This is a genomic window from Candidatus Amarolinea aalborgensis, from assembly GCF_900491745.1.
Taxonomy (GTDB): Bacteria; Chloroflexota; Anaerolineae; order SSC4; family Amarolineaceae; genus Amarolinea; species Amarolinea aalborgensis.
Genome location: NZ_UETR01000003.1, coordinates 346,029 through 445,892 on the forward strand (window position 1 = coordinate 346,029; position 99,864 = coordinate 445,892).

The 99,864-nt window shown below is 62.9% G+C and carries 79 protein-coding genes, 3 tRNA genes and 1 other RNA gene (1 of these 83 cut by a window edge); 55 read left to right on the forward strand and 28 right to left on the reverse strand.

Annotated features, from left to right (window positions below; genetic code table 11):
* The 6 genes from leuC to ilvB form a co-directional block, all read right to left on the reverse strand.
* Positions 1–1,070: the 5' portion of a 3-isopropylmalate dehydratase large subunit gene (leuC, locus tag ACPQ6D_RS06155; protein ID WP_423223421.1), read on the reverse strand. The gene continues 331 nt to the left of window position 1, outside the view; 1,070 of the gene's 1,401 nt are visible here — the first part of the coding sequence; the start codon lies at positions 1,068–1,070; its stop codon lies beyond the left edge, outside the window.
* 1 nt (position 1,071) lies between these two features.
* Complete coding sequence (locus ACPQ6D_RS06160) at positions 1,072–5,838, reverse strand: glutamate synthase-related protein (protein ID WP_423223422.1); 4,767 nt, start codon at positions 5,836–5,838, stop codon at positions 1,072–1,074.
* Positions 5,839–5,856: 18 nt separating this feature from the next.
* Positions 5,857–7,509, reverse strand: coding sequence for a 2-isopropylmalate synthase (locus tag ACPQ6D_RS06165; protein WP_423223423.1), 1,653 nt, complete (start codon positions 7,507–7,509; stop codon positions 5,857–5,859).
* Between the two features lie 80 nt (positions 7,510–7,589).
* Positions 7,590–8,612 (reverse strand): ketol-acid reductoisomerase, encoded by a 1,023-nt coding sequence (gene ilvC / locus ACPQ6D_RS06170; RefSeq protein ID WP_423223424.1) that lies wholly within the window; start codon positions 8,610–8,612, stop codon positions 7,590–7,592.
* A 45-nt stretch (positions 8,613–8,657) separates the two neighbouring features.
* Positions 8,658–9,200: an acetolactate synthase small subunit gene (gene ilvN, locus ACPQ6D_RS06175; RefSeq protein WP_423223425.1), complete on the reverse strand. Its 543-nt coding sequence runs from the start codon at positions 9,198–9,200 to the stop codon at positions 8,658–8,660.
* A 167-nt stretch (positions 9,201–9,367) separates the two neighbouring features.
* Positions 9,368–11,083, reverse strand: a complete 1,716-nt coding sequence (gene ilvB / locus ACPQ6D_RS06180) for a biosynthetic-type acetolactate synthase large subunit (RefSeq protein WP_423223426.1) — start codon at positions 11,081–11,083, stop codon at positions 9,368–9,370.
* 650 nt (positions 11,084–11,733) lie between these two features.
* On the opposite strand from ilvB, the gene ACPQ6D_RS06185 reads away from it, so the two are divergent.
* From ACPQ6D_RS06185 to ACPQ6D_RS06335, 31 genes are all read left to right on the forward strand, one after another.
* Positions 11,734–14,766, forward strand: coding sequence for a M14 family zinc carboxypeptidase (locus ACPQ6D_RS06185; protein ID WP_423223427.1), 3,033 nt, complete (start codon positions 11,734–11,736; stop codon positions 14,764–14,766).
* 133 nt (positions 14,767–14,899) lie between these two features.
* Positions 14,900–15,832: a DUF4351 domain-containing protein gene (locus ACPQ6D_RS06190; RefSeq protein ID WP_423223428.1), complete on the forward strand. Its 933-nt coding sequence runs from the start codon at positions 14,900–14,902 to the stop codon at positions 15,830–15,832.
* Positions 15,819–16,706, forward strand: a complete 888-nt coding sequence (locus tag ACPQ6D_RS06195; protein ID WP_423223429.1) for a YitT family protein — start codon at positions 15,819–15,821, stop codon at positions 16,704–16,706. Before ACPQ6D_RS06190 ends, ACPQ6D_RS06195 begins: the two co-directional genes overlap by 14 nt.
* Before the next feature lie 239 nt (positions 16,707–16,945).
* Complete coding sequence (lysS, locus tag ACPQ6D_RS06200) at positions 16,946–18,136, forward strand: homocitrate synthase (RefSeq protein ID WP_423223430.1); 1,191 nt, start codon at positions 16,946–16,948, stop codon at positions 18,134–18,136.
* Positions 18,133–18,708 (forward strand): NUDIX hydrolase, encoded by a 576-nt coding sequence (locus tag ACPQ6D_RS06205; protein WP_423223431.1) that lies wholly within the window; start codon positions 18,133–18,135, stop codon positions 18,706–18,708. Before lysS (ACPQ6D_RS06200) ends, ACPQ6D_RS06205 begins: the two co-directional genes overlap by 4 nt.
* Positions 18,709–18,799: 91 nt before the next feature.
* Positions 18,800–20,224 carry an aconitase family protein gene (locus tag ACPQ6D_RS06210; protein WP_423223432.1) on the forward strand — a complete coding sequence of 475 codons (1,425 nt, stop codon included), beginning with the start codon at positions 18,800–18,802 and terminating at the stop codon, positions 20,222–20,224.
* Positions 20,225–20,407: 183 nt separating this feature from the next.
* The gene (locus ACPQ6D_RS06215) at positions 20,408–20,911 is read left to right on the forward strand and encodes a 3-isopropylmalate dehydratase small subunit (RefSeq protein WP_423223505.1); all 504 of its coding nucleotides are present in this window, start codon (positions 20,408–20,410) and stop codon (positions 20,909–20,911) included.
* The gene (locus ACPQ6D_RS06220; RefSeq protein WP_423223433.1) at positions 20,908–21,972 is read left to right on the forward strand and encodes an isocitrate/isopropylmalate dehydrogenase family protein; all 1,065 of its coding nucleotides are present in this window, start codon (positions 20,908–20,910) and stop codon (positions 21,970–21,972) included. The genes ACPQ6D_RS06215 and ACPQ6D_RS06220 overlap by 4 nt, the downstream gene beginning before the upstream one ends.
* Positions 21,973–22,025: 53 nt before the next feature.
* Complete coding sequence (lysW, locus tag ACPQ6D_RS06225; RefSeq protein WP_423223434.1) at positions 22,026–22,196, forward strand: lysine biosynthesis protein LysW; 171 nt, start codon at positions 22,026–22,028, stop codon at positions 22,194–22,196.
* A gap of 3 nt (positions 22,197–22,199) precedes the next feature.
* Positions 22,200–23,117 (forward strand): lysine biosynthesis protein LysX, encoded by a 918-nt coding sequence (gene lysX / locus ACPQ6D_RS06230; RefSeq protein ID WP_423223435.1) that lies wholly within the window; start codon positions 22,200–22,202, stop codon positions 23,115–23,117.
* The gene (gene argC / locus ACPQ6D_RS06235; RefSeq protein WP_423223436.1) at positions 23,114–24,172 is read left to right on the forward strand and encodes an N-acetyl-gamma-glutamyl-phosphate reductase; all 1,059 of its coding nucleotides are present in this window, start codon (positions 23,114–23,116) and stop codon (positions 24,170–24,172) included. Before lysX ends, argC begins: the two co-directional genes overlap by 4 nt.
* A gap of 133 nt (positions 24,173–24,305) precedes the next feature.
* Positions 24,306–25,193 (forward strand): [LysW]-aminoadipate kinase, encoded by an 888-nt coding sequence (locus tag ACPQ6D_RS06240; protein ID WP_423223437.1) that lies wholly within the window; start codon positions 24,306–24,308, stop codon positions 25,191–25,193.
* A gap of 6 nt (positions 25,194–25,199) precedes the next feature.
* Positions 25,200–26,387: an aspartate aminotransferase family protein gene (locus tag ACPQ6D_RS06245; protein ID WP_423223438.1), complete on the forward strand. Its 1,188-nt coding sequence runs from the start codon at positions 25,200–25,202 to the stop codon at positions 26,385–26,387.
* Between the two features lie 294 nt (positions 26,388–26,681).
* The gene (locus ACPQ6D_RS06250; protein ID WP_423223439.1) at positions 26,682–27,767 is read left to right on the forward strand and encodes a [LysW]-lysine hydrolase; all 1,086 of its coding nucleotides are present in this window, start codon (positions 26,682–26,684) and stop codon (positions 27,765–27,767) included.
* Positions 27,768–27,966: 199 nt separating this feature from the next.
* Positions 27,967–32,109, forward strand: a complete 4,143-nt coding sequence (locus ACPQ6D_RS06255) for an NB-ARC domain-containing protein (protein ID WP_423223440.1) — start codon at positions 27,967–27,969, stop codon at positions 32,107–32,109.
* A 49-nt stretch (positions 32,110–32,158) separates the two neighbouring features.
* A complete protein-coding gene (locus ACPQ6D_RS06260) occupies positions 32,159–32,431 on the forward strand; it encodes a hypothetical protein (RefSeq protein WP_423223441.1) in 273 nt (90 codons plus the stop codon).
* Positions 32,428–33,036 (forward strand): nucleotidyltransferase, encoded by a 609-nt coding sequence (locus ACPQ6D_RS06265; protein WP_423223442.1) that lies wholly within the window; start codon positions 32,428–32,430, stop codon positions 33,034–33,036. Before ACPQ6D_RS06260 ends, ACPQ6D_RS06265 begins: the two co-directional genes overlap by 4 nt.
* A complete protein-coding gene (locus tag ACPQ6D_RS06270; protein ID WP_423223443.1) occupies positions 33,033–33,947 on the forward strand; it encodes a hypothetical protein in 915 nt (304 codons plus the stop codon). Before ACPQ6D_RS06265 ends, ACPQ6D_RS06270 begins: the two co-directional genes overlap by 4 nt.
* Positions 33,948–34,366: 419 nt before the next feature.
* Positions 34,367–37,309, forward strand: coding sequence for a S8 family serine peptidase (locus tag ACPQ6D_RS06275; RefSeq protein ID WP_423223444.1), 2,943 nt, complete (start codon positions 34,367–34,369; stop codon positions 37,307–37,309).
* A gap of 588 nt (positions 37,310–37,897) precedes the next feature.
* On the forward strand, positions 37,898–39,583 hold the full coding sequence (locus tag ACPQ6D_RS06280; RefSeq protein ID WP_423223445.1) for a hypothetical protein: 1,686 nt from the start codon (positions 37,898–37,900) through the stop codon (positions 39,581–39,583).
* Between the two features lie 476 nt (positions 39,584–40,059).
* Positions 40,060–40,479, forward strand: a complete 420-nt coding sequence (locus ACPQ6D_RS06285) for a hypothetical protein (protein ID WP_423223446.1) — start codon at positions 40,060–40,062, stop codon at positions 40,477–40,479.
* A gap of 291 nt (positions 40,480–40,770) precedes the next feature.
* Complete coding sequence (gene rplS, locus ACPQ6D_RS06290) at positions 40,771–41,124, forward strand: 50S ribosomal protein L19 (protein WP_423223447.1); 354 nt, start codon at positions 40,771–40,773, stop codon at positions 41,122–41,124.
* 103 nt (positions 41,125–41,227) lie between these two features.
* Positions 41,228–41,875: a ribonuclease HII gene (locus ACPQ6D_RS06295; RefSeq protein WP_423223448.1), complete on the forward strand. Its 648-nt coding sequence runs from the start codon at positions 41,228–41,230 to the stop codon at positions 41,873–41,875.
* Positions 41,872–42,237 carry a YraN family protein gene (locus tag ACPQ6D_RS06300; protein WP_423223449.1) on the forward strand — a complete coding sequence of 122 codons (366 nt, stop codon included), beginning with the start codon at positions 41,872–41,874 and terminating at the stop codon, positions 42,235–42,237. Before ACPQ6D_RS06295 ends, ACPQ6D_RS06300 begins: the two co-directional genes overlap by 4 nt.
* Positions 42,221–43,210 carry a tRNA (adenosine(37)-N6)-dimethylallyltransferase MiaA gene (miaA, locus tag ACPQ6D_RS06305; protein ID WP_423223450.1) on the forward strand — a complete coding sequence of 330 codons (990 nt, stop codon included), beginning with the start codon at positions 42,221–42,223 and terminating at the stop codon, positions 43,208–43,210. The genes ACPQ6D_RS06300 and miaA overlap by 17 nt, the downstream gene beginning before the upstream one ends.
* Before the next feature lie 13 nt (positions 43,211–43,223).
* Positions 43,224–44,555 (forward strand): CpXC domain-containing protein, encoded by a 1,332-nt coding sequence (locus ACPQ6D_RS06310; RefSeq protein ID WP_423223451.1) that lies wholly within the window; start codon positions 43,224–43,226, stop codon positions 44,553–44,555.
* 417 nt (positions 44,556–44,972) lie between these two features.
* On the forward strand, positions 44,973–45,446 hold the full coding sequence (greA, locus tag ACPQ6D_RS06315) for a transcription elongation factor GreA (protein ID WP_423223452.1): 474 nt from the start codon (positions 44,973–44,975) through the stop codon (positions 45,444–45,446).
* Between the two features lie 2 nt (positions 45,447–45,448).
* Positions 45,449–46,936, forward strand: a complete 1,488-nt coding sequence (gene lysS / locus ACPQ6D_RS06320; RefSeq protein WP_423223453.1) for a lysine--tRNA ligase — start codon at positions 45,449–45,451, stop codon at positions 46,934–46,936.
* A 58-nt stretch (positions 46,937–46,994) separates the two neighbouring features.
* The gene (locus tag ACPQ6D_RS06325; RefSeq protein WP_423223454.1) at positions 46,995–49,175 is read left to right on the forward strand and encodes a glycoside hydrolase family 57 protein; all 2,181 of its coding nucleotides are present in this window, start codon (positions 46,995–46,997) and stop codon (positions 49,173–49,175) included.
* A gap of 246 nt (positions 49,176–49,421) precedes the next feature.
* Positions 49,422–49,493 (forward strand) — tRNA-Gly (locus ACPQ6D_RS06330).
* Positions 49,494–49,567: 74 nt separating this feature from the next.
* Positions 49,568–52,072: a glycosyltransferase family 39 protein gene (locus tag ACPQ6D_RS06335; RefSeq protein ID WP_423223455.1), complete on the forward strand. Its 2,505-nt coding sequence runs from the start codon at positions 49,568–49,570 to the stop codon at positions 52,070–52,072.
* A gap of 73 nt (positions 52,073–52,145) precedes the next feature.
* Here the strand turns inward: ACPQ6D_RS06335 and ffs are convergent.
* The 3 genes from ffs to ACPQ6D_RS06350 all read right to left on the reverse strand — a co-directional run bounded on the left by ffs (position 52,146) and on the right by ACPQ6D_RS06350 (position 52,841).
* Positions 52,146–52,411: signal recognition particle sRNA large type (gene ffs / locus ACPQ6D_RS06340), an RNA gene on the reverse strand.
* Positions 52,412–52,492: 81 nt separating this feature from the next.
* A tRNA-Ser gene (locus tag ACPQ6D_RS06345) sits at positions 52,493–52,585 on the reverse strand.
* A gap of 166 nt (positions 52,586–52,751) precedes the next feature.
* Positions 52,752–52,841: transfer RNA gene (locus ACPQ6D_RS06350), tRNA-Ser, on the reverse strand.
* 68 nt (positions 52,842–52,909) lie between these two features.
* Here ACPQ6D_RS06350 and ACPQ6D_RS06355 point away from each other — a divergent pair.
* The 6 genes from ACPQ6D_RS06355 to ACPQ6D_RS06380 all read left to right on the forward strand — a co-directional run bounded on the left by ACPQ6D_RS06355 (position 52,910) and on the right by ACPQ6D_RS06380 (position 60,050).
* Positions 52,910–53,752 (forward strand): oxamate carbamoyltransferase subunit AllH family protein, encoded by an 843-nt coding sequence (locus ACPQ6D_RS06355; RefSeq protein WP_423223456.1) that lies wholly within the window; start codon positions 52,910–52,912, stop codon positions 53,750–53,752.
* Positions 53,753–53,821: 69 nt separating this feature from the next.
* Entirely contained in the window at positions 53,822–54,049 is a 228-nt protein-coding gene (locus ACPQ6D_RS06360) for a hypothetical protein (protein ID WP_423223457.1), read from the forward strand.
* A gap of 33 nt (positions 54,050–54,082) precedes the next feature.
* Complete coding sequence (gene fdrA, locus ACPQ6D_RS06365) at positions 54,083–55,642, forward strand: acyl-CoA synthetase FdrA (RefSeq protein WP_423223458.1); 1,560 nt, start codon at positions 54,083–54,085, stop codon at positions 55,640–55,642.
* Positions 55,643–55,672: 30 nt separating this feature from the next.
* Complete coding sequence (locus tag ACPQ6D_RS06370) at positions 55,673–57,064, forward strand: YlbE family protein (protein WP_423223459.1); 1,392 nt, start codon at positions 55,673–55,675, stop codon at positions 57,062–57,064.
* A 294-nt stretch (positions 57,065–57,358) separates the two neighbouring features.
* Positions 57,359–59,116: a vWA domain-containing protein gene (locus tag ACPQ6D_RS06375; protein ID WP_423223460.1), complete on the forward strand. Its 1,758-nt coding sequence runs from the start codon at positions 57,359–57,361 to the stop codon at positions 59,114–59,116.
* Between the two features lie 232 nt (positions 59,117–59,348).
* Entirely contained in the window at positions 59,349–60,050 is a 702-nt protein-coding gene (locus tag ACPQ6D_RS06380) for a Crp/Fnr family transcriptional regulator (protein ID WP_423223461.1), read from the forward strand.
* A 371-nt stretch (positions 60,051–60,421) separates the two neighbouring features.
* Here the strand turns inward: ACPQ6D_RS06380 and ACPQ6D_RS06385 are convergent, their stop codons facing one another.
* Genes ACPQ6D_RS06385 through ACPQ6D_RS06400 form a run of 4 tightly spaced genes read right to left on the reverse strand, consistent with a single transcriptional unit; the run spans position 60,422 to position 64,111 of the window.
* Complete coding sequence (locus tag ACPQ6D_RS06385) at positions 60,422–60,973, reverse strand: zinc ribbon domain-containing protein (RefSeq protein ID WP_423223462.1); 552 nt, start codon at positions 60,971–60,973, stop codon at positions 60,422–60,424.
* Positions 60,974–60,983: 10 nt separating this feature from the next.
* On the reverse strand, positions 60,984–62,978 hold the full coding sequence (locus ACPQ6D_RS06390) for a heme lyase CcmF/NrfE family subunit (RefSeq protein WP_423223463.1): 1,995 nt from the start codon (positions 62,976–62,978) through the stop codon (positions 60,984–60,986).
* 31 nt (positions 62,979–63,009) lie between these two features.
* A complete protein-coding gene (locus tag ACPQ6D_RS06395) occupies positions 63,010–63,603 on the reverse strand; it encodes a TlpA family protein disulfide reductase (protein WP_423223464.1) in 594 nt (197 codons plus the stop codon).
* Positions 63,596–64,111, reverse strand: a complete 516-nt coding sequence (locus ACPQ6D_RS06400) for a cytochrome c-type biogenesis protein (RefSeq protein WP_423223465.1) — start codon at positions 64,109–64,111, stop codon at positions 63,596–63,598. The genes ACPQ6D_RS06395 and ACPQ6D_RS06400 overlap by 8 nt, the downstream gene beginning before the upstream one ends.
* Before the next feature lie 266 nt (positions 64,112–64,377).
* Here ACPQ6D_RS06400 and ACPQ6D_RS06405 point away from each other — a divergent pair, with 266 nt between their 5' ends.
* Positions 64,378–65,274 carry a L,D-transpeptidase gene (locus ACPQ6D_RS06405; RefSeq protein WP_423223466.1) on the forward strand — a complete coding sequence of 299 codons (897 nt, stop codon included), beginning with the start codon at positions 64,378–64,380 and terminating at the stop codon, positions 65,272–65,274.
* A 133-nt stretch (positions 65,275–65,407) separates the two neighbouring features.
* Entirely contained in the window at positions 65,408–66,331 is a 924-nt protein-coding gene (locus ACPQ6D_RS06410; protein ID WP_423223467.1) for a DMT family transporter, read from the forward strand.
* A gap of 118 nt (positions 66,332–66,449) precedes the next feature.
* Here the strand turns inward: ACPQ6D_RS06410 and ACPQ6D_RS06415 are convergent, their stop codons facing one another.
* The gene (locus ACPQ6D_RS06415) at positions 66,450–67,043 is read right to left on the reverse strand and encodes a hypothetical protein (RefSeq protein ID WP_423223468.1); all 594 of its coding nucleotides are present in this window, start codon (positions 67,041–67,043) and stop codon (positions 66,450–66,452) included.
* A 175-nt stretch (positions 67,044–67,218) separates the two neighbouring features.
* Here ACPQ6D_RS06415 and dtd point away from each other — a divergent pair, with 175 nt between their 5' ends.
* Together dtd and ACPQ6D_RS06425 are read left to right on the forward strand one after the other, a co-directional pair.
* A complete protein-coding gene (gene dtd / locus ACPQ6D_RS06420) occupies positions 67,219–67,689 on the forward strand; it encodes a D-aminoacyl-tRNA deacylase (RefSeq protein ID WP_423223469.1) in 471 nt (156 codons plus the stop codon).
* A 168-nt stretch (positions 67,690–67,857) separates the two neighbouring features.
* Positions 67,858–69,039: a sigma-70 family RNA polymerase sigma factor gene (locus tag ACPQ6D_RS06425; protein ID WP_423223470.1), complete on the forward strand. Its 1,182-nt coding sequence runs from the start codon at positions 67,858–67,860 to the stop codon at positions 69,037–69,039.
* A 13-nt stretch (positions 69,040–69,052) separates the two neighbouring features.
* On the opposite strand, the gene amrS is transcribed toward ACPQ6D_RS06425, so the two are convergent.
* Positions 69,053–70,192 carry an AmmeMemoRadiSam system radical SAM enzyme gene (gene amrS, locus ACPQ6D_RS06430; protein WP_423223471.1) on the reverse strand — a complete coding sequence of 380 codons (1,140 nt, stop codon included), beginning with the start codon at positions 70,190–70,192 and terminating at the stop codon, positions 69,053–69,055.
* A gap of 79 nt (positions 70,193–70,271) precedes the next feature.
* The gene (gene amrB, locus ACPQ6D_RS06435; RefSeq protein WP_423223472.1) at positions 70,272–71,078 is read right to left on the reverse strand and encodes an AmmeMemoRadiSam system protein B; all 807 of its coding nucleotides are present in this window, start codon (positions 71,076–71,078) and stop codon (positions 70,272–70,274) included.
* A gap of 199 nt (positions 71,079–71,277) precedes the next feature.
* Here amrB and ACPQ6D_RS06440 point away from each other — a divergent pair, with 199 nt between their 5' ends.
* From ACPQ6D_RS06440 to ACPQ6D_RS06450, 3 genes are all read left to right on the forward strand, one after another.
* Entirely contained in the window at positions 71,278–71,883 is a 606-nt protein-coding gene (locus ACPQ6D_RS06440) for an RNA polymerase sigma factor (protein ID WP_423223473.1), read from the forward strand.
* A gap of 21 nt (positions 71,884–71,904) precedes the next feature.
* Positions 71,905–72,456, forward strand: coding sequence for an anti-sigma factor family protein (locus ACPQ6D_RS06445; protein ID WP_423223474.1), 552 nt, complete (start codon positions 71,905–71,907; stop codon positions 72,454–72,456).
* A gap of 90 nt (positions 72,457–72,546) precedes the next feature.
* Complete coding sequence (locus ACPQ6D_RS06450) at positions 72,547–73,689, forward strand: bactofilin family protein (protein WP_423223475.1); 1,143 nt, start codon at positions 72,547–72,549, stop codon at positions 73,687–73,689.
* 100 nt (positions 73,690–73,789) lie between these two features.
* On the opposite strand, the gene ACPQ6D_RS06455 is transcribed toward ACPQ6D_RS06450, so the two are convergent.
* From ACPQ6D_RS06455 to ACPQ6D_RS06465, 3 genes are all read right to left on the reverse strand, one after another.
* Positions 73,790–74,824 carry an AIR synthase family protein gene (locus ACPQ6D_RS06455; RefSeq protein ID WP_423223476.1) on the reverse strand — a complete coding sequence of 345 codons (1,035 nt, stop codon included), beginning with the start codon at positions 74,822–74,824 and terminating at the stop codon, positions 73,790–73,792.
* A gap of 5 nt (positions 74,825–74,829) precedes the next feature.
* Entirely contained in the window at positions 74,830–77,004 is a 2,175-nt protein-coding gene (locus tag ACPQ6D_RS06460) for an SdrD B-like domain-containing protein (RefSeq protein ID WP_423223477.1), read from the reverse strand.
* Positions 77,005–77,186: 182 nt separating this feature from the next.
* Positions 77,187–80,030 (reverse strand): cation-translocating P-type ATPase, encoded by a 2,844-nt coding sequence (locus ACPQ6D_RS06465; protein WP_423223478.1) that lies wholly within the window; start codon positions 80,028–80,030, stop codon positions 77,187–77,189.
* Positions 80,031–80,356: 326 nt separating this feature from the next.
* On the opposite strand from ACPQ6D_RS06465, the gene lgt reads away from it, so the two are divergent.
* The 3 genes from lgt (at position 80,357) to ACPQ6D_RS06480 (ending at position 83,823) form a co-directional block, all read left to right on the forward strand.
* Positions 80,357–81,196 carry a prolipoprotein diacylglyceryl transferase gene (lgt, locus tag ACPQ6D_RS06470; protein WP_423223479.1) on the forward strand — a complete coding sequence of 280 codons (840 nt, stop codon included), beginning with the start codon at positions 80,357–80,359 and terminating at the stop codon, positions 81,194–81,196.
* A 392-nt stretch (positions 81,197–81,588) separates the two neighbouring features.
* A complete protein-coding gene (locus ACPQ6D_RS06475) occupies positions 81,589–82,779 on the forward strand; it encodes a S1 RNA-binding domain-containing protein (protein ID WP_423223480.1) in 1,191 nt (396 codons plus the stop codon).
* Between the two features lie 141 nt (positions 82,780–82,920).
* Positions 82,921–83,823, forward strand: coding sequence for an isoaspartyl peptidase/L-asparaginase family protein (locus ACPQ6D_RS06480; protein ID WP_423223481.1), 903 nt, complete (start codon positions 82,921–82,923; stop codon positions 83,821–83,823).
* A gap of 1 nt (position 83,824) precedes the next feature.
* On the opposite strand, the gene ACPQ6D_RS06485 is transcribed toward ACPQ6D_RS06480, so the two are convergent.
* The 3 genes from ACPQ6D_RS06485 to tilS all read right to left on the reverse strand — a co-directional run bounded on the left by ACPQ6D_RS06485 (position 83,825) and on the right by tilS (position 86,871).
* Entirely contained in the window at positions 83,825–85,063 is a 1,239-nt protein-coding gene (locus tag ACPQ6D_RS06485) for a class I SAM-dependent rRNA methyltransferase (protein ID WP_423223482.1), read from the reverse strand.
* Between the two features lie 71 nt (positions 85,064–85,134).
* On the reverse strand, positions 85,135–85,341 hold the full coding sequence (locus ACPQ6D_RS06490) for a hypothetical protein (protein WP_423223483.1): 207 nt from the start codon (positions 85,339–85,341) through the stop codon (positions 85,135–85,137).
* Between the two features lie 3 nt (positions 85,342–85,344).
* On the reverse strand, positions 85,345–86,871 hold the full coding sequence (tilS, locus tag ACPQ6D_RS06495; protein ID WP_423223484.1) for a tRNA lysidine(34) synthetase TilS: 1,527 nt from the start codon (positions 86,869–86,871) through the stop codon (positions 85,345–85,347).
* Positions 86,872–86,965: 94 nt separating this feature from the next.
* Here tilS and ACPQ6D_RS06500 point away from each other — a divergent pair, with 94 nt between their 5' ends.
* The 5 genes from ACPQ6D_RS06500 (at position 86,966) to ACPQ6D_RS06520 (ending at position 92,002) form a co-directional block, all read left to right on the forward strand.
* On the forward strand, positions 86,966–88,012 hold the full coding sequence (locus ACPQ6D_RS06500) for an SAM-dependent methyltransferase (RefSeq protein WP_423223485.1): 1,047 nt from the start codon (positions 86,966–86,968) through the stop codon (positions 88,010–88,012).
* 158 nt (positions 88,013–88,170) lie between these two features.
* Positions 88,171–88,608: a phasin family protein gene (locus tag ACPQ6D_RS06505; protein WP_423223486.1), complete on the forward strand. Its 438-nt coding sequence runs from the start codon at positions 88,171–88,173 to the stop codon at positions 88,606–88,608.
* A gap of 177 nt (positions 88,609–88,785) precedes the next feature.
* On the forward strand, positions 88,786–89,397 hold the full coding sequence (locus tag ACPQ6D_RS06510; RefSeq protein ID WP_423223487.1) for a polyhydroxyalkanoate synthesis regulator DNA-binding domain-containing protein: 612 nt from the start codon (positions 88,786–88,788) through the stop codon (positions 89,395–89,397).
* Positions 89,394–90,674, forward strand: coding sequence for a patatin-like phospholipase family protein (locus ACPQ6D_RS06515; RefSeq protein ID WP_423223488.1), 1,281 nt, complete (start codon positions 89,394–89,396; stop codon positions 90,672–90,674). Before ACPQ6D_RS06510 ends, ACPQ6D_RS06515 begins: the two co-directional genes overlap by 4 nt.
* Positions 90,671–92,002, forward strand: coding sequence for a glycosyl hydrolase (locus ACPQ6D_RS06520; RefSeq protein ID WP_423223489.1), 1,332 nt, complete (start codon positions 90,671–90,673; stop codon positions 92,000–92,002). Before ACPQ6D_RS06515 ends, ACPQ6D_RS06520 begins: the two co-directional genes overlap by 4 nt.
* A 57-nt stretch (positions 92,003–92,059) precedes the next feature.
* Here the strand turns inward: ACPQ6D_RS06520 and ACPQ6D_RS06525 are convergent, their stop codons facing one another.
* From ACPQ6D_RS06525 to ACPQ6D_RS06550, 6 genes are all read right to left on the reverse strand, one after another.
* A complete protein-coding gene (locus ACPQ6D_RS06525; protein ID WP_423223490.1) occupies positions 92,060–92,461 on the reverse strand; it encodes an SCP2 sterol-binding domain-containing protein in 402 nt (133 codons plus the stop codon).
* Between the two features lie 121 nt (positions 92,462–92,582).
* Positions 92,583–94,778: a serine carboxypeptidase gene (locus ACPQ6D_RS06530; protein WP_423223491.1), complete on the reverse strand. Its 2,196-nt coding sequence runs from the start codon at positions 94,776–94,778 to the stop codon at positions 92,583–92,585.
* A 298-nt stretch (positions 94,779–95,076) separates the two neighbouring features.
* The gene (trxA, locus tag ACPQ6D_RS06535; protein ID WP_423223506.1) at positions 95,077–95,424 is read right to left on the reverse strand and encodes a thioredoxin; all 348 of its coding nucleotides are present in this window, start codon (positions 95,422–95,424) and stop codon (positions 95,077–95,079) included.
* An 80-nt stretch (positions 95,425–95,504) separates the two neighbouring features.
* A complete protein-coding gene (gene trxA, locus ACPQ6D_RS06540; protein WP_423223492.1) occupies positions 95,505–95,870 on the reverse strand; it encodes a thioredoxin in 366 nt (121 codons plus the stop codon).
* A gap of 78 nt (positions 95,871–95,948) precedes the next feature.
* A complete protein-coding gene (locus tag ACPQ6D_RS06545) occupies positions 95,949–96,356 on the reverse strand; it encodes a CoA-binding protein (protein WP_423223493.1) in 408 nt (135 codons plus the stop codon).
* Positions 96,357–96,420: 64 nt separating this feature from the next.
* Positions 96,421–96,732, reverse strand: a complete 312-nt coding sequence (locus ACPQ6D_RS06550) for a metal-sensitive transcriptional regulator (RefSeq protein ID WP_423223494.1) — start codon at positions 96,730–96,732, stop codon at positions 96,421–96,423.
* A gap of 231 nt (positions 96,733–96,963) precedes the next feature.
* Between ACPQ6D_RS06550 and ACPQ6D_RS06555 the strand changes: the two genes are divergently transcribed.
* The 3 genes from ACPQ6D_RS06555 to proS all read left to right on the forward strand — a co-directional run bounded on the left by ACPQ6D_RS06555 (position 96,964) and on the right by proS (position 99,796).
* On the forward strand, positions 96,964–97,590 hold the full coding sequence (locus tag ACPQ6D_RS06555; protein WP_423223495.1) for a metallophosphoesterase: 627 nt from the start codon (positions 96,964–96,966) through the stop codon (positions 97,588–97,590).
* Between the two features lie 37 nt (positions 97,591–97,627).
* Positions 97,628–98,185 carry an LOG family protein gene (locus ACPQ6D_RS06560; RefSeq protein WP_423223496.1) on the forward strand — a complete coding sequence of 186 codons (558 nt, stop codon included), beginning with the start codon at positions 97,628–97,630 and terminating at the stop codon, positions 98,183–98,185.
* A gap of 162 nt (positions 98,186–98,347) precedes the next feature.
* Complete coding sequence (gene proS / locus ACPQ6D_RS06565; RefSeq protein ID WP_423223497.1) at positions 98,348–99,796, forward strand: proline--tRNA ligase; 1,449 nt, start codon at positions 98,348–98,350, stop codon at positions 99,794–99,796.
* The last annotated feature ends 68 nt before the right edge of the window (positions 99,797–99,864 follow it).

Genomic DNA, 99,864 nt, shown 5'->3' on the forward strand with positions numbered 1-99,864 from the left:
GCGGTCAGATCTTCCAACCGCGAGTTCGTGCAGCTGCCAATGAACACGTAATCAATGGGCTGGCCCGCCATTGGCTGCCGCGGCTTGAGTCCCATGTAGGTCAACGCCTTGTCAAGGTTGGCGCGATCTTCGGCGCTGCTCATCTCATCGGGGCCAGGGATACGTTCGCTGATGCCTACACCCATGCCTGGATTGGTGCCATACGTCACCATCGGTTCCAACTGCGAGCCGATCAGCGTCATCTCACGATCAAAAACCGCGTCGGCGTCGCTGACCAGGTTCTGCCAGCGCGTCACCGCGCGCGCAAAATCATCGCCCTGCGGCGCCAGGCGGCGTCCCCGAAGATAAGCAAAGGTTGTCTCATCAGGCGCAATCATGCCGGCGCGCGCGCCTCCTTCGATGCTCATGTTGCAAATCGTCATGCGTTGTTCCATGGAGAGGCTGCGAATCAGCGAGCCGCGATACTCGATAACGTGCCCAGTGCCGCCGCCTACACCAATCTGGCGAATGATCGCCAGAATGATATCTTTGGCTGTCACGCCAGGCGCCAACGCGCCTTCGACATTGATGGCAAAGGTCTTGGGTTTACTTTGCAGCAGGCACTGGGTTGCCAGGACATACGCCACTTCACTCGTCCCAATGCCGAAAGCCAATGCGCCAAACGCGCCGTGTGTGGAGGTGTGGCTGTCGCCGCAGACAATGGTCATGCCGGGCTGCGTAATGCCAAGCTCAGGGCCAATCACATGCACGATACCCTGTGTGTCGCCAGCAATGTCAAACAACGTTACACCGAAGTCCGCGCAGTTCTCGCGCAGGGTGCGCACCTGGTGCGCCGCGTCCGACGGCCACAACGCGATGTCCATCGGTCGTGTGGGGATGGCATGATCCATCGTGGCAAAGGTGCGGTCAGGCCGGCGCACCTTGAGGCCGCGCTCACGCAGCATGGTAAATGCCTGCGGCGACGTCACCTCGTGGATCAAGTGCGCGTCCACATACAACACGGCTGGCGCCCCCGGGTCCTGGGCCACCACGTGACGATCCCAAACTTTCTCAAACAGCGTTTGTCCCATGTTATGCCTTCACCATTCCTTGTTCCGTCTCCGCCTCTTCCACCACACCCTCGTTGGCAGCTTCGATGGCGGCAACCTGCTCTTGCGGCGCCACGCGCCAGAAGAGCGGAAGTTGGTTCTCCCAGTCAGCCAGGATGGCCGCCGCGCGTGGGCTGCGGGTGCACGCAGCGTGCCGTTCCAGCAGACCGCGCAGCTCAGATTCGTGTTCGGGCCGCTCCACCCGCCGCAGCGTCACCAACTGCGTATTGCTGCGCCCTGGTAAGCGGTGATACCGATCGTAGACGTAAGCCGCGCCGCCGGTCATACCCGCGCCGAAGTTGCGGCCGGTCTTGCCCAGCACAACCACCACGCCGCCGGTCATGTACTCACAGCCATGATCGCCCACACCCTCGACAACGGCCCATGCGCCAGAATTCCGCACCGCAAAACGTTCACCCGCGCGGCCGGCCGCATACAACTCGCCGGCGGTTGCGCCGTAGAGCGCCGTATTACCCAAGATGACGTTGTGGTGCCAGACGAAGCGCGCGTGGGCCGACGGGCGGATGACGATTTCTGCGCCGCCCAGCCCTTTGCCGACATAGTCGTTGGCCTGTCCTTCCAGGCGCAAACTCAGGCCATGAATCCCAAACGCGCCAAAACTCTGCCCGGCCGTGCCCGTGAAGTTGACCACGATGGTGCGCGCCGGCAGCCCCTCGTTCCCGTGACGCTGCGCCAACTGCCCTGACAGCCGCGCACCCACGGCGCGATCGGTGTTGTGAATATCATAGGCCAGGGAGACGGCGTTTTCGGCAGCAACAGCGCCTTCCAGCGTGGCCAGGGCCTCTTCAGCCAGGCGATCCCCCAGCGTCGCCCCAACGAGCAACGGGTTGCGGACATCCACGTTGCGTCGCGCATAGCCAGTGTCCGGCGCCCACAGCAGCGGGAGCAGATCGAGGTGATGGGCCGCGGCGCCGGTCGTCTTCTGCTCCAATAGATCGGTGTGCCCGATGATCTCCTCCAGGCTGCGCGCGCCCAGGCTGGCGAGAATCTCGCGCACCTCCTCGGCCACGGCCAGCATGTAGGTCATCACCATCTCAGGCGTGCCAGGGAACTTCGCGCGCAGGTCCGGCCGCTGAGTCGCAATGCCCACTGGGCAGGTGTTGTTATGGCATTGTCGCGCCATCTTGCAGCCTTCGGCCACCAGCGCGGCCGTGCCAAAGCTGAACTCGTCCGCGCCCAGCAGCGCCGCCAACACGACATCGAGGCCAGTCTTGAAACCGCCGTCCACGCGTACGCGCACACGGCCGCGCAGGCCGTTGATGAGCAGTGTCTGCTGCGTTTCCGCCAGGCCAAGCTCCCAGAATGCGCCGGCATTCTTGATCGAACTCAGCGGTGAAGCGCCGGTGCCGCCGTTGTTGCCGCTGATGTGAATGACATCCGCGTGTCCCTTGACAACCCCTGCGGCAATCGTGCCGACGCCCGCCTCGGCCACCAGTTTGACCGAGACGGCCGCGTTTGGATTGATCTGCTTCAGATCGAAGATCAACTGCGCCAGGTCCTCGATGCTGTAGATGTCGTGATGCGGCGGCGGCGAGATCAAGGCCACGCCCGGCATCGTGTGACGCACACGCGCGATATCGGCGCTGACCTTGTGGCCTGGGAGCTGCCCGCCTTCGCCCGGTTTGGAGCCTTGCGCCATTTTGATCTGCAGCTCCTCGGCTGCCATCAGGTAGGCAGGGGTGACGCCGAACCGACCCGAAGCGACCTGTTTGATCTTGGTCGCCTTGTCGGTGCCATAGCGATCCTCGCCTTCGCCGCCTTCACCGCTGTTGCTGGCGCCGCCCAAGCGATTCATGGCCACGGTCAGCGTTTCATGCGCTTCGACGCTCAGCGCGCCGTAGGACATGGCCGCGGTGGAAAAACGACGCACAATGGCTGTGGCCGGCTCCACCTCCTCCAGCGGAATCGCCTCGCGGCCGCGACTGACGATATGCAGCAGATCGCGCGGCTCAGTCACTGGCCGTCGTTCAACCAGGTCAGCGAAACGGCGGTAGATGGCTAAGGTCCCCTGCGTTTCGCGCGACGCGAGTTTCTGCTCTTTGCCCTTGGCCAGGCCGACCATCTCGTGCAGGGCGCGCACCACCTCCGGGTTGAAGGCATGATACTCGCCGCCACGCCGCGACTTATAGAAGCCGTAGCTGTCTAGCTTCACGGCGGCTTCGGACATCGCGGCGGCCAGATTGCCAGTGCCATGTCCATTTTGCCCGGCGTGCGGCGCCTGGCCCATATCCACGGCATGGGCGGCGCTGGTCGGAAAGGCGCTGCGGTGCCAGATCAAGACATCTTCCGCCAGATCGTTATAACCGACGCCGTTGATGCGAAAATTCGGCGTCCCCATGAACGCGCTGTTGATCAGATCATCGCTCAGGCCAATCGCCTCGAAGATCTGAGCGCCGCAGTACGAATCAAGCGTGGAGATGCCCATTTTGGACATGATCTTGAGGATGCCCTTCTCCACGGCGCTGACGAAGTTATGCTCTGCTTCCGCAAAGCTCAGCCCGGCGGCATGGCGGCCGCCCTCCTGTAAGCCATCAGCGATGGCGACCGCGGCCAGCCACGGGTTGATGGCGTTGGCGCCATAGCCAAGCAAGACAGCGAAATGATGCACCTCACGCGGTTCGCCGCTTTCGACGATCAAGCTGCAGTGCATGCGCTCGCCAACCTTGATGAGGTGATGGTGCACGGCGCTGACCGCCAGCAGGGAAGGAATGGGCGCACGCTGCGCATCTACCGCGCGATCGCTCAGAATCAACAAGGTGCAGCCGGCCATGACCGCGGCCTCGGCCTGCGCGCACAGGCGTTCCACGGCCGGTCGCAGCCCTTCCGGCCCTTCGGCCACGTCCCAGGTCATGTCCAGCGTGGCGGGCTTAAGATGATGCCACGCGGCAGGGCGCAGGTCGCGCACTTCCAGGCGCTTGAGCGCCGCCAGTTCACGGTTCGTCAAGATAGGGCCAGGCGTTTCCAACAGTTTGGCAGCCGCCGGCGTCTCGCTCAACAAGTCCGCACGCGCGCCCAAGCGCTGGCCGAGCGACATCACCATCTCTTCGCGCAGCGGGTCAATCGGGGGGTTGGTCACCTCGGCAAAGCGCTGCTTGAAATAGTGGAAGAGCGGGCGCGCCACGTCGGACATGGCCGCGGCCGGCGTGTCATCGCCCATGGAGCCGACAGCTTCGCGGCCATCCTTCCACATGGGGCGCAGAACCACAAGCAGTTCTTCACGCGTGTAGCCGAAAGCGGCCATCAAGGCTTGGGCGTCACCGTTGGGCAAAGGCGAACCGTCCGCGGTCAAGTCAATCTGGGCCAGGAAGCCAGTATCTTGAACAAAGCGCGCTTTTTCCTGCACGACCTGGTCCAGCGTCACCAGGTTGTCGGCCAGCCACTGGCCGTAAGGTTTGCGCTCTACAAAGCGGGCAACGATGGCGGCGTCATTTTCAATCACACCGGTGTCCGTATCCACGGCGAGCATCTCGCCTGGGCGCAAGCGACCCTTCTGCACCACGCGGCCTTCATCCACAGGCACGGCGCCGACTTCCGAGGACATGATCACCAGCCCATCATCCATGATGACAAAGCGCGCCGGGCGCAGGCCGTTGCGGTCGAGCGTACTGCCCACAATGCGACCATCCGTGAAACTGAGCGCGGCCGGGCCGTCCCACGGCTCCTGCAAACAAGCATGATAATGGTAGAACGCACGCTGTTGGGGAGAGACATCACGCGTCTTCTCCCACGCCTTGGGCGCCAGCATCATCAGCGCGTGGCGAATATCCCGCCCCGACTGCACCAGGAGGTCGAGCGCATTGTCGAGCATGGCCGAATCGCTGCCATGCGGGGCAATGACTGGCGCCAGCACCCTGGCGTCACGCCCCCACGTCTCGGTGCGCGCCAGGTCAGCCTCGCGCGCCTTCATCCAGGTGACATTGCCCTGCAGCGTGTTGATCTCGCCGTTGTGACAGACCATGCGGAACGGCTGCGCGCGTTCCCAGGTGGGGAAGGTGTTGGTGCTGTAGCGCTGATGAAAAACGGCGATCGCGGTTTTGAAAGCGGGGTCCTGCAAATCGGTGTAGAAATTGGGCAGCTGCGGCGCCACAAAGAGGCCTTTGTAAACCACCGTCAGCGAAGAGAAGGATGGAATGTAGAAGTTGCTGATGCTCTCGGCCCAGACCCGCTGCGTAGCCCGCTTGCGCACCAGGTACAGGCGTCGCTCGAACTCGCTGGTTGCCACCTGCGCCGGCCGCGCGACGACGACCTGCTCGATGTACGGGCGCAGGCTTTGCGCCCAGTGCCCCAGGGCGTCGCCGTTGACCGGAACATCACGCCACATCAGCTTCTGCAAACCATACTCGGCGATCGTCTCTTCGAGTAAGGTGCGCGCCCGCTCGCGGTGCGCCAGGTTGAAGCGCGGCAAGAAGATCATGCCCAGGGCCAGGTCGCCGCGCGCCGGCGCCTGGAGTCCCTGCGTCGCCAGGTCCCGCGCCACAAGTTCGTAAGGCAGCTGCGTCAAAACGCCAGCGCCGTCGCCGCTCTTGCCATCTGCGGCCACCGCGCCACGATGGGCGTGATTACACAGGGCGTCAAGCGCCAGGCGCAGGACGTCGTGGCTGCGCGCTCCCGATTTCTGCGCCACAAAGCCAATACCGCAGGCATCATGTTCAAAACGCGGATCGTACAGCGAACCAGAGGTATCCGCTGGAAACTCTGAACTTTGGATTCTGAATTCTGAATGGTGCATGCTGCGACCAACCTTCATCTAGACCGCCACATCTGACGAGCGCTCTTCACGCGCGGCCAGGAGCTTGTTCAACGACTGCACATAGGCGCGCGCGCTGGCGACGACAATGTCGGTGTCTACGCCGCGGCCGCTGAAGATGCGGCGCCCCATGCCGCCCTGCGCAGACTCGCCCGCGCCCACCGGCTCCGGCGCCTCGATGCGCAGCGTCACATCAGCCACAGCATCCAATCCTTCGTCAATGGCTTGAATACTGAACTCGACCAGCTTGTTGGGCACATCCACAATTTGGTTGATACCTTTGTAGATGGCATCCACCGGGCCGGTGCCAAAACCAGCCTCGGTGCGGACAAAGCCGCCCAGGGCGTTGCGCAGGCGCACCACCGCGGTTGGAATCAGGCCAGTGCCGCACTGCACCTGCACATTTTCGATCACCCAGGTTTCCGGCGGCTGGTACAGTTCATCGGCCACGAGCGCCTGAATGTCGTTGTCGGTCACGACCTTCTTCTTGTCCGACAGATCCTTGAAGCGAAAGAACACCTCACTCAAGTCCTCGTCGTTCAGATGATAGCCCATTTCTTCCAATTTCATGCGGAAAGCATGACGACCGGAATGTTTGCCTAAGACCAGGCGGCTGCGGCTCAGGCCAATCGTATCGGCATCCATGATTTCATAGGTGCGCTTGTGCTTGAGCATGCCATCCTGGTGGATGCCGGCTTCGTGCGCGAAGGCGTTAGCGCCGACGATGGCTTTGTTCGGCTGCACCACCATGCCGGTGTAGCGGCTCACCATGTCGGATGAACGATGAATCTCCTGCGTAACGATATTGCTATCCACCTCGTAGATCTGATGGCGCGTGTACAGCGCCATCGCGATTTCTTCCAGCGACGTATTGCCGGCCCGCTCGCCGATGCCGTTGATGGTCACTTCCACCTGGCGGGCGCCGCTTTCAATCCCGGCCAGGGTGTTGGCCGTCGCCAGCCCTAAGTCGTTGTGACAGTGACAGGAGATGACCACCTGGCTTGCCCCCGGTGTGTGTTGACGGATGTCATAGATCAGTTTACCATATTCTGCTGGCGTCGTATAGCCCACGGTGTCCGGAATGTTGATCGTGGTGGCGCCGGCCGCAATGGCGACGGCCAGAACTTGGTACAGAAACCGGGGATCGGAACGGCCGGCATCCTCTGGGCTGAATTCAACGTCCGGGCACAGACTGCGCGCGTAGGAGACCATCTCTTGCACCTTCGCCACGACTTGCTCAGGCGTCATCTTGAGCTTGAACTCCATGTGGATCGGTGAGGTGGCCAAGAAGGTGTGAATGCGCGGCCGCTGCGCATGGCGCACCGCTTCCCAGGCTGCGTCAATATCGTGCTTGTTGGCGCGCGCCAGGCCAGCAATCACCGGCGGCGGCGCGCTGCGCCCGAACTTGTCCACGCGGGCGTCCGCGCCGACGGTTTGCGCAATCTGGCGCACGGCGTCCAAATCGCCCGGCGACGCAGCTGGGAACCCCGCCTCGATGATGTCTACGCCCAGGCGGGCCAACTGCCGCGCAATCTCCAGCTTCTCCTGCGTGTTCAGCGTCGCGCCCGGCGACTGTTCGCCATCACGCAGCGTTGTATCAAAAAAGAGCACCACGTCCCGTTCGGTCTGGTTAGTTCCTACAGCAGGTTCCATGTCAAGCTCCCCATGCCCAATGCTGAATGAGGAATGCGGCATGATGAGTGCAGAGGGCGTTCATCATTCCGCATTTCCTTTTACGCGCCGCCCTGTCCTGGAACGACTTCGCGTGGATTGATCCACGGCATCATGCGGCGCAGATCGCGGCCCACTTGTTCCAACTGGCTATCGCGTTCGCGCTCGCGCACGGCGTTGAACCAGGGGCGGCCCTGCGCATTTTCCTCGATCCATTCCTCGGCGTACGCGCCGGACTGAATGTCGGCCAGGATTTGCTTCATCGCCGCACGTGTCTGATCGGTGATGATCTTTGGCCCGGCGGTGTAGTCGCCATGCTCGGCCGTGTCGGAGACCGAATAGCGCATGAAGCTCAAGCCGCCGCGATAGAACAAGTCCACAATCAGCTTCAATTCGTGCAGGCACTCGAAGTAAGCGACTTCGGGCTGATAGCCGGCGGCGACGAGCGTGTCGAAACCCGCCTTCACCAGCGCGCTGACGCCGCCGCACAGCACCGCCTGCTCGCCAAAGAGGTCGGTCTCGGTCTCCTCCGCAAAGGTGGTCTCAATGACGCCCGCGCGCGTGCCGCCGATGGCCTTGGCGTAGGCGAGGGCGTCGGCCAGGGCGTGGCCGCTGGCGTCCTGCTGCACGGCAACCAGGCAGGGCGTCCCGCCGCCTTCCTCGAAGACCTCGCGCACGCGGTGCCCTGGCGCTTTGGGCGCCACCATGCTGACATCTACAAAGGTCGGCGGCTGAATCTGGCCGAAACGAATGTTGAAGCCGTGCGCGAACATCAACGTTTTGCCAGGCGTCAACGCCTGTTCGATGCTCTCATGATACACACGAGCCTGCGTCGTGTCAGGCAGCAGAATCATGATCATGTCTGCCTCCATGCACGCGTCAGCCACCGTACGCACCGCCAGATCATGGGCTTCGGCCTGCGCCCAGCTCTTACTGCCCGCGTAAAGCCCTACCCGCACGTCACAGCCGCTGTCCTTCAGGTTGAGCGCATGCGCGTGGCCCTGGCTGCCATAACCTATCACCGCAATTTTGCGGCCCGCCAGCCGACCGAGATCGGCATCCGCATCGTAGAATATCTTCGCCATGATTCCCCTTGTCTCCTCACGCTGGGCCGGCGCCAAGCCGCGCCCCTATGGTTTGCTGTGGCCGTTGCCGTTTTGCCACCCCGGCGTGACTTCCATTTCGCGGGTGACGCTGTTGAAGCCGCGCGCCAATGCCACGCGGCCGGTGCGCACCATTTCCAGAATGCCAAAATTGCGCATCAGGTCCAGGAAGCTGTTGATGCGGCTTTCCGGGCCTGTCATCTCGACGACGATGGAATCCATCGCCACATCTACGATGCGGCCGCGGAAGATGTCAGCCAACTGTACGATCTCAGAGCGCGTGGCGCCCTCAGCGCGCACCCGCACCAGCACCAACTCACGCATAACGGCCGGCGCCTGGCTGACGTTCTCCACCTTGTAGATGTTGATGACCTTCTCCAACTGCTTAACCGCCTGGTCCACCATACGTTCGTCGCCATCTACAACGAAGGTCATGCGGGAGATGCCTGGCGTCTCACTATGCCCCACGGCCAGGCTTTCAATGTTGAAATTTCGGCGGCGAAACATGCCAGTCACCCGGTTCAGGACGCCGGGCGTGTCTTCCATCCATGCCACTAATGTCTGCTTCATCTCGCTTCTCCTTCTTTCCAGTCAGGGATCAGAGATCCGAGACCAGAGACCAGTCGTACGGCGGGCGTTGTGTCGGTGCAAGCTTCAGACTTCGCTTTCGATGCGCCTGGTCCGTCTTCCACACAAGCCCGATCTCCGGTCTCCAGTCTCCAGTGTCTGATCTCCGTCTACCAGCTTGGCTGCACGCCGCTGTACCCTTGCACGATCGCCTTGGGGCGTCGAATCATGTCGTCCACGGCCGAGCCAGGCGCGACCATCGGATAGACGTTGACCTCTTCCTTGACGCGGAACTCGATCAGGAATGGGCCATCATGCGCGTTGGCTTCGGCAAAGGCCGCGGCCACATCTTCCTTGCGATCCACCATCCGCGCGCGGATGCCATAGGCTTCGCACAATTTTACGTAGTCTGGACTGAAGATCGGCGTTGAGGAGTAACGTTTCTCGTAGAAGAACTGCTGCCACTGGCGCACCATGCCCAGGAAGCCGTTGTTGATGATCGCGATCTTGATCGGGATGTTTTCTTGCACGATCGTCCCCAGCTCTTGCATCGTCATCTGGAAACCGCCGTCGCCCACCACGGCCCAAACCAGTTGATCGGGAAAGGCGACTTTGGCGCCCATGGCGGCTGGCACCGAAAAGCCCATCGTGCCCAGGCCGCCCGAGGTGATGAGTTGGCGCGGGCGCTCGTGAATGAAATACTGCGCCTCCCACATCTGATGCTGGCCCACGTCGCTCACGACGAAGGTATTACCTTTGGTGGCGTGCCACAGCTCACGCATCACATACGGTGGGATGAGTTCATCCACTTCGGCCTGCACGATGTCGCGCTGATGTGTGTCTTCCTGCCAATGCATGATGGTTTGCAGCCAATCCAGGTGACGCGCCGGCTCGATGTGCGGCAGCAGATCGGTCAGCGTCTGCTTGCAGTCGCCCACCACGGCCACGTCGGCCTTGACATTCTTGCCCACTTCGGCCGGGTCGAGTTCAAAATGGATGATCTTCGCCTGGCGGGCGAATTTATCCAAACGCCCGGTAACCCGATCGTCGAAGCGCATACCAATGGCAATCAACACGTCGCACTGCTGCACAGCCAGGTTCGTGGTGGCCTCGCCGTGCATGCCACCCATGCCCAAAGCCAATGGATGCGTTTCGTTGATATTGCCGATCCCCAGAAGCGTGGTGACCATAGGGATTTCGGCCTTCTCGATCAGTTCCATCAGCTCAGCCTCTGCGCCGCCAATCTGCACACCGTGGCCCGACAGAACCAGCGGCCGCTTGGCCTGGTTGATCAAGCGCGCGGCTTGCTCGATCGCCTGTGGGGCGGGACGACGCGTGCGCGTCATGCTGGGAAGGAAGATCTTCTCAGGGTATTCGAACTCAATCGTGGCGTTCTGCACATCTTTGCAGATATCCACCAGCACCGGCCCCGGGCGCCCCTCGCGCGCAATGTAGAACGCCTCGCGCATGACACGCGGGAGTTCGCGCACATCGGTGACCAGATAGTTGTGCTTGGTCACAGGTTGAGTCACGCCGGTCACATCGGTTTCCTGAAAAGCATCACCGCCGAGCAGGCTCGTCGCCACCTGGCCGGTGACGGCCACCAGCGGTATCGAATCCAACAGCGCGGTAGCAAGCCCAGTCACCAGGTTGGTGGCCGCGGGGCCAGAGGTCGCCATGCAGACGCCGACCCGCCCTGTGGCCCTGGCGTACCCATCCGCCATGTGCGCTGCGCACTGCTCGTGACGCACGAGGACATGGCGCACGGGATACTGCACCATCGCGTCATAGATCGGCAAGTTGGCGCCGCCCGGATAACCGAAAACGACTTCCACCCCTTCACGCACCATGATTTCCCACACCATTTGGGCGCCGCTCAGTTTCATCGTAGTCTCCTTCATGTGGATAATGAATGTTGAAATAAAAAACCCCTGACCACGGCAAAAAAGTGCTGTGTGGCCAGGGGCGTCATTGCAACCCGTTTGGCGTCAATGCCAGATAATTCAGGGGGCGTCATGCGGGGGCAAGAATAGGTAACAAAAAACCTTCCCGGCGGTGGGAAGGTCTTTGCAGCGCTGCGAAGGTAGGTGCTGTCCTACCGCGACTGTTCCCAAACCGCGAATGGCTCCCGTCGGACACTTACACCGACAAGGAGCTTGCTAATCGCAATCTCAGGAAGGGACAAAGTTCTAACCAGCACGGCTACCTCGATTGACAAACGAACGGTCTGTTTGGAATGGCCGAGAGTATAGACGCGGCCTTACGATTTGTCAAATGGCGCGTGTGACCCAACGCGTCATCACGCTGATCAGCCCACGCCGCCAACAGCCGCAGGAATCGTGCGCCAGCGCTACGTGCCGCAGCCAACAAAATTCATTTGGGATGATTTGTTTGGCTTTTTGTTTGGCTTTTAATGAAAGGGACTGCTATAATAAAGCTAAAATGAGGATACCTCCGCAGTCTTCAGCGATTGCACTTTGACGGCACTCGCGAATCTGGCATGAATGAATCAGATGCCTTGAAGAGGAGTTTTCGCATGGTACGCTCACCTGTTTTTCGTCTCCTGCTCACGCTCGTCCTGTTCACTCTCGTGCTGCCGGCAGCCAACGCGGCGCCGGTCGTTCCGCCCCATTCGGAGGGACTTACCGACCCCGTCGTCATCCGTGCCTACTATGACGATCCAGCCCAAATCGTGCAACTGGCTAACTTCGATGTCTTCGAGTACAACAACAAGACCGACAAGTACGTCCTGGTTGCGGTGGACAGCGCCGACTATGCCGCCATCCAGCAGCTCGGCTTTCGAGTGGAGGTTGACGCGGAGCGCACTGCCGCCTTCAACCGCAAGCCCGAGGTTTCGCCCGACCAGGTGAATGGGATTCCCGGCTATCCCTGTTACCGCACGGTGGAGGAAACCTTTGCCACTGCGCAGAGTATCGTGGCCAACTACCCCCAACTAGCCACTTTTATTGATGTGGGCAACTCCTGGCAAAAATCGGTGGGCCTGGGCGGCTACGACATGAACGTCTTGGTCTTGACGAATTCCGCCATCCCGGGACCAAAGCCAAAGTTCTTCATCACGGCCTCCATTCATGCCCGCGAATACACACCGGCTGAGCTGGCGACGCGCTTCGCTGAATACCTGGTCACGAACTACAACGTGGATCCCGATGTCACCTGGATTCTCGATCACCAGGAAGTACATATCATGTTCCACACCAACCCCGATGGCCGCAAGCAGGCCGAGACCGGCATATCGTGGCGCAAGAACACCAACCAGAATTACTGCGGCGCCACCAGCACCAGCCGCGGCGCCGACCTCAACCGCAACTTCAACTTCCAGTGGGGGTGCTGCGGCGGGTCCAGCAGCAGCCAATGCGCCGAAACCTACCGCGGCCCCAGCGCCGCCTCGGAGCCTGAAACACAGGCCGTGCAGAACTACCTGCGGGCGATCTTCCCCGATCAGCGCGGCCCCCTCCTGACCGATCCTGCGCCGGCCGATGCCACCGGCGTATACCTGGATCTTCATAGCTACAGCGAGCTGGTGCTGTGGCCGTGGGGTTTCACCAGCACTGTGGCGCCCAATGGCACAGCCTTCCAAACGCTGGGGCGCAAGTTCGCCTACTTCAACAACTACACACCCGAGCAGTCCATTGGTCTGTACGCCACAGACGGCACCACCGACGACTTTGGCTATGGCGACCTGGGGGTGGCTGCGTTTACGTTTGAGCTGGGCACCAATTTCTTCCAGGATTGCTCGACCTTTGAGAATACCATCCTGCCGAACAACATGAAGGCGCTGGTTTATGCGGCCAAGGTGTCGCGCACCCCGTACATGACCGCAGCCGGCCCCGATGCCCTGAACGTGACGGCCGCGCCCGCTGCGGTGACCGCGGGCGACCTGGTGAATCTGACCGCGACCCTCAACGACACGCGTTTCAACAACAGCAACGGAACCGAGCCAACGCAGAACATTGCCGCGGTCGAGTATTACGTAGATTTGCCGCCCTGGCAGGCTGGCGCGGTTGCCAATCCGATGGCGCCGGCCGATGGCGCGTTCAACAACCCGATCGAAAATGCCGTCGCGACGATCAACACCGCCGGCCTGAACATTGGTCGCCATACGATTTTCGTGCGTGGTAAGGACGCCAGCAACAACTGGGGCGCGGTCAGCGCCGCCTTCCTGACGATATCGGCGTTCAGCGCCACCCCGGCGAGCCAGGCCATCTGCGCGCCAGCCAATGCCGTCTACACCATCAATGTGGGCTACACCGGCTCAGTGACCTTCAGCGCCCTCGGCAATCCGATCGGCACCACAGCAACTTTCGCCACCAATCCCGTGGCCGGCCCTGGCAGCACCACACTCACCATCGGAAACACGGCCGCGGCCGCCGCGGGCACGTACAACATCAACGTGACCGGCAGCTACAGCGGCGGATCGTTGACCCGCCAGATCGCGCTCAATATCGCAACCGGCGCGCCCAGTGCGCCGACGCTGGTGAGTCCGGCCAATAATGCCACCGGGGTCGCGGAGATACCCACCTTCACCTGGAACGCCGTCGCTCAAGCCGTCAGCTACAACATCCAAATCGCACGTGACAGCGGCTTTACGATCATCGCGGCGTCGGCTTCGGGGTTGACGGGGACCAGCTATACACCGACGGTATCGCTCGGCACCAGCAGCCGTTACTACTGGCGCGTGTGGGCCAACAATGCCTGCGGAACAGGCGGTTACTCGGGGACATTCACCTTCACGACTGTCACGGCGCCCAACGATTGCAGCGTCGGTTATCTGCCGCGCACCCTGCTGAGCGAAGGCTTCGAAAACGGCGCCAATGGTTGGACCCTCGGATCAGGCGGCAGCGGCAACACCTGGACGCTGTGGGGAGCGCGTGTGCACAGCGGTGTGCAGGCCTTCCATGCCACCGACCCCACCACCACCAGCGATCAGCGCCTGGTTTCGCCAGCCATTGCCCTGCCTAACGGCCAGTCGCCGCTGACGCTCAAGTTCTGGAACTATCAATCGTTCGAAAGCCGCAGCGGCGGCTGCTACGACGGCGGCATCCTGGAAATTACCACCAATGCCGGTTCGACCTGGGCGCAAATCACCAGCGGGCTGCTCACCGACCCGTATAATGGGCCATTCGCCAGCGGGAACCCCTTGGGCACGGTCAATGCCTGGTGCGGCGACCCGCAGGACTGGCTCAATTCGGTGGTGGATATCAATGCCTACGCCGGGAAGACCGTGCAGTTCCGTTTCCGCGTGGGTTCCGACACTGGCGTCGGTCGCGCGGATGGTTGGAACCTGGACGACGTCGTCGTCAAATCATGCCAGGCCGAGTCCGCCTGCTACTGGGCTGATCCTGATTGCTCCTGCCTGGTGGGCGGCGACACGGATGTGAATGTGGTAGACATTGCCTTTACCGCCAACGCATGGATTCAGTACCAAACCAACGGCACTTACAGCCAGGTCGCCGACGTGGACTGCCGCGCGCGGGGCGGCTGTGACCAGGTCAACGACATTCGTGATGTCCAGGCTGTCGCCTCCATGTGGGCCACTTCCTGCCCATAAGGTCATAAGATCGCCGAGGCGCGTTATCGGACGCGCCTCGGCTGCCGCAGGCACTCGCCAACCAACGACAATCCGGCTATCCATGGCGCGCCTGTCGTCAACCTGGCGTGAAGCCTAACCACCCGAGGGAATCATGCCCAAAGCAGCAGATATTGGCGGCAAACGCCTGATCAGCCTGGCGCCAGACGCCTGGGCGCAGTGGGTCACGCAGCGCAGCGATGTCGTGGCCCGCGAAGTGGTCACGAGCGAGTTTCAGTGGATCAACCGCGCGAGTGATGTGCTGATGCGCTGCTTCAGCCCTGAACACGGCGAGTTCCTGCAACTGACGGAACTGCAAATACGCTACAAACCGCGTTTGCCTCGACGTATGCGCGCCTACGCCGCCCTGGCAGAAGAAGCCTTCGATCTACCGGTCTTTCCGGTCTTGATCAACATCTTGCCGCCGAAGCGTGACAGCCAGGTGGCTGAACGTTACGAATCCGAGTTCATGGGGCTGCACGCGCGACAGGATTACCGGGTCATCAACCTGTGGACGGTTGATGCCAACATGGTCTTGCAGCGTCCCTTGCCCACGCTGCTCCCGTTTACTCCAGTGCTCAAGGGAGGCGCCCAACAGCCGGTTGTCGTCCGCGCGTTGGGCATGTTACGTCAAGATGAAAAACTGAGCGACCTGGAGCCGCTGCTGGCCTTTTTCGCCAGCTTCGTGTTCGACATCCCGGTAGTGCAGCAGATCATGAGGTGGGATATGAACGTCTTGCGCGAGTCGCCCTGGTATCAGGAAATCCTGGAGCAGGGCCTGGCCGAAGGTATGGAAAAAGGAATTCAGAAAGGAATGCAGAAAGGCATGCAGCAGGGCATGCAGCAGGGCATGCAGCAGGGTGCCTTGCGTCAATTGCTGCGCGTGCTGCGCGTGCGCTTTCAAATCTCGCCGCCGAGTGTCCAAATCAAACTGCAGCAATTGAACACCGATCAGCTAGAGCAGATGGTGGATGTGGCGTTGGCGGCAAACTCCCTAGATGAATTCATGCTGCGGATACCCGCCTTGCCCGGTAATGGCAAACACTGAGGTCGGCCTGCGCCTGCACCCTGTCTACCGCGTCCTGCGCGACGCCCTCTTCATCACCCTGGGCTGCCTCTTGATGGCGTTGGCGGTGGACATTTTCCTGGATCCAAACAACGTCGTGCCGGGCGGCTTCACTGCGATTGCCATTTTTGCCAACCGCCTGCGCGGTTGGCCCACCGGCCTGACCCTGCTGGCGCTCAATATCCCATTCCTTGCGCTGGGCATCTGGCTGCTCGGGGCTGAGTTCGGCCCCAAGACGATCGCTGCGGCCGTGCTGGTCTCACTCGCGATTGACTTTCTGCAGCCCTACCTCCCCACGGTGCAGGGCGAACCGCTGCTCTATGTGGCCTATGGAGGTCTCCTCTTCGGCGCCGGCCAGGCGCTGGTTTTTCGCGCCGGCGCCACCTCCGGCGGCACCGAACTGCCCGCCAAGCTGCTTGAGCACTTCTACGGCATTCGCATGTCGCGCTCGCTGCTCGCGATGGACGCGCTCATCCTGGGCTTGGCCGCCCTCTTCTTCGGCCTGGGCCCGGCTCTCTACGCACTCATCACCGCCTGGGTTATGGCACGCGTGATTGACTTCGTTGACCTGGGTTTCAATGCCAGCCACACCGCGTTCATCGTCACCCAAACCCCAGACGATGTACGTACGGCCATTCTGCACAGCCTGGGTCGCGGTGTCACGGTCCTAACCGGCCAGGGCGGTTTCACCGGCAGCCAGCGCATCATGCTCTTCACCGTGGTTCACCGCCGTGAGGTCGGCGCCCTGCGCCGCATCGTCAGCGCCGCGGACCCCGACGCGTTCATGGTGATTAATCCCAGCACCGAGGTCTTGGGCGAAGGCTTCAAACCGCTGACACGCGCGCGCCGCCGCTGATCTCGTAACACCGCTCCAATTTGACACCACCCCGCGCCTATGCTAAACTCCCGCCCGTTCAAGACACAGGAATTGTAATGATGACCATCGTGTTTGTTTGCAAGCAGAGCAAGGCCAAGAAGCCGGACACCCACGTCTGGTAGATGGTGCTTGCTCGTCAATAGGACAGCAAAGCCGGCTGCCAGGCCATCCTGGAGCCGGCTTTTTGTTGCCCGCTGTTTGCCTGAGGAGATGATTTCATGTCGCTAACGAATTTTGCCATTATCGAGTCTACATTGCGCGAGGGGGAGCAGTTTGCCAACGCCTTCTTCACCACCGCACAGAAGGTGGAGATTGCCAAAGCCCTGGACGCGTTCGGCGTCGAATTCCTGGAATTGACCTCGCCGCTGGCCTCGCCGCAGAGCCTGGAGGACTGCCGCACGATCGCCGCACTCCCGCGACGCACCCGCATCCTCACCCACACCCGCTGTCACATGGACGATGCGCGCGTGGCGGTTGACACCGGGGTGGACGGGATTGACGTCGTCATCGGCACCTCGTCCTACCTGCGTCAGTTCAGCCACGGCAAGGACATCCCCTACATCATCGAGCAGGCGATCAACGTGGTGGAGTTCATCAAGAGTCAAGGCGTGCAGGTGCGCTTCAGCACGGAGGATTCATTCCGCTCCGACCTGGTTGACCTGCTCACCATCTACAGGGCCGTAGACCAGATTGGCGTCAACCGCGTGGGCATCGCGGACACCGTGGGCGTCGCCAACCCCCGGCAGGTGTACGACCTGGTGAGTACGCTGCGCAAATTGGTGAGCTGTGACATCGAGTTCCACGGGCATAACGACAGCGGCTGCGCCATTGCCAATGCCTATTGCGCGCTGGAAGCCGGAGTGACGCACGTGGACACGACGGTGCTTGGCATCGGGGAACGCAACGGCATCACCCCGCTCGGCGGCTTGATTGCCCGCCTGTATGCCACCGACCGCAGCCTCGTGAGAAAGTACAATCTACCCCTGCTGCGTGAGGTCGAAAACCTGGTTGCGGGCATTGTGGGCATTGATGTGCCTTTCAACAACTACATCACCGGTTTCACTGCGTTCACGCACAAGGCCGGCATTCACGCGAAAGCCATTCTCAACAACCCTTCCACCTACGAAATCCTCGATCCGGCCGATTTTGGCCTGACGCGTTATGTTCACATCGCTCATCGGCTGACGGGCTGGAACGCGGTCAAAAGCCGCGCCGACCAGCTGGGCCTGGAACTGACGGACGATGATCTCAAAGAAGCCACTGCGCACATCAAAGCCCTGGCCGACGAAAAACCGATGGCGTTGGAAGATGTGGACGCGGTGCTGCGCGCCTGGCATCACAGAATTCCTGTCCCCCATGCCCAAACCGCACTGGCTGAAATCACCCATCGCAATGGAGTCGCTGCATGAACCAATCCCACATCACACCATCTGCGCCGATCAACGCCTGGGAGCTGGTGGAATCACGCGACGCATTTCGCAACCGCTGGCTGCACGTCACCCTGGACACGGTGCGCCTGCCAGACGGCCGCACCTATGAGTACACCAACGTGCATCGCGAGGTGGCCGGCGTGGGCATCGTCGGGCTGAACGCAGCCGGGGAAATCCTGCTGCAGCAAGAGTATCGTCACCCCGTCGGTCAGGTGGTGTGGCAAGTGCCAGGCGGGTTGACTAATCCAGGTGAAGACCTGCTCGTCTGCGCGGCCCGCGAGCTGCGCGAGGAGAGCGGCTATGAGGCCGAATCATTGGAATACCTGGGCGCATTCTGGGACAACCCGGGCCTGGGCAACGCCATCAGCCACCTGGTGCTCGCACGCAACTTGCGGCCGGTAGGTGGCCAGCACCCGGACGAGGCCGAAATCGTCAGCAGCCATTGGGTCACGCTCGCGTGGCTCAAGCAGGCTGTGGCCGATGGCACGATCAAAGACCGCGTGGTGATCTGCGCGCTGGCCTATTTGTGGCTGCACGGGCTGGCAGGCTGACGATTGCGATGATTGAAGATCCCAGATTGCAGATGGAAGATGGCAGAGATAACGGCTGCAGCAGTGGGCAGCCGCGGTGAAGAGGTTAACCATGGGAAAAACGTTTGCGGAGAAGGCGCTCGCGCGCGCGGCCGGCCTGGCGGAGGTCGTACCGGGCCAGGTGGTGGATGCGCAGCCTGACGTAGCCTTGAGCCACGACAATACCGCGGCCATCTTGCGCATCTTTCGCCAGCTGGGCGTCAGCCGGGTGCGCTTCCCGGAGCGCCTGGCGATCACGCTTGACCATGCGGCGCCTGCGCCGACGACGCAGCACGCCCAAAATCATGCGGAAGTGCGTCGCTTTGTCAGCGATCAGGGTATCCGGCACTTCTTCGAGGTGGGCCGCGGCATTTGCCACCAGGTGCTGAGCGAGGAAGCGCTTGCGCTGCCAGGGCAGACCGTACTGGGCGCGGATTCGCACACGCCGCACTTCGGGTGGCTGGGCGCATTCGGCGCTGGCGTCGGCCGCAGCGAAATGGCCGCCATCTGGGCGACGGGGGAGCTGTGGCTGCGCGTGCCGGAGAGCATCCAGATCGTCGTGGAAGGACGCCTGGATGGTTGGGCCACGGCCAAAGACCTGGCCCTGGCCATTATCGGCTGCCTGGGCGCGGATGGCGGACTCTATGCGTCGGTGGAGATCAGCGGCCCGGCCATCGAAGCCCTTTCCCTGGAAAGCCGCATGGTCTTGCCCAACATGATGGCCGAGTTCGGCGTCAAGAACGCGTACCTGACCCCGGATCAAGCGGTTTTTGCCTGGCTGGCTGCGCGGAGGATGAGATCGGAGATCGGAGATCAGAGATCAGAGATTAGAGATCAGAGATCGGAGATCGGAGATCAGGCGTCTGGAAGGCGAGTGATGGGCGGGTTGGAGTCTTCGGCCTCCAATCACCGGTCTCCGGTCTCCGGTCTCCGACCTGCGGTCTCGGATCTTCAATCTCAACTTGCCGCCACCGCGCTCTATCCTGATCCCGATGCGGTCTACGCCGCGCGGCACGTCTTCGATGCCGACGCCATTGAGCCGAGTGTGGCTTGTCCTGATACGGTGGACAATGTGGCGCCGGTTTCGGCGGTCGCAGGCACGCGTGTGCAGCAGGCCTTTCTGGGCACTTGCACCAACGGGCGCTTGGAAGACCTGGCGCAGGCTGCGGCCATCCTGGCCGGTCGTCGCGTGGCTGCGGGCACGCGACTCCTGGTCATCCCCGCCTCCAGCGAGGTCTACCGTGACGCGCTGCGCGCCGGCTATATCGAGACTTTCATCGAGGCGGGTGCGGTGATCGGCCCGCCAGGCTGCGGCCCCTGCATGGGCAATCACCTCGGCATCCTGGCGCCCGGCGAGGTGTGCATCAGCAGCGCCAATCGCAACTTCAAGGGACGCATGGGCACGGCTGACAGCCAGATTTACCTGGCCAGCCCGGCCGTCGTTGCGGCCAGCGCGGTGGCGGGGGAAATTGTGCATCCAGGCGAGGTTGTAGGATGAGATCAGAGAACAGAGATCGGAGATCAAGTGTGTGGAAAGCGAAAGATGTGCGCGCCAGAGTTTCCGGTCTCTGGTCTCCGGTCTCCGGTCTTGGGTGACCACGCAGGGTCGCCCGACCATGGTCTCCAATCTCTGTTCTCCGATCTCCACTATCCCCCAGCAGGAGGAGATAGAAAAGTGACGCTGATTCGCGGCCGTGTCTGGAAATACGGCGATAATGTAAACACCGATGTCATCTTTCCGGGCAAGTATACGTATACTGTGACCGACCCCGCGGAGATCGCCAGCCATGCGCTGGAGGATTTGGATCCGACGTTTGCGCGCGGCGTGCAGCCCGGTGATGTGGTGATCGGCGGACGTAACTGGGGCTGCGGCAGCAGCCGCGAACAGGGCGCCACCTGCCTGAAGTACGCCGGCGTCGGCGCGGTCATCGCGCGTAGCTTTGCGCGCATCTTCTACCGCAACGCGGTGAACAACGGCCTGCCCGCGCTGACTTGCGCCGCGGCCGTGGACGCCTTGCAGCACGGCGACGCGATCGAAATTGACCTCGATGCCCATGTCATCCACAGCGCGGTCGGCGATTTCGAGTTCCCGCCGCTGTCGCCGTCTGTGCACGGCATCGTCGCCGCCGGCGGCCTGATTCCGTATCTGAAGACGCACCTGGCCGCGACCGGCGAAGCGAGATGAGTCAATCGCAGACGGCCGCCGCCCCTCTACGGATCGCACTGATACCTGGCGACGGCATCGGGCTGGAGGTGACGCCGGCCGCAGCCGCCGTGCTGCAAGCGACCGGAGTCCCATTGCAGTTCATCGAGCTAGAAGTGGGCTGGCAAACGTTTGCGCGCACTGGGGCCGCAATAGCCGATGAGACTATGCAAACGCTTGCGCAGATGGATGGCGCGCTCTTCGGCGCCGTCAGCAGCCCATCTCATCCGGTGACTGGCTACCGCAGCCCCATTGTGCAGCTGCGCCAGGCGTTCGATCTGTACGCCAATTTGCGGCCATCGGTCAGCGCGCCTGTGCCAGGCAGTCGCCCGAACGTGGACCTGCTGATCGTGCGCGAGAACACGGAGGGACTTTACGCAGGGCGCGAACGATGGGAAGGCGGCGACACCGCCATCGCCGAGCGCATCGTCACCCGTCGCGCCAGCGACCGCATTATGCGCGTCGCCCTGGAAAAAGCCCGCCAACGACGCGGGCTGGTTACGCTGGTGCACAAGGCGAATATCCTGCGCGTGAGCGATGGCCTCTTTCGCGAGGTCGCGCTGAGCGTGGCCGCCGGGTACCCTGATGTGCAGGTGGAAGAAGGGCTGGTGGACAGCGTGGCCTATCGCCTGGTGCGCGAGCCGGCGCATTTCGATGTCATCGTCACCACCAACCTGTTCGGCGACATCCTCAGCGACCTGGCGGCCGGTCTGACCGGGGGCCTGGGCCTGGCCGCGTCAGCCAACCAGGGCGACCGCTTTGTCGTGGCCGAACCGGTGCACGGCTCCGCGCCGGACATCGCCGGGCGCGGCATCGCCAATCCCCTGGCCGCTATACGGGCAGGCGCCCTGCTCCTGCGCAGCCTGGGGCAGGCAGACGCCGCCGGCCGCATCGAAAGGGCCGTCAACCACGTGTTGACGACCGGCCCGCTGCCTCCCGATCTCGGGGGAACCGCCGCGACTGCGGAGGTGACGCAGGCGGTAATTGAGAGGATGGAGATCGGAGATCAGAGATCGCCCGCCCGCCACGTACCCGATCTCTAATCTCCGATCTCCGATATCTGACGACAAAAGCAAACCAAAAGGAGAATTGCAAGATGACTAACGTAATGTGTCCTGAGTGCGCCGCGCAGATCGAGATCGGCGGCGATGTCGTGGCCGGCGAAATCGTACAGTGCCCGGAATGCGGCGTCGAGTTGGAGGTGCTGAGCACTGCCCCGCTGACGGTTGACCTGGCGCCGGAAGTCGAAGAGGATTGGGGAGAGTAAGCCATGCGCATCGGTGTGCTGCTGTCGCGCGTGCGCGTGGAAGAAAAACTGATCATCGGCGCCCTGGAAAGGCGGGGCATCGAACACGCCACGATTGACGATCGCGAGGTGATCTTTGAATTGGGGCGGAACGGCTTCGACTACGACGTGGTGATCGAACGCTGCATCAATCACAGCCGCGCCCTGTATGCACTGCGCATCCTCAACGACGCCGGGGTGCCCACGGTCAATACGTTTCAGGTGGCCGATACCTGCGGCAACAAACTGCTGACCACCAGCGCGCTCTTTCGCTGCGGCGTGGCGTCGCCGCGCACGCTGGTGGCCTTCACACCTGAATCGGCGTTGCAGGCCATCGAGAGCCTGGGTTACCCGGTGGTGCTCAAGCCAGCCGTCGGTTCCTGGGGCCGCCTGCTGAGCAAGATCAACGATCGCGAGGCGGCCGAGGCCATCCTGGAACACAAGGAGACGCTCGGCACCTACCACCACTCGATTTTCTATATCCAGGAATATGTGCGCAAACCGGGTCGTGACATTCGCGCCTTCGTCGTGGGCAACGAGACCATCTGCGCCATCTACCGCCACTCGCCGCACTGGATCACCAACACGGCGCGCGGCGGTCAGGCCAGCGTCTGCCCGGTCACACCAGAGCTAAACGATCTGTGCGTGGCCGCGGCCACGGCCGTGGGTGGCGGCGTGGTGGCGATTGATGTCTTCGAGGATCCCGAGCGCGGCCTGCTGATCAACGAGGTCAACTACACGATGGAGTTCCGCAATTCGATCGAGCCGACCGGCGTGGATATTCCAGGGCGCATCGTAGACTTTGCCGTGCGCGTCGCGCGTGACGGTTGGGCCGCGGCCAACGGCTGGCGCGCGACCGGAGTCGCTGCCGGTCAGTCGGGCGCGGCAGAGGTCGGGCCGTGAGCCAGCGCCTGCGCGTCGCCATCCTGGGCGGTTCCGGCTACACCGGAGGCGAGCTGCTGCGCCTGCTGCTCGACCATCCGCACACGGACGTGGTCCAGGTCACGTCGGAGCGCCACGCGGGTCGTTTCGTGCACTTCGTCCACCCCAACCTGCGCGGCCGTACGCGGCTGAAATTCAGCGCCGCCAGCGATCTGCAGCCGGTAGACGTGCTTTTCAGCTGCCTGCCGCACGGCGCCGCGCAGCAGCGCATCGCACAATTGGCCGCGCTGGCGCCGCGCATCATTGACCTCAGCGCGGACTTCCGCCTGCGCCGCGCCGATGATTATGTCACCTGGTACGGCCAGGCGCACACCGCGCCGGCCTGGCTCGATCGGTTCGTTTACGGCCTGCCGGAGCTGCACCGCGAGGAGTTGCGCGGAGCCAGTTACGTCAGCGGCGTCGGCTGCAACGCCACGGCCGCTAACCTGGCCCTATGGCCGCTGTTCAAGGCCGGCCTGGCCGACCCGACGCGCGATGTGGTGGTAGAGGTCAAGGTCGGTTCCAGCGAAGGCGGCGCAGAGCCAGGCCCGTCCTCTCACCACCCGGAGCGCGCCGGCGTCGTGCGCAGCTTCGCGCCGACCGGCCATCGCCACACGGCCGAGGTGCGCCAGGCGCTCAGTCTGACCGGCGCGGCGCCGCCGGTTCACCTGTCGGTGACAGCCGTGGAGCTGGTGCGCGGGGTGTTAGCCACCGGGCATGTGTTTCTGGCCGATCGCAGTCTCAACGACAAGGACCTGTGGGGCGCGTATCGGGCCGCGTACGGCAGCGAGCCGTTCGTGCGCATCGTCAAGGAGCGCCAGGGGCTTTACCGCTACCCGGAGCCAAAAATCTTGGCCGGCAGCAACTACGCCGACGTCGGTTTCGAGCTTGACCCGGTGACTGGCCGCGTCGTGGTTTTATGCGCGCTGGACAATCTGATGAAGGGCGCGGCCGGCAGCGCGGTGCAGTGTCTGAACCTGATGGCGGGCTGGGACGAGACCGCGGGATTGGGGTTTGCGGGGCTGCATCCGGTGTGATTGGAGATCGAAGATTGGAGATCGGAGATCAGAGATCAGGTGTGTGGAAGGCGGATGGTCTCCGGTCTTGGGCGACCACGCAGGGCCGCCCGCACATGGTCTCTGATCTCAGGCTGTCATTGAGGGTATGAACATGATCGTAGTCAAAATCGGCGGCGGCAAGGGATTGAACCTGGACGGGCTGTGCCAGGAGATCGCTGACCGGCTGCAGCAGGGAGAACGGCTGGTGCTGGTGCATGGCGGCGCGGAGACGACCGATGAGCTGGCGGCGGCGTTGGGCCACCCCGCGCAGTATGTCACCTCGACGTCGGGTCATGTCAGCCGGCGCACCGACCGGCGCACGCTGGAGATTTTCGAGATGGCCTACTGTGGTCAGATCAATAAAGGCTTGGTTGAGCGCCTGCAAGGACTGGGCGTCAACGCCGTGGGCCTCAGCGGGCTGGACGGAGGACTGCTGCGCGGGCCGCGCAAGGATGTGCTGCGCATCGTGGAGAACGGCCGCCAGAAAGTGCTGCGCGACGACTTCACCGGCAAGGTGGAGGAGGTCAACGCGGGCCTGCTGAGCCTGCTGCTGGACAACGGCTACTTCCCGGTGCTGACCCCGCCCGCACTCAGCTTCAACCATGAGGCGATCAACGTGGATGGCGACCGCGCCGCGGCCGCGGTGGCCGTCGCGCTGCATGCGGACACGCTGATCCTGCTGACCAGCGCGCCCGGTTTGCTCTCCCGCTTCCCTGACGAAGATAGTCTGCTGCCTCGATTGAGACTAGGCGATTTGGATAGGGCCATTGACTATGCGCAAGGCAAGATGAAGCGCAAGGTGTTGGCCGCGCAAGAGGCGCTGCAAGGCGGCGTGCCCACCGTCATCATCGGCGACGGCCGCCGCGCGGCGCCGCTGCGCGATGCGCTGGCCGGAGCAGGAACGCGGATTGGAGACCGGAGACCGGAGACCGGAGATCACCTGCCTTCCACGCGCCGATCTCTGGTCTCTGATCTCCGATCTTCAACATGGAGGGGGTAACGGGGCATGGCTGAGCGGACGTGGAGCGACATCGAGGACGAGCACAGCAGCGGTTGCTATCCGAAACGACCGCTGACCCTGGTGCGCGGGGAAGGCGTGTGGGTGTGGGATGACGCGGGGCGGCGTTATCTCGACTGCACCAGCGGCCAGGGCGTGGCGCTGATCGGCCACGCGCATCCGGCCGTGGCCGCGGCTGTGGCGCAGCAGGCCGCGACGCTCATCACGTGTCCAGAGATCTTCTACAACGACCGGCGGGCGACCCTACTGGCGCGGTTAGCGGGGCTGGCCCCGGCCGGTTTGACCCGCGCCTTCCTGTGCAACTCCGGCACGGAGGCGGTGGAGGCCGCGCTCAAGTTTGCCCGCCTGCTGACCGGCCGGCCGGGCGTCATCGCCATGCAGCGCAGCTTTCACGGCCGCACCTTTGGCAGCCTGAGCGCGACGTGGGAGCCGAAGTACCGCCAGCCCTTCGAGCCGCTGGTGCCTGGCTTCCGCCATGTCCCGTATGACAACCTGGAGGCGCTGGCGGCCAGCCTCGATGATCAGACGGCGGCCGTCATCGTTGAGCCGGTGCAGGGCGAAGGGGGCGCGCGGCCCCCCAGCCCTGGCTACCTGGCCGGCGTGCAGACGCTGTGCCGCCAGGCCGGCGCGCTGCTGATCGCGGATGAGGTGCAGACCGGTTTTGGGCGCACGGGGCGCTGGTTCGGCTGCCAGCACGATGACGTAACGCCCGATTTGATGGCCCTGGGCAAAGGCATCGCCGGCGGCGTGCCGATGGGCGCGGCGCTGCTGCATGAACGCTTTGGCCCGCTGCCCGCAGGCAGCCACGGCTCCACCTTTGGCGGCAACCCGTTGGCCTGCGCTGCGGCCCTGGCGACGCTCGCTGTGCTGGAACGGGACGATCTGCCCGGCCAGGCGGCCGCCAAGGGCGCGTATCTCCTGGCGCAGTTGCAGGCCCGCGTAGCACCTTTGCCCGTGGTGCGGCAGGTGCGCGGACGCGGCCTGCTGATCGGCGTCGAGCTGCGCACGCGGGTCACGCCCTATCTGCAAAGCCTGCAGGCCCTGGGCGTGTTGGCGCTGCCGGCTGGCCCCACGGTGTTGCGCCTGCTGCCGCCGTTGGTCATCACGCACACGCAGCTAGATCAGGCCGTGGAGGCTGTCGCTGCTGCTCTTGCCGGAACCACCGCGGGAGATTAGCGGCCTCACCTCAACCCCCGCCCCTTCTCCTCTCCGCGCGGCGGAGAGGAGAAGGGGGGAAGAGGGCGGCTGTCGTTCGGTCTCCTGGCTGGCCGACGCTGGCACAAGAGAGTGTGATTCGGCGCAGAGGGCGTCGTCACGCCGGAGGCGTGACCTACGGCGTGGCTTACACAATCTGCAAGAAACCATCACACAAGGACACAAAGGCGCACAAGAGCTACTTCGTGTCTCCGTGCCTTTGTGTGAGCCATTCGATTCCAGCTTTTTCGGGTTGGGGATTGGGGATTTTGCGCGATGAACGACACACAGGCCGTCCAACTCCTGCAGGAGATGATCGAGATCGAAAGCCTCTCCGGCGGCGAAGGCCGTCATGCAGCCTTCCTGGTGGAGCAGATGATAGCCAATGACTACACGAAGGCCTGCGTGGATGAGGCCGGCAATGCCGTCGGCGAGATGGGCGACCCCGCGGCGCCGCGCACGATCGTGCTGCTAGGCCATCAAGATACCGTTCCGGGACGGATTCCGGTGCGCATCGAAGACGGCAGGCTGTTTGGTCGCGGCGCCGTGGACGCCAAAGGGCCGCTGGCCGCATTCACTGCGGCCGTGGCGCGGATCGGCCCCCGGCCCGGCGTGCGCTTCGTGGTCGTCGGCGCGACCGAGGAAGAGGCTGCCAGCAGCCGGGGCGCACGCCTGATCCGCGACCGCTTCCTGGCCGAGGGCGTCCCCGCCGCGTGCCTGATCGGCGAACCGAGCGGCTGGGAGCGCGTGACGTTGGGTTACAAAGGGCGCCTGCTGGCCGATCTGCACGTCGCCGGCCCGTGCGGCCACAGCGCCGGCGACCGCCTGGGCGTCAACGAACAGGCTGCAGCCTGGTGGCAGAGCGTCATTGGCTACACGAAAGCGCACAACGAAAACTGGGAAGGCCCCTTTCGCCAACTGCTGCCCAGCCTGCGCAGCCTGGCGAGCGGCGCCGACGGCCTGCGCGAGTGGGCCGATCTGCGCGTGGGGCTGCGCCTGCCGCCGGCCTGTGACCTGGCCGCCCTGCAAGCCGACATGACCGCGCTTGCGCAGCAGGTCAACGCTGCGCAAGCGTCGTTCACGCTGACCTTCTCCGGTCAGGAGCCTGCCTACGTCGCCGACAAGAACACCCCGTTGGCCCGCGCCCTGCTGACCGGCATCCGCCAGGAAGGCGGCCGGCCCGGCTACCTGCTCAAGACCGGCACCAGCGACATGAACGTCGTCGGCCCGGCCTGGCGCTGCCCCATCCTGGCCTATGGCCCCGGTGATTCCAGCCTCGATCACACGCCAGGGGAGCACATCGAGATCGTGGAGTACCTGCGCGCGATTCGGGTGTTGGAGGCGGCGTTAGGCAAGCTGTAGATCAGAGATCAGAGATCGGAGATTAGAGATCAGGGATTACGAATGTTCTCCCTTTCTACCGGCCTCCAATCTCCGGTCTCCAATCTCCGGTCTCCAATCTCCAGTCTCCAATCTCCGGTCTCCAATCCTCACATCTGTGGTATAATATCTCCATGCCCCCGTTCCGTCACCACCCGCCGCAGGACGGCAAGGAGCATCCATGGAACCGACATCGCCCACGAACACGACGGCAGCCGCGCCAGGGATTGAACTTGAAACCGCGGCAGCGGAAGAACGTTTTCAGGCGTTCATGCGCATCCCAGACCAGGCGGCCATGCTCAGCTTTGCGGTCGAGCAGGAGGACGCCGACCTGGATGACCTGGAGCGCACGGTTGCGGCGCGCCTGGCGGCCGCTCAGGGCGACGAAGCGACCGCCATCCGCCAGCGCCTGGAGGGGCTGCGCCGCCTGCGGTCGGAGGATCTGGCGACCGCGCGCGCCGTGACCGCGGCCGTGGCGCAGATGAGCCACGCTGAGCGCCTGCAGCTCATGTTCGAGACCGTCACGGATGCCGCGGGCATGATGGGGTTGGTCGCGGCCACGGCCGATGACGACCTGGACCGCTTGGAAGCGGCGGCAGAGGCCAGGATCGCGGCCGCGGGCGGCGAGGAGGGTCTGCAGCAGCGCCTGGATGACCTGCGCCGCTGGCGCACGACCGAACAGGCGGCGCGGGCGACGCTGGCGCCGTTGGGCGAGGCAGGCGGGCAAGCCCTGGCCGACCAACTGGTGACCTGGATCCAGACGCCGGATTGGGACGCGTCGGAGACCTTCCTTGCGGCGCACGCGGCTGAGCTGCTGACCGACGCGGGCGCGGCCGCGCTGACCCTGCTGCGCATGAACAACCCCGGCCACGAGGCGATTGAGCAGCACGGGCCCCTGCTGGCCGCGTGCCGGCAGATCGGCGTCGAGGCGGCCTATGCGCAGCTGCGCCGGGGGCTTGCACAGCAAGCGCAGCTCGAACGTCTGCAGCAGAGCCGGCTGGGGCAAGCGGTCATCGCGTTCGTGCAGGCGGAGGATGCCGACGCGGCCGCGCAACTCCAAAGCCAGAATCTCCTCACCACGACCGACGCCCGCGACGCCCTGCAAATGCTGCTGGACAGGGCGATCCAGGCTGGCGACACGCCGGCCGCGGCGCGCATCGCGGACCGGCTGGCGCTGGTGCAGACGGCCCGGCTGGCTCGTTACGCCCCGCCCCCTGACCCGTCGCCATCCAATCAGCGCGCGAGCCTGGGTGCGGAGAGCTCCCCGGCGCTGCAAAACCTGGGGATCAACGCTGAAGGGGTCAAGTACCTGGTGGTCAGCGCCCAGAACTGCACGATTGGCGACAACGGCATTACCATCAATAACTTCGGCGTGGTGCCGCTGCAGTGGCGCAGGCCCGAGGAGTTCCAGCGCAAGCTGACCGACAGGGCGGTGGGTCGCCGCCAGGAGCTGGACGACCTGCACCGCGCGTTGGAGAACGGCCGCGCGGCAGTCGTGGGCAAGGGGATCGAACGGGGGACCAGCGGCGCGCTGCACGGACTGCCCGGCGTGGGCAAGAGCATCCTGGCCGCACTGTATGCCGAAGCCTACGCCGCCGACTACCCCGGCGGCGTACTCTGGCTGCAATTGACGCCCGACATGATGACGGCTGAGAGCGTCGGCCCGGAGCTGAGCCGGGTGGCGGCCTATGCCTACAGCATGGATGTGCAGGCTTATCGCCTATTTATGGCGGCGCAGCAGCTCCCTGGCGCAGGCGCGGCCGCCGCGCTGCGCGGCGCGCAGTTCGCTCCGGAGATCGTACGCGGCCTACTGACCGGCCATGGCCGCCTGTTAGTGGTGGCCGACAATGCGTGGGATCGGGCTGTCCTGGCGCCCATGCGCGCCGCACTGCCCATTGACGCCCATCTGCTGGTCACCACACGCGATGAACGGGTGGCCGTGGACGTGGGCCGGCGCCTGGAGCTGGACGTGCTCAGCGGGGAGGATGCGCTGGCCCTGATTGCCCTGACCTTGCCCGCCCTGCCCCCGGCCGTGGCTGCGCGCCTGGCGACCGCAGTAGGCTATCATCCGCTGGCGCTGGAGATCACGGTGGGCGATCTGGCCAGCTACGGACCAGATGAGTGGGCAGGCCTGGTGGCGCAGATCGAGAGCAGCGTCAAGGATGGGTTGAGCCTGGACGGCGCGCCACTGCCCGATGACGTGGCGCGGGAACGCCGGCTGGAAGTTGTCCTGCGCTACAGCTACGATGCTTTGGGTCGTGCGCCGGACGGTGCGGCCTTGCAGCGCTGCTTCCGCGGCCTGGGCTGCCTGGCCCATGAGGCCGATTTCGCGACCGACGCGGCAGCCGCACTGTGGGCAGAAGCCATTACCGCGGCCCAGGCCCGACTGAACGTTTTTGCGGCCCGCTCGCTGCTGCGTCGCCAGGCAGACGGCCGCTGGCGGCAGCACGGCATCCTGCGCGGCTTTGCTCTGCGCCTGCAAAGCGCCGAAGAGCGTGAACGCTGGCCTGAACGCCATGCCCGCCATTACCTGGCTGCCATGCAGGCTGCAGATGACGCGCAGCGCTACTATGTGATGACAGCCGACCTGCCCAACCTGCGCCAGGCCTTCGCCTGGGCGCAGCAGGAGAGCCTGGAAACGGCGCAAGCCTTGTTGAGCAACACCGCAGACCTGCTGCGCAGCCAGAATCTGGGGAATGAGTATCTGACCTGGGCTGACCGCGTGCTGGCGCAAGCGCAGCGTCTTGGCAGTTCACGTGCCGTTGGGCAGGCGCTCCTCAACCGCGGCAACGCGCTGCAGGCGGCAGCCACCCTGGTGTTGGGCGAAGACCGCGGCGGCCGCCTGCGCCAGGCCCTCGCCGCCTACGACGAAGCCCTCGCCCTGCGCCGCGACGTCCCCCTCGACTACGCGACAACCCAGAACAACCGCGCGGTTCTGCTGCGTGATTTGGCCAGCTTGCCCGGCGAAGACCGCGGCGGCCGCCTGCGCCAGGCCCTCGCCGCCTACGACGAAGCCCTCGCCCTGCGCCGCGACGTCCCCCTCGACTACGCGACAACCCAGAACAACCGGGCTAATCTGCTGAGTGATTTGGCCAGCTTGCCCGGCGAAGACCGCGGCGGCCTCCTGCGCCAGGCCCTCGCCGCCTACGACGAAGCCCTCGCCCTGCGCCGCGACGTCCCCCTCGACTACGCGACAACCCAGAACAACCGGGCTAATCTGCTGAGTGATTTGGCCAGCTCGCCCGGCGAAGACCGCGGCGGCCTCCTGCGCCAGGCCCTCGCCGCCTACGACGAAGCCCTCGCCCTGCGCCGCGACGTCCCCCTCGACTACGCGCAAACCCAGAACAACCGCGCGGTTCTGCTGAGTGATTTGGCCAGCTTGCCCGGCGAAGACCGCGGCGGCCGCCTGCGCCAGGCCCTCCAGGCCGCTGGGGACGCGGTGCGCCTGTTCGAGTCCTCTCAGCACGTCCAATACCTGGAGATCGGGCGGCGGACCCTGGCGGGAGTCGTCGTGACCCTGGGCGTTGGCGGGTTCGCAGCTGCCTGGCGCCAGCTTTATCCCGCGGCTGAGCTGCCGCGCCTGGATCGTGGGCACCTGTTGGGAGAATTGGCTGAACAGGAAGGCGTCACGTCCAATGAGGCGTTTACGCAGCGCCTGCAGGCCGACCCCAAGTTCAAGGCACGCGCGGATGAACTCATCGCCTTCGCTCAAGAGCCGGGTGAGGGGGCAGCCGCTGGCGATCCCCTGGCCGCGGGCCTTTATGCCCTGCTGCAGGTGGATTCCGAGCAGGCGCTGCGCCAGACCCTGGCCGACCACCCCATCCTGATCGAGGTGCAGGGACTGTTGGCGTTGGCCGGTCAGATCAACCAGGCCCTGGCCGATCAAGCGCGTGAGAACGTGACCCGGTTGGTGATTTTGCTGGCCGTACTGCTGGAGGGTTACAACGAGGCCCACAGCGACGAGATTGATCCCGAGGCGCACATGGCCGTGATTGACTTGTGCGAGCAGGTCATTCCCCTGGCGGGCCAGCTCGACGCCAGTCTGGCGACCGCGCTGCGCCAGCAGGCTGCCTGGGCCTGCAACACGCTGGGCAATCACGCCGCGGACACGCTCAAAGACCTGGCGCAGGCCGTCGCTGCGTACAGCCGCGGCCTGGCGTTCGATCCAGCCCACGCGATGCTGCTGCGCAACCGCGCCGGCGTGCACATGGACCGCGGCGACTTGGCCGCGGCCCAGGCCGACATCGAAGCCGCGGCCCGCCTGCAGCCGGACGCGCCGCGCCTGGCCGATCTGCGCCGCGCTCTGGCCGCGGCGCAAGGCTAGACTTCCGCAGTCTGCGAATCCGCAGCCTGAACATCTAGAGGAGGTAGAGATGTCTGTAGCTGAAACCATCGCCGTCGCGGACCGGCCCACACCGGGCCTCACGCGCGCCGAGGCTCTTCTCTTCCGCGATCGCTGGCAAGCGGTGGCGGAGTTCGAAGCCCTTGAACGTCGCTGCGCGCCGCTCGATCTGCTTTGGCAGCAGACTGAAGCGATCTGGGATTTTGCATCCCTCATGGGCTGGCTGGCCCGTGGGACCGACACGCAGGCCGATCTCGACCGCGTGCGCGCCCGTTGGACCAAACTCAAGGAGAGTTTGCCATGAGTCCATCCGCGACTGTGCGCCCCTTGCTGAACGCCCTTGCTGCCGTGCAACTAGTCCTGGACGCGTGGTCAGAGCGGGGAGTGATCATCGGTGGTGTTGCGGCCAGCCTCTTGGGACGACCGCGCTACACGGCTGATGTGGACGCAGTCGTCTTGGTCTCCACAGAAGAGCTGCCTGAGTTTACCGCAGTGACGCTGCAAGCCGGCTTGATGCCACGCGTCCCCAATGCGGAGGCCTTTGCACGGCGCAATCGGGTCCTCCTGCTGCGCCATGCAGAGAGCGGCGTGGATGTGGACATTTCGTTGGGCGCCCTGCCTTTCGAGGAGCAAGCGGTTGCGCGCGCCACGATGGTGCAAGTCAGCGGTCTTGCGCTGCGACTGGTCACGCCTGAGGACTTGATCATTATGAAAGCGGTGGCGCATCGCCGCCAAGATATGGAAGATATCCAGGCTGTGATTGAACGTCATCCCCATTTGGACCGCCAGCGGATTCGCCTGTGGGTGCAGCAATTTGCCGAAGTCTTGGAGGCGCCCGAACTGTGGACCGACATTGCCGGCTGGCTGGAACCGCAGCCCCCGCCGCGCCCGCGCAGGAGACGACCATGAACGTAACGCTGGTCTTTGCGCCTGTGGATGGTCAGGACGCCGCAGACCGCCTGACCGCGCTGCTGACTACGCTCGGCGTGACGGTTGATGCGGCCTCATCCGCTGCGCCCGCCATTGCGCTGTTGACGCCGGCCGCGCTCAGTGATCCGGCCGTGCTGCGTCGCCTGCGCGGCGCGGGCAAGCCGCCCCTGCCCCTGGCTGCCCCCGCGCCGGCCGCTTTCCCTGCGCCCGACGACCTGGCGCGCATCATCGAATGGCTGTACGCGCCGGCGCCAGCCCCTGCCGCGTCCAAGTACCAGGTTCACATCGCCCACGCGGTCAACACCAGTATTGGCGACGGCAGCGTGACCGTCAACGTCTTTGGCGGCGGCGCAGGCTGGTCCGCGGCGGAGACCGCGGGCCTGGTCAGCGCGCTGCGCGGCCAGCCGCCCGGCGCGCCGATGAGCGCCGGGGAGCTGCGCGGCCTGCTGGCGCAGGTGCAGGCGCAGGTGCAGCAGGTAGACGTGACGCTGCGCGCGGGCTTCACGGCCGTGCTGACCCGCTTCGATCTGAGCGAGCAGCGCATCGTCGGCCCCATCCTGGCGCGCCTCGACGCGCAGCACGCAGCCGAGGTCGCCGCGCTGCTCGATGCCCTCGACGCCGCGGCGTGGACGCGCGACGAGCTGGCCGCCTGGCTGGCCCCGGTCAGCGCGGCGCTGCTGGAAGTCCGGTCGCGCGCGGCGCTGCCGATCGAGGTCAACCAGGCGGCGGACCTCGTCGAAGCGCCGGGACTGGACGTCAAACACAAGCTCAAGCTCTCCATCCCCCTCATCCCCTTCCTGCTCGACTACGAAGGCGAGCTCGAGTTCGACATCAGGGCGAACCTGGAAACCGCCTGGCAAGCCCTCAAACGGCTCCTCGCGCGGCGTTAAGACGGGGTGCATTTCAGAATGGAGGCGGGTCGAGCCCCTCCCAGGGTGTCAGGCCCGATAGGGCCTTCCACCTCGTAGCCCGATCCGTTCACGGTCGGGCGGCGTTGGTTGCGCGCAGGCCATCCGGCCACCAACCCCGCCGAAGGCCAAAGGCCATGCGGCTGCCAACCCCCGGAAGGCCAAAGGCCATCCGGCTACGAGATGCAAGCCCCTCCGGGGCTACGCCCCTAATTTGAAGAGCCAAATATTCTGTCAATCCAGTAAATCCTGTCTATTTTGCGGTAGATAAATCGTTCAAATTTGCCGCTGCTGGTACTCGGCCCTTTGCACTTTGCACTTTCGCCGTTCCGATGTAAACTAGGGTCCTTCCCACTCCTCCCCGTCGAACGAACGAAACACCAACATGTAAGGAGAGCACCATGGCCGATCGTTGGGCGACGCCCACTGGGTCGTCGCGGCGTAGTTCCCCGTCCAGGTTCTATTGGTTTCTGATCGTTGTGCTCCTGCTGGGCGCGGCGCTGGCAGCGACCACGCGCATCCGCGCGCAGGAGTCCGGCAGCACCCCGTTGCGCTTGCAATGGGCCACTTTCGATCCCCTGCAACTGGATGAAAAGCTGCTCACCGGCGCGCTGGGTCTGGCAGACCCGGAGAAGGCGCCCTATCAAATTGTGCAGTTCCGCGGCCCGATCGAAGAGGCGTGGAAAGCTGATCTGAGCAGCGCGGGCCTGGAACCGCTGATCTATCTGCCGGATTACGCGTTCGTGGTGCGGGTGCACGCAGACGCCAGCCTGGCGCAGGCGCGCGCCATGCCGCAGGTGCGTTGGGTCGGCGCGTACTACCCGGCCTTCAAGCTCAGCCCCGCGCTGACGGACGGCGCAGCGCCGGCGGACGCCAGCCTGGATCTGCGCGTGCTCGGCTTCCCCGGCGAAAACCAGGACAGCCTGGTCAGCGCGCTCAGGGGCTTGGGCGCGCAGGTGACCAGCGTCTCTGACCAGGGTTGGGGGCCGACCGTGCGCCTCAGCCTGGCCGCCAGCCAGCTTCCGGCCGTGGCCCAAGTCGCAGCGGTGCAGTGGGTCGAGCCGTTCTATCCCATGAAGTTGAGCAACGATGTTGGCCGCGGCATCATCAACGTCAACCTGGCCTGGCAGCGCATGGCCGCGCAGGGCGTCAACCTCTACGGCGCGGGCCAGACTGTGGCCGTGGCCGACACCGGGCTGGACACGGGCAACACCAACACCCTCAGCAATGACTTTGCGGGCCGCCTGGTCAACGCGTATGCGCTGGGCCGCGCCAACGACTGGAGCGATCACGATGCCCACGGCACGCACGTCGCCGGTTCGGTGTTGGGCAACGGCGCCAATTCGGGCAGCAATCCTGGGGCGCACAACTACACCTCGTCCTTTGCCGGCGCCGCGCCCGAAGCGCAGCTCGTCTTTCAATCGCTGGAAGACCCCAACGGCGGCTTGGGCGGCATTCCCGACAACCTGAACGACCTGTTCCAGCCTGCTTACGGCGACGGCGCGCGCATTCACACCAACAGTTGGGGCGGCCCCACCGGCGGGGCCGGCAACCGTTACGGCGGCTACACGACCGAGTCGCAGCAGGTGGATCAATTCACGTGGCAGCACCAGGATATGGTGATCCTCTTTGCTGCGGGCAACGAGGGCACCGATCAAAACGGCAACGGTGTGATTGACCCGGACTCGATCGGCCAACCAGGCACGTCCAAGAACGCGATCACGGTGGGGGCCAGCGAGAACCTGCGCAACAGCGGCGGCTACAACCCTGGCGGGCCGTGCAGCCTGTGGGGCAACTGCTGGCCCAGCGACTTCGGCGCCAATCCGATCAGCTCGGACCGCCTCTCGGACAATGCCGAGGGGCTGGCCGCTTTCTCCAGCCGCGGGCCAACCGACGATGGACGCATCAAGCCTGACATCGTTGCGCCCGGCACCAACATCCTCTCCGTGCGTTCGCACGGCAGCGGCGCGGGCACCGGCTGGGGCGTCTACAACAGCAATTACATCTTTGAAGGCGGCACCAGCATGGCGACGCCGCTGACCGCAGGCGCGACCGCGCTCGTGCGCCAGTGGATCGTCAGCGTGCGCGGCATCGCCAACCCGCTGGGCGCGCTGGTCAAAGCCGCGCTGATCAACGGCGCACACAACATGGCGCCCGGCCAATACGGCAGCGGCGCGACCCAAGAAGTGCCCAACGGTCGCCCCAACAACGTCACCGGCTGGGGTCGCGTGGACGTGGCCGGCAGCGTCAAGCCGGACTCGCCGATCCAGATCGTGCTCAAGAACGACACCGCCGGCCTGTCCACGGGCGGCGTGCGCACCTACCAGTTCACCATCAACAACCAAGGCGCCGCGCCCAGCGGCGCGCTGGACGACATCTCGGCCGTGCAGGCGCCGGCCGCCGAAATGCTGATCAACGGCAACTTCGAGCAGTATCACAACGGCTGGACCGAGACCACCAACATCGGTGTGCCAATCATCACCCCGGCCGGCCAGCTGCCCAACGGCATTTCGCCGCACAGCGGGAACTACGTCGCCTGGCTCGGCGGCTACAACGGCGCGGACGACCAGGTCTTCCAAACGGTCAGCGTCCCAGGCGGCGCAACGTCCGCCACGCTGGGCTTTTGGTACTGGTCAATCACTGACGAATCGAGCGCAGGATTCGATTATTTCGCGCTGCAGATCATGGACCCCACCAATGGCTCGCATTACGTGGATGTCCCAAACATCGACGCGGTGCCGCCCACCAACGGCTGGCAGTATGCCAGCTACACCCTGAGCGCCAGCGAGGTGGCGGCCATTCGTGGCCGCACCGTGCGCGTGCGCTTCCGCGTCATCACGGATGGCTCCCTCATCTCCAGCTTCTTCATTGACGATGTCAGCTTCGATGTCGCCAGCGGCCCGCCCACGGCCACCCCAACCCCGACCGCCACGCCCGTTGGCGGCAGCGGTCCGCTGCGCGTCACCCTGGCCTGGATGGACTACCCTGGCAATCCAGGCGCCAACCGTGCGCTGGTCAATGACCTGGACCTGGAAGTAACCGGGCCCACCGGAACCGTTTACTATGGCAACGGCGGCGGTTCGGCCGATCGCGTCAACGTGGTCGAAACCGTCTTCCTGGACAACGCGCCGAGCGGCGTCTACACCGTGCGCGTCAAGGGCTTCAACGTGCCCCAGAGCGCGCAGCCGTTTGGCCTGGTCGCCAGCGGCAAGAACCTGACCGAAGGCGGCGGCGCAGCGACGGCGACGCCATCCCCGACGCCCACGCGCACGCGCACGCCGACCCCAACCCCCACGGGCGCCGCCGCACCGCGGCGCAGCTACCTGCCGTACGTCGCGCCGTAACGCAAGCCTCCTGCTTGCTTGTAGCATCTTTTCGCTGTAAACAGCGGTTGGTCGCCTGATGGGCGGCCAACCGCTGTTTCGCGCGTGCGCCTCGGCATCCAGGCCGCGGCCACACAGGGAGTGTTCTTACAGAATTGGCTGCCATCGTCCAGTATGATTGTTATACCTTTGTCATTGTCTCGCTGGCTGCGCATTGGCAAGGCACCCAACGATCGTCCGTGTTGCGCACGCCAGTCGCCCCCAGGTGCAAGATGTGGGCCTGACCGTCTTCTTTCCCTTTCCACGGTCCTAGCGTCATGAGATCGGACCGAACGTGCCCCTGTTGCCCACGAATGAATCTGACAGCCCCGCCAACCCAGATGCTTACCAACTCAGGTGGGCGCGCATCGAGTCATCAGCAGCACGCGGCGCCCAAAACCAAGAACAGTCATAACGATATGCAAGGAGGCATACAACGAACAATCAAGCAAACGGGGGATACACCGGTAGTCTACCTTTAGCCGTAGGGGCAGGTTCCCGGCCCCATGATGGCGGTCAGGCTATCCTGACCATTCGATTACGTTACGTCAAGCTACACAGGAGGATGGTATGAAACTCTTTAGTCGTCGTTTTCGGGCCATGAGCCTGGCCCTGGTCGTGTTGGTGGTCTTGGCCGGCATGCCAATCTATGCGCAGCGCGCAGCCGAGGGTCTCGTTTCCACCGAAGATGCTGGGGTTGCGGTCGTGAGCGCGCCGGTTGAAGAAGCGCTCAACTGGGCCGACAAGATGCCGGAGCTGAGCAGCGAACAGAAAGCGCAGATTGACCTCTGGCAGGATCGCGTCAACCTGCCGGGGCCGGCGCGTGATCTGAAGGCCGCTGACGCCACCGATGCAGCAACGCTGGACGCGAGTCCGGCCGCCGCAGCGGAAAGTACGCTGGCCGAAACCGCAAGCGCAGACAAGGCGCCCCTCGCGCCCGGCGATGCGCAGCTTTACCGTAACGTGGCCTTTGGCGGAGCGATTCCCAGCGGCTACAAGTCGAACGTGCTTGAGCCGAGCCTGGGCAACGGCGGCAGGTATGTTTTCTATACCGGCAACTGGTTTGCCGCGCGTTCGATTGACGGCGGCTCAACCTGGTCGTACGTCAATGCCTACAACAACATGTCCGACTTCTGCTGCGACCAGATCGCGCAGTACGACAAAGCCCGCGACATGTACCTGTGGCTGCGGCAGGGCATTGCCAACGGCTCCGGCGTCGGTCGCTTCCGCCTCGGCGTTTCGACCAACAACGGCGCGTCCTTCTGCAACTACGACTTCTATCCCACCAACACCAACAGCGCCTGGACCGGCCAGTGGTGGGACTATCCGCACATCCAATTGGGCGCGGACTTCGCGTACATTGCGTACAACATGTTCAACGCCAGCGATACCTGGACGCGCACGGTGCTCCTGCGCTTCCCGCTGGACGCCTTGCGCAACTGCGCCGGCTTCAGTTACAACTACGTCGCTTCCACGTCCTGGTTCACCTTTGTGCCGGTGCAGGGCGCTGATCATGTGATGCACTTCGCTTCCAATCAGCCGACCAGTTCGCCTTACAACCGCATCAGCATTTGGCGCTGGGCCGAGAACTCCACGAGCGTCTCCCAGGTGATCAACAATGTCGCCGCCTGGACCTATGGCAGCAACCATCAGTGCGGCGCCAGCAGCGGCAACTGGATGGGACGATCGAGCGATCGTCTCCTGGCCGGCGCACGCTACAGCCTGCACTACGCCAACCTGAATGTGAACGGCCGCAAGGTCCTCGGCTGGTGGTGGAACGTGCAGCAGGGAGGCAACTTCACGCAGCCGTACATTGATGGTTACGCCGTCTATGAGGACACGCTGACCCAGGTGGGCGGCGCGCAGGGGCGGCCGTTGATCTCCAGCAGCAGTTACTGCTTTGGCTATCCCAGCGTCGCCGCCAACGTCCGCGGCGACCTCGGCATCGTCATGGACTACGCCAGCAGCGGCGACGGCTGGAAGCCGCGCGTGGGTTACAGCATCGCGGATGACTTCACGAACGCGCCGCCAGGCTTCACCTTCTTCGGCGTGATTGCCAGCAACGCCCGCCCGTCCGACAACAAGTGGGGCGACTACAACACCGTGCGTGTCTTCCAGCCCGGTCAGAATAACTGGGTGGCCGGCGCGCATTACATCCCCGGCAGCACCAACTGCGCCACATGCGCCGCGCCGGTCTACTTCGCGTTCGGCCGCTCACGCGACTACTATAACTGGAGCCGTTGGGCCAGCTACTAAAGCCTGAGCCAGGAGCGGCCCTGCGCGGCCGCTCATTAAACAAACCAGCAGTCCGGCGCCATCAACCTGGCGCCGGACTTCTTTTTTTGCCGCGCCGGTCCTGGATCCCGAACTTGTTCGTGCTGGCGGTCGTCTTCGGCGCGTCAGCGCCCGGCGACCCAGGTCGCAGCAGCCGTCGCCAAACCGCCCGGCGGCGGTGAGGCAAGCGAGCGATTGAAATCGCGCCTGATGGGCGTTCCGCCAGGCGTCCGCCTGAGTGGACGCGGCGCCGGTCGGCGCCGGCCGACCTGGCGGCGGCACGCCCTTGCGGCCCGAATTCATTCGGCGGCTGCAGTCGGCGCAGGATGCCTGAATAGTTACCACGATTGAACAAAAGGGCCGGACTCAGCGTCTTGGGTCTGTCACTGGCGCCGCGGCCGCGATCCTGCCTATGACCGACGAGCGCCGAGACTGAACTACCACGAGGAGAACTGACCATGATGAGCAGACAATGGAGTGCCTTCAAGATGTTTACCATCGCCAATGTCCTGGCGCTCGCCCTGGGCGCCTGCACCTTCCAACCCCCCACGAGCGGCGATGTCCGTCAGCCGACCAGGCAAACTGGCTGCCCCACGCCGACGGCCATGGCCAGCGCGGCCCTGGACGGGCAAGAGAGCGCGCAGGCCAGCGTCAGCCCGGCCGGCGCGCAAGAAGCGACGACCGACAGCGCGTCAGCCGATCAGCTCAGCCCGGCCGAGCGCGAAGCCATGCTGGATCGCGTCAACCAGGGGCCAGCGCGGCCCGAACTGACCAATGGGGCGTCGGTTCCACCAGCGCCCGGCTCCGAATCTCGTCTCGGCGACGACGCCGCAACCACCGATCTTGAGGTCGCTCCCACGCCAACGCCATGCAGCTAATGCCGCGCGCGTGCTGGCGCCGGCGCCTGGTGCGCTGTGAGCATACCTAGCGCCATAATTTGGCGGTTGTCCTAGTCCATGCTATAATCGGCGCTTGTGCGTCAGCACGGCAAGAAATCATTTGCAAAGTCTGACCCGGCGGCCCATGCCACCGGGTTCCGCTTGTCATTAAGGGCCTGCAATCGTCGGGACTGCAAGCGTCAAGGACCATTCGGCAGTTAGATGCAAACTGAGCGACGCAAGACAAACCATGGCAACGATGAATTGTAGGGATGAGAGGGAAGGGCCATTATGACGAATCCTTTGATGCTCTCTGTTGAGCAGGAGCAGCTGCGCAGCGGCGTACCGGGGCTGCGCATTGGCGACACGGTTAAAGTGCACCAACGCATCGTGGAAGGCAACCGCGAGCGTATCCAGGTTTTCCAGGGTGTCATCATGCGCATGCACGGCGGCGGCGTCAACGCCACGTTCACTGTACGCCGTATTGCCTCGCATGGCATTGGCGTCGAGCGCACGTTCCTGTCGAACTCGCCGCGCCTGGACAAAATCGAAGTGCTGCGGCACAGCAAAGTGCGCCGCGCCCAGCTTTATTTTCTGCGCGACCGCCGCGGCAAGTCAGCCCGTCTGCGTGAGCAGCGCGACTAGGGCATTGCCGCCGCTCGTTCACCCGCGTGCGGAGTGCAGCCCACTTCGCCACGCGTGAGGGCGCAGGGATTTTCCCTGCGCTTTGTTTTTAGGAGTCGCGCCCATGCCTGACTTGAGCGAAGAACAACACCTGTGGCAGCAAGGCTACCGCTGCGTGGCCGGTCTGGATGAAGTGGGGCGCGGGTCGCTGGCCGGGCCTGTGGTGGCCGCGGCCGTGGTCCTACCGATCATGGATCACGTGCCCGCGGCGCTGCTCGATGTCAACGACTCGAAGCAGTTGAGCGCGCAGCAGCGTCAACGCCTGTCTGATGAGATTCACCAGGCCGCACGCGGCATCGGGGTCGGCAGCGTTTCCGCGGCCGACATTGATGCAATTGGCATTGCGGCCGCGACGCGACGCGCCATGACCCAGGCGTTGACGCAGTTACAGGACAATGGCATCGCGGCCGATTACCTGTTGATTGATTTCCTGACGCTGGCCCTGCCGCTGCCGCAGAAGGGGATTGTGAAAGGCGACTGTCGCTCCCTGTCCATTGCCGCCGCATCCATTGTGGCCAAAGTGGCGCGCGACCGTTGGCTGATAGCCCTGCATAGCGATTACCCGGCGTATGATTTTCAGCGCAACAAGGGCTACGGCACCGCGGCGCATCGGCAGGCCTTGGCCACGGTTGGGCCTTGCCCTGAACACCGGCGCAGTTTCGGCGGCGTGCTGCAAACGCCGCTGCCGCTGCCCGCAGAGCACATCGTATGACGACCGCCAGGCAAGGCTTGGGCGCACGCGGTGAACGGTTGGCGGCCGCTGAATTGCAGCGCCTCGGTTATGTCATCCAGGCCCTGAATTGGCGCTGCCGTTTTGGCGAAGTGGATCTGATCGCGCAGGATGACGCGGGCCTGGCCTTCGTTGAGGTGCGCACCCGCCGCGGCGAGCTGTTCGGGTCGCCCGAAGAATCGGTGACGACGGCCAAGCAGGCGCGCCTGGTGGCTGCGGCGCAAAGCTATGTGCAGAGCACGGGATGGGAAGGCGCGTGGCGGATTGACGTGGTTGCCATCGTGCTCGATCGCGCCGGCCATGTGCAGCGGATCACGGTGCTGAAGAATGCCGTCGGCGACTGAGCCGGCGGACATGCGGCCGCCGCTGATCGCCGTCGTGGGGCCGACCGCCGTGGGCAAGACGGCGCTGGCGCTCCGCCTGGCGCTGGCACTCAACGGCGAAATCGTTTCCGCGGACTCGCGCCAGGTCTACCAGGGCATGGACATCGGCACCGCCAAACCCACCGCCGCAGAACAGGCGCTGGTCCCGCATCACCTGCTTGAAATCGCGCCGCCAGAACGTGCGCTGACCCTGGCCGAGTTTCAGGGCCTGGCCTATCAGGCCATCGCGGATATTCAGCGGCGGGGGCGCGTGCCCTTCCTGGTTGGCGGCAGTGGGCAGTATGTGCGGGCCGTCTTGGAGGGTTGGACCGTCCCGGCGGTGGCGCCTGATCTTGACCTGCGCGCACGCCTGGAAGCGGATGCTGATCGCCTGGGCGCTGAATCGTTACATGCCCAATTGGCCGCGCTTGATCCGCCGGCGGCGGCGGCGATTGATGCGCGCAACGTGCGCCGCGTCATTCGGGCGCTGGAAGTTTGCCTGACCACCGGTCAGCCGATCAGCCGGCTGCAGATGCGACAGCCGCCGCCCTACCGCATCTGGCAGTTGGGGCTGACCCGGCCCGCGGCTGATCTCTACGCGCGGTTGGATGCGCGCGTGGACGCCATGCTGGCGCAAGGCTTGGTCGCCGAAACCCAGCGCGCGCGCCAGCGCGTGCTGGCGCTTGGACTATCGGCCGACCAGCCGGCGCTAACCGGCCTGGGCTACCGTGAAATTGGGCAGTACCTGGCCGGCGAATTGAGCCTGGATGCCGCGGTGATGGAGATCAAGCGCAATACGCGGCGCTTTGTTCGCCAACAGCGCAATTGGTTCCGCGCGAGCGATCCGACGATTCACTGGGTCGAGGCCGAACCCGATCCAACGGTGCGCATCATCGCCGAGATTCGGTCGTGGCTAACTAACAAACAAGAAAACGCATGGCTAAACAGCAGATGAAAGGAAGTCGAGCATGATTGCTCCCCAGAAAGTCGCGGCGCCCTGCCCCTATTGCCGGGCGACCGTTCCGGTTGAGGTTCACAGCATTGTGGATGTCGGTCAAGATCCGAATCTGAAGAACCAGTTCCTATCAGGCCGTCTCAATTCCGCGACCTGCCCAAACTGCCGACGCACGTTTCAAGTCGGCGGCGCCCTGCTCTATCACGACGGCAGCAAGGATTTCCTGGGGATCTATCTGCCGCACGAGGTCAACCTGGCAAACAAGGATCGGCAGCGCATCATCGGCGACCTCAACCGGCGCCTGATGGACAGCCTGCCGCCTGCACAGCGGCGCGCCTATCTCTTCCAACCGAAAGAGTTCATCACGCTCAACGGGATGGTGGAAGCGATCCTGGCCGCCGACGGCATCACGCCAGAGATGCAGCGCGTCCAGCGTGAGCGCATGCAGCTGCTGGAAACCATTCTGCGCGGCGCGACGACTCCAGACGCCTTGCAGTCCATGGCCAAGGAGTTCGACGCCAAATTGGACTTCGAATTCTTCAGTATGCTGGCGGCCATGGTGGAACAGTACGCGGCCGACGGCGATGCGCAATCGGCCAACCTGTTTGCCGCGTTGTACCAGCAGTTGTTGCCTTTCACCTCGTTTGGCGCCAAGGCCAAAGCGCAGCAGGAGGCCATCGGCCAGATCAACCAGCAAACGACACGCGACGAACTGCTCGACATGATGGTGGCCGGAGGAGACGACCAGCTGGAGGCTTTTGTCGCCGCGGGGCGCCCGTTGATTGACTATGGCTTCTACCAGAACCTGACTGGGCGGATCGAGGCGGCGCAGGCGGCGGGTGATGCAGCCGCCGCGCAACGCCTGACCTCCCTGCGCGAACGCACCCTGGCGCTGACTGCGCAGATTGACGAAGCCAGTCGGCAGATGCTCGAACAAGCCAACAATTTCCTGCTCGAGGTCTTGCAGGCGCCTGATCCGCAGGCCGTGTTGGAACAAAACTGGGAGCGCGTGGATGATGCGTTCATGCACGTGCTGGAAATGAACTTGCAGGCGGCTATTCAGCGCGGCAATCGGCCGGTGGCAAACCGGCTCAATGCCATCATGCAGTTGATTATGGAGCAGATGCAGTCCGCGCAGCCGCCGGAAGTGCAGTTCATCAATGAGCTGTTGAGCGTCGAGTATCCGGGCGGCACGCGCAAGCTGTTGACCGCGCGCCGCGAGGAGCTGACGCCTGATTTTCTGGCGGCCCTGGAGCGAGTCGCCGACTTGATGGAGCAGCAGGGTCAGCCGGAAGTGGGCAAGCGTCTGCGCGACATTCGCGGGCAAGCTGCGCTGGTCGTTTGATCAGCGCGCCAGGCTGCGGCAGAGGAGGGGCCAGGCCTCGCGCCTGGCTCCCCCTCCGCAGCCCAGGTTAGACAGCTTGTCATTTCAACTGGGGTCATGTATAATAATGGCGTTTATCAATGCTGCCGGTTTCTTCGGTCTCCCTTCGCGTTTAGTGCAGCGGTCACATTATCCAAACCAGGCTCGATAGAAGACGGCGCCAGCGGCGCTGGTCTTTTTTTGTTCACACACGCGCCGCAACAACCGCATGCGACGAACGCGCCAGCTTGGTCAGGCCTGGGTCGCAGACTACCGAGAGATCGAACGCATAAGCGCTGAACAGGTTTACATTCAGGGTCTTGATGAGCGTTTTGAGAAGCGCCCATCGCAGACGGCCACGGTCAACGCCGTGATCATCAAGTTGCACGAGAGAGGACGATGGCGAACAACAAAGAAGTGTATTTGACACCCGAAGGTATTCAGAAACTGCGTGAGGAACTAGAATACCTGCAGACGGTGCGACGAGCCGAAGTAGCGCACAAGATTCACGAAGCCAAAATGGATGGCGATGTTTCTGAGAATGCAGGCTACGACGAGGCCAAGAACGAGCAAGCTTTCGTCGAAGGGCGGATCAAGACCGTTGAACGTTTGATCGCCGGCGCCGTTGTGATCGAGGACAATCAGCACAAGACCCACGTTGCCCTCGGCGCACGCGTGACCGTGCGCGACCTCGAATTCGACGAAACCGAGACGTACGTCATCGTCGGTTCCGCGGAAGCCAATCCAGCCGAAGGGCGCATCTCCAATGAGTCGCCGATGGGCCGCGCGTTGATGGGCGGCCAGGTAGGCCAGCGCAAGCCGATCAACACTCCAGGCGGCGCAATCACCGTTGAAATTGTTGAGATAGAGTAATCGTGTTCGAAAACCTGAGCGATCAAGAACAGGCCAGGCGCGACAAGCTGGCGCGGCTGCAGGAACTCCGCATCCCAGCCTATCCCGCGCGCTGCCAACGCACCCACACCGCGCAGGAAGCCATCGCCGCGCTGGAGACCGCGGAAGCGGCCGGCGCGGTTGCGGACACCGTCTGGTTGACCGGGCGCCTGGTTGCTATCCGCATGATGGGCAAGGCCTCGTTTGCCCATATCGAGGATGGCAGCGGACGCATTCAGTTGTTCATTCGCCAAAACGAAGTCGGCGAGGACGCCTACGAGAACCTTCTGAAGAAGCTGCTCGACTTGGGCGATTTCGTGGAAGCGAGCGGCCCGCTCGTGCGCACAAAGACGGGTGAACCAAGCTGCCAGGTGCAAACGCTGCGCCTGCTCAGCAAGGCGCTGCACCCGCTGCCAGACAAGTGGCACGGCTTGCGCGATGTCGAGACGCGTTACCGCCAGCGCTACGTAGATTTGCTCGCCAATCCTGATGTACGGCGCACGTTTGTGACCCGCGCGCGCCTCGTCAGCGCCATTCGCCGCTATCTGGACGACGCAGGCTTCCTGGAAGTTGAGACCCCAATCCTGCAGCCGATTTACGGCGGCGCGGCTGCGCGACCCTTCGTCACCTTTCACAACCAACTCAAGCAGGAGTTGTTCCTGCGCATCTCGTTTGAGCTCTACTTGAAGCGCTTGTTGGTCGGCGGCATCGAGCGCGTGTACGAGATCGGCCGCGATTTTCGCAACGAGGGCATCAGCTTCAAGCACAATCCTGAGTTTACGCAGCTCGAATTCTACGAAGCCTACACCGACTACAACGGCATGATGCGACGCTGCGAGGATATGATAGCTGCGGCGGCGTTGACGCTGAACGGTCACACGCGCCTGACCTACCAGGGGCACGAGCTCGATCTGGCGCCTCCCTGGGGTCGGATCACCATGCGGGATGCCATTCGCGACGCCATCGGACTCGACTACGCGGACTATCCTGACGCATCCAGCCTGGCCGAAGCCATGCGCGCGCAGGGCCACCAGCCTGATCCCCATTCCAACCGCGGCAAGTTGATCGAAAGTCTCTTTGCCGCGCACGTAGAGCCGAATCTGATTCAGCCTACGTTCATCCTGGACTACCCGGTGGAGATTTCGCCATTGGCGAAGAAGAAGGATGGCGATCCCAGCACCGTCGAGCGCTTCGAATACTTCATCGGCGGCATGGAAATGGGCAACGCCTTTTCCGAGCTGAACGATCCGCTCGATCAACTGCAGCGCTTTCTCGACATGGGCCGCGCGTTGGATGCCGGCGATGAGGACGCCCAGCCGCTGGATGAGGACTTTGTCACGGCCCTTTGCTATGGCCTGCCGCCGACCGGTGGATTTGGGACGGGCATTGATCGCCTGGCGATGCTCTTCACCGATCAACCAACCATTCGGGAAGTGATCCTGTTCCCACATCTCCGCAGCAAAGAATCCTAGCCACAGCCTGCTGGGCCAGGCTCTGCCGCTCGTGGCCGTCAGAACGTTGAGGTATACAATGCCGTATCCACTCTATGTCGCCTTTGTCTGGCATATGCATCAGCCCTACTACCGTGTACCGGGCCAGATCGAAGCCTCACTGCCCTGGGTGCGCTTACATGCCGCCAAAGACTATCTGCATATGCTCGAAGTGCTGCAGAAGTACCCGAACGTGCATGCCACGTTCAATATGGTGCCTTCACTCACCGAACAACTGCTTGACTATGCCGCCGGTCGCCTGACCGATCGCGTCATGTCCCTGGCGCAGCGCAGCACCTGGAGCGAACAAGAAAAAGCGTACCTCGTCAATATCTGCTACAGCGTGAACTGGCCCAACATTGCCCGCCGTTACCCTCGCTACAATGAGCTGATCGAGCAGCGCGACAAGGCCGTGGCCAATCCCCACGCGTTGTCCGATGCTGATTATCGGGATCTCATTACCTGGTTCAACCTGGGCTGGACAGACCCCAACTGGCTTGAAAGCGACCCGCAGCTGCGCGCGCTGGTGCATAAGGGTCGCGGCTTCACCGCAGCCGACACCATGACCATCATCCACAAACATCTGAGAATGTGCGGCCTGGTCATCGAACGTTATCGGCAGCTCGAAGCTGACGGGCAGATTGAGCTCATCACATCGCCTTATTACCATCCCATCTTGCCGCTCTTGGTAGACAATCGTCATGCTCAGCGCGCATCGCCCGGCCTTCCGCTGCCGCCGCCAGGCTACAACTTCTCTGCGCCTGCGGATGCCGAGTCGCAGTTGAATCAGGCGATCGCCAGCCACACACAGCATTTTGGCCGCGCCCCGCGCGGCCTATGGCCCGCCGAAGGCGCAGTCTCGCCGGAAATCGTGCCCTATGTGCAGGCCGCGGGCGTGCGCTGGCTGGCCTCGGATGAGGAAATTCTGGCGCGCAGCCTGAACCTGCCCCTGGTTCGTGATTATGAAAAGCTCATCACCAACCCCGAAGTGTTTTATCAGCCCTATCGGCTGACGATCAACGGCCAACCTGGTCCGGCCATGATCTTCCGTGACCATGAAATGTCGGACCGCCTCGGTTTTCTCTACCAGAACATCCACGGCGTACAGGCGGCCGATGACCTGGTCACCCGGTTGCAGTGGGTGCATTGGCGCTTGGGCGACACGCAGCCGTTCCTCCTGTCAATCATCCTGGACGGTGAAAACTGCTGGGAATGGTACGAGCATAACGGCGACGTTTTTCTCAACAGCCTCTACGAGCGCCTGCAGCGCAACACCGACCTGCGCGCCGTGACCGTGAATGAATACCTGGAAATGCACCCCACGCGGGCAGAGCTGTCAAACCTGGCAACCGGATCATGGATTCGCGCCGACCTCACGACGTGGATCGGCGATCCAGAACATACGCGCGCATGGAGCGCCCTGGCCCGCACCCGAGCCGACCTGGTTGCCTGGCAAAACTCGGCGCAGGACATTGAGCCAGCCCAATTAGCGCGCGCCTGGCAGGCTCTTTACATCAGCGAAGGCAGCGATTGGTTTTGGTGGTATTCACGTAACAACTCATCGGATCAAGATCTGCTGTTCGACCAGACCTTTCGCGCCAACATGGCCGTGGTTTACGAGATCATTGGGCTGCCGCTGCCGGAATGGGTCGTGACGCCGATTGCCCAGGGCGGCCGCTTGTTGTCGAGCCAACGCCAGGCCTCGACGCAGATTACGCCCCCGCTGCGGGCCGCAGCCGACGCTGCGCCCGACTGGAACGGCGCGGCCATCATTCAAGCGAAAGCCGCCAGCGGCGCTATGCAGCGCGCGGACAGCCGCCCCGGCGCACTGCAGATCATCCGTGTGGGCTATGACGATGACGCGTTGTACCTGCGCTTGGAACTGGCTGCGCGCGCCGCGACCACCGATGTCGGCGTCAATCTGAGCATCGAGACCCCCGGTCATCCGCCCATCGCCTGGGGTGTTCGCCTGATGGCGTCGGAGGGGGCGGCGCACTTGCACCAACAAACCAGCGCGGGCTGGCAGCACGTGGGCGCCATTCCCACGGCGGTCGGGGAACGCGTCATTGAAATGGCGGTCCCGCTCAGCTGGCTTGACCTGACCTTTGGCTGCACGATGTATATTCAGGCCGACGCCAGCGACGATCGCCGACGCGTCGTCAGCCTGCCGCCCGAGGGGCCGCAAGCTATGACGTACACAGCCCTGTCCAAGCAAGGATAGACGCCTCCCTGGCATTGGCGTGGGGGTGGCCGTCCCTACCCCGGTCTAGCCGGAACCGAACTGCTCACACAAAGACACGAACCAAGCCCTTGGCGTCTTTGTGGCTTTGTGTGAGGATTCCGTGCTCGCTGTACGGAATTTCACTATCAAGATACTACGGTGCAGCCGTCCCCGTATTTGGAACGGCGGAGCGTGATGCAATCCATTTGCGGGAAGCGGCGGGATGTGGTAGAATTCGGCTTGGTTGCGGGTGTAGCGCAGGGGTAGCGCAACTGCTTCCCAAGTAGTGAGTCGTGGGTTCGAATCCCATCACCCGCTCAAAAGACTCCAGTTGCCCGGGCAACTGGAGTTTTCATTTGCTCTACGGCTGCATGATCGAGTATTCGGGTTTCATGAACCAGCGCACGCGTCTCGTCCTACTGCTGACCATCCTCCTGGCATTTGCGTTGCGTCTTCAACACCTCGGCGCGCAGAGCCTCTGGTATGACGAGACCGTCAGCCTCACGTTGGCCCGCGAATCGCTGCCCGATCTGCTGGCGCACACCGCACGCGACATTCACCCGCCGGGCTACTATCTACTGCTGGCTGCATGGTTGCGCATCGCGCCTTCGACGCTAACGCCAGAATTCATCAGCGCCTTCTTTTCGCTAAGCGCCGGCATCCTGCTCTTGCCCCTCACCTTCGTCTTGGGCCGTCGCCTACGGCTGCCGGCTGCGGTCAACAGGCTGGCCTGCCTTCTGTTGGCAACATCGGCCTATCATGTCTGGTACAGCCAAGAGGTGCGCATGTACACGCTGGGCGCAGGGTTGGGGCTGCTCAGCGCCTGGGGCCTGCTGCGCACACAGCCCTCGGCTGCAGCATCGGATCACAAGAACGACGGCCCGGGTCGCCGCGGCTGGATTGTGTACGGCGCGGCGGCCGTTGCCGGTTTGTACACCCTCTACTACATGGCCTTCCTGCTCTTGACGCTCAACCTGCTCTGGTTTGGAGGCTACCTTGCGCGCCGCCAGAGAATCCCCTGGCGTCCCTGGCTGCTGACCCACGCAGCGATCCTGCTGGCCTACACCCCGTGGTTGCCTACAGCCTGGCGTCAAGTCACCGATCCGCCGGTGCCGCCGTGGCGCAGTGCTGTCTCCCTGGTCACTGTGCTGCGCGAAAGCCTGCTGGCTCTTGGCTTTGGGCAAGGGCTTCCGCTTGTCTTGGCTGGCGTAGGCCTGGCCTTGCTGGCCGTGCTGATCGCAGCAGCCAGCGCGTGGCCAAAGATTGCGGCGCGGACAACGGACGAACAGGCGGTCGCGCTGGCGGCGCGCCCGACTCTCTTTTTGCTCGCCTACACCTTCGCGCCCGTGGCCCTGATCGAGTTGGTTTCAGTGCTGCGCACGCCTCTCTATCACGTGCGTTATGTCTTCACCTACGCGCCGCCATTCAGTCTTTTGTTGGCGCTCGGCGTCGTCAGCCTTTGGCGCTGGCGGCTGCGCGCCGGCCGGCCTCTGGCGGTCGTCGCCTGTGCAGGCTTGATCCTGCTCAGCGCTCTGTCCATGCAGCGCGCCTGGAACGACCCTGCACTGGCTGCGGACGACCATCGCGCGGCGGTTCGTTTTCTGTCCAGCCGTTGGCGCCCCGGCGATGTGATCCTGGTCAACGCGGGTTACGCCTACACCGCGCTCTTGACCTACTGGGATCAACCGATTGCCTGGCGCGGCCGCCTGGCCGATCTGTCGCCAGCCACAGCGCAAGGTCTTGCGGACGCGCCGGGCGCGGTTATTGTGCAGATGGGAAGCGTGGATGGCCCCGCCAACCTGGGCTGGGGCGATCCACGCGCCGATTTTTACGCCATCACGGCGGATGAAGCGCGCCGCCGCTTGACCGAATTAGCCGTCGCTTTCCCGCGCCTGTGGCAGTACCGCATCTACGACACGGTCACGGATCCGCAAGGCCGCGTGCGGGACGCGCTGACCACATGGCGCTTGTTCGAGGATGATGTCTTCAGTGGAGAAGCGAATCTGCGCGTGCAGGGGTTCTGGAGCCCGCAAGCCATCGCGGCGTCGCCAACGTTCCAATGGCAGGTTGCCTCATGGCTGCGCGTCAGCGCAAGCGCGCAACCGACCGCCACACTCAGTTCCGGGCAGACTCTGCGCGCGAACCTGCGGCTGCAGCGGGCGCCGGGACAGTCCGGTCAGGCTGTGGCCCTGTCGCTGCGCCTGGTTGACGAGGCCAACCACGTGTGGGCGCAAGCAGACGAGCCGGTGGGCGGCAATCAACGGGACCTGGTCACGCTGACCAACGAGGAAACACTGCCGCAGCCGCTCCGTCTGCAGATTCCCATCGGGACGCCGCCAGGAGACTATCGGCTGCTGGTCATTTTCTATGATCCGACCAGCGGGCAAGCGCTGCCCGTGACTGATGCGACCGCGCCCACAGAGGCAGATGCGCTGGTCTTGGGCAGCGTCGCGTTGACGCCCCACGCGCAGCCGCCCCAACAGCCCGTCCTGGCGGCGTTCGGCCCCCTGTCGCTGCTCACAGCCTCCTCGCCGGCCACGATGATTAGCCGCGGCGATGCCGTTCCGGTGACGCTCCTGTGGCAGGCTGACCAATCGGTCATGCGCCCAACCGTGGTTGTTGTGGTACAATTGCTCGACCGGGACGGCCAGGTCGTTGCCAGCCAGGAAGCGCAGCCTGCATTTGGCCGCTATGCCACATCACAGTGGCTGCCTGGCGAGATGGTACTCGATCAGCAAACCCTGGGCACGCCGCAGACGCTGCATGGCGGCGTGTACCGTTTGATTGTGGGGCTTTATCGTGCCGCCGACGGTCAGCGGCTGCGCAGTCGCTGCGGCGTGCTGCCCTGGATGACGTGCGACGCGATCGAGGTCAAAACCGTGCGCGTGCGAGAATGAGGAGAGGAATCAAGGGCGGGGCAAAAAGAACTGCGGATGATCAGCGATCACCCGCAGTTTCGACAAGTCCTGGTCGTGCACCCCTTCTCGAACGGCCATCCTGGCTTACTGGTACCAGCTGGCTCAGGCCAGGCAGCCCCGTGGCACCCAGGAGAAACCGCTTAGTGCTGCTACCTTTCGGTCCTGACACGATTCACAGGCTCCCGCCGCACAGGACCCAACCATCAACGCTGCTCAGCCCCGCAGTCCCCGAATGGACGAAGGCCCTCAAAGGGGAATTCAACCCCGCCTATAGCGGATTTCGGGTACAAGGCACCGCTAGCGCCCCGTCTAGCACGACCAGGTTCATCTTACCTGATTCAATTCGCTTTGTCAAAGAAAACAACAGCCCTCGCCGTGGACACACGGCAAAGGCTGTGTTGGCGGAGAGGGAGGGATTTGAACCCTCGAGGGCCATAAAGACCCTACGCGCTCTCCAGGCGCGCGCACTAAACCGAACTATGCGACCTCTCCTCGTCGCGGCGCAGATTATAACAGGCAAGGCCTGTTTGGCCAAATAACAAGCGGCTTGCACTGCTCAAACGGCATGATACGGGTCATGGCGGTGGGAGCTTGGGTCATGCACAATGACACGACAAAAAAGTGCGGTGCACGTAATCACGTACACCGCACCTCTGAATGGCGGAGAGGGAGGGATTTGAACCCTCGAGGGTATTAGCCCTACGCGTTTTCGAGACGCGCGCACTCAGCCGAACTATGCGACCTCTCCCCGAATCGGGGCGATTATAGCACAGCCATTGGGTTGTCGCAAAAGCATTGGGGGCGAACGATCAACCGATGATCACCCGACCGGCGGGCCACGCGTTGTCCGCCATCTGCATTGGCCCGCTGGCGCATGCTGTGTTGGCGCAGCAGCCGCCGCCTGCCGCGGCCGTGTTGAGCGCGCATCGCCAGGTCGTCAATCTCATGACCCCAACCGGCGACCTGTTGACATTGGCGGCCGCGGCGATGGGCGCCGGGCCTTTCAACATCATCCTGGACCGATGGCCGGCGGGCATGATGGATTTGGCGCCTGGCCTCGCCGCGACGTTGACAGCGTCCAGTCTGCACATCGGGGCATGGCGCATTGACCTGGAACAGGCCCAATGCTGGCATCTGCAGCCAAGCTGGCGTCAGTTGGCGCACGCGCCAGCCCTCGTCGAAGGGATCGCTGCGCTGCGGCGCTGCCTGATGCATGAGCCAGCCTGGCCGTTAGCCCGCCATCTCGACCGCACCACGGCGCTTGCCTTGCAGGCGCGGGTTGACGCGCTCAGGCTGGCGTCCACGACCACCGCGCAGGCCGACGCGCTGGCGGCGCTGATCGGGCTTGGTCCTGGCCTCACGCCGGCCGGCGATGACTGGCTGGCCGGGTGGCTGATCCGTTGGCGCCTGGACGCGGCGCATGCCGACGCCGCAGCCGCCCCGCCCCTGTGCACAGCGGATCTGGGGGGAACCACGCGGCTCAGCCAGGCTCTCCTGCGCGCAGCTTACGCAGGCTGGGTGGACGCGGCATGGCAGAATTTGTTGGCCGCGCTGTCGTACAACCACGCGGGCGCGATTCACCAACACGCGCGCCGCATCTTGCAGCACGGCGCCACCTCTGGCTGCGCCATGCTGGCCGGGTTCTTGCACAGCATCTAGGGCGCACAGGCCGCCAGCTTCTGCGGCGGCGAATGCTGCGCCTATCACAAAGGCAATAGGAGTTCACTCTTGACGAAATCATCACAACCGCAGCGCCTGTCGGCTGGGCGCCGCATCTACAGTTTTTTCTTTTGGATCGTTGTCTACGTGGTAGGCATGGCCGCGGGCAGCGGCCTGGCCTGGTTCTTTGGGGCCGGCCTTGACCTGCAAATTGCGGTCGGCTTTTTCGGCGGCGTCATTCTGCTCTTCGTTACCAACCGCTGGGTTCGCCGCGTCAAATTTCCCGCGCAACGCTAAAACATCTTCGACAGAAGAACCAAAGGAGGGTCAATGCCGACTCGAACACTGATCAAACGCTCAGAATACTACGATTCGGTCACGCTGATGCTGGTCGCCAAAGCCCTGCTGGAAGGCCCAGGCGTCGAGGATGCGGCCGTGGTCATGGCGACGGCCGCCAACCGGGACATCCTGGCGCAAGCCGGTCTGCTGGTGGGAGAAGCGCTGACCGCCGCGCCGGATGACCTTGTGATTGCGGTGCGCGCGATTAGCGATGACGTGTGTGACCAGGCCCTGACCTCAGCCAATGCGCTGCTCATCGCAAGCCGCAAGCGCGGCGCGGCGACCGGGGCCGCGCGGCGCTCGCGCGGCCTGGCCGCGGCGCTCAAGGATCATCCGAGCGCCAATGTGGTGGTGGTCTCCGTGTCCGGGCAATACGCCGGCCAGGAAGCGCGCACGGCGTTGGCGCACGGGCGCCACGTGCTGCTCTTCAGCGACAACGTGCCCCTGGCCGAGGAAATTGCGCTCAAGCAGATGGCGCAGCAGCGCGGCCTCCTGATGATGGGGCCGGATGCCGGCACCGCCATCGTCAATGGGATCGCGCTTGGTTTTGCCAACGCCGTGCCGCGCGGACCCGTAGGTGTCGTCGGCGCCGCGGGCACCGGAATCCAGGGCGTTACCAGCGCGCTGGCGCGTGGGGGCGTAGGCATTTCACAGGCGCTGGGCACCGGGGGCCGCGACCTGAAAGCTGAGGTCGGTGGATTGATGATGCAGCAGGGCCTGGCCGCGCTCGTGGCCGACCCGATGACGGAAGTCATTGTGCTCATTTCCAAACCCCCGGCGCCTGACGTCACGACCGCCGTCCTACACCTGGTGGGCGGCAGTCACAAACCAGTGGTTGTCTGCTTCCTGGGCGGCGATGCGGCGTTGATCGAGGCTGAGGGCGGCATCGCGGCTGGGTCGCTGGAAGAAGCCGCGCGGCTGGCCGCGGCGCTGGCGCAGGGCCAGGCTGCGGCCGCGGCGAAGGGCAAGTTCCACCGCGAGCTGCTGGCGCTGGCGGATGTAGCCCAGGCTGCGCGCGGGACGCTGAAGCCTGAAGCGCGCTTCATCCGCGGGCTATTCTGCGGCGGCACTTTCTGCTACGAAGCGCAAATGCTCCTGCTGCAGCATCAGCCAGAGGTTTACTCCAACGCCCCCTTCCCCGGCGCCAAGCAGCTTCCCAGCGCGCTCGCCAGCCGCGGTCATAGCTGCGTTGACTTGGGCGAGGATGAATTCACCCAGGGGCGCTTGCATCCGATGCTCGATCCCAGTCTGCGCAACAAGCGCCTGCTGCAAGAAGCGGCCGATCCAAGCGTGGGCGTGATCCTACTGGACGTGGTGCTGGGCTACGGCGCGCACGAAGATCCAGCGGGCGCAGTCGTCGAAGCGATTCGTGAGGCGCAGCAGCGCCTGACGGCTGAAAAACGCACTATCGCCTTCGTGGCATCTGTGTGCGGCACGGCCGACGACCCGCAGAACCTGAGCGATCAGGAGGCCAAGCTGCGTGCAGTCGGCGTGTTGGTTGTGGAGAGCAATGCCGCGGCCGCCACTCTGGCCGGTATGATTGTTCGCTGAGCGCCGCGCCACAAAGGAGTCAAGGGGACGATGGAGAAAATACTCGAGCTTTTTTCACAGCCACTCAAGCCGGTGAATGTGGGGCTGGAATCCTTCCTGGACAGCATGACGAGTCAGGGCGCTGAGGTGGTCGCGGTGGACTGGCGACCGCCCGTGCCTGGTTATGTCGAGTTGACGCACACACGCGGCGGCGTTGACATCGAAGCCGCCAACGACGAGGCCCTGCGGCGCATCAACGCCGGGCGTCCCATGCTGGTGGACATGGGCATTGCGCGCGACGCCATTCCGGGCTACCATGCGCGGCTCATCTGCCATGCTGGCCCACCCATCACCTGGGAGCGGATGTGCGGCCCGCAACGCGGAGCCGTGATGGGCGCAATCCTATACGAAGGCTGGGCGGACACGCCCGAAGCCGCCGCCGCATTGGCGGCATCGGGTGACATCGAATTCGCGCCCTGCCACCATTACCACGCCACCGGGCCGATGGCCGGCATCATCAGTCCTTCGATGCCCGTTTTTGTGCTGCGCAACGACGAATTTGGCGCGGCTGCCTATGCCACGCTGAACGAGGGCCTGGGCAAAGTGCTGCGCTACGGCGCCTACGGAGCTGACGTCATCGCGCGGCTGAAATGGATGGAGCAGACGCTCTATCCGGCCCTGGCGCGTGCGCTGAGCCGACGGGGACCGGTTGATTTGCGCAGCATGATTGCGCAGGCGCTGCACATGGGCGACGAATGTCACAATCGCAACAAGGCCGGCACCTCGCTCTTTCTGCGCGCCATCGGTCCGGCCCTGGCCGAGACCTCCGATGGCGCGACGACGGCGGCGGTCCTGCGCTTCATGGATGGCAACGACCACTTCTTCCTAAACCTCTCGATGCCGGCCATGAAGGCCATGCTCCTGCCGGCCGAAAACATCGAGGGCTGCACCATCGTGACGACGATGGCGCGCAACGGCACCGATTTCGGTATTCGGGTCAGCGGCGCCGGCCAGCGCTGGTTCACCTGCGAATCGGGCATGCCGGTTGGTCTTTTCTTTCCTGGCTTCACGCAGGCCGACGCCAATCGCGACATCGGCGACAGCACCATCACCGAGACCGGCGGCATTGGCGGCTTTGCGTTGGCTGGCGCGCCAGCCATCGTGCAGTTCGTCGGCGGTACACCCACGGACGCGCTGAATGCCACCCTGGAGATGTACGAAATCTGCGCCGGAGAGCATGCCAGCTTTACAATCCCAGCGCTCAATTTCCGCGGCACGCCGCTTGGCATTGATGTACGCAAGGTCATGGCTAGCGGCCTGACTCCCCGCCTGAACACAGGCATTGCGCACAAAGAAGCCGGCGTGGGCATGGTAGGCGCCGGGCTGCTCACCGCGCCGCTCGACTGTTTCAAGGCGGCCTTTGCCGCGCTCACGGCATTGTAAGCGCCTGGTAGATTGTCTGGAACTTACGCCTGCGCGACTGCGTCCACAAGGCGCAGTTCTGCAATGATCCCCTGCCTCATGTGACTAGCCGCCACATCATCGTGGCCCGGCGCTGAACGCTGCCCCGTTCAGCGCCGGGGGCAGCGGCGGCCACGGTTGAGCCAGGCCGAGGATTGCGCGGCGGCCGCCTTGATGGAGCCTGCCGCCACCAGGCAAACAGGAGAAAGATCTACCATGTCTGCGCATTGTTTGTTTTCAGCCCATCGTAGTCGTTGCGGCGTTCGCCGCGTGCCCATGGCGATTTCCATCGCCACGCTGCTTGTCGTGCTGGCGGTTACGGTGAGCGCATGCGCCCCAGCCGCATCCAATTCCACGGCCACACCGACGCCCGAACCGAGCGCGACGTCCACGCCAGCGCCCGAACCGAGCGCGACGTCCACGCCAACCAGCCTGCCCACAACGCCCGTTCAGGCCACCGTGCCAGTTCAGGCCACTGTGGTGATCCAGGTCATGCCAACGCCCTCACCCGGGGCATCGGGACAAAAAGACACCCAGGTCTTTCCGCTGCAGATAGCCCCTGCGCCACGCACGGGCTTGCCGCCGCAAATGGCTCCGGCGCAAGTCACACCCTGCTGCTCCACCGGCGGCAGCACCACGGTGAACGGCGAGCCGTATGATGCTACTTTCTTCGAGAACTACGGCACCAATCCCTTCATTGATACGGAGGACGACCATCTTTCGACTTTTGCCCTGGATGTGGACACGGCATCCTACACGGTCGTGCGTCGCTTTTTGCGCGACGGCAACTGGCCTGACAAAGACGCTGTGCGCGTCGAAGAGATTCTGAACTACTTCACCTGGAACTACCCTGATCCGGAGCAGGGCGATTTTGGCATCTACCTGGAAGGGGCGCCGTCGCCCTTCGGCGGCGACAAGTATTGGCTGGTCAAAATTGGCGTGCAAGGCCGTCACGTCACCGCCGAACAACGCCAAGACGCCATGCTGACCTTTGTGATTGATGTCTCTGGCTCCATGGGCGCGGAGAACCGCCTGGGCCTGGTGCAGCGTTCCCTGCGCCTGCTGGTGAACGAGCTGCGTCCGACGGATCGTGTTGCGATTGTGGTCTACGGCAGCAATGCGCGTCTGGCGCTGCCCCCCACCAGCGGTCGTGAGCGCGACGCCATTCTCGGCGCCATTGATCGGCTAGAACCAGAGGGCGCCACGAACGCGGCCGCAGGCCTGCAACTGGCCTATGACGTGGCAAGCCAGGCGTACCGTGAGGGCGGCATCAACCGCCTGATCCTGTGCTCGGATGGTGTGGCCAATGTGGGGATCACCGACGCCAACGGCATTTTGAGTACGGTGGAGCGGTTTGCGCGGCTTAACATGGCCCTATCCACCGTCGGTTTTGGCATGGGTAACTTCAATGATATCCTGATGGAGCAGTTGGCAGACAAGGGCAACGGCGCCTACGCTTATGTAGACACGTTGGAAGAAGCGCGGCGCATCTTTGTCGAAAACCTGACCGGCACGCTGCAAACCATCGCCAAGGACGCCAAGATGCAGGTTGAATTCAACCCGCAGGTGGTCAGCCGTTACCGGCTCCTGGGGTATGAGAACCGGGACGTAGCCGACCAGGACTTCCGTAACGACAGGGTGGATGCCGGCGAAGTGGGCGCCGGGCACAGCGTCACGGCGCTGGTCGAAATCAAATTCCACGAGGGCGCGCCCACCAACGGCCAGGCCCTGGTGGCTCGAATTCGCTACCAGAAACCAGAGACCGGCGAGGTGATCGAGCAAGAGGCCTCCCTGGCCGGCGAAGACTTCCAGGCGCGCTTCGAGGCCGCCTCGGCCGAGTTTCAGGCGGCGGCCGCCGTGGCTGAATACGCCGAAATCCTGCGCCAGTCGTACTGGGCCAAGGAAAGCCGCATGACCGACGTGCTGGCCCTGGTGCGGCGTCTGCAGGACAACCCGGCGCATCAGGGAGTGTTGGCAGAACAGATGATGGACTTCAGCAGTCTGGTCGCTCAAGCGGCTGGCCTGCAGCGATAGCATCGGACCCTGCGGGGCGCAGATTGGCGTCTGCGCCCCCGCCGCCGACCCACATCCGCCTCTTTGTCTGCACCACCTGGGCATGTGATCCTCTTGTTTGACTGTGCGCGACCCCTGAAATCGCTGAACGCAGCGCGGCTTGCTTGCTCACACTTCGCACGCGTGGTATAATTTGGCCGTTGTCTGCAGAACAACGCCACACGCAACCGGGACCGAAAGCAGCGAGCAAGCAATGGATAAACTCCAGTTCAATATGGTACAGGTGGTCCGCACGGTCCCCCTCTTTAGCTCGCTAAGCTCTCCGGATTGGGAATCGGTTGCAGAACTCCTCAGCGGTCATTGCTTCCCCAAGGACGCCTACGTTTGTTTTGAAGGCGATCCGCCTGAGGCCCTGTTCGTCGTCTGGATGGGCCAGATCAAGCTCCTGCGCCACTCCGAGCAGGGTCGCGACGTGGTATTGGATGTCATTGGCCCCGGCCACATGTTTGGTGAAATGGCCGTTCTGGATGGCGCGCCCTATGACACGACAGCGCAGTGCCTGGAAGATTCCGCGGTGGTCACGATTGCGCGCCGCGACTTCTTTGAGTTGGTTCAGCGCTATCCTGCACTCTCCATGGCCGTCATCGGAGAGTTGAGCCGGCGTCTGCGCAACGCGACCGACCTGGTGCGCAGCCTGGCTGTGGATCGAGTCGAGCAGCGCATTGCCCGCGTGCTGCTAAAACTGGGCAATGCCACGGGCCGCGTCACGCCAGAAGGCCTGACCATTGACATTCCTCTCACGCGCCAGGACGTGGCGGACATGACCGGCACGACGGTCGAAAGCGCCATTCGCGTCATGAGCAAACTGCGCCGTCAGAACCTGATCACCACCCATCGCGGGCGCGTCGTCCTGACCAACGTCGCAGAGCTGCGCGTCGTCGCGGAGAAGTGGTAGACGCCAGCCGCCGATCGTCTTATCAAATTCGGATAAAATCTAAGCTGCCAGCTATTGACAAATGCCCCTATTTGTGATATGATTCACATGCCGGTGAGTTTGGGTCTGTAACGGTTGAATACGCATGAATCCGGATCGTATTGTGCAACCGGCGACGAGCAGTGGGGGGCTTGGAGTCAGTTGTGATCCAGGGTTGATGGGTCTTTCAAACTGTGAATGACCCGACTCAGTAGGTTGGTTAGGCACCTGTCTGTTCATCGGTACCTCCTTTCGGTGAATGCCCGGCGTTGGGGGACGCCGGGCATTTGCTTGGTCAGAACAAAAAAGCGCACCGTGTTGGTGCGCTTTCTCTTTCGTTTAGGCCAACTGGGTCATACCGCCGCGCCGCACGCGCCGCAGAAGCGGTCGGCCGGCCGCAGCGGCTGGCCGCACTGACCGCAAAAACGCCGTGCGCCGGTCGCTGGCGCCAACGACTGTCCATTGACGCGCTGAGCCGCAATTTCTGCTTCCAGTCGTTCTCCTAGATCAGCGGTAGCTGCAGGGCGAGCAACTGGTGAGCGGCGGAGCGCAGCGATTTGCGTCTCGATTTCCTCATCGAGCGTCGCAGCCTGTCTCTGGCGCTGAACTTTGCCGGCAGCCTGCTGCTCGGCCTTGAAAGCGTCCAGCCTCTGCATAGCCTGCAAGGCTTGTTCACGCAGTCGCCGGTCGTAGACCGGAAAGTCTTCGGCCGACACCTTGCCGGTTTGCTGATCGAACTCCAGGTCTTTGATGGCCTTGAGCGCAGCATCTCGCTGCGCCGTCAGTTCGGCCATCGCGTCCGTGCTGGTGGTCAATCCCTGGAGATAGCCGGCGCTGACCAACGGCCAGGCCACGATGGCGATAACGACCGCTGCAATCAACACCATCACAAGTGCAGTTATCAAGACAAGTCTCCTACGCGCGTTTAGGCTGTACGCTTGATGGCATAGAAGCTGATACGCGCATCGCCTGGGTGTGAGGCCAGAGCGATGTCAAGGTGCCCAAGGCCAAAACCAGGCCGCCCAGCCACAAGAAGATCATCAGGGGATTGACAAACACCTTGAACGACGCGCTCTCGCCGTTCCCCTCCCAACCGGCAAGCACGGCATACAAGTCCTCCGCGGGGAAGATCCGCAGGCCCACTTCGCTGGTCGGTTGGTCTGGCGTCTTGAAGTACAGGTTCTTCTGCGGCTGCACCACGCCAATATCTTTGCCGTCACGCGTGACCATGAGCGGAGCCAGCACTTCCGTGTGCGTGGGCTGCGCCACTTGACGTAGCCCCTGATAGGTCAGAACATAGTTCTTGATCGTGAGGCTTTCACCGCGTTTGAGGGTGCCCTGCGTTTCAAGTTGGAAAAAGGTGTTGCCGATAATGCCCAGAGCCATCATGATGATGCCCAGGTGCACGATGTAGCCGCCATAGCGGCGTTGGTTCTTCTGCGTCAGGTTGATCAGCGCGCGCAGCCACGATTCGCCGGTAATACGGCGTCGGGCGCTGGCGCCGCGCGCAAACTCCTGCACGATTGTTGCCAGCACGAAGGTGCACAAGGCAAATCCAACCAGAGGCAGGGCGTCGCGGATGCCCAGGACAAAGAGCAAGACCGGGACCGCGGCTGTAGCCAGCAAGGGCCACTGAAAATTGGCGCGCAGCGCTTCACGCGTCGACCGACGCCAGCCCAACAGCGGCCCGGCGCCCATCAAGATCAACAGCACGATCAAGATAGGGCCATTGACTTTGTTGAACCAGGGCGCGGCGACGGAGATTTTGTTGCCAGTAAGCAGTTCGGAGAACATGGGGAACGTGGTGCCAAAAAACGTCGCAAAGGCGATGCCGACAAAGACGACGTTATTGAACAAGAAGCCAGATTCGCGGCTGAGCATAGAGTCAAGCTCATTGTCGCTGCGCAGCATGGGGAGGCGATCGAGCAGCAGCCAAAGATAGCCGAAAATCGAGAGGGCAATGAAACTCAGGAAGATCGGGCCGACGTTGCTCAACGCAAACGCATGCACGGACTCGATGACGCCGCTGCGTGTGATGAACGTGCCAATCAGAACCAGCTCATAGGTCAAAAAGACCAGGACCAGGTTCCAGACCTTGAGCATGCCGCGACGTTCCTGAATCACGATCGAGTGGAGAAAGGCTGTCGCCGTGAGCCAGGGTAAGAGGCTGGCATTTTCGACCGCGTCCCAGGCCCAATAGCCGCCCCAGCCAAGCTCAATGTAGGCCCACTGGCTGCCCATCAGAATGCCAAGCGAGAGAAAAAGCCAGGGGACAAGCGTCCAACGGCGGATGGATCGAATCCAGGTGTTGCCAAGCTGTTTGGTGGCCAGCGCGGCCACGCCGAAAGCAAAGGGCACGGCCATACCCACGTAGCCCAGGTAAAGGCCGATAGGATGAATGACCATCCAGTAGTTTTGCAGAAGGGGATTGAGCCCGGTGCCGTCTGCGGGCACAAAGCCCAGTTTCTTGAACGGGTTGGCCGCGAAAATGACGATGACCAGGAAAAAGGCCGTCGTGGTGAGCAGGGTCGCGATGACATAGGGCATCAACTGGCGGTGCTGGTTGCGAAAACCGATCATGGCCAGGGTTGAATAGCCGGATAGAATCAGAGTCCAGAAGAGCAATGAGCCGGCCTGTCCGCCCCACAGCGCGGAAAATTTGTAGAAGACGGGTAGATTGCGCTCGACATGGCTGGCCACATACTCAAATTGGAATTGATTCGTCAGCAGCGCAATCCACAATAACACGGCGGCCGTCAACACCAGGGCTGCAACGACAAAAACCGCGTTGCGCGCGCTGGCAACAATCGCCAGATCATCACGGCGGGCGCCAATCATGGCGAGGGCAACGCCAATGATAGCAACCACCAATGCCAGGGCAAGCACGGGAAAGCCCAAGTCTAGTAACATGCGAATATCTCCTTTGCTGAGCAGCAATCGCTCATTTGCAGCTTCCACCTGCGATCAACCGATCCAAGCAGGCGCGCAGCTCTGAATCGGACAGAGGGCCAATTTTGAACCAATCCACCGTTCCGTCAGGTTTGATAAAGAAGGTTTCGGGTACGCCTTGGATGCGATAGCGTCGCGCGATCTCGCTGCGGAGGTCTGGTCCATTGGGATAGGTAATCTTGAACTGCTGCAGGTAACGCATGGCCGCCGGTTCCTGGTCCAGGTAATCGGCGCCAATGAAGACAACATTCTTGTCCGCGTAGTCTACAGCCGCCTGTTGCAGCGTCGTCGCCTCTTCCTTACAGGGATCGCACCAACTGGCCCAGAAGTTGAGAACGACATGTTTGCCTTTCAAATCCACCAGGGCAACTTTGTCGCCCAGATTGCCCTGGAAACCACGAAAGAGCGCCAGGGTGAAATCGGGCGCCTGGCCGCTGGATGGACGCGGCGCTTCACGTTTGGCGACCAGGGCATAGGCAAAGAAGGCAATGAAAAGCACAGCAATGCCAATCACGGCCCAACGCACGGCCTGGCCGCTCGAGCTGCGCGTGGGGACGACCGATGAATCGAGTGATGAGTTAGTCAATCTTCTTCAACTCCTCTTGTAGGCGGCTCAATTGCTCAGCCGGCAAATCAGAAAGATGGGACGCCGGGGCAACAGCTGGCGCGGCCCGCGGTCGCCTGGTCCAACGGCGCAGGATGTAGAAGACCCAGGCCGCGCCTAGAATGACGGCGGCAAACGGAAGCACCCACGCCAACCAGTTGAAACCCTGGCGGGGCGGCTCGCCCAAAACTTGGGGGCCGTACTGCTCAATGAAGTAGGCGCGGATTTCGTCAGCGCTGGCGCCAGCCGCCAATTTCTCGGCAATCACCTCGCGCATCTGCTCGCACGCCTTGAGCTCGCACGTATCGAGGCGCACACTGTTGCAGAGAGGACACCACAGCTCCCTGGCAACGGCGTTCACTTGCTCGGCCGTCACCGGCTGCTGGGCCAGCGAAGCGGTTGGCATCCCAAGCACCAGCGTCACGAGAGCACTCGCCAGGACAATCTGCGGCCAAGAAACAGTACGCCGTCTTATCAGTCGAAAGATCATGTCTCACCCTTGAGTCTCAGGAATTGATACCCGCCGATTATACCACACGCAAAAGGCATTGCCAACCTGTTTTTGTCGCCGCACAAAATCAGTGTTTTGCTTGATTTTACATGACAACGTATTCTGGTATACTTGGAACATGCTTGATCTTGAGGCATAATTTCCTTAAGCTCTCGCTGCTCGGCAGCGCCGGTAGAACGATCTCTACTGCTCGGGGGTGCTGCTGGGTCAGGCTGCGATCATCCAATCAGGATTGAGGAGGAATCATGCATCGTCGTCTGCGTTTGACATTGATCATGGTCATCATGGCCGCCAGCATCCTCGTGGGCGCTGGCACGGCCGCGGCCAGTACACCCGAGCAGGCCATTGTCAACCGGCCTGCCCAGGAAGGCGGCGTCATATACGTTGTGCGCGCTGGCGATAGCCTGGGACGTATCGCGGCGCGTTATGGCATTAGCGTCCAATCGCTCATGCGCGCCAACGGCATTCGTAATGCGAACTTCGTCTACATTGGTCAGCGACTGAGCATTCCTGGAACCAACGCCAACGGCAGCAGCATCATCCCGTCCGGTTCGACGCCCGCATCAACCGCGCCTGGAACCTACATCGTGCGGCGCGGCGACACCTTGGCTTCGATTGCGGCGCGCTTTGGCACATCCGTCAGCCGGCTCATGCGCGCAAACAATATCGCCAATCCGAACGTGATTTATGTCGGTCAGCGCTTGATCATTTCAGGCGGCGGAACTGGCGGCGGAACTGGCGGTGGAACTGGCGGCGGAGGTGGCGGAACGACGCCTCCCCCGGCTGTGGCTGGCCGCTGGATTGACGTGGACCTCAGCGCGCAACGCCTGGTGGCTTACGAAGAAAACCGCGCCGTCTTCAGCACCCTGGTCAGCACCGGGCTGCCCCGCACGCCAACCGTTCAAGGCCGCTTCAAAATCTATATCAAGCTGCGCTCGACCACGATGACCGGCCCAGGCTACCGTTTGCCGGGTGTGCCATACACAATGTACTTTTACGGAGGCTATGGCTTGCACGGCACCTATTGGCACAACAACTTCGGCCACCCCATGAGTCACGGGTGTGTCAATCTGCGCACGGCGGATGCCCAGTGGCTGTTCAACTGGGCCCCGGTCGGCACCGTCGTCAACGTTCACCAGTGAGATAAATAACGGTTGCATCTCCGCTGGCGCCCAACCCGCCGAGATGCAACCGTTGTCACGTGAAATCTGCTCAGGTCAAGGTTGAAACAACGCTGCCCATGCCGTCTGCCCTTATGATGAGCCACCCACGGCCTTGAAATCGAGACCCTTTCGCGGCTGGTACGCGGATCTCGTTCTGTTGGCTGTCGCTGCCATCTGGGGCGGCACCTTCGTGACCGTCCAGGATGCCGTGGCGACCTTCCCTGTAATCACGTTTCTTGCCATTCGCTTTTCACTGGCAACGCTGGTTTTCTTGCCCCTACTGCGGCGCAACCGGCGCTCCACATCCACTGGCATCCCTGCTCCACGCCAGCGGCACGTTCTTCTGCCAAGCCTGCTCATCGGCATCGCCTTGTTTGCCGGCTACGCCTTTCAGACCTACGGCTTGCGCTTTACGACGCCAGCCAAGGCCGGATTTATCACCGGCATTGCCGTGGTGCTGGTGCCGCTCGGCTCTGCGATCTTCCTCCGGCGTCCTCCCAGTGCTGCTGCGGTGATTGGGGTGGCGCTGGCTACCGTCGGTTTGGCGGCGCTGACGCTCAACCGCGACCTGAGCATTGCCCCAGGCGATCTCCTTGTCCTTGGCTGCGCCGTCTCCTTCGCCGCGCAAATCCTGCTCGTCGGGCGTTTTGCCCCGCATTTCGATGCCGTAGCGCTCGCCGCCGGTCAAATTGCTGCCGTGGCCGTCTTGAGTTGGTTAGCGGCGCTGGTCGTGGATGGAGCGCCCAGGTGGCCGGCTGGCAACGTCTGGTTTGCCGCCGCGTTCACCGGCATCCTGGCGACGGCCTTTGCCTTCTGGGCGCAAACCATGGCGCAGCGTTTTGCCAGTCCAACCCACACGGCGTTGATCTTTGCAACTGAGCCTGTCTTTGCGGCTATCTTCAGCTTCTTGCTGATTGATGAACAGCTCACCGCGCGCGCGCTGCTCGGATGCGGCTTGATCCTCGCCGGTATGCTGATCTCAGAGTTGGGTGTATGGCCGCGGCCGCGCAACGACGAGGCTTCCAAGCTGACGTGAAAATCGGCCGCGGAGGAACGCAGAGCGTCACCGATTACCTGTTTTCATTCACGGTTGTGCGCGGCGCGCATGGGCAACTGACGTGAAAGTCGGATCGTTCTCCCCGCGCGAGGCCGCCCTAATCGTCATCCTCGCCGCTCTTGGGCAGCCCATAAAGCCACCAATAACGATCCGCCGGGTAAAGGCCGCGCAAGCCAGGGTCGAGGAGAAAAGCGCCGTCTCGCCAAACATGACGCAGTTGGCTGTCCAGGCGTCGCAGATGGCCCTGTTCAGCCAGGATGTCGAAACTGGCGGCGGCCGCCTCATCGAACAGCAGCGCCAAGCGCACGCGGGCGCGCACCTCCGCCGGATAGGTGCTGGCGCAGCCGCCGCGGCGGAAGCACTCATCCATATACCACCGCCACGAATCCAGGTTGCTCTTGATTTCCTTGCGCACAAATGACTCCCACTGCGCAGGATAGGTGCGCCGAGCCTCCTCAACGCCCGCAGCCAGGCGTTCGACGCGCGCGCGTTCATCCGGCGTCAGCGCGGCCGATCGGAATTGCAGCAGTTGCAGGCGGCTCAGCACCCCACCCAGGGTCATCTTGGGCTGCTGCGTGCCTAGTGGGGTTTGCACTACAACCTGGCGAAAAAGGCGGTCCCCCAGCAAATAATCCGATAGCTCGGCCGCCATGGCCTCAGCCACAAGAAGTTCCATTGTCAATTGGCTCATACGTGCTCCCTTCTCTGTCTTGCCCACCGCGGGCGCCGCCCAGGTGGGATAGCCAGCCCGATCAGGTCAATTTGACAGCCCCCAAGTCTTGCAGTAGATTCAAAGCAGGTAGATTATAGTCCCCTGGCAGCGAATCGGCAAGCAAATCCGTTTCTTTGTTTCTGAGCAGGTCGTCATGCGAGCACTCATTCAACGCGTTACCCAGGCTGCGGTACATGTCGAAGGCCAAACAGTCGGCGCCATCGGCCAGGGATTGGTCATTCTCCTCGGCATCACCGACGGCGACACCGCGGTCACAGCCGAAAGCCTGGCGCAGAAGATCGCACAGATGCGCATTTTCGGCGACAGCGATGGGCGATTCAATTTGTGCGCTGCCGAGGTGGGGGCTGCGGCGCTGGTGATCTCTCAATTCACCCTCTACGCCGACACGCGCAAGGGGCGGCGCCCCAGTCTCACCCAAGCGGCCAGGCCCGACGTGGCCGCGCCTCTGGTGGAGCGCTTCGCGCAGGCGCTGGAAGGGCATGGACTGCCGGTCAAGCGCGGCGTGTTTGGCGCGCACATGCTGGTTGAGATTCACAACGACGGCCCGGTGACGATCTGGCTCGATTCCGATGATCTGGCGCGCCCCCGCCGTGCGTCGCCCTGAAGCAAGGCAGCGGCAGAGTGCCGGGTTTGCTCCGCCTCATGCCATGGCCGCATCGCCGTGGCCATGGCCTGCACGGGCGCGCCGCCGATTTGCCAAGTCCCATATTACCTGTGGTACAATAGTCAGCGCAGTAGTTCACACTCGCATTCAATTCAGATCGAGGTACGCATGGCCCGAAGCCCTTCCGTGGGCGGTCAGTTCAAATTACCAGATTCCCTTTTGTCGCGTGTACGCGACGGCCGGGTATCACTGGAAGATGTTTTACGCTCGTTTCCGAACGCGAACAAAGATCCAGAAAGCTGGGAAGATGTCCTGGCTGCCCTGAAGGCGGCAGGGATTCAACTGGCAGAACAAGCCGAGGCCGACGCCGGTGTAGACGTTGACGTTGATATTGACGGCGAAGAAGAATACCAGACAACATCGTTAGGTGGAGCTGGCTCTGACCCTTTATCCCTCTACCTGCGCGAGATGGGCCGCACGGCTCTCTTGACCGCCGAGCAAGAGATCAAGTTGGCGCGCGATGTGACGCGCGGTGAAACCCTGAAAGCAGAGTTGGAAAACGCAGCGCTGCCATTGGAGCGCAAGCGCCAAATTCGGTCTGAAATTCAAATCGCCGACGATGCGCGCGACACCCTGATCAAAGCGAACCAGCGCCTCGTCATCAGCGTCGCCAAACGCTACCGCGGCCTGGGCGTTCCCTTTTTGGACTTGATCCAGGAGGGAAATCTGGGGCTAATGCGGGCCGTCGAACGGTTTGACCCCTCGAAAGGCAATCGCCTCTCCACCTATGCCATGTGGTGGATTCGGCAATCCATCATTCGCGCGGTTGCGAACCTGAGCCGCACGATCCGCGTGCCGATTCACGCGGGCGAACGTGAGCGCAAGCTCCGTAAAGTGGCGCAGGAGCTGCAGCAATCGCTCGGACGCACGCCCACCTCGCATGAACTGGCGGCGGAGTTGGGTTTGACGCCGCGCCAGGTGCAGCGCCTGCAGAACATGGGCCAGCAGGCCGTTTCGCTGGATCAGCCAATTCGTGAAGGCGAGTCCGATGGCAGCAGTCTGGCTGACCTCATCGAAGACGAGAACAGCCTGGCTCCGTCAGAACTGGCCGCGCAGCGCCTCTTGCGTGATGATGTGGCCGCGGTGTTGGCAGACCTGAAACCACGCGAAGCTGAGGTCCTGCGCCTGCGCTATGGTCTGGATGGCGAGCATGTGCATACCCTGAAAGAAGTGGGCATCAAGATGAATGTCACCCGTGAACGGGTGCGTCAACTGGAAATGCGCGCGCTGCGCAAGCTGCGTCATCCTCGCATTGGCCGCCGCTTGAAGGGCTATCAGCGCCGCCGCTGACGATCGAAACCGCCTAATTTGCCGATACCCGGCGTCCCTCTTCGATCCCCGACGCAGTACTCGCTTGAACACCCTGCCCCGCCGCGCCGCTGGCGCTCCAGATACCCGGAATACTGGCGCGGCACATCGGGCAGCGCCCATCCGCTGTCACCCTCTGTTCGATGACCCGAAAACCGCGTCGTGCAACCAGGCGGCTTTGGCAATGCGGGCAAAATGTGTGTTCCCAATCATCCAGACGACCAGGCAGGTTTCCGGCATAGACGTAGCGCAAACCAGCCCGCCGACCAATCTCGGCCGCCTTGATCAAATCGCGCCCAGAGGTTTGATCGGGGGTCAGCATCCGGTAATCCTGATGAAAGGCGGTTACGTGCCACGGGATGTCGGGCGACAGGCTGGCGATGAATTGCGCGGCTGCGGCCAGCTCACCAGGGTCATCATTGAAACCAGGGATCACCAGGGTGACAATTTCGAGCCAAAATCCCAATTCAAACACCATGCGGATGCCGTCCAGGACGCGTTCGAGCGCAGTTCCCAACTGGCGATAGTGGCGGGCATTCATGGTTTTCAGGTCCACTTTGTACGCGTCCACCCACGGGCGCAGGTAGGTAAGCACCTCGCGCGTGGCGTTACCGTTGGACACAAAGGCGGTGCGCAGCCCACGCTGCCTTGCGGCCTTGAAGACAGCCACGGCCCATTCGCTGGTGATGAGCGGCTCATTGTACGAGCTGACCACCAACGCTGCGCCTACGCGTTGTCCGATGCGCGCAATCTCCTCGGCGGAGATAATCTGGGGAGATGCGCCGGCCTGATCGTCGCGCAGAGCCTGCGAGGTGAACCAGTTTTGGCAGTAATCGCAGTGCAAATCGCAGCCGAGCATGCCAAAGGTGAGCGCCTGGCTGCCGGGCAGGACATGATTGAAAGGCTTTTTCTCCACCGGGTCGGACTGCAAGCCGGCGACATAGCCGAAAGGTACGCGCAAGACCCCCTCGGCGTTGAAGCGCACCTGGCAGATGCCGCGCCGCCCAGGCCCAATTTTGCATTGGTGCGCGCAGGCTACACAGCGCACCCAACCCGGCTTGTCAGTGAACGGTTGGCCCAAATCGCCGGGCTGCGTCAGCAAATCAAGACGTGAGGCAAGACTGTCGTGTGTCATGAGCCACCCCTCGACCATGACGGTCGTTGCGGAGGAAAACCGGTGCGCTGCGGGTTGATGCCGACGGCGGAGAAAGGCGTCAGCCGGTGTAGGCCACGGCCGCATAGCCCACCACCTTGCGATGGTCGCCAGCCGTGTCGCCCGAGTTGCGGTAATCGAGCAGATGGGGCTGCCAGCCCAGCTGGCGCGCAATCTCCATCAAGGTTAGAATGGGCAGCAGTCCGCACGCTTGCCTGCGCTGCACGCCCGGGCCATCGCCGGACAACAGCGCGTCCAACAGCGCGCGGTCAAGCGCCACAGCCTGCGCGTAGGGATAGTAATGGCTCAGGTCCGAGCTGACAATCAGCAGCACGTCGTCCGCCTGGCGCAGCAGGTTGATCAAGGGCGCGGCGACGATGTTGGGATCCACATGACCAAAGAGCAACGGCACAATGCCGGCGGTGGGTAAAACAAGCTGGAGGAAAGGAAGTTCGACTTCGAGGCAATGTTCGTCCTCATGCGCAGGCTCAAAGATGGCAAACGGCGGGCCATGCGCCAACACCTGCGCGCGGCGTTGCACGTCAACCTGCACAGCGCCCAGAGGGGTGCCAAAGGCGTCAAATGCGCTGACGGCGACGCCGGCCACCGGAAAATGGTGCGCTGGCCCCAATAAGAGTACAGTCGTTGTGGAGTCGGCAAGCGGCGGCAATGTCTTGAAGGCGTTGGCGGCAATCGGCCCAGAATAACGATAGCCGGCATGGGGCGCAATCAGCGCGCGAACGTGATCCAGCGGCGATACCTGCGCCTGATCCAACAGCTGCTGGACCTGACTGCGCAGCCCCGCGGCAGACGCGGCATAGAACAGCCCCGCTACGGCCGGAGGTCTTATCTTCATCTCATTCATCATGATATACCTCATCGCTCAGACAACCGCAGGTTCTGGCTGTAGCTTACACGCATCTGCGCCTGTTGTCAAGAGCAAAATGCCCCGGCGCCCTGACATTCATCCGCTGTCTGAAACCTTTGCGCAAGCCGTGCGTATCAGACACCAGATGATACACGGCGAGTTAACGTCGGGAAGGGTCTTTCTTTCTCAGGACAAAAACGTGAGCAATCCAGAACTGGAGCAGGCCTGGCTTCAACAGGCATTGGCAGGAAATCAACAATCGTTTGGTAGGTTGGTGGAAGCGTATCAAACGCCGGTTTACAACCTGGCCTACCGCATGTTGGGCAACCAGGGCGAAGCCGAAGAGGCTGCGCAAGATACTTTCCTGAAGGCCTTTACGCGTCTGCAAACCTATGACCGAAGCCACAAGTTCTCAACCTGGCTGCTTTCGATCACCTCGCATCAGTGCATTGATCGGCTGCGACGGCGTCGGTTTACCTGGCTGTCTATCGAGGATAACCCGGCAATGGAATGGCTGGCCGGGGACGTGGGACGACCTGATGAATCGGCGCTGCGTCGCGAGGCGGGTGATGAAGTGCGCGCGCTGCTGGATCGCCTGGAACCGACCTATCGCCTGCCGCTCATCTTGCGTTACTGGCATGACCTGTCCTACGAGGAGATTGCCAGCGTGATGGGCATCACCGAAGCCGCCGTCAAGTCGAGGCTGCATCGAGCACGACTGCAGATGGCTGCGCAGCTGACCAAGCGGCCGCCATCCCCAGTCGCCGCCATGACTCGCCAATCCAGCGTGGCGCAAGTTCTGTAGGATCACAGAGGGGTATCTTGTATGCATACGCACATCTCAACCGAACAGCTCTCACTGGCGTTGGACAGGCGCCTGCCGCCTCATGAACAAGCGGCTCTGCATGAACACGTGAGCCTTTGCGCGGCCTGCCGGCAGGAATGGGAGTCCTGGCAAGCGATTGCGAATCGCCTGGAACAGGCGCCGCTGGTCTACCCAGCGCCCGGCTTCGTGCAGCGGTTCGAGAAAAAGCTGCAACAGCGTCAAGCTGCGCAGCACGGGCTGCTGGGCGGCGTTGTCTTGCTGACGGGCTCCATTTCGCTGTGGAGCCTTCTCGCGCTGGTCGGGCTGCTGCTAGGCGCGTCGTGGGTGAGCGCCCACCCATCATGGGCCAGTTCAGCCGTGCAATTCGCAGTGCGCTTCGCGCATGCGCTGCCGCCGGTGCTGGTCTCACTGCGGCTCTTTGTTTACGGCCTGCTGCAAATTCCGACGCCGCTGCTTTCCATCACCCTGGGCGCCGGCCTGCTCACCGTTATGATGATTTGGGCGCGGTTGATCAACTGGCAGCGCAACCGCCTGGCGCCGTTGGCCAGCTAGGCTTGCGAACCCGCGCCACGGAATGTGGCGGCTGGCGCGCGCATGCGCGCAGGCAACGTGAAGTACCCGCAAATCGAGAGGAGATACGTTATGACTATCAAACGAGTGCTGCTCGCGTTCAGCGTTGTGCTGGCGCTGCTCGTCTTAGGCGTCTCGCCGGCCCTGGCCCAAGATGGGGACGGCGGCAAGGTGGTTATTGGGCAAAACTACGTCTTGGCCGCCGGCAACCAACTGCATGGCGACCTGGCTGTCCTGGGCGGCAGCGCCGTGATCGAGGATGGCGCAGAAGTGATTGGCAATGTGGCCGTGGCCGGCGGCTCGCTGACGGTGAGCGGCCGCATTACCGGCGATATCTCGGTCTTTGGCGGCCGCGTTGATCTACGCTCGCCCGCCGTGGTCGAGGGCGATGTAGCAACCTTTGGCGGCGAGTTGACGCAAGAGGAGGGTGCAACCATCAACGGCCAGGTGGTCGAAGGTTTTGGCGCTGGGCGGTCGGCGCAGCCGCCGACCATCACGACGCCGCAGCCGCCGCAGCCCACGTCGCTCTTACGCATCATGCTGAACTACATCTGGCAGGTGTTGGGCGCGATTGGCCTGGCCCTGGCATTGGCGGCGCTTGGCCTGCTCGCCCTGGTGATGTTCCCGCAGCAGACGGAGCGTGTGGCGAAAACGGCTGTCGCAGCGCCGCTGGTCACCTTTGGCGTCGGTGTGCTGACCCTGCTGATCGTATTGGGACTGTCAGCGATCCTGGCCGTGACCATCTGCCTGGCCCCCATCGCCGTTCTGCTGATCCTAATCAGCGCGGTGGCCTGGATCTTCGCCTGGGTGGCGCTGGGCTGGCTGGTCGGCCAGCGCCTGCTGGAGGCGTTCAAGCTGCGCAATCCCAATCCGCTGCTTGAGGCCATCCTGGGCATCTTCTTGATCACCTTGTTGTGGCGCGCCGTACCGTGCCTGGGCTGGTTGTTCTGGTTCATCATCACGTCGCTGGGTTTGGGCGCCATTGTGCTGACGCGCTTCGGTACGCAGGCCTATGCCAGCCGGGCCGCCGCACCGCCGCCGACTCCCCCACAGCCGCCATTCGTGCAGTTACCGTCGCCGACGGCAAACGATCAGACTGTCGCGCCCGCGGCCCCGGCAGCAGATGCGGCCGTCGAGCCGCTGCCGCCAGATTTCTTGAGCGACCTGGAAGACGATCTGCGCGCCGCCAAAGAAGACGAACCGCCAGCCGCATAACGCCAAAGACGCCAGCCGTTCCCACACTCAACGGGCGGCCGCACAAGACCGTGCTTGCAAAGACCTCCGGTTTCTGAGGGAAACCGGAGGTCTTTGCCTATCAGAAGATCTTGGTAACCTCGTCGGCGCTGAACTCACGCAAGGGCGTCCAACCATGCTGCGCATGCCATTCGTGAACCCCCTGCGTTTCTGGCGTCACCTGGCCGATCTGCGTGGCTGGAATCCCGGCCGCGCAACAAGCGGTCACTAACGGCGACGCATCTGCCGGCGCTACCGTGGCAAGCAAGCCGCCGCTGGCGATCGTGCCCAGCGGGTCGAGGCCATAGAGTTGGCACAGGGTCACGGCTTCCGGCAGGATTGGCACTCGCGCCAAATCCACCTCCAGGCCAACGCCGGCCGCGCGTGCGATTTCCCACAGGCCGGTGGCGACGCCGCCCTCAGTCGGGTCATGCAGAGAGTGAATCGGCGCCTGGCGACAGACGAACTGCGCGGCGCGCACCACGCTGATCCCGGGGTCATGCAGGAAGCCCTGCACACGGGCAATGAAGGCTGGGTCAACGCCGCGGCGGCGAAGATCGTCCGCTTTCTCGCGCGCGATCAAGGCCGCGCCTTCGATGGGCGCCTGGCGAATGAAAAGCACGGCGTCGCCGACCTGCGCGCCGGCCGTCATCACCAGGTCGGCGGGCGCAACCTCGCCCAGGAGCGTGCCGCACACCAGGGGGCGATCCAGGCCATGCGTGATTTCGGTATGACCGCCGGCCAGGGCAATGCCCAGCTCAAGGCAGGCGGCATGAATTTGGGCAAAGATAGATTCGACCAGGGCCTCGTCAGTCTGACCTGCGGGGAGCAAGACCGTCGCCAGGAACCAACGCGGTTGCGCGCCCATTGTCGCTACATCATTCGCGTTGACGTTGACCGCGTACCACCCGATTTCGTCGGTGGCAAAGGTGATGGGATCGGTCTTGGCTACCAACAACGTACCGGAAGGCGGCAAAGCCGCGCGGCGATAATCAATCACCGCGGCATCTTCACCGCTGCGCGGGCCAACGAGCAGGCGAGCATCCGACATCGGGAAACGATGCAGAAGCTGGTCGAGCAGCGCGGGCGGCAGTTTTCCGGTCGCAAGCATGGACATACCGGTTACGGGCATCCTTGTTGGCCCCAGGCAGTCGCCGCCGCCGCCACGTCGGCCACATCAATCTCACCGCTGGGCGCCAGGTCATACAGACGGTTCCAGGCCGGGTTGCTGCTGAGCAGCCCGAAACGCCCAGCCACAGCTTGCACATCGTTGACGCCCACCTGACAGCTGCAGTCAATGTCCGCGGCCAGGCAGGCCGCATAGGTCACGCGCAGTTTGGCTGCATACACGGGGTTGCCTTCATAGGCGATGGCATCAAAGTAGCCCGCGTTCGTGGGGTCGCTGGTCAAAAGCAGCGCCAACGCGTTGCCGCTCTCCCAGCCGGGCCGATTGACCACTTCCTGCACCAGGCTGCTGATGTCGGGCGAGGCAGCCCAATCAAGCGGCTGGCTGCTGTTGACTGTCCAGGTGGCCTGCGCCGCCGTGCGCGGCATCTGCAGGGGCGGGGTGTTGGCGAAGTTAGGCGCATTGTCGAGCGCGGCGCCTTCGATTTTGAGCGTCACTGATGGGAAGGCGGCCGGGTGGTAGGTGCGATAGAGCAGCACGACCGCGTCCAGGATGCGCACGTGGAAGGGAATGTCCACCTGGCCAAAACGCACGCCGCTCACCAAGTGATTGCCGGATGAATTGCCCAAACGCAGGACCACGCTGGTCAAGTCAACCAGGCCGCTGCTGAGACGCTGGGTCGCATCGTCGTTGCCGGCCGCGACTTGTTCGATGATGGGGGTTGGCGTCGGGACAGGCGCGATGAGCGTATCGGGAAAATCCACGAGCTGCGTGCTGCCGGCGAGCACCTGGATGTTCACCAGGTTGGAAGAGGGCGGCGACGTGTAACCGGGCGGGTCAGTCTCCTGGAGGCGATAGCTGCCCGCTGGTACGTTACGAAAGGCGAAGGCGCCGTCCGCGCCGGTGGTTACGCTGCTGACCAACGTACTGTCAGGCAGTAAAAGATCTACCCTGGCGGCCGCCAGGCCAGGTTCACCGGGGTTGCGCGTCCCATCGCCGTTCAAGTCGTTGAAAACAAACCCGGCGACATGTCCGGTGTTGGGCAGAGGCGTTGGCGTACCGGTCGGGGAGGCCGTGGGGGTTGGCGTGACGGTGGGGGTCGGCGTCAGGGTGGGGGTGTCGGTGGGCGTGGGCGTGGGGGCAGGGCCGCTGGCGTAAACCAGGATTTTGCCATCGTGCGTCACGGCCCAACCGTGGCCAGCATCTACAAAGTCAACTTCCCAGATCAATGCCGTCGCGGGGATATCGGTGATGCGCGTCCAGGCGCCGCCGGCGTTGGTCGTATGATACATACGGCCCTCGTAGTTTTCATTGCCCAAGCGAAAGCCGCCGACCGCCCAGCCCTCCTGCGTGTTGACCATCTCGATGTCGAACAGGTCCACGCTGTTGATGGACAACTGCGTGGAGAAGGTCAGGCCGCCATCGGTGGTATAGTAGATCAAGCCGCCCTGCCCAGCAAAATAGCCGGTTGTCGGGCTGAAGAAGTGCAGACCGAGCAAGTCGCCTTGCGGCGCAAAGCGGCGCGTCCACGACGCGCCGGCATCGGTGGAGATGGCCATCGTGGCGCCATTGCCCGCGCCATAGCAAGTGCTCCCAAAACAGGTGAACTCCCAAATCACTACACTGCCGCCGGGGAAGAACTCGTTCCAACTGGCGCCGCCATTTGTCGAACGAAACGATTTCCCATTAGTGCCGCCAGCGAAAACCAGGCTGCTGCTGCCGAAGTACGCGGTGTACAGATAGCCGCCATAATCGGGCATCGCGGAGAGGGCCCACGTCGCGCCGCCATCGCTGGTGCGAATCGCCTGGCCCGTGATACCGACGCTCAGGCAGGTCAATGTCGAAAGGCAATCAATGCCGCCTTGCCAGCCAGAGACCTGGGCCGGCACGTTGAGTCGTGTCCAGGTCGCGCCGCCGTTCGTGGTCTTGAGCACATAAGGGTTCCCCTGCACGCCCCAATCGGGACCGCCCACCGCATAGCCGATATCGGTATTCAGCATCTTGATGCCGCGCAGGGTGATGCCCTCCGGGGCCTGATACTGCACCGTCCAAGAAGCAAGCGGCGCCGCGGCCGCCGTCGAAGTCGAAACAGTCAGCGGCACGGCGGCCGCGGCGACAATCAAGGCGCAGAGGCAAACGCCAATCAATACCATGTGCAAACGTACAGTCATCGGTCACAATCTCCTTTGCAGATGCGGCGATTCTACCATACACCTGCAGCTTCATCAAACGTTTGTCAAGCAGCCATGCGAATGTTCTTACTATCTCGTGCCAGCTACCCATACGCGGGGCGCACAACGGCGAATGAAAACAGAAATCCGCGGCAATCCGTGCTTATCCGCGGCTCATTATTTCAGGCCGGCGCCGCGCGTCGGCGCTGATCAGCCCAGCGCAAGACGAACTTGCTGATCTCGGCCACCAGGGCTGGCACGAGCGCCAAGGGGATGACCAGCTCCCATTGCGCCGCGGTCAAGGGAACGGTGTTGAACGGGCCATTGAGGAATGGCACGAAGATAACCGCGATGGTCAAGAGGATCGAAACGCCAACAGCCATTTGCATCCACTTGTTGGTAAAAAAGCCCAGCCGCAGCAGAGGATAACGCTCGGAGCGTGAGGTGTAAGCGATCGGCAGCTCTGCCAGGGCGAGCGTCGCGAACGCCATCGTCTCAGCCAGGTCTTGGCCGTGCTCCCGTAAGCCAACCCAAAACGCGGTCAACACCACCGCGGTCAGCGCCACAGTCATGATAGCGATGCGAATCAACATGATGCGGTTGATGATCGGCTCGCGCGGGGGGCGCGGCGGCTGCTGCATGACATCTGGATCGCCTTTCTCCATGCCCAGGGCCAGCGCCGGCGCGCCATCCGTCAAAAGATTGAGCCAGAGCAGTTGAATGGCGGTCAAGGGGGGCGGCCAACCAGCCAGCGCGGCGATGAAGATGATCGCCACCTCAGCCACGTTACAGCTCAGCAGATAGAACACAAACTTGCGGATGTTGCTGTAGATGATGCGTCCTTGCTCCACCGCGCCCACAATCGAAACATAGTTGTCATCGGTCAACACGATGTCAGCCGTTTCTTTGCTCACATCAGTGCCGGTGATGCCCATGGCGATGCCAATGTTCGCGCGCTTGAGCGCCGGCGCATCATTGACGCCATCGCCCGTCATCGCCACCACCTCATCACACGCCTTGAAGGCTTCGACGATGCGCACCTTGTGCTGCGGGCTGACACGCGCAAAAACGTCAGTCTGCTCGATGACGCCAACGAGTTGGGCGTCGCTCATTGCATCAATTTCAGCGCCTGTATGAATCTGGCCCTGCGGCCGCAGCAGGCCAATTTGCTGGGCAATGGCGCGCGCCGTCTGCGAGTAGTCGCCGGTAATCATCACGGTGCGCAGGCCAGCCGCGCGCGCCTTCGCCACGGCCGGCGCAACTTCTGGCCGCGGCGGATCAATCATCCCGATCAGGCCGATGAACACCAGGTCATGCTCCACCGTCTCCGCGGTGATGGAGGCCGGGAGTTCCTCGAGATAGCGATAGGCCACGCCTAGCACACGCAGTGCCTGCGACGCCATGCGTGCGTTGGCCGCGTGGATCTCAACCTGGTCATGGGCCTCCATCGGCAACGCGCCTTTGCGATGGAGTAACGACGAAGACTGCGCCAGGAGCAGGTCAGGAGCGCCCTTGACACAGACGACGTAACCTTGAACGCCCGGTTGAAACGGACTGCCGTCATCCTCCGTGATCGAATCCAGCCTGTGGATGGTGCTCATGCGCTTACGCTCGGCGTCGAACGGCGCCTCAGCCACGCGTGGATAGCTCTTCTCCAGGTTACGCCGCCACAGGTCTGCCTTGGCCGCGGCGACAATCAAAGCGCCTTCGGTGGGATCGCCGACCATGCGATAGGAGGCCTTGCCATCCATGCTGCCTGATTCTTCGAGATCAGCATCATTGGCCAGCGCAGCCGCCCACAGCAGGCCGGCCACTTCCACGTCGTCACGCACATCCATTTGCCGGTTGTCGCGATCAGGGCGTCGGAAAAGGCCCTCCGGCTGGTACCCCCCGCCTTCGATGGTCAACTCCGCGTGGTGCACCCACAGGTGAACGGCTGTCATCTCATTTTGGGTCAACGTGCCGGTCTTGTCGGAGCAGATGACCGTGGCAGAGCCGAGCGTTTCGACCGCAGACAGCTTGCGAATCAGGGCATGGCGGCGAATCATCTCACGCATGCCCAGCGCCAGGCTGATCGTCACGATGGCAGGCAGGCCTTCTGGTACGGCGGCAATCGCCAGGCTGACCGCAATCAAGAAGACCTCCACCAACTTGGCCTCGAACGCTTGCAGGTAAGCCAGGACGCCGCCATTGGCGGAAAAGATCAGCCGCAGGTCGGTGTCCCGTATGACGGAGACGACAAAAACGCCGAGGCAGATCAGGAGGGCCGCAGAGCTGAGGGTTTTGCCCAGTTCTTCGAGGCGTCGCTGGAGAGGCGTCGGTTCTTCTTCGAAAGATTGGATCATATCGGCAATCAGGCCGATTTGCGTCCCCATGCCCGTGCTGACGACAAGACCTTTGCCGCGACCGTAGGTGACGAGCGAGCTCATGTACGCGGCATTGTGACGATCGCCCAAAGGAATGTCACTGGCCAATGTCACGCTGGCCTGTTTCTGCACCGCGACCGATTCGCCGGTGAGCGAGGCCTCATCAATCTTGAGATTGATCGTCTCAACCAGGCGTAAATCGGCTGGCACATAGTTGCCCGCTTCGAGCAGGACCACGTCGCCTTGCACCAACTCGCGGGCAGGCACCTTCTGCCGATGCCCGTCGCGCAGCACCTCGGCTTCGGGCGCGGCCATCTTCTTCAGCGCGTTCAGCGCCTGCTCGGCCCGGCTCTCCTGCGTCACGCCCAGGACGGCGTTGAGGACCACGATGGTCATGATCAAGCCGGCTTCGACCCAATCTCCGAGTAGGGCCGAGACCACGCTGGCAACAATCAAGAGGACGACGACAAAACTGCTGAGCTGCTCATAGACGAGTTTCCAGAACGGCGGCCGTGGGCGTTCACGCAATTCGTTGTGGCCCTGGCGCTGTAGACGCGCGGCGGCTTCCTGTGACGTCAGGCCGCTGTCGAGGCGTGTCTGCAAATGGGAAATGACGGACTCAAGGGGTTGGCTGTGCCATGAGATCGGCTGTGGCGGCATCTGACATTTCCTCCAGCTTGCGGGGTGATAGTACTGCGCTGCAAACTCAGCGCAGTATACTACAAAACCGTGGGCGCTCCAATCATACCTGGATGGATCAATCATCTTTGACAAGGCGCGCGGGCGCGGTTACAATTCAGCGCCTCGCAGTCAACCGGGCGTTGGCTGCGATTAACGCGTGTGAAAAGGGGTGCATTGACTAAATGCATTCCCGGCAGATGCACATGGCAACAGGCGCGCAGCGCGCCTTCATCGTGGGTGCATAAGCGGAGTCTATAGCCGCTTGCATCTCGTTGCGCTAACAAACATACGGGGTGGAGGAATAGGTGGATCCGGTTGCCATTCGAATTGGGTCGGTTGCCCTCGTGCGCTGGTACGGCCTGCTGATTGTGGGAGGCGCTATTCTGGCAGCCTTTATTGGCAGCCAGGAAGCGAAACGCCGCGGGGAAGATCCAGATCACATCTGGTCAGCCTTCATGTGGTGTCTGATTGGCGGCATCATTGGCGCGCGCCTGCAATTCGTGATCACGGCGTCGCTCGAAAACCCTGCTTATCTGCAGATGTATTTGGCCAATCCGCTGAACATCATCAACACGCGCGAGGGGGGCGTTGGCATTTTTGGCGCGTTGGGCGGCGGCCTGCTCGCGTACTATCTGTACACACGGCGCAACGGGCTGCCGTTTTGGCAGTGGGCCGACATCGCCATCCTGGGGCTGCCTTTTGCCCAGGCCGTTGGCCGTTGGGGCAACTTCTTCAACCAGGAGTTGTATGGTGGACCGACGAACCTGCCCTGGGGCATCGCCATTGACTGTGCGCACCGCGTGACTCCCTACCTCTGCCCCCCCCTTGGGGACTTCACCGAGGCCACGCGCTTTCACCCGACGTTTCTGTACGAATCGCTCTGGAACCTGTTTGTTGGACTGGCGCTGCTCTATCTTGCGCGACGGTTTGCCCGTCAATGGCCCGCGGGCTCGATCTTCAATCTGTATGTGGTAGCCTACCCGCTGGGGCGCTTCTTGGTGGAATTCATCCGCCTGGGCACCCCGCTGGCTTTGGGATTGACCTTGGGTCAGTTTTTCTCGCTGGCCGCAGGCCTGGCCGGTCTGTCCGTCTTCATTTTGCGTCTACGACGGGCGGCGAGCGCAGAACCCAGCGCGTCCGCTTGACAGGCCTGGTCGGCGCAACGCAGGCCGCCCCCCCCACCGCGCGCCGCCGTTCAGAGAATCGGCGGGTCACGCAACGTCCACGGCGTTATTTGCGCGAAGGCGGTTGATGGGTTTGACACACAGCAAGAACGTCTGTATAATTGCGCCGTTAATTGCTAGAATAGTATAATTGCTCGCACGCCCCAATGCCCGCCATTTCCGTTGATCGTGCAGTGCTCTTCCGTGGTTGGACAGGCACAAAGTTAGGCACTCGCTTCGGCATGGCCCGCGCGCATGAATGGTGCTAGTTACCCATGGGTGTGAGATAAAGAAGCAGGCGCTGCCATTCATGACAGCGCCTGGGTATGAAGTGAGGAAGCACTGTGCAGGAAAATCTTCAGGAAACAAACACCATGACCGCCACCGGTGACACGGAAAGTACTCCCGTGGAACCAACCGCAGATCAGCCGATTGCGGATGCAGCAACCGAAGCCCCTTACGATACCGAAAGACCCGCAGATCAGCCGATTGCGGATGCAGCAACCGAGGCCCCTTACGATACCGAAAGACCCGAAGCCCAGGAGGGTTCCGCTGACCGCAGCGGTCGCCGTCGTCGCACGCGCGGCAATGGCCCTGGCGTCCTTCCCATCCGCGTGATCCCGCCCAAAAAAGTAGTTAAGGTCCTCAGCGTTGGAATGGAAATCGAGGGCGTAGTACGACGCGTGGCCGAATTTGGTGCATTCATTGACATCGGCGTCGGCACAGATGGCCTCGTGCACATCTCTGAGTTGTCCACGGGACGCGTCGGCAAGGTCAGCGACCGACTCAAGGAAGGCGATCCGGTCAAGGCCTGGATCAAGGAACTTGACCGTGATCGCAATCGCATCAGCCTGACGCTGATTGAACCAGGCACCAAGACCATCCGCGATTTGCAAGAAGGCGAGTTGGTCAAAGGCATTGTCACGCGCGTTGTGCCCTATGCCGCGTTCCTCGACATTGGCATTGGCCGGGATGCGATGCTGCACATCCGCGAAATGTCAGACAGTTTCGTGCGACGCGTCGAAGATGTGGCCAACGTCGGCGACGAGTTGGAAGTCAAAGTCCTCAGCCTGGATCGCCGCCGCCAACGCATTGACCTCAGCCTGAAGGGCCTCCGACCAGAAGAAGCCGTCATGGCCGCTCCAGAGTTGGTGGTAACCGAGGAGATGGGGGAGCGACCGCGCACAGGCGATGCCCGTGGGCGTGGGCGTTCCAACGAGGAAGTCCCTGACATGGAGACCCGGCGTGAGCGTGAACCGCGCGGCGGTCGCAGCGACCGCAGCAGCAACGGCGCCGATCGGGGCGAACGTCGCTCCCGTCGCGACCGCGGCAGTGGACGTGAACGCGACAAGGAAGAATGGCACGACTACCTGAAAGACGACGAAGAGGCCGGCCCCACCGCCATGGCCCTCGCCCTGCAGGCTGCCATGGTGCAGGACGCGGAGCAGGACACTCGCCGTCAAAAGCGGTTGGAGAAGGACCGCGATCGTCGCCGCCAGGATGATTTCCGCACGGAACAAGAAGACATCGTCGCACGCACGTTGCGCTTGCGCCAGGCTGCCTGATCTCCAGATTTCAGCCGCTATGGGCTGATCAGCGCTCTTGCCGCAAATTTTTTATGTCAATTCGGTTTGCAGCCCGGTGATTTCGATCACCTGGCTGCAAACCGTTTCTTTTATTCATCGCACCAAAGGACAATAGCCGCCATGCCATTTGCCATCGTGGTTCACGGGGGCGCCGGTGACATCCCTGACGCGCAGCGCACAGAACGCGCGGCGGGAATCTACCAGGCCGTGAAAATTGGCTATGATCAACTGGCGACTGGCGCTCGGGCCCTAGACGCCGTGCAAAGCGCGGTCATGCTCATGGAGGATTTGCCGATCTTCAACGCCGGCCGTGGATCGTGCTTGACGAGCGCAGGCACAATCGAGATGGACGCTGGGTTGATGGATGGTCGCGACCTCCGGGTTGGCGCGGTGGCAAGCATCCGCCATGTGGCTCATCCCATCGCCGTGGCGCGGCTCGTCATGGACAAGAGCGATCACATCCTCTTTGCCGCGGCTGGCGCGGATGCCTTTGCGCAAGCGCACGGCGTGGAAAAGGCGCCCCTGGCCGCGCTGCTGACAGCACGGCGCCGCCAGGAACTGGAGCAGATGAAAGCCGCAGGACTGGTCGCCGCCGTTCCCGACCATCCCCGCGCCGCGGCTGACACGGTAGGCGCCGTGGCGCTAGATTCTGAGGGGAACGTGGCCGCGGCCTGCTCCACCGGGGGAATGTCAATGAAAAAACCAGGGCGCGTAGGCGATTCCCCGCTGCCCGGCTGCGGCTACTATGCTGATAGCCTGATCGGCGGCTGCGCGACGACAGGTTGGGGCGAGACCATCGCACGCGTGGTGTTGGCGCGCCGCGCCGTGGAAGGCATAGAGCGCGGGCTTGATCCCCAGGCTGCGGCGCAAGCAGCCCTGGCCTTTCTGGCTCAGCGCACAGGCGGTTGGGCCGGCCTGATCGTTCTCAGCCGGCAAGGCCAGGTGGCCGCAGCCTTCAATTCAGTCGCCATGACGCACGCCTGGTGGCGCAGCGATATGATCGAGCCAACGGTAGTCGCCTAGTTTACCAGACCTGGCACAGCAGCCCCTTGAGATACTCGCCTTCCGGGAAGCTCAGCAGTACAGGATGATCAGCGCTGTGCGTGAACCGTCCGCTGACTTGGACGTCACGGCGCGCATCGAGCGCCGCGCCAAAGATCACTTTCTGGAACAGGTCAGCGCTGACCAGGCCGGAGCAGGAAAAAGTGGCCAGCAATCCGCCGGGGCGCACCAACTGCAAAGCCAACAGGTTGATGTCTTTGTAGCCACGCGTGGCCGCTAAGACCTGCGCCTGGGAATGGGCAAACTTGGGCGGGTCCAAAATCACCGCATCGAACGCGACTCCCTGCCCGCGCAGATCACGCAAAACCTGGAACACATCGCCTGCCACGCCGCTGGCCTGCTGGTCGGGATCAAAGCCATTGCGACGTAGATTTTCCTCTGCCAACACCAACGCAGGATAGGAGCTGTCCAGGTTGGTAACGTGTGCGGCGCCAGCGGCCAGCGCGTAGACGCCAAAAGCGCCGGTGTAGGAGAAACAGTTCAGCACACGCGCGCCGGGCATGGCCGCGAGCGCGCGGGCGAGATGCGCCCGGTTTTCACGCTGATCCAGGTAGAAACCGGTTTTCTGACCTTCAGCCAGGCTGACTCCAAACTGCAGCCCATTCTCAGTGATCCACAACGGCGATGGCGGCGCCAGGCCAGACAATAGCCCGCTGGCAGGCGGTAAGCCTTCATGACTGCGCACATCCACATCCGAACGCTCGTAGATGCCGGCCGGGGTGAGCAGTTCGTTCAGAAGACGCACGAACAAATCCTGACGCTGAGCCGCGCCCACCGTCAAGAACTGCACGACAAGCCAATCGCCATAGCGATCAACAATCAAGCCGGGCAGCCCATCGCTCTCGGCGTTGACCAGGCGATAGGCATTCGTAGCCTGGTTGGCGGCCAGGGCCTGGCGCGCATGAAACGCGCGCTGTAGACGACCGCGCCAAAACTCGTCGTTCACGGTTTCATCGGGCTGCCAGGTTAGCAGGCGCACCGTGATCTGCGAACGGCGGTTGAGATAGCCGCAGGCCAACCATTGCCCACCCGCATCAAAAACCGACACCAAGTCGCCATCCGCCGGCTCGCCACCGATGTGCGCCATTGCGCCAGAAAAGACCCAGGGATGACGCTGGCGCACAGGCTTGTCTTTGCCCGGTTTCAGCACAACGTGCGGCTGCTTCATGCGCAGCTCTGCGCCAACCTCAGCTTTCCCCATGCAAACCGTCTCCTGTGTGTTTTCCCATGCCTGATTCAGTTTCCAATCTTCGGCGCGCGGTCCGCCGGCTTTCAATTCTCTTCCCAGCCATAGTCGCTCAGCTGGATAATGCGCGCCGCAGCGCCCGCGCCCAACGTGAGGCGCCGCGTTTGCAGATCAAACTGAAACGGCGTAATCCGATCAGCCTGCACGAACTGCCCGCTGACCTTGGCTGCCGTGTGCTCAGTGAGACGTAAGGTCCCACGATGGTCGCGCGCCCAGAGGATGAGTGGTCGCATGGTTCAATCTCCATCTGCGGCCGCGTAGCGCCAGGTCAAGCATAAGATGCGCGGCGTAGTCGGCTGCACGCGCGCATGATCGTCAATGCGCAGGCCGCACAGCCAGGCAATGCCCTGCGCGCCGACGAGCAGCGGCCAGCGCGGTCGCAGCGCGGCCGGCAGCTTGTGGTTGATCATGAAGGCGTTGAGCGAGGTGCGGCGCCCCCCCAGGCCAAGCGGGCGCAGCCAGTCGCCCGGCTGGCGGGGGCGCAGAACGGGCGCGGGGCCGACTACGTCAGCATCGAGAAACGCACGCCAGGGCTGATTCTCCGTTTGCCACCCCGAGGGCAACTCATCGGGTCGTCGAATCTCAGCCTCCACGCGCCAGCCGCTGAACGGCAGGCGCGTGACACCCGGCATGATCACCGGGAGACTTGGCATGACCAACTGCGGCCCAGCACGGTCGTCCGGTCGGGCATCGGCATCAGCCACCGTGAAGGTGGTGTAGCCAACAGTCAGCGCCAGCCCACGCGGCAGGGTAACGCATTGGCCGGTGACGCAGGTGGGGCTGACGAGCAGACGCCGCGCGCGCTCGACATGCTCAAAACCCACATCGCGCAGGCCAGGGCGCAGGCGGTGAATCGCTTCGCGCAGCAGGCTGCGCTGCCAGGCCACCTGCAGCTGGCGCCAGGGCGCCAGGGCGAATGTGATCCCGCCGACGTCACTGGGCATAATCACCTGCGGCCAGAGAGTCGCCAGCATCTGGCGCAGCGCCTGCTGTTCATCGCTGATCACCTGCGCCGATCGGCGCAGCGCCGCACGCACGCCCGGGTTGTAGGTTTCCAACACAGGCAGCAGTTCATGGCGCAGGCGATTGCGAAACAGGGTCACATCCAGGTTGGTGCGATCCATACGCGGCGTCAGGCCGTGTTCCTGGCAGTAGGCCTCGATGTCCAGCCGGGGCACATCGAGCAAGGGGCGCACCAGGCGCAAGCCGCCCTCAGCCGGCGCGCCAGCCAGCGCATCCAGTGGACTGTCCACCACGGCGCGCCCCCAGGGCGGCCGGGGCAGCGGGCTGAGCGGCAACATGCCGCGCAGACCTGACAATCCGCTGCCACGCAAGAAGTGCATGAGAATGGTTTCCACCTGGTCATCGGCGTTATGCGCCACGGCGACCGTGCCGCTGCCAACCGCAAGCGCAACCTCGCCCAGAAAATTATAGCGCGCACGTCGCCCCGCCTCTTCCACCGAGAGGCTGTCGCGGCTGACTGCTGCACGCACATCAGCCCGGCCGATGGTGCAGGGCAGATTCCAGGCCGCAGCCAGGTCGGCCACAAAGGCGGCATCCGCATCGGCCTCCGCGCCGCGCAAACCATGATGCAGATGCGCAACATGGATGCGCGGTGCGTGCGTAGGCGGCAAATGGCAGAGAACGTGCAAGAGGCATAGCGAATCAGCGCCGCCTGAGACGCCGACGACCACCAAAGCGCCAGGGCTGAAAAGGGCAAAATCGCTGATTGCGGCGGCCGCGGCCGCCCGAACATCCATCATGCCGGCTATTGTAGCACGGTGCAAAAGCCTCACCAAAAGCAGCGCCAACCACACACGATTTGCTGCCTGCCTGGGCGCAAGGTACAATCGAGGCATGGAAAACGAACACACGCCATCACACGTCATTCTTTCTGCAGCGCCCGCTTCGGAAGCTGCTGCCGTCGCCGAGCTGCGCCGCGTCGCCGCGGACGCCGAGGTGGTGCGCCGGCTGGAGCCTGGCACGCTGCTGGTCGCGGTCAACGATCCGCTCCACACGCTGCTGCCGGCCTGGCAGCAAGCGCCGCCCATTTGGGTGCGGCATGTGCATCCCGTCCACGCCACGGCGCCGTTCTTGGAAGGTGAACCGGGTCTTGTCCGCCTGGAAGAAATCGCCAGACCATTGGCGGCCGCGCTGGACGCAGCCCTCCCTTTCTCCGTGCAGAGCCGCCTGGTAGGCGATGGCCCGTGGCCGCAGCAGCGTTTCGATATCAATCAACGCCTGGCAACCCTGCTGCAAACGCTGACCGGCGCTCCGCTCGATGTGCGTGCGCCAACCCAGGTGCTCTCGCTGACGGCCACCGCGGAGCGAGCCTACCTCGGCATTTCGCCAGTCAGCCTCAATTTGAGCGCCTGGTCAGGCGGGCAGATGCGCTTTGCGCGTGAGGAGGGCGAGCAGATCAGCCGCAGCGAGTTCAAGCTGCTGGAAGCGCTGGATGTATTCAAACTGGAGCTGCCGACGCGCGGCGCCGCGCTCGACCTGGGGGCCGCGCCCGGCGGTTGGACGCGCATCCTGCGCCTGCGCGGCCTGGATGTCGTTGCCCTGGACCCCGCAGAGCTGGACGGCCGCCTGCTCAATATGCCTGGCGTGCGCCATGTGCGTTCACTGGTGCAAAATTTCGATCCGGGCGCGCAGCGCTTTGTCGTTGTCACGAACGACCTGCGCATGGACGCCCTGGCTTCGGTGCAGGTGATGACCCGTGCGGCCGCCTGGCTGCAGCCGGGCGGCCTCGGTCTCATCACCCTCAAGCTGCCTGCACAACAGCTGGAAAGCCTGGTCGCGCGGGCGCTGAATGATCTCAAGGTTGCGTACCGCATCGTGGGCGCACGTCAGCTTTTTCATAACCGACAAGAGATCACGGTCGCGCTCAGAAGCAGGCGTTGATCGGTTTGCGATAAAAAAATCCGCGTCGTGCTTGACATCGCCGCAGAACCATGTTATAATCGCTTATGACGCGATGCGTTATAGTTTAACCACCATCGCTCTGAGACCAATCGTCTGCCCGATGCATCATGCAAACGCAACGATAAGGAGAAACGATTATGGCACAGAAGAAAGTGACAGAACAAGTTGTGGAGCAAGCCGAGAAGGCTGTAGAAGTTGTCAAGACCGAAGTCGCAGAGACCACCGAGAAAGCAACACCGCTGTTCGAAACGGTGCATCGGGTCCTGCTGGCAGGCGTCGGCGCCGTGGCGCTGACGACCGATGAAGTTCAGGATTTCGTGGATCGCCTGGTCGAGCGCGGCGAAATCGCCGAACGCGACGGCCGCAAGCTGGTCAAGGATGTCTTGTCCCGCCGCAACGGCGCGGAGAAGCAAGTCGAGAAGAGCGTCGAGAACGCCTCCAACATGGTTGAAGAGCAGATCGAGAAGATCCTCAACCGGTTGAACGTTCCCACCAAGCACGACATCGAAGAACTGGGTAAGAAGATCGCCCACCTGACGAAGAAGGTAGACGATCTGAAGAAGACGCCCGCCTGAGCATGCGCGCCGGATGGCGCCATTGCATGTTTTTCCATACCAGGTTTCCAGCCTGCCATCACCGCAGCGCCGCGAAGCCTGGTTTTGTTTTTGGCGAACTGTTTGACACAACGCGGCAAGCCCATTATAATGAGAGCATAGGCTGCGCCATGTAGGCCGTGAGTGGAGAGTAAGATCATGCTCGTTATCAAACGTTATCCAAACCGCAAGCTGTACGACACAGAAGCCAAACGCTACGTTACGCTCGAAGGCATTGCCGAGCTCATTCAGCGCGGTGAGGAGTTGCACGTGGTTGATCACGAGACAGGCGAAGATCTCACGACGGTCACACTGTCGCAAATCATCTTTGAGCAAGAGAAAAAGCGCGCCGGCTTCTTGCCCAAGTCAATTCTTTCCAACCTCATTCGCACGGGCAGCGACACGCTTGATTATTTGTGGCGGTCTTTCCAGGCCTCAACCAGCGCCGTGCGCCTGTTGGAGCAGGAAATCAATCGCCGGCTCGACGCCCTGGTCGAACGGGGCGAGTTGGGCGTGCCGGAAGCCAACCGCCTGCGCGCTGAACTGGCGCGCTTTGCGCCGCCATCCTTTGATCACAAAGGACCTGAAGCTGCGCTCGAAGAGAGCATTCTTGGCCGCCTCAACATCCCGACGCGCGCCGATATCCTGGCTCTGCAAGCTCAACTGGAAGCCCTCACGGTTGAGCTTGAGTCGCTGATGCAAGCGCGCCAGGGGCCGCCAGCAGCCGCATCTGTAGGGAATTCCTCCGCAACCAAGGAGATCAGCACGTGACGACTGAACGCTCCAGGAAGATTGCTCTTGTTCTGGCCGGCGGCGGCCTGACCGGCGCTGTGTACGAAATCGGCGCTCTGCGGGCCATCAATGATCTCCTGCAAGACCGGACCGTCAACGACTTTGACATTATCGTGGGCACCAGCGCGGGCGCCATCGTTGGCAGTCTCTTGGCGAATGGCATGAGCCCGACCGCTGCAATGGATGCATTGGCCGGCCGCCACGTCGAAGTGCGCGCGCTGTGGGCGGGCGACCTGTTCCGGCCCAACTACGGCGAGGTGCTTGGACGCCTGCGCCGGTTTCCGGGCACGGTTCAAAACGCGCTGCGTCACTATAGTCGCAACGTCCACGACATGAACTTGTGGGACTTCATCTGGACACTGATCGAAGTCCTGCCATCTGGTCTTTATGATGGCACCGCGCTTGAAGGCTATATGGCCTCGGCGCTCAATCGGCCCGGCTTATCCAACGACTTCCGCGCCCTCAACCGAGAGCTGTACATCATCGCCACTGATCTTGACACCGGACACCGCGCTGTCTTTGGCAACGACCAGAACAGCCATGTGCCGATTTCGTTGGCAGTTGCGGCTTCTTCGGCCGTGCCGCTCCTCTACAAACCGGTGCGCATCGGCCAGCGCGATTACATTGACGGGGGAATGCGCGGCAATGCCAGCATTGATCTTGCGATCGAGCACGGCGCCAAGCTGATCGTCTGTATCAATCCCCTTGTCCCCCTCAACAACCAGCGTAAGCGTGGCGTGCCGATGCTCGGCCCGGATGGGACTTTTATCAGCGACAAGGGCATGCAGGCGATCGGCTCGCAGGTCATCCGCATCATGATGCGCTCCGGCCTCAACTACCACATCAAGACGCTGCGCCGCCGTCACCCTGACGTGGACATCATTCTGATCGAACCGCGCGCCGATGACTATCAGATGTTCTTCTACAACATCATGCGCTATTCTGCCCGCCTCCTCGTCGCGGAACACGGTTATCAATCGGTGACGTTGGATCTGGCCGACCGCTACCATGAGTTCAAGGACATTCTGTCTCGCCATGATCTCCATATTTCGCGCCGCCGCGTGATTCAACACCTCGAAGAGCTCACGCACGTGGAAGAGCATGAGCCTCCTGCTGAGCTTGCGTCGCCAACGGCGCCGGCGACTGTGGCGTCGAATCCGATCATCAGCCAGTTGGATCAGGCATTGCGTTCGCTCGACAGCACGCTCGACACGCTGCACGACAGCCGCTCACATACCAACGGAGCCAATCGTTGATCCGTTCCACCGTCACTGACCGACCCCATGTCGAACGCCAACGACCGATGCACCAAACGACGGGCCAGACAGCCCGCCGTTTGCTTTGCAACATGCGCCGTTCCAAGCCTGCTAACCGGAGGTCGCGTCTGCCAGGCGCGGCGCTGATCCTGCTGTTGATTCTCCTGCTCGGCGGATGCCGCCCTGGCCCACTATTGACGCCGGCCCCAACCGCCGAGCCTCTGGTGCCAACCTCACTGCCGCCCGTGGCTTTTTTCGCGCCGACGCCCAAACCGACGCTGGCGCCGCCAGCTACGCCAACCGCCGCGTTGGCCGTCGTGGACACGCCCACGATCGGCGCCCCGCTCACTCTGACCATCAGCCCGACCACAGCAGCCCCCAGCGCCACGCGCGCGCCAGTCCAACAGCTGTCCAGCGATTGGCGTCAGCGGATCGGCGTGGGTGTCGCCAACGGCGTCCTGGAGCAGATTGCATGGGGCGACGCACGACCCGGCTGGTACCTGGATTGGAAGATTCACGTCACGCCTGAACGCACGTCGGACATCGAGTTTGTCCAGATGGTGCGCCTGCAGCAGGGCGAAGCCCGCAATACGCCGGAGAACATACGGCGCGCAGCCGAGACGCACCCGGGAGCGCTCTGGCTGATTGGGAACGAGCCGGATGTCGCCTGGCAAGACAACTCAACCCCAGAGCAGTATGTCAGAGCTTATCATGATCTCTATCAAACGATCAAGACGGCTGATGCGACGGCGCGGCTGGCCATTGGCGGCATCAGCCAGGTGACGCCGCTGCGCATGCGCTATCTACAAAGGATTTGGGATCTGTATCGGGCGCAGTATGCCGCCGACATGCCGGTGGACGTGTGGAACATCCACACCTTCGTGCTGCGCGAAGAAAAGGATTCGTGGGGCGTTGGTCTGCCGCCGGGCTTTGACGACGCAGCCGACGGCACGCTGTGGAATATCGAAGATCATAACCGCATAGACCTGCTGCAGCAGGAGGTCATCGCCTTCCGCCGGTGGATGGCCGCGCACGGCCAACGCCAGAAACCGCTCATCGTGTCCGAATACGGCATCCTGATGCCGGCTGATTACGGCTTCCCGCCTGAGATCGTGGCCGCGTATCTGACAGACAGCTTCACCTACTTTGCCACGGCCCGCGATGCCCACATCGGTAATACCGACGATGACAATCGCCTGGTGCAGCGTTGGTGCTGGTACAGCACAGCCGATGATGTGTACCCAACCGGCAACCTCTTTGCCTGGCCTAGCCTGAACCCCACCGCCATCTTCCGCGCATACACGGCGTTCATGCGCGCCGCGCGTTGAGCGGAGAAGTGAAGTCTATCACCGCTTGCAGTGTCATATCACGCGGCCGCCAGGCGGTCAGCGCAGTCCCATCTCCGTAAGCACTTGGGGATACTGGCGTTCCGCCTCGACAAAGAGATCGCCTAGCTGCATTGCCTTGAAGACGTAGCCTTTGGTGGCAATTTGGCCGCCGAAGAAGGCGTCGCGCAGCCGCACCTCGCCCAGCCAAATCTTGTGCAGCGTATCCGCCTCCAGGTTGAGCTCCAGATCGGCCTTGCCGGCCTGCGGGCCAAACAGCGCTTCCACCGGTCGGCCGCGACCATCCAGCAGAATCTGCGCGTTGGGCTGGCGCGTGTTGAGTCGAATCACCAGGTTGGAACGCGCAAACTGATCCGTTGCATTCGAATTTTTCATCAAACGGCCAAACAGTTGATCCATGACCGCGTAAAACTGCTTCTCATCTCGATAAAATGCCACCATGACCTCCTTCACACCCAGGGTTCATTTTGCACCTGTCGCTGTTGGCAATGAACGTTGCCAGCGCCCGCCTGTGAGGAGACGAGCGCTGGAAAACGCCAGGCCTATCCGATTGGCGCCGCGCTCAGGGCGCGGATTTGCGCCGGCTAAATAGAATGCCGCCAACAAGAGCGGCCACAGCGCCGGCCGCGGCCCCGATCGTCTGAGGCGACAGATTGGCCAGGGCGCGCGTCGGTTTGACCGCGTCGGCCACGCTCGGCGCTTCACGCGAACGCCGGGCATCCTCAACCAGGCGCTGCAAGCGCGCCGGGTCGCGTCGCAGCTCGTCGGCGATCGCGCGCTTGCGGGCAATGTCTTCATCGGTCACGTATTCATCGAAGGAGCGCAGCCCAGCCAGTTGAAAACCGTGCTTCTTGAAAAGCCGGTAAATCTCTTTGACGCGGTCCATTTCAATGTTGCGACCGAGGGTGTAATCCTCGAAGATGCCCTCCATCGCCAGGAGCGTGGTTTCCGCCAGGCAGGCATAAGCGGTCTTCGGCGGCAGACCAATATCAAAGCCAAAGTCCACATCGCCGGGGATCAAGATTTCGCCCGATTCGATCACCAAGACATCGGGACGCAGGGCCGCCTCTTCCGCGGAAATGTCCGGCGGACGCGCCACGTCACAGATGACGGCGCCCGGCTTGCAGCGCGTAATGTCAATGATGCGTGTCTTGAGGGCGGTCGTCGTCGTGACGATCAGGTCTACATCGCCCAGGTACTCATCCGCCCGCGTCGCGATGGTCACCACGGCCTGGGGGGTTTCAGATTCAATCTGACGTTTGAGCGCGATCAGGCGCTCTGGCCGCGGCGCCACAAGAACCACGTTGTAGATTGCCTGCGCCAGCAAGCGTGCACAGACCGCGCCAATCGAGCCTGTGGCGCCGACGACCATGGCTTTGCCCTGGCTCAGATCGGTGGCGCCCATTTTGATGACAGCCTGCTTGCCGGTTTCAAGGGTGGCGGCCACGGTCAACGAGTTGCCCGATGTGATGGCAATATCCACCTTTTGCGCGACGGTGATGCCGGCGTCGCCTACGACTGACGTAAACGCGCCCAGGCCCATCAAACGCGCGCCCATGCGCTCGGCCATGCGCGCGGCTTTGATCAAGCGCCGGTAGGTGAAGCTCGGATCGCGGCGCATCAGCTCACGCGGGGTCGCGCCCAGGGTCAAGAGAATGCCTTCGACGCGCTGACCAGTCGCGGGCGACACCGCACCCGTGATGCGAGAGAGGTACATGGGCGGAATTTCGGCCACGTAGTGCTCCACGAGTTTTTCGGGCAAGAAACGCAGACGGGCCAGGCGCTTATCCTTATAAATGAAGCGCGGGCTGAGGGGATGGATGACGAAGGCAAAACGGTTGATCTGGCCGTCCGTTTCCTTGAGATGCAGGATTTTCGGCGTCCACACCAGGTCGGCCATCAGGTTCAGGTACGTGTCCTCGTTCAGCGGCGCGGCCGGGTTGGGACGCAGTGCGACGAAAATGGCCTCAATCACGGCCGAGGGCAAGCGCGCTAGCTCATTGCCCTCCCAGGGCATGGTCGTGACCACGATGTCCGCGCCGCGGCTGCGCAGGTCCGCAATATCGTCATCGCTGGCGCTTTCGACCACGATGATTTTGTGCTTTAGTTCAGCCGGCGCGTAGCGGCGAATAGCGCCCATGTCGCCGGCCAGCACATCCGCGCGCTGGAACGGGGCTTCGACGCGGGAAACGCCAGGCGTGCCAGCCAGCGGAAAAAGGCGGCGGAACGGCTCATCCTTCAACTGCGCCAGCACGGGGCCGGCGCCCCGATCGAGCGCCACATTGTTGCCCAATGCAGTCGGCAAACGGAAGTAGATGATGGAATCGGCGTAGCTGATGTCGGCCGCTGTCTCTTCGAGGGCAGCGGCGAGTCCACGATGATTGAGACCCGGCACCATCAGGACATTCTTCTGGCTGAAGAGTCCAGGCTGCGCCTCGCTCGCCAGCCGCACCGCCCAACGCTCCAGCGCGCCCCGGATGCCGCCGCCGTCGAGCACGGGCGTCTGTTTGGCTGATTTGCGCAGCTGAGCGCCCACGGCGTGGGTGACAGAGACAGAGCCGAGGTTCAGCTTGGCAGACATGCCCTCCAAGGCAATGGCGTCCACCTTACCATCGTATTCTTGAATCAATTCGGCCACGCGGTCTTGATTGCCATCGGCGCCTATGCGGCGCACGGTAAGCGTCTGGCCCAGCAGGCTCACTTCCTGGACGGTCTCGCCGACTGGTCCGAGATGCAGGCTAAGAATCTGTTTCGTCATAATCCACCGCTTTCTTACTGTGTCCCAATTCCGATTGCAGTTTTTTGACGCCGGCAGGATGTACAGACCGCGTGAAACGCGGCGCGCCACATTTTCGCCAGGGTCGCGCTCTGAATTGATCGGTCAGATTGCGCTGTTATTATACTGGTACAGGCGCGGGGCGTCAAAGCCTTTGCCTGGCATCAATGTCACAATGTCACATCGTGTCAACGGCCAGAAAGGCAAGCCCCCCTATCAGCCTTGCGGTGATGGGAGGGCTTGTCGAATCAATCTGAATGGGCCGACCGGTCTGCGCCGGTTATGCGGCAGGCATCAGCGCGCGCAGGCGCGCCGCGAGTTCCTGGTATGACGTGACGCCAACCACGCGGTCAACCTCGGCCCCGCCCTTGAAATAGATCAAGGTGGGAATGCCGAGAATGCCGTATTTCTCTGGCGTCGCCGGATTGTCGTCTACATTGAGCTTGGCAATGACCGCTTTGCCATTGAACTCAGCCGCCAACTGCTCCACAGACGGCGCAATATAGTGGCATGGGCCGCACCAATCGGCCCAGAAGTCAACCAGCGCCGGCACGTCGGATTTGAGAACGCGCGACTCGAAGTCGCTGTCGCCGACCGGGGAAGGCAACGGCCGATTCGGATCATCCATGATCGCGGGGCGAGGCGCTTTGTCGCCGCCCAAGATTCGCCTAAAAATGCTCATCATACCACCTGTTTCTCGCGGCTGGCCTAGACGACTTCTGCAGCCGCGACAGGCTGCGTTTTGGCGCTCAAGAAATCCTCGATGCGCTGCTTGAGGTACGGATAAGGCACGGCGCCAATGATGGCGTCCTGCGGCTCGCCGTCGCGCACCAACAGCATGGTTGGGATGCTCTGCACGCCGTATTGACCAGCCCACACCGGGTTCTCATCGGTGTTGATCTTGGCCACGCGCAGCTTGCCGTCATACTCTGCAGCCAACTTCTCCAGCGAGGGCGCAATCATCCGACAAGGGGCGCACCAGGGCGCCCAGAAATCCACCAACACCGGAATAGACGAATTCAACACCACTTCTTCATACATCGCATCACTGACATGCATCGGTTTGGTAGCCATTGTTCCTCCTCGAAAACCTTTCAAGATTATAGCCGCGTCACAAGCGCCGCCAGCCGTTTCGCAGCTGGCCGAGCCTGGTTACTGCGGATCATTCCAGATTCGTTTTTCCACCATGGCGCACGCATGCGCCACGACCTCGATCCCAGACGCGCGGCAGAAATCAATCGCCCGCTGCGATTCCGCGCCTGGCTGCATCCAAACACGCCGGATGCCGGCGGCCGCTGCTTCCTTGACGATCATCTCGCTGACAGATGGGGGCACCACCAGGTCAATCACGTCGGGTCGTTCGGGCAAGGCCGCCAAATTCGGGTAAACCCGGTCGCCCAGAATCTCGGTCTCATGCGGATTCACCGCATAGACGCGGTAGCCGGCGCGGCGCAGGTCTTGATAGATTCGGCGCCCAAATTTGGTTGGGTTTGCCGATACCCCGACAACAGCCCATGTGGGACGGCCGACAAAATCGGCGATCAAATCTGCCTGGTTCAATAGACGCTGTCTCCGTTCACGTTGTCACCCCAGCACACGTGGCAATCCCTGCCATGCGGCGCCATCACGCCAACGACGATTGGCTGACGTCTCGCGCGGTGGTCATAGGCAGGCCGCTCAACGTGTCCACCAATTCATCCACCAGTTTCTCGGCCGAAGCGCCCGGCGCGGGATGCAGCAAACACTCTGTGGCATGCGCCCGAATCAACACCAGGCTCGTCTGCTGCACCGCCGAGCGGATGGCCGCCAGCTGCTGCAACACGGCCTGGCAGTCGCGGTCGTCATCCAGCATACGCTGCACGCCGCGCACCTGGCCTTCGATACGCTTCAAACGCCGCTGTAAATCGCCTCTGACCTCACTGCTGCCCAGTGCCATGCTTGACTCCTCGCGTACAATACTGGGGTAGAGTATATCACAAACTCCTCGGCTCGTCAAACGGCGTTGACACCCTTATGCGTTTATGGTATACTCGCGGCCCTGGCTGGCAAGGTCAGGCTGATGTTCTGACGAATCATGGCGCCTGACGGTGCGCGCAGTGAGCAGCTTCGGTTGTGATATTCACTGGCGAAGCCTGCTGGCGTGCGTAGCACTGATCTCTGCAAATACATGCGCGTTCTGGTTGTTAGCGACGAAGTTGAGCCTCACCTCTATGGCCCTGGCGCGGTTAGGCTGCAAGGCACGATAGATCTTCTGGTCAGTTGCGGGGACCTTCCATTTTATTACCTGGAATACCTGGCCGGAACGCTCAACGTTCCTAGCTATTTCGTTTTTGGCAACCACGGCTTCGAGCTGGAACACCGCGCCGACGAGATCGCCATTGCACATCCGCGCGTGGGCACCAACCTGCACGTGACGACGGTCAACGAGCGCGGTGTCTTGATGGCTGGCCTGGAAGGGTGCTTGCGCTACAGCCCCCATGGGCGTTTTCAGTATTCCGACAGCGAGATGTGGCAGCAGGCGCTGAGTCTCCTGCCGCGGCTGATCTTGAACCGGCTGCGCTACGGCCGCTATCTCGATGTGCTTGTTACCCATGCGCCGCCGTTCGGCATTCACGATCAGCCCGATCGCGCGCATACGGGTTTCAAGAGCTTTCTGTGGCTCTTGCGCACGTTTCGGCCGCGCTATCTTTGGCACGGCCACGTCCACGTGTACAATCGCAATCAGGTTATCGCGACGCGTTATTGCGAAACCAACGTCATCAATGTCTACCCACACCGGGTGATTGACGTATGAAGGCATGCATCTGACGGCAAAGGGTTGGGGAATCGGCATGAGCAAACCGATCACGGTCACCATTTTTGGCAGCTCGCGTTGTTCTGCGGACGCGACCTGTTATGCAGAGGCGCGCCAATTGGGCGCGCTGCTCGCGCGCGCGGGCTACGTCGTGGCGACCGGCGGTTACAACGGCACGATGGAAGCGGCCAGTCGCGGCGCGGCCGAAGCCGGGGGCCATGTCGTTGGCGTCACATGCGACGTTTTTTCTGGTTCGGTCACCAATCCCTGGGTGCATGAAGAGCGCCGCACAAGCGACTTGATGCAGCGCATGACCATTCTGGCTGGCATGGGCGACGCCATCGTCGCGGTCATGGGCGGCGTTGGCACCCTGGCCGAAGTGACCTACGTGTGGAATCTCCTGCAAATTGGGGTCATGACCCCGCGCCCGTTCCTGCTGCTGGGCGACGCCTGGCAGCCGATCCTGCGCGCCATCCGCGCCCACAGCCACATCGGCTCGTCGGTCGCGGCCCTGCCCGAAGTGATCGCCTCACCGCAAGAAATCCTTACCCGCCTGCAAGCCACGCTCCCATCCCCTTCTCGCCCCCTGGCGTAGCGCCTGGCGCGCGCACGGGGGGCCACAACGTCATATCGGGGACACGCACGACGTGCATGGTGTTGACCTGCACGTTGCACGTGGCGTTCTTACTTTGCACGTTGCATCTTTTCTTTGCATTTTGCGCCCTGCATTTTGCACTTTCAGCAAGGAGTTTTCGTCATGGCAGAAGAACTACGTATTACCCCGCGCGGGGAAGATTACTCGCGCTGGTACACCGATGTCGTGCAGCGCGCGGACCTGGCCGATTATTCGCCGGTCAAGGGCTGCATGGTGATCAAGCCCTACGGCTACACCCTGTGGGAAGCCATTCGCGACAGCCTGGATCGTCGTTTCAAAGAAACTGGCCATCAAAACGCATACTTCCCACTCTTCATTCCGATGAGCTTTCTGCAAAAGGAAGCTGAGCACGTCGAAGGTTTTGCGCCCGAGCTGGCCGTGGTGACGCATGGCGGCGGCAAGGAGTTGGAGGAGCCGCTGGTAGTGCGCCCTACGTCAGAAACCATCATCGGCCACATGTACGCGCAGTGGATTCGCTCCTACCGCGACCTGCCGGTGCTCATCAACCAGTGGTGCAACGTGGTGCGCTGGGAGATGCGCACGCGGCTGTTCCTACGCACCACCGAGTTCCTGTGGCAAGAAGGGCACACCGCGCATGCCACCTACGAAGAGGCGGAGGCGGAGACCGTGCAGATGCTCAACGTCTACGCTGACTTTGCCATCAATGACGCGGCCATCCCGGTCATCCGCGGCGTCAAATCCGCACGCGAGAAGTTCGCGGGCGCGGACAAGTCCTACACGATCGAAGCCATGATGGGCGACAAGAAGGCCTTGCAATCAGGCACGTCGCACAACTTGGGGCAGAACTTTGCCAGGGCCTTCAACATTCAGTACCTGGATAGGGCCAATCAACTGCAGCTCTGCTGGACCACCTCCTGGGGCTTGAGCACACGCATGGTGGGCGCTATCGTCATGACGCACGGCGACGACCAGGGCCTGGCGCTGCCGCCGAAGCTGGCGCCTTACCAAGCGGTCATCGTGCCGATCTGGCGCAAGGAGCAAGAGCAGGCGCTGGTGACGGAGTCAGCCATCGCGCTGGAGCGAGAGCTGAAGGCCGCAGGCGTGCGCGCCAAACTCGATCTGCGCGACAACTACTCGCCGGGCTTCAAGTTCAACGACTGGGAGATGCGCGGGGTGCCGCTGCGCATCGAGATTGGGCCGCGCGATGTGCAGAACGGCCAGCTCGTGCTGGCGCGGCGCGATGTGCCGGGTCGTGAAGGCAAGCGCAGCATCGAGCGCGCCGGCGCGGCCGCGGCCGTGCAGCAGGCGCTAAATGACATCCAGGCCGCCATGCTCGCGCGGGCGACGGCCTTCCGCGACGCCAACATCGTGGATGTCGCATCTTACGCCGAACTGAAGGAAGTGCTGGACGGGCCGGGCGGTTTTTGCCGCGCCTGGTGGGATGGCAGCAGTGAGGATGAGGACCGCATCAAGGAAGAGACGAAGGCCACCATCCGCTGCTTCCCGCTAGACCAGCCAGAAGGAAGCGGAACCTGCTTCTACACCGGACGGCCGGCGGAGAGAGTGGCGCTGTTTGGACGCGCGTATTGAGTAAGAGACCGGAGACCGGAGACCGGAGACCGGAGACCGGAGACCGGAGACCGGAGACCGGAGACCGG

What these genes read in the sequence shown, in the direction of transcription:
- ACPQ6D_RS06285 (WP_423223446.1), top strand. Translation starts at nt 40,060, where the DNA reads ATGATGAGCAGACAATGGAGTGCCTTCAAGATGTTTACCATCGCCAAT.
- ACPQ6D_RS06455 (WP_423223476.1), bottom strand. Translation starts at nt 74,824, where the DNA reads ATGTCCATGCTTGCGACCGGAAAACTGCCGCCCGCGCTGCTCGACCAG.
- ACPQ6D_RS06485 (WP_423223482.1), bottom strand. Translation starts at nt 85,063, where the DNA reads ATGGGGAAAGCTGAGGTTGGCGCAGAGCTGCGCATGAAGCAGCCGCAC.
- ACPQ6D_RS06255 (WP_423223440.1), top strand. Translation starts at nt 27,967, where the DNA reads ATGGAACCGACATCGCCCACGAACACGACGGCAGCCGCGCCAGGGATT.
- ACPQ6D_RS06525 (WP_423223490.1), bottom strand. Translation starts at nt 92,461, where the DNA reads ATGGTGGCATTTTATCGAGATGAGAAGCAGTTTTACGCGGTCATGGAT.
- fdrA (WP_423223458.1), top strand. Translation starts at nt 54,083, where the DNA reads ATGCCGACTCGAACACTGATCAAACGCTCAGAATACTACGATTCGGTC.
- ACPQ6D_RS06375 (WP_423223460.1), top strand. Translation starts at nt 57,359, where the DNA reads ATGGCGATTTCCATCGCCACGCTGCTTGTCGTGCTGGCGGTTACGGTG.
- ACPQ6D_RS06325 (WP_423223454.1), top strand. Translation starts at nt 46,995, where the DNA reads ATGCCGTATCCACTCTATGTCGCCTTTGTCTGGCATATGCATCAGCCC.
- ACPQ6D_RS06490 (WP_423223483.1), bottom strand. Translation starts at nt 85,341, where the DNA reads ATGCGACCACTCATCCTCTGGGCGCGCGACCATCGTGGGACCTTACGT.
- ACPQ6D_RS06240 (WP_423223437.1), top strand. Translation starts at nt 24,306, where the DNA reads ATGATCGTAGTCAAAATCGGCGGCGGCAAGGGATTGAACCTGGACGGG.
- lysX (WP_423223435.1), top strand. Translation starts at nt 22,200, where the DNA reads ATGCGCATCGGTGTGCTGCTGTCGCGCGTGCGCGTGGAAGAAAAACTG.
- ACPQ6D_RS06205 (WP_423223431.1), top strand. Translation starts at nt 18,133, where the DNA reads ATGAACCAATCCCACATCACACCATCTGCGCCGATCAACGCCTGGGAG.
- ACPQ6D_RS06220 (WP_423223433.1), top strand. Translation starts at nt 20,908, where the DNA reads ATGAGTCAATCGCAGACGGCCGCCGCCCCTCTACGGATCGCACTGATA.
- tilS (WP_423223484.1), bottom strand. Translation starts at nt 86,871, where the DNA reads ATGATGGATGTTCGGGCGGCCGCGGCCGCCGCAATCAGCGATTTTGCC.
- amrB (WP_423223472.1), bottom strand. Translation starts at nt 71,078, where the DNA reads ATGATGAATGAGATGAAGATAAGACCTCCGGCCGTAGCGGGGCTGTTC.
- amrS (WP_423223471.1), bottom strand. Translation starts at nt 70,192, where the DNA reads ATGACACACGACAGTCTTGCCTCACGTCTTGATTTGCTGACGCAGCCC.
- ilvC (WP_423223424.1), bottom strand. Translation starts at nt 8,612, where the DNA reads ATGGCGAAGATATTCTACGATGCGGATGCCGATCTCGGTCGGCTGGCG.
- ACPQ6D_RS06480 (WP_423223481.1), top strand. Translation starts at nt 82,921, where the DNA reads ATGCCATTTGCCATCGTGGTTCACGGGGGCGCCGGTGACATCCCTGAC.
- ACPQ6D_RS06160 (WP_423223422.1), bottom strand. Translation starts at nt 5,838, where the DNA reads ATGCACCATTCAGAATTCAGAATCCAAAGTTCAGAGTTTCCAGCGGAT.
- dtd (WP_423223469.1), top strand. Translation starts at nt 67,219, where the DNA reads ATGCGAGCACTCATTCAACGCGTTACCCAGGCTGCGGTACATGTCGAA.
- rplS (WP_423223447.1), top strand. Translation starts at nt 40,771, where the DNA reads ATGACGAATCCTTTGATGCTCTCTGTTGAGCAGGAGCAGCTGCGCAGC.
- ACPQ6D_RS06445 (WP_423223474.1), top strand. Translation starts at nt 71,905, where the DNA reads ATGCATACGCACATCTCAACCGAACAGCTCTCACTGGCGTTGGACAGG.
- ACPQ6D_RS06250 (WP_423223439.1), top strand. Translation starts at nt 26,682, where the DNA reads ATGAACGACACACAGGCCGTCCAACTCCTGCAGGAGATGATCGAGATC.
- trxA (WP_423223492.1), bottom strand. Translation starts at nt 95,870, where the DNA reads ATGGCTACCAAACCGATGCATGTCAGTGATGCGATGTATGAAGAAGTG.
- proS (WP_423223497.1), top strand. Translation starts at nt 98,348, where the DNA reads ATGGCAGAAGAACTACGTATTACCCCGCGCGGGGAAGATTACTCGCGC.
- ACPQ6D_RS06280 (WP_423223445.1), top strand. Translation starts at nt 37,898, where the DNA reads ATGAAACTCTTTAGTCGTCGTTTTCGGGCCATGAGCCTGGCCCTGGTC.
- lysW (WP_423223434.1), top strand. Translation starts at nt 22,026, where the DNA reads ATGACTAACGTAATGTGTCCTGAGTGCGCCGCGCAGATCGAGATCGGC.
- ACPQ6D_RS06275 (WP_423223444.1), top strand. Translation starts at nt 34,367, where the DNA reads ATGGCCGATCGTTGGGCGACGCCCACTGGGTCGTCGCGGCGTAGTTCC.
- ACPQ6D_RS06190 (WP_423223428.1), top strand. Translation starts at nt 14,900, where the DNA reads ATGCCCAAAGCAGCAGATATTGGCGGCAAACGCCTGATCAGCCTGGCG.
- ACPQ6D_RS06465 (WP_423223478.1), bottom strand. Translation starts at nt 80,030, where the DNA reads ATGCCGCCACAGCCGATCTCATGGCACAGCCAACCCCTTGAGTCCGTC.
- ACPQ6D_RS06295 (WP_423223448.1), top strand. Translation starts at nt 41,228, where the DNA reads ATGCCTGACTTGAGCGAAGAACAACACCTGTGGCAGCAAGGCTACCGC.
- ACPQ6D_RS06270 (WP_423223443.1), top strand. Translation starts at nt 33,033, where the DNA reads ATGAACGTAACGCTGGTCTTTGCGCCTGTGGATGGTCAGGACGCCGCA.
- ACPQ6D_RS06165 (WP_423223423.1), bottom strand. Translation starts at nt 7,509, where the DNA reads ATGGAACCTGCTGTAGGAACTAACCAGACCGAACGGGACGTGGTGCTC.
- ACPQ6D_RS06560 (WP_423223496.1), top strand. Translation starts at nt 97,628, where the DNA reads ATGAGCAAACCGATCACGGTCACCATTTTTGGCAGCTCGCGTTGTTCT.
- ACPQ6D_RS06500 (WP_423223485.1), top strand. Translation starts at nt 86,966, where the DNA reads ATGGAAAACGAACACACGCCATCACACGTCATTCTTTCTGCAGCGCCC.
- miaA (WP_423223450.1), top strand. Translation starts at nt 42,221, where the DNA reads ATGCCGTCGGCGACTGAGCCGGCGGACATGCGGCCGCCGCTGATCGCC.
- ACPQ6D_RS06555 (WP_423223495.1), top strand. Translation starts at nt 96,964, where the DNA reads ATGCGCGTTCTGGTTGTTAGCGACGAAGTTGAGCCTCACCTCTATGGC.
- ACPQ6D_RS06335 (WP_423223455.1), top strand. Translation starts at nt 49,568, where the DNA reads ATGAACCAGCGCACGCGTCTCGTCCTACTGCTGACCATCCTCCTGGCA.
- ACPQ6D_RS06460 (WP_423223477.1), bottom strand. Translation starts at nt 77,004, where the DNA reads ATGACTGTACGTTTGCACATGGTATTGATTGGCGTTTGCCTCTGCGCC.
- ACPQ6D_RS06450 (WP_423223475.1), top strand. Translation starts at nt 72,547, where the DNA reads ATGACTATCAAACGAGTGCTGCTCGCGTTCAGCGTTGTGCTGGCGCTG.
- ACPQ6D_RS06550 (WP_423223494.1), bottom strand. Translation starts at nt 96,732, where the DNA reads ATGGCACTGGGCAGCAGTGAGGTCAGAGGCGATTTACAGCGGCGTTTG.
- ACPQ6D_RS06380 (WP_423223461.1), top strand. Translation starts at nt 59,349, where the DNA reads ATGGATAAACTCCAGTTCAATATGGTACAGGTGGTCCGCACGGTCCCC.
- greA (WP_423223452.1), top strand. Translation starts at nt 44,973, where the DNA reads ATGGCGAACAACAAAGAAGTGTATTTGACACCCGAAGGTATTCAGAAA.
- ACPQ6D_RS06310 (WP_423223451.1), top strand. Translation starts at nt 43,224, where the DNA reads ATGATTGCTCCCCAGAAAGTCGCGGCGCCCTGCCCCTATTGCCGGGCG.
- ACPQ6D_RS06530 (WP_423223491.1), bottom strand. Translation starts at nt 94,778, where the DNA reads ATGACGAAACAGATTCTTAGCCTGCATCTCGGACCAGTCGGCGAGACC.
- ACPQ6D_RS06355 (WP_423223456.1), top strand. Translation starts at nt 52,910, where the DNA reads ATGATCACCCGACCGGCGGGCCACGCGTTGTCCGCCATCTGCATTGGC.
- ACPQ6D_RS06505 (WP_423223486.1), top strand. Translation starts at nt 88,171, where the DNA reads ATGGCACAGAAGAAAGTGACAGAACAAGTTGTGGAGCAAGCCGAGAAG.
- ACPQ6D_RS06475 (WP_423223480.1), top strand. Translation starts at nt 81,589, where the DNA reads ATGACCGCCACCGGTGACACGGAAAGTACTCCCGTGGAACCAACCGCA.
- ACPQ6D_RS06260 (WP_423223441.1), top strand. Translation starts at nt 32,159, where the DNA reads ATGTCTGTAGCTGAAACCATCGCCGTCGCGGACCGGCCCACACCGGGC.
- ACPQ6D_RS06195 (WP_423223429.1), top strand. Translation starts at nt 15,819, where the DNA reads ATGGCAAACACTGAGGTCGGCCTGCGCCTGCACCCTGTCTACCGCGTC.
- ACPQ6D_RS06210 (WP_423223432.1), top strand. Translation starts at nt 18,800, where the DNA reads ATGGGAAAAACGTTTGCGGAGAAGGCGCTCGCGCGCGCGGCCGGCCTG.
- trxA (WP_423223506.1), bottom strand. Translation starts at nt 95,424, where the DNA reads ATGGATGATCCGAATCGGCCGTTGCCTTCCCCGGTCGGCGACAGCGAC.
- ACPQ6D_RS06415 (WP_423223468.1), bottom strand. Translation starts at nt 67,043, where the DNA reads ATGAGCCAATTGACAATGGAACTTCTTGTGGCTGAGGCCATGGCGGCC.
- ACPQ6D_RS06265 (WP_423223442.1), top strand. Translation starts at nt 32,428, where the DNA reads ATGAGTCCATCCGCGACTGTGCGCCCCTTGCTGAACGCCCTTGCTGCC.
- ilvN (WP_423223425.1), bottom strand. Translation starts at nt 9,200, where the DNA reads ATGAAGCAGACATTAGTGGCATGGATGGAAGACACGCCCGGCGTCCTG.
- ACPQ6D_RS06510 (WP_423223487.1), top strand. Translation starts at nt 88,786, where the DNA reads ATGCTCGTTATCAAACGTTATCCAAACCGCAAGCTGTACGACACAGAA.
- ACPQ6D_RS06370 (WP_423223459.1), top strand. Translation starts at nt 55,673, where the DNA reads ATGGAGAAAATACTCGAGCTTTTTTCACAGCCACTCAAGCCGGTGAAT.
- ACPQ6D_RS06405 (WP_423223466.1), top strand. Translation starts at nt 64,378, where the DNA reads ATGCATCGTCGTCTGCGTTTGACATTGATCATGGTCATCATGGCCGCC.
- ACPQ6D_RS06300 (WP_423223449.1), top strand. Translation starts at nt 41,872, where the DNA reads ATGACGACCGCCAGGCAAGGCTTGGGCGCACGCGGTGAACGGTTGGCG.
- ACPQ6D_RS06400 (WP_423223465.1), bottom strand. Translation starts at nt 64,111, where the DNA reads ATGATCTTTCGACTGATAAGACGGCGTACTGTTTCTTGGCCGCAGATT.
- ilvB (WP_423223426.1), bottom strand. Translation starts at nt 11,083, where the DNA reads ATGAAACTGAGCGGCGCCCAAATGGTGTGGGAAATCATGGTGCGTGAA.
- ACPQ6D_RS06390 (WP_423223463.1), bottom strand. Translation starts at nt 62,978, where the DNA reads ATGTTACTAGACTTGGGCTTTCCCGTGCTTGCCCTGGCATTGGTGGTT.
- ACPQ6D_RS06185 (WP_423223427.1), top strand. Translation starts at nt 11,734, where the DNA reads ATGGTACGCTCACCTGTTTTTCGTCTCCTGCTCACGCTCGTCCTGTTC.
- ACPQ6D_RS06425 (WP_423223470.1), top strand. Translation starts at nt 67,858, where the DNA reads ATGGCCCGAAGCCCTTCCGTGGGCGGTCAGTTCAAATTACCAGATTCC.
- ACPQ6D_RS06245 (WP_423223438.1), top strand. Translation starts at nt 25,200, where the DNA reads ATGGCTGAGCGGACGTGGAGCGACATCGAGGACGAGCACAGCAGCGGT.
- lysS (WP_423223430.1), top strand. Translation starts at nt 16,946, where the DNA reads ATGTCGCTAACGAATTTTGCCATTATCGAGTCTACATTGCGCGAGGGG.